Raw genomic sequence first — 115,343 nt, forward strand, 5'->3', positions numbered from 1 at the left:
CTCGACGTCAGCTTCAATAATGTCGAGGATCTCAGGCTCGGCAATGAACCCGCACTTCGCCACCTCCGCAAACCCAGCAAGGATTTCGTTCTTCGGCAGCGTATCGAGCACCGCAAGGTCACAAATCACCGCAGCAGGTGGGTAGAAGGCTCCGACAAGGTTCTTTCCCTCTGCAGTATTAATTCCAGTCTTGCCGCCAACAGCAGCATCGACCATCCCCAGAACAGTGGTTGGCAGCTGAACTAGGCGCACGCCACGAAGCCACGTCGCTGCGACGAAGCCCGCGAGGTCGGTCACTGCTCCGCCACCAAGGCCGATGATCGCATCGCTGCGTGTGAAGTCTGCCTGCCCGAGAATCTGCCAACAAAACGCAGCGACCTCCACACGCTTCGCAGACTCTGCGTCTGGAACCTCGGCAAGGATCACCTCGCCGTAGTGTTGCTGCAGCGACGTCCTCAAGTCGTCGGCGAGCCGGCCAACCGTCGAGGTGTGCACGATGAGCACTTTCGCTACGCGGGAACCGAGCGCCTCTGGTACCCGATCAAACAGGTTGCGCCCCACAGTGATCGTGTAGTTTGTCTCCCCAGTGACAGCGATCTCAGTTACCTGCGTCGACTTACTCAATCTTGGTCCTCTCCAACAATAGTGTCATCGGCCGAAGCCGGAAGGTTCTCGTCACGGTCCGGCTTGACGCCGTCGCGACCCGCTTTGACGCCATCGCCCGTGTTCGCGGCGGCGTGTACCGCAGCTGCCTGAGATGCAGCACGCTCACGCCGCGCATACGCCCGGGCCCACTCAACAACGCGGCGAGTGAGCTGTTCCTTCCCGGCTCTGTCGGTCCGGAACGTCACGTCTGCGACTTCAAGATACAGCGGCTTGCGTTCGGCAAGGATCCTCCCCCATGCAGATGGGTCATCGCGCAGCAGCGGCCGCCGCGAAATGTTCGCGGTGCGAAGCACAGCCTCCTGGGTCGTCATGAGCAGGATCGTCGGGTGGCGACGCAAGAGCTCGCGAGTCGACTCCGAGAGCACCGCTCCCCCGCCGAGCGCGAGAATTCTCGTCCCTGGTTCAGCAAGTTCAGCTGCAATGATCTCGGCCTCGATACGACGAAACTCAGGCTCGCCGTGACCGGCGAAGAACTCAGTGATCGCGCCGTGCTTACGCACGAAAACCACATCGCTATCAACGAAGGGGATGCCGAGTTCCTTTGCGACGCGACGTCCAAGACTTGTCTTGCCCGCGGCCATCGGCCCAACAAAGACTATCGTCCGCTCGGGTAGCCGGTTTCCGCCCCCGCGGCGGCGACGCCGACGCTTCGCCTGCCGTCTCGGCTGGGACGCGTCGGCGGGGCCGCGGTTCTCGGCGCCTTCGCGACCTTCTCGACCTTCGCTCGCGCCTGAGCCTGCGTACGCTGAACCTGCGGCTGCACCGGAGCCAATGGCGTCACCGGATCCGATAGCCTCACCGGATCCGGCTCCCGCAACTGACGCTGTGGCTGACTCTGTGGCTGCGTCTGATTCGACAGCTCCACCGCGCGGGCCGGCTGGCCGCTGGGGGCGACGACGTCGCTGCGGCCTCCCAGGCCGCGTCGGCCCCCCTGGCTGCGTCGGCTGCGGGGACGCCGACGGCTGCGGGACCGCCGGTGGCTGGTTGGGCGCCGCAACTGGCGTAGGCGCCGTCGGTGGCGCGGGCTTCGGTACGGCCGCGGGAGCCCCCGCTGGCCGACCTGCCCTGCGCGCGCCGCTCACGATTCTCGTGCGGTCGCGAGCTGCTCGGGGATCGCTGCCAGGTAGCTCTCAAGATTTCGGCGTGTCTCCGCGAGGCTGTCGCCACCGAACTTCTCGACGACTGCCTCAGCGAGCACGAGGGCAACCATCGCCTCGGCCACGACGCCGGCAGCCGGAACAGCTGACACGTCGGAGCGCTGGTGGTGCGCTTTCGCCTCCTCGCCCGTGGCAACGTCAATTGTTGGCAGCGCATGCGGGACTGTGGCGATCGGCTTCATGCCTGCCCGGACGCGTAGCACCTGGCCGGTCGTCATGCCGCCTTCGATGCCGCCGGCTCGGCCGGTATCGCGCACGATCTCCCCCTCACGAAGGTGGAGTTCATCGTGCGCCACGGAACCGCGTCTGCGGGTCGTCTCGAAGCCGTCACCGACCTCGACACCCTTGATCGCCTGGATTCCCATGAGCGCGCCGGCAAGGCGCGAGTCGAGGCGCCGGTCCCAGTGCACGTAAGACCCGAGCCCGGGCGGGAGCCCGTACGCGAGGACCTCGACGATTCCGCCGATCGTGTCGCCCGACTTCTTGGTGTCGTCAACCTCTTCGACCATGCGCGCGCTTGTCGCTGCGTCAAAGCAGCGCAGCGGGTCGGCGTCAAGCCCTGCGACGTCCTCGGGGCGGGGCAACGCCGCACCAGCTGGGACAACGACATCTCCGATCGACACGGTGTGGCTCACGAGGCGGATTCCGAGCTCAGCGAGGAAGGAGCGTGCGACAGCGCCGAGCGCGACTCGGGCCGCGGTCTCACGTGCGCTCGCGCGCTCGAGAACGGGGCGCGCCTCGTCGAAGCCGTACTTCTGCATACCGACGAGGTCGGCATGGCCCGGGCGCGGACGCGTCAGCGCGGCGCCGCGGCCGCGAGACTTTTCTGACAGTTCCGTCTTCTCCGGGCTCATCACCTCGGCCCACTTCGGCCATTCCGTATTGCCGATGCGAATGGCGACTGGCCCACCGATCGTGACGCCCTGGACGACACCGCCCGAGACGTTCAACTCGTCTTGCTCAAACTTCATCCGAGAGCCGCGACCATAGCCAAGCTTGCGGCGCGCGAGGTCCTCTCGGATCGCGTCGAGTGAGATCGGCACGCCAGCCGGCATGCCCTCGATGACAGCAATGAGTTCAGGGCCGTGGGATTCCCCGGCGGTAAGCCAACGAAGCATAAGTTCTATCTTTCCACACTCGCGGCGCGCATGGCCGCGAGCACTCTCTCCTCATCGGCGACCCTGGCGTCAGGGTCGCCGTTCACGAAAATTCGTACCTGCACAAGCGCCTGTTCGACAAGCATGTCGAGCCCCGCGTGCGCCTCAGTGCCTGCGGCGTTCCAGCGCTCGGCAAGGGGCGATGGCCACGGGTCGTATGCGACGTCAAACAGCGGCACCCGCATGAGTTCGTCTGCGATCTTGACAGCGCCGGTGGCGTGCCCGGGCAGCGTTGAGACGACAAGCGAAGGCGCAAAGCCGGGCGCGTCACCGAGCGCAAGTACCTCGATCACGCCGCCAAGGCGCGTCGCGAGATCCTGCGCCGCTCCGGGACGCCTTGCGGCAATCGCTATCCGCTCTGCGCCGAGTGACCGCGCCGCGAGGATCGCTGATACCGCAGTCGCCCCAGCACCAAGTACCACTGTCGCGCGCGCGTCGAGGCCGGCATTCTGGATCGCGCGGGCGAGTCCCGCGACATCAGTGTTGAAGCCCGCCCACGCAGCTTGGCCCTCCCCCGCTGGGACGCGCACAAGCGTATTCACGACGCCGCTTGCCTGGGCGACAGGATCGACGCGTGTAGCGAGCCTCGCTGCTTCCTCCTTCAGAGGCATCGTGAGCGACAGTCCGCGCCACTCTGGCCCGAGGTTCGCGAGGAAGGTTTCAAGGCCGGCGGCCTCGAGCTCCGTTCTCCCGTACTGCCACGGCAGACCGAGCACGCCGTAGGCGGCGCTGTGTATCGCCGGTGACTTCGAGTGCGCGATCGGCGAGCCGAGTACGCCGAGTTGCGCCTCGCCGCTCTGGCGCGGCTCTGCGTCAGAAGGCTGTGAGTTGGTCATCGCCTAGTCACAGTACTTTCCGCCCTCGGCCCGGTGGGTCGTGCACCACTCGCCGAGCTTCTCGACGTTTTGTTGGTGCTCCTCGGCGGTCTCCGCGAACTCGGTTTCCCCGCTCGATAGATCAACAGGCATGAAGTACAGCCAGGGGCCGTCTGCCGGGTTCGTCGCGGCTTCAATCGCGGTGTCTCCCGGGAGCGAAATCGGCCCAGCGGGCAAGCCGGGGTTCGCATACGTGTTGTACTTATTCGACTTGTCTGCGCGCTCCTCATCAGTGGTCCACACAGTGTGCGTGTTGCCAGTGCCGTAGGAGACTGTCGCATCGGACTGCAACAGCATGTCAATGTCGATCCGGTTGAGGAACACCCGTGCGACCTTCGGGAAGTCCTCAAGACGCGAGCCAGCTTCACGCTGCACCATCGCCGCGAGCGTGAGCACGCTCCAGGCGTCTTCAGCAGCTACCCCGTGCTGATCGAGCGCTTGCCACATGCGGTCGACCATCTTCTGGATGATCGTCTGAGCGGTGTCGCCGGGTTCAAACGTGTAGGTGGCCGGGAACAGGAAGCCCTCGATCGACGGGAATTCTGCGGGCACGCCGAACGCTGTGGGATCGGCCGCGGCGGCCTTGAATTCCTCGAACGGAATGTCGACAACGCCAGCAGTGAGCTCGAGTGCGTCGAGGGCTGCCATCCCCTCAGGGATTGTGACAGTGAGTTCCATTCGATTCGCCTCGTCCGTCAGCGCAGCGAGAGCAGAGGCCGCGCTCATCTGCTGCTTCAGGCGGTACGTTCCGACCTGGAAGCTCACCTCTTCGTCTTGGCTGAGCAGGAGGTCGTAAAACGCCTCCGAGGTCTTCACCACGTCGGCCTGGGCGAGTGCCTCGGCGACGTCGGCGCCGTACTGGCCCTCAGTGATGGTGAGGAGGACCTCACCGTGCCCCTCACCCTCGTAGTCGTTCGTCGACCACCCAAGCGCGAGAGAGATCTTGTCGCCGTATGAGCTCCACACCCAGGCTGCTCCGCCGCCGAGCAGAAGCAGCATCACGATCAGGATCGAGGAGATGACGATTCGGCCCCGCTTCCGGGCGCTCCTGTCCTCGTCGCTCAGCTCGCTCCTTCGCCGACGGTCCCGGCGCGTTTCATGCTCGCTCACGGCGTTTCCTCGTTTCTCGGTAGTTCTTCGGACGTGGCAACGACCTCTCCTGGTGCCACGTCTCGGCCGCGCTCGACATCGAGCGCGTGCTGCAAAATGACGACGGCAGCCGCCTGATCAATGATCGCGCGACTCCCCTTAGATTTTCGTCCGGCCTGGCGAAGCTGCCCTTGGGCGGACACTGTCGAGAGCCGCTCGTCGACGAGTCGAACGTCTGCGATGCCAGCGAGTCGCGCGGCGAGTGTCGTGGCAAAGCCTACGGCATCGTCCGTCGAGAGCGTCCGTTCCCCCCGAAGGTTCAGCGGCAGACCGACGATGACCTCGAACGCTTCCAACTCAGAGACGAGTTCGACGATTCGCACGACGTCAGCGCCGGGCGCCTCCTCGCGCCGAACGGTCTCGACAGGCGTGGCAAGCATGCCGTGCATGTCAGATCGGGCGATCCCGATGCGCGCTTTGCCGACGTCGATCCCGATCCGCACTCCAGTTCGCACCGGCTACACCTCGAGCGTGCGCCGCATCTCGGCGAGGGCCGCAGCGATCTGCGAAGGATCGGTGCCACCGCCCTGCGCGAGATCGGGCTTGCCGCCGCCGCCACCACCAAGTACCTGCGCACCCCGCTTCGCGAGGTCGCCAGCTTTCACGCCGGTGTCCCGCGCCGCTGCCGTCGTCGCCGCGATCACCACGGGCTTCCCGGCGCCGTCGCCCGCCACGGTGCCCGCAAGCACCACGACGCCAGGCTCCGAGCCGAACTTGTCGCGAAGCTGGATCACCAGTCCACGGAGATCATCCGGTGAGCCCACGGTCCCGAGGTCAGCAGAAACGAGGGTGACTGCGCCAACGCGCTCGGCACCTGCGAACAGCTCCGGCACGCGCTCTGCGAGCCTTGCGGCTTCGAGCGCCGCGATCTTCTTCTCGGCAGCACGGAGCTGCGCGCTGAGATCCTCAACGCGCGCGACGACCTCGCCGCGCGGCACGCGAAGCCCACCCGCGAGCTGCTGCACGATGAGTCGTTCGGCGGCGAAGCTCTGAAACGCCTCGAGTCCGACAAGTGACTCAACGCGGCGGTTCGTGGACCCTACGGAGCTTTCGGAGACGAGGTTGATCATGCCAACCTCTGCCGCGGTCGCGACGTGAGTGCCAGCGCAGAGTTCCCGCGACCACTCGCCGCCGATGTCGACGACGCGCACACGCTCGCCGTACTTCTCGCCGAACAATGCCATCGCCCCCATCGCCTTCGCGTCATCGAGGGCCATCTCGCGGGTCACGACGGCGTAATTCGACCGGATGGCGAGGTTCGAGATCTCCTCAATCTCACTCTTCGTTGCTGCGCTGAGCGCTTCCGAGTGCGTGAAGTCGAGCCGCATGTAGCCGGCCTTGTTGTACGAACCGGCCTGGTGCGCATTCGGGCCAAGCACGTCGCGGAGCGCTGCGTGGACAATGTGCGTCGCAGAGTGCGCCTGGGTGGCGCCCCGGCGGTAGTCTGCGTCGACACGGGTCTCTGCGCGGGCGTCAATTCCGATCGCGCCGAGCGTCACCTTTACTGTGTGAACGATCAGACCGGGAACTGGCTTCTGCACGTCGAGCACCTCGGCTTCGAAGCCGTCTCCAACGATCACGCCGTTGTCGGAGTCTTGGCCGCCTGACTCTGCGAACAAGGCAGTCTCTGCGAGTACAAGCTCGGCAATCTGCCCCTCTCGCGCCTCGGTTGCCGGCGCACCGTCGACGACGATACCGAGAACCTTGCTCTCGTGTACGAGCGAGTCGTAACCGACGAACGCTGTCTCGCCGAGCCCGCGAAGCTCCTTGTAGACGGCAAGGTCGGCGCGCTGCCCCTTCTTCGCCTTCGCGTCAGCCTTTGCGCGGTCACGCTGCTCCTGCATGAGTGTCGCAAACACGTCGCGATCGACGGAGACGCCGGCCTCCTCTGCGATCTCGAGCGTGAGCTCGACAGGGAAACCGTGGGTGTCGTGCAGCAGGAATGCAGTGTCGCCGTCGACGCTCGCAACCGCCGCGCCCGTCTTCGACTCGGCAACGGCCGCCTCGATTGCGCCGTCGAGGATCTGGATGCCGCTCGCGAGGGTACGCAGGAACGTCTTATCCTCTGCGTACGCGACACGCGAAATGAAATCGAAGCTCTCTGCAACCTCCGGGTATGCGTCTTTCATCGCGTCACGCGAAACTGGGAAGAGCTCGGCAAAGCTCGGGCCGTTCACCCCGAGCAGGCGCATAGACAGGGTGACGCGTCGAAGCAGGCGGCGCAGAATATAGCCACGGCCCTCATTCGACGGGGTCACGCCGTCGGCGATGAGCATGAGACCGCTACGGACGTGATCGGCGATGACGCGGAGGCGCACATCGTCGTCAATGGCTGCGCCGTACGTCTTGCCTGCGAGTGCCGCAGCGCGATCAAGCACCGGGCGCACCTGATCGATTTCGTACATGTTCTGCACGCCCTGCTTGATGAACGCAACGCGCTCGAGGCCCATGCCCGTATCAATGTTCTGCTTGGGCAAGTCGCCAACGATCGTGAAATCGAGCTTCGACTTCACGTCTGCGATCTGGTACTGCATGAACACGAGGTTCCAGATCTCGACGTAGCGGTCGTCGTCTGTCGCTGGACCTCCGTCGATGCCGTACTCGGGACCGAGATCGAAGAAGATCTCGGAGCACGGGCCGGCCGGGCCCGGCTGCCCTGTCGACCAGTAGTTCGTGTCCTTGCCGAGCCGCTGAATGCGATCGTCGGGTAGCGACGAGTGCTGCTGCCAGAGCGCGAACGCTTCGTCATCTTCCTCGTAGACAGTGACCCAGAGGTCGTCGGGCGAGAACCCGAGGCCACCGTCGGCCTCCGACGTCGTGAGCAGTTCCCACGCGAACTTGATCGCGCCTTCTTTGAAGTAGTCACCGAAAGAAAAGTTGCCGCACATCTGGAAGAACGTGCCGTGCCGAGGGGTCTTTCCGACCTCTTCGATATCGTTCGTGCGAATGCACTTCTGCACACTCGTCGCACGATCGTAGGGAGCTGGCACGAGACCAGAAAGGTACGGCACGAACGGCACCATGCCGGCCACAGTGAACATCAGGCTCGGGTCATCACTCACGAGCGACGCTGAGGGCACAACCGTGTGACCTCGCTGCTCGAAGAAGTTCAGCCAGCGGCGTTGAATCTCTGCGGTCTGCATGTTCGGTGCTTCGTTCCTTTGTGGTGCATCAGTGCCGACGCGGGCGGCGCCGGCCGCAGCCAAATGACTGCCAGTAATCAAATCTAGTGAACCGCAAGCGGCACTCCTCGCGCTGGCGGCGAATCGCCGTCAGCGCTAGGAGTCCTTGCGGTCGAGACCCTTCAGCGTCCGCTCAAGGTCCTCATCGAACTGCTCGCGTTCGGCAGCCTCGTAGCCACTCGAGAACGCGTTCGACAGTTCGGCAATCCCACGATTCACACGCTCGAAAAAGCGTCGCCCGCTGGGGCTCTGGTTGACGAAGTGTGCTGCGACAAAGCCCGTAGCGACTCCGAATACGAACAAGACTAGTTTCCGCACGTGTTCCACCCTCCTGCGGTCTCGCGGCGACACTCTGCGCGCCGCGGAACTATACGGGTCAAGCTTAACCGGTAACGCATGCCAGATACGGCTGAGGGCGCTGGATTCCGTGCGGATCCCAGCGCCCTCAAGCCTTCAGACTTAGCGTCCCGAGTAGAACTCGACCACGAGCTGCACTTCACAGGTCACGGGGACCTCAGCGCGCTTCGGGCGACGGATGAGGCGAGCCTCGAGCTTGTCGAGCGAAACCTCGAGGTAGCCCGGAACGGCGGGAAGAACCTCGGCGTGGCCGCCTGCGGCTGCAACCTGGAACGGCTCGAGAGCCTCCGAGCGCTCCTTGACGTGGATGAGCTGACCCGGCTTCACGCGGAACGACGGGCGGTCGACGAGCTTGCCGTCAACGAGGATGTGGCGGTGCACAACGAGCTGGCGAGCCTGCGCGGTGGTGCGGGCGAATCCTGCACGCAGCACGAGCGCGTCAAGACGCATCTCGAGGAGCTCGACGAGGTTCTCACCGGTCAGGCCATCCTGGCGACGAGCCTCGTTGAAGGTGATGACGAGCTGCTTCTCGCGGATGCCGTACTGAGCGCGCAGACGCTGCTTCTCGCGGAGGCGAACTGCGTAGTCGCTATCGCTCTTACGCTTGGTGCGGCCGTGCTGGCCGGGACCGTAGGGGCGCTTCTCGAGGTAGCGAGCCGCCTTCGGCGTGAGGGCAATGCCCAGCGAACGCGACAGACGCGTCTGTGAACGGGTACGTGACGTAGTCGACACGGGTATCCTTTCGGGTTTCTGTGGGGCATGCGCAACCGCGCAGCCCTATGTTCTCTCGGCCACGCTGCGCCCGCATTCACAAGCTTTCGCTCGCAATGCACGCGACACAGCAAACCGTTTTCGGTGAGGGAACGACCGTTGCAGAAACCCGGCTACAGGGCAACTGCCATATGCTTCCCGCTGCAGCCTGCCGCGGGAGCAATGTTGGCCAGGGATCAGCTTAGCAGATCAGGGCTCACAATCGCGATTCGGCGGAAGCACTGGGGCTACTCGCCGCGCGTGATTCGGCGAATCTTCTCAAGCCTGTCTGAGACTTCACGCTCATTCCCGTGCGTCGTCGGCGTGTAATACGTCGCGCCTGAGATCTCGTCAGGCAGGTACTGCTGTGTGACAACGCCGCGCGGGTCTGCATGTGGATAGCGGTATCCCTTGCCGTGACCGAGCTTCTTCGCCCCCGGATAGTGCGCGTCGCGGAGCGGCTTCGGCACTTGCCCAAACCGCCCAGCCTTCACATCTGAGATCGCGGCGTCGATCGCCGAGATCACGGCGTTCGATTTCGGCGCGGTGGCGATATATATGGTCGCTTCGGCGAGCGGGATGCGTGCCTCAGGGAGGCCGATGAGCTGCGTCGCTTGAGCTGCGGCCACAGCCACCGAAAGCGCCTGCGGGTCTGCGAGCCCCACATCTTCGGCAGCGTGCACCATGAGGCGTCGCGCGATGAAGCGCGGATCCTCCCCCGCTTCGATCATGCGTGCGAGGTAATGAATCGCCGCGTCAGGATCGGAGCCACGCATCGACTTGATAAACGCGCTGACGACGTCATAGTGCTGATCGCCATCTTTGTCGTAGCGCAGCAACGCGCGATCAACCGAGATTGAGACAACCTCGGCCGTAACCTTGGGAAGGGCATTCGGCTGGGTCGCTGCAGCATCGGCATCGGCATCGGCACCGGCCCCGGCCCCAGCACCGGCATCGACACTCCCCGTCCGCTCTCGCTCCGCGAGCGCGAGAGCGGAGCCAGCCGCGGCTTCGAGGCCGGTGAGAGCGCGACGCGCGTCGCCCGACGAGAGCTGCACAAGCGCGTCTCGCCCCTCTGCGGTGAGCTCGACGGTACCGGCAAGCCCGCGCCTATCTACAGTTGCCCTGTCAAGCAGCTCAGCGATGTCTGCGTCGCTCAGCGCTTCGAGGGTGAGCAGAAGAGAGCGTGAGAGCAGTGGGCTAATCACCGAGAACGACGGGTTCTCCGTGGTCGCGGCGATGAGCGTCACCCACCCGTTCTCGACGCCAGGCAACAGAGCATCCTGCTGCGCCTTCGTAAACCTGTGAATCTCGTCGAGAAAGAGCACTGTCGCGATGTCATACAGGTCGCGGTCGTTCAGGGCACGTTCCATCACCGTCCGAACGTCTTTGATACCAGCCGTCACGGCCGAGAGCTCGACGAACCTGCGCCCGCTCGTGTGGGCGATAGCCTGCGCCATCGTGGTCTTGCCGGTGCCCGGAGGACCCCAGAGAATCACCGACACGGCGGAGCCCTCACTGTCGCTCGCTATGACGCGCAGCGGCGATCCCTGACCCAACAGATGCCGCTGACCAACGACCTCGTCGAGCGACTGCGGGCGCATTCGCACCGCCAACGGAGCCGTCGAAGCGGCCGGGCCTTGAATCTGGGTCACGACACAATGCTACCGACCACCCCCGACAATCATGCTCAGCAGGGCGCTCTGTGGCATAGTGGAGGGGTCTATCTAGTAACGCGGTCGGTACAGCCGATCCCACACGACAGGTGAGCAACACGGTGAGTGAAGCGACGAACGAGAAGCCCTGGGGCAGGGTTGGCGACGATCGTACGGTCTACGTACGCGAGGGAGAGGGCGAGCGTGCAGTCGGCGCGTTCCCAGACGGCACCCCCGAGGAAGCCCTGGCGTACTTCGAGCGGAAGTTTGCGGACCTCGCCGGCGCCGTGACGCTGCTTGAGGCGCGTATTGCACGCGGCACCGCCGACGCATCGGTTGCGGGTACCGTGAAGAAGCTCGAGGAGCAGCTCGTCGAGCCCGCAGCAGTCGGCGACATCGCCTCACTGCGCACCCGCGTTGCGAAGCTCGCTGAGAAGGCCGCAGCGTTCGGCGAACAGCAGCAGCAGGAGCGCGAGGCAGCGCGCGAAGAGGCCGTCGCAAAGCGTGAGGCAATCGTCGCGGAGGCCGAGCAGCTCGCAGCGCAGCCCGAGGCATCGATCCGGTGGAAGGACACGAGCGCAGCTTTCGAGCGGCTGTTCACCGAGTGGCAGAACGCGCAGCGTTCGGGCCCCCACGTACCGAAGCCGCAGGCCGATGCGATGTGGAAGCGCTTCCGGGCCGCCCGCCAGAGCTTTGATACTGCTCGCCGCGCGCATTTCTCCCAGATGGATGCGAACAACAAGGATGTGAAGACGCGCAAGGAGAAGCTCATCGCTGCTGCCGAAGCGCTCGCAGACCGCGGCCTCGACGGAATCCCCGCGTACCGCAATCTGCTCGAAGACTGGAAGCAGGCCGGCCGCGCGAGCCGCAAGCTCGACGACCAGCTCTGGGCGCGCTTCAAGGCTGCAGGCGACGTGCTCTACCAAGCGAAGGCCGAGGAGGTCGCGCAGACCAACGAGGAGTACCAGGCAAACCTCGTCGCGAAGCAGGCAGTTCTCGACGACGCGAAGCCGATTCTTGAGCTCAGTGAGCACACTGCCGCGCGCAAGCAGCTCACGGCGATCCAGCTCCGCTGGGACGAGATCGGCCGCGTGCCTCGCGAAGCACTTCGTGACATCGAGGGCCAGCTGCGCCGCATTGAGGAGCACGTGAAGGGCCTCGAAGAGGAGCACTGGCGGAAGACCAACCCGGAAACAAAGGCCCGCAGCGAGGGGCTGCGCGGTCAGCTCGAGTCGTCGATCGCCGAGCTCGAGGCCGAGATCGCGGGCGCCAAGGATGCGAAGGCGAAGGCTTCGGCCGAAGAGAAGCTCGCGACCCAGAAGTCGTGGCTCGCCGCGCTCGGCGACTAGTATTCGCGGAAGACACAGTTATCCACAGATAGACGCCCTGCCCTGGTACCCCCGGGGCGGGGCGTTCATTCTTGGGGCATGACCTCACACAGCTCCTCCAGGCAAGTTCCGACCGCGCGGGCTGACCCGCAATCGAGCGGAGCACCGCCATCGACGAGTCGGCCCATCCCGTCGCCGCCGCGAGTTGATCACTGGGCGCCAGCTCTCCGCTCGGCTGCGCTGCTCACAGGGACGCTCGTACGGAGCGGGCCGGGGCTACGCCCTGTGTCGTGGCCTGACACCGAGAAAAGTCGCTGCGCAGCGCTCGGCGGGTTGCTCCTCGAACGCTACGCTGCCGCCGAACAGACGGCTGCGTGGATCTGGGGAGCATGCAGGTCCCCCGGCCCCAGAATGAGACTCATTACCCTGCGTGGCCGCGCGCCCGCCGAATTCGAACTCGTTGGTCTCCGGCGCCTCGCAAGCATCAGCCACTTCCGTCTCGTGGAGGGAGATATCGCGCGGATCGGAGAATACAGCGTGACAAGCCGCTCACGCACTGTCTACGACCTGTTGCGCTCCCCCGAGCCTTTCACCGCCGCACGGCTCGTTGCAGCCCGGCTCCTCATGCTCACAGAACCGGGAATTGCCGACAGGCTGGCGACCCGAGCGGATGCGGCGAGCCCTATCGACCGGGCTCGCGTCAGAGAACGCCTACGAGCGCTCGGACTCACACCGCAGGGCGCATAGCCGCGCGGCGCGTCGGGTTGTCGCCACCATGGCGGTCACGCGACACAGGCGTGCGTCAGTTCGTCAGCCGATAGACGTCGTACACGCCGTCAATGCGCCGCACAGCGTTCAGCACGTGATCGAGGTGGGTTGCGTTCGCCATCTCGAAGAGGAACCTGCTGATCGCAAGGCGAGAGCTCGACGTGTTCACGGATGCTGACAGGATGTTCACGTGGTGCTCAGAGAGCGTCCGTGTCACGTCTGAGAGCAAGCCAGAGCGGTCGAGGGCCTCAACCTGAATCTGCACCAGAAACACGCTCTTCGATGTCGGCGCCCACTCCACGTCGACAACGCGTTCAGACTGCGACTGCAGGCTCTTAAAGTTGTGGCAGTCAGTGCGGTGCACTGACACGCCCTGTCCCTTTGTCACGAACCCGCGAATCTCATCGCCAGGCACTGGCGTGCAGCACTTTGCGAGCTTCGCAAGCACGTCTGATGCACCCTTGACGACAACGCCGCTCGACGTGGCACGGGTCGGCTGCGCTCGCGGAGTGTCAACGAGCGGGACGCTCAGCGCGGCCGGCTCGGTCGATGCTTGATCGTCGAACAGCAGAGCAGCGACTTTCTCTACGACCGACTGCGCCGAGACGTTGCCCTCACCGATCGCAGCGTACAGAGTTGTCACGTCAGCGTAGTTGAGCTGCAGCGCAACCTGTTGGAGCGCCTCGGAGTTCATCACCTGATGCAGCGGAAGACTCTGCCTACGGAGCGCCTTCGTCAGCTCCTGCTTGCCGGTCTCTGCGGCTTCCTCACGGCGTTCCTTAGTGAACCACTGCCGAATCTTGTTCTGTGCCCGCTTGCTCTTCACGAAGCCAAGCCACGACTTGTTCGGGCCCGCATTCGGGTCCTTCGACGTGAAGACCTCGACCACGTCGCCGTTTTGCAGGGCGGTTTCGAGCGGCACGAGCCGCCCGTTCACCCGAGCTCCCATCGTGCGGTGACCAACCTCGGTGTGCACCGCGTAGGCGAAGTCGACAGTCGTGCCGCCCGCCGGAAGTCCGATGACTCGCCCCTTCGGGGTGAAGACGTAGACTTCCTTCGCACCAATCTCGAAACGCAGGGCGTCGAGGAACTCGCTTGGATCCTCCGTTTCGGCCTGCCAGTCAGAGATGTGTGCGAGCCAGGCCATATCGTTCGAGGCTGTCTGCTTGTCAGCCCCGGGCTGACGCTGCTTGTACTTCCAGTGAGCCGCGACGCCGTACTCTGCACGCTGATGCATCTCGACGGTGCGGATTTGAATCTCGACCGCACGACCATCGGGGCCAATGACTGTGGTGTGTAGCGACTGGTACAGATTGAACTTCGGTGTCGCGATGTAGTCCTTGAACCTGCCCGGAATCGGCGTCCACCGAGCGTGCACCGCTCCGAGCACTGCGTAACAGTCGCGAATTGAGTTCACAAGCACGCGAATGCCCACAAGGTCGTAGATGTCGTCGAAGTCACGGCCGCGCACGATCATCTTCTGATAGATCGAGTACAGCTCCTTCGGGCGCCCCGTGACCTCGCCCTTGATCCGCGCCTCGCGCAGGTCAGTCTCGATTGAACCGATCACCTTGCCAACAAGTTCGTCGCGCTGCGGGTTGCGCTGCTTCACGAGATTGTCGATCTCAGCGTAAAGCTTGGGCTTCAGCACGGCGAACGAGAGGTCTTCGAGCTCGGTCTTCATTGACTGGATGCCGAGCCTGTGCGCGAGCGGTGCGTAAATCTCGAGGGTCTCTTGCGCCTTCCGCTTCGCCGAATCGCCAGAGACGAAACCCCATGTGCGTGCGTTGTGGAGCCTGTCGGCGAGCTTGATGACAAGCACGCGGATGTCCTTCGACATTGCAACAACCATCTTGCGCACGGTTTCCGCCTGCGCGGAGTCTCCGTACTTCACCTTGTCGAGCTTCGTGACACCGTCAACGAGCATTGCGATCTCTTCGCCGAAGTCGCGCGTCAACTCTTCGAGCGAGTACTCGGTGTCCTCGACCGTGTCGTGCAGCAGCGCTGCAGCGATCGCGACGGGCGCGACGCCAAGATCAGCGAGGATCTTCGAGACAGCGATCGGGTGAGTGATGTATGGCTCACCGCTCTTACGCTTCTGACCACGGTGAGCGCGCTCTGCGACGTCGTAGGCGCGTGAGATGACTGAGAGGTCTGCGCGCGGGTAATTCGCACGCACGGTGCGCATCACCTCTTCGATCGCGCCGTGGGTGGCGCCGCGTGAGAAAATTCGCGGCACCAACCGGCGCAGCGAAGTCGTATTCGCCTGTGTCGCGTCTGAACTCACCACCGCAGCCTCCTCAACTGATTGAACGTTACACCAGGGTGTGCGCATTCCTTGAATCGTGTGTGCGACACCCCGTGGTTTCTACGCAGAAAGGGGCCCTCCCTGGTAAGAAGGACCCCTCTTCTGGATCGTGCTCGAAGCTCCGAGCAGCACCTAGCTTGCGGGCGCCGCCTCAACGAGATCGGACTCCACCTGCTTCGCGCGCTGACGCAGGATGCGCTCGTCGCGCTCCTTGATCTCTCTCTCGCCTACTCGAAGGTGGGCGTAGGCGGGCGATGCGACGAAGATCGTCGAGTACGCGCCTGCGAGGATGCCGATGAAGAGCGCGAGCGAGATGTCACGCAGCGTACCCGCCCCGAGTAGGCCAGCGCCAACGAACAGGATCGAGGCGACCGGCAGCAGCGCGACGACTGAGGTGTTGATCGACCGAACAAGGGTCTGGTTCACTGCGAGGTTCACTGCCTCGCTATATGTGCGGGAGTCGCTCAGCTCACCAGGGCTCGTGTTCTCGCGGATCTTGTCGAACACCACGACGGTGTCGTACAGGGAGTAGCCAAGGATCGTCAGGAAGCCAATCATCGCCGCTGGGGTGACCTCAAACCCGGCGAGACCGTAGACGCCCGCTGTAATGATGAGGTCATGGAACAGCGCAAGCATCGCTGCAAGCGACATCTTCCAGGTGCGGAAGTAGATCGCCATGACAAGAGCAGCAAGCAGGATGAACACGACGAGGGCGATAATCGCCTGCTTCGTGATGTCTTGCCCCCAGACGGGGCCGATGAACGAGTACGTGACCTCATCAGCGTCGACTCCGTAGCCCTTGGCGAGCGCTTCGGTGACTGCCTTGTTCTGGGCATCATCGAGCGCTTCGGTCTGCACGCGGACCTCATTCTGGCCGAGCACCGAGATACGAGGCGCAGAGCCCGGCAGCGTCTCGGCGACAGCCTTGGCGGCCACGTCAGGATCGCGATCCTGACTGTTCGCCACGTGCACCTGGAACTGGCTTCCACCAGTGAACTCGATTCCCAGCTGGAACCCGCCGCGCAGGAAGGGACCAACGACGGCGATGATCAACAGGACTGCCGAGATCGTGTACCACAGCTTGCGCCTGCCAACGAAGTCGATCGACTTCTCGCCGGTGTAGAGGGCATTGCCAAATTCAGCGAATGAGCGAGCCATTTCAGCTCTCCTTTCCTGCGCCGGCAGACTCGGCTGCCTTGCGCTCGGCGATCGTCTGGCGACGCTCGGCCTCACCACGGCTCTTTGCGACCTTCTTGCCGCTGCCCTTCGAAGCCACGACGGGCTCTCGGAACTTCGCGCGGCCCTGGTAGACGGCGCCAAGCTGGCGGGGATCGAGCCCCGAGAACTTGTAGCCGCCACTGTAGACACGGGTCCGGGCGAGCAACGTCATCATCGGGTGGGTGAAGAGTGCGACAACGAGCACGTCAACGATCGTTGTCAGGCCCAGGGTGAACGCGAAGCCCTTCACATTGCCGACGGCGAGGACGAACAGCACGACTGCAGCGAGCAAGTTCACGCCATCGGAGGCGAGGATTGTACGAAGCGCGCGCTTCCATCCACCCTCGACCGCGGCATTGATGCCGAAGCCGTCGCGCAGCTGGTCTCGGATGCGCTCGAAGTAGACGATAAATGAGTCGGCCGTGAAGCCGATGGCAACGATGATGCCCGCGACACCGGCGAGCGACAATCGGTAGCCCTGGCGCCACGAGAAGAACGTGAGCAGCAGGTACGTCAGGATCGCTGCGACCGCCAGCGAGGCGATAGTGAGCGTGCCGAGCAGTCGGTATTGGAAGAGCGAATACACGACGACGAGGCCGAGGCCGATCAGGCCCGCCAGGAGCCCGCCGAGCAGCTGGTTTGCACCAAGGGTTGAAGAAATATCTTCCTGGCTCTGCACGGTGAAGCTCATGGGCAAGGCGCCGAACTTCAGCTGATCGGCAAGCACCTGGGCACTTTCCTTGGTGAAGTTACCCGAGATCGCCGGGCGACCATCAAGAATCTGCGCGTTCATCGTCGGGGCCGAGATGACCTTGCCGTCAAGCACGAACGCGAACTGGTTGAGCGGGGGCTGCTTCCCGTAGAGGCGGGTCGAGACCTTGCCGAACTTCTGCGAGCCCTCCTTGTTCATCGTGATTGCGACTTCCCAGCGGCCAGTAGTGCCGGTGCCGCCCTGAATCGACTGCTGCTGCGAGACAGCATCAGTGATGACGTCACCCGAGAGCTCTACAGGACCGAGGACGTACTTCAGCATGCCTGTCTCATCGCACGTGATGAGCGGCTTGTCGTCAGCGGCGTTCGCAACCTCAAGCGCGTTGTCTGATGTGCAAGTGAACGACGCGAACTCCTCGAGAAGCGCAGGAGTAAGCCAGGCCTGATCCGCCGGATCCGACGGGAGCGGATCCGGGTACAGGTCGCCGGTGTCTGCGTCCGAGGCAGTGCCGTCAGCTGCCGGCTCGTCTGCCGAGTCGCCAGTGGCGGCATCTGCCGCAGTGTCACCGGCAGCCGCCTCATCGGCGGCATTGTCGCCAGCGGCGGCATCCCCATCCGCGCCCTCAACGCTTTCGCCGGTGTCCTCGGGCTGCGCCGCACCAGCGGCCGCTTCCAGGAAGACCCCACGGAAGTCGAGCGCAGCCGAAGCCTGGATGCGCTGGAGCGTTGCGTCATCGACCTTGCCGGGAATCGCAACCGAGATATGGTTGTTTCCCTGCGTGGTGATCTCGGCCTCAGAAACGCCAGAAGCGTTCACTCGCTGCCTGAGGATCTCCACAGCCTGGTCAAGCTGCTCTCCGGTGACGGCTTTGCCGTCGTTCTGGTTTGCGGCAAGCAGAATCTGCGTGCCGCCCTGCAGGTCGAGCGCTAGCTTCGGAGTCCAGGTCGCATCACTGCGGAACACACCGAGCGTGATGAGCCCAGTGAGTCCGACAATGATGGCGAGCAGGAAAATGAGCGAGCGACGTGCGCTCCGCACCGCGGGCGCGACGGATGATTTCGCCAAGACAGCTGTCTCGCTTTCAGATAACGGTGTGAAGCATCACACCGGAGGGTCCTTACTCCTTGTCGGAGTTCTTGTCGTCGCGCTTCTCAGCGGTGGTTGCACCGCCGAGATCTGTCGCTGCATCGATTGTTGAATCGACTGCCGAATCAGTTGCCGAATCAACTGTCGACTCTGCCTCAGTCGCTGCGTCATCAGCCGCAGCGAAGCGCTCGCCAAACTCTGGGTCGTCGTCGGGAGCGAGCGTCGCTGCTTCGTTCTCCTCAACGGGTGCATCTGCGGGGGTCACAATCTGGCCGACAGCGTTGCGGTGGACAACGAGCGTGCTCGTGCCGCTCTGCACGGTGACGCGGTTCTCTTCCTCATCGACAGAAACGATGGTGCCGTAGATCCCTGACTGAAGCATGACCTCTGCACCCGGCTGCATGTTGTTCTGCATCTCTGCCATCTGCGCCTGGCGCTTCTTGCTGTTGCGGAACATGAAGAAAATGAGCACGGCGACGAGGCCAAGCATGATGAGTGTCATCGGATCCATGAGGCGGAGACCCTTCCAAAGTTAGTGAGCGCGCCCTTGAACACGCACGGACTGCACAAGTCTAGCGGGGTTTCCTGCGAGCGCCAGCACCCTACGGGGATGGTGGGGCGATCCCCAGATGCGCCCACCCGAGCGAGGTCGCGATACGGCCACGCGGGGACCTTGCAATAAGGCCAGCCCGCATGAGGAACGGCTCGACAACGGATTCGATCGTCTCAGCCTCTTCCCCGACCGAGGCCGCCAGAGTCGAGAGCCCGACCGGTCCGCCAGCAAAGCGCTCGACGATGATTCGCAGCACCTCCCGGTCGAGCCTGTCGAGCCCGTGCTCGTCGACGTCATACAGCGAGAGCGCGGCCCGAACAGAACGCTCGTCGGGCTGGGTGCCGTGCACCAGCGTGTAGTCCCGCACTCGACGCAGAAGCCTGTTCGCGATGCGCGGCGTCCCGCGCGAGCGCCCGGCGATCTCGACGACTCCGGCATCGTGGAGCGGAAAGTCGAGTAGTCCCGCGGCGCGGCTCAGTACCCCCTCCAGCTCAGAGGTGGCGTAGTACTCGAGGTGCGCGGTAAACCCGAACCTGTCGCGCAGCGGATTCGGCAGCAGGCCAGCTCGCGTCGTCGCACCGACAAGGGTAAAGGGGGCAAGCTCGAGCGGAACCGACGTTGCCCCTGCGCCCTTACCAACCATGATGTCGACTTTGAAGTCTTCCATCGCAAGGTAGAGCATCTCCTCGGCGCTGCGTGCCATTCGGTGAATCTCATCGATGAACAACACCTCACCGGGCGTGAGTGCCGATAGCACCGCAGCGAGATCACCTGCGTGCTGGATCGCGGGGCCAGACGTCTGCTGGAGCGGCACCCCGAGCTCGGTCGCCACGATCATCGACAGAGTTGTCTTACCAAGGCCCGGCGGCCCGGCAAGCAAAATATGGTCGGGCGTGCGGCCGTCAATCTGGGCTGCCCCGAGGAGCAGGCCGAGCTGCTCACGAACCTTTTCTTGTCCGACAAACTCGGCGAGCGATCCTGGCCGGAGCGCGCCCTCGTAGCTCACCTCGGTTGGCAGCGCCTGGGGTGAGAGCTCCCCGGACATTGGCGCGCTCATCGGCGCCCCCGCTGCAGCAGAGTGAGCGCAGCTCGTAGCAGTTGCGCGTTCGTCATCTCGGCGCCGGCGTCACGGGCATCACTCACCGCCTGACGGGCCTCACCCTCGCTCCAGCCGAGTCCCTGCAGGCCCTCGGTGACGGCTTCGATCAGCGCTTCGTCCGGGGCGGCAACCACCGCCTCCTCGCCGGCGTCCTCGAACGCGAGCGCGCTCAGCTTGCCAGCGAGCGAAACAGTGATGAGCTTTGCGGTCTTCGGGCCGATCCCAGACACCTTGCGAAACGGCTTATCGTCTTCGGCGGTGACTGCGCGAACAATCTCGCCCGGCGACAGCTCAGAGAGCACGCCGAGGCCGGATCGGGGCCCGACTCCCGAGACGCCGATCAAGAACCCGAATGTCGCGAGCTCCGCCTCGGTCTCGAAGCCGTAGAGCGTGAGCGAATCCTCGCGCACAACAAGCGAGGTGTGCAAGAAGAGTTGCTCCCCCGGTGTGCGCTGCGCCATGCGACCGCTCGGCACCTCAACACGCATGCCGACACCGCCAACACCAAGCACTACCCAGCCGGCACCAGAGGCCAGCACTTCACCGCGTAACGAAGCAATCACACGCCAAGCCTATGGGGATGACGCACAAACCCCGCTGCGCCACACCGCAAATTCGAACATATGTGCGAATAGGGTGGGGCAGCGGGGTTCTGCACCGAGGGAGCTAAGCGGAAACCGCTTCGCGCTGCGCAGCTGAGTTGCGGACCGAACGGTTCACTGCAGACACGATTGCCTTCAACGTCGCACGGCTCGTGTCAGGGTCGATACCGACGCCCCACAGGCGCTGGCCGTCAACCTCGAGATCAACGTAGGCGGCTGCGACAGCGTCACCACCCTCGCTCATCGCATGCTCGACATAATCAAACAGCGTGACGGCATGACCAGAATCGTTCAGGGAATTAATGAACGCATCGACGGGCCCGTTGCCCTGGGAGGTTTCTTCGCGCTGCTCGTCACCGTCACGGTATTCGACGGTGAGGTTCGTGACACCGTCGCCAGCGCTGACGCTTGACGTGCGGAACAGCTCGTAACGCCCCCAGCGCTCGACGCCGTCGACCCCTGTCGAGGGCAGATACTCGTCTTGGAAAATTGTCCAGATGGCATCGCTTGAGACCTCGCCACCCTCGGAGTCGGTGACACCCTGCACCACGGCACTGAACTCAATCTGCAGCCTGCGCGGCAGGTCGAGCGAGTGGTCCGTCTTCAGCAGGTAGGCAACGCCTCCCTTGCCTGACTGGGAGTTCACGCGAATGACGGCTTCGTACGAGCGACCGAGATCCTTCGGGTCAACTGGCAGGTACGGGACTGCCCACTCGACCTCATCGATCGAGACGCCTGCGGCGTCGGCGTCAGCCTGCATACGCTCGAAGCCCTTTTTGATCGCGTCCTGATGTGAGCCGGAGAACGCGGTGTAGACGAGGTCACCCGCCCACGGGCTCCGCTCGGGGACGCGCAGCTGGTTGCAGTACTCGGCAGTGCGGCGAACCTCGTCAAGGCGGGAGAAGTCGATCTGCGGGTCGATACCCTGGGTGAACATGTTGATGCCGAGCGCGACGAGGTCGACGTTACCGGTTCGCTCACCGTTGCCAAACAGGCACCCCTCGATGCGATCGGCGCCAGCCATGTAGCCGAGCTCTGCCGCGGCAACCGCCGTGCCCCTGTCATTGTGGGGATGCAGCGACAGGATGACGTTCTCACGGTGGTTCAGGTTGCGCCCCATCCACTCGATCGAGTCGGCGTAGACGTTCGGCGTCGCCATCTCAACTGTCGAGGGCAGATTGATGATGACCTTGCGCTCTGGGGTCGGCTCAAACACCTCGAGCACGGCGTTGCAGACCTCCGCAGCGTATTCGAGCTCTGTGCCCGTGTACGACTCAGGAGAGTACTCATAGTAAATATCTGTGTCTTCGCAGATGTGCTCAGCCGCACGGCAGAGCTTGGCTCCCTCGACGGCGATCTGCTTGATGCCCTCGCGGTCTGAGCGGAACACCACATCGCGCTGCAAGATGGAGGTCGAGTTGTACAGGTGCACGATCGCCTGCTTCGCGCCGACAAGCGACTCGTAGGTGCGGGTGATGAGGTGCTCGCGCGCCTGAGTGAGCACCTGAATCGTAACGTCGTCAGGGATCGCGTTCTCTTCGATGAGCTGGCGAACAAAGTCAAAGTCGGTCTGGCTCGCCGATGGGAACCCGACCTCGATCTCCTTGTAGCCCATCTGCACGAGCAGGTCGAACATGACCCGCTTGCGCTCGGGGCTCATGGGATCGATAAGCGCCTGGTTGCCGTCGCGGAGGTCCACGGCGCACCAGCGTGGCGCCTCAGTGATCTGCTTCGTCGGCCAGGTGCGATCGGGCAGCTCAACGGGAATGATCTCGCTGTACGGACGGTAGCGGTGGATTGGCATACCGGAGGGCTGCTGCATGTTCTTCATGACGTTTCCTTCTTCGTTTCGTTCGCTCAGCCAAACACAAACACCGCGACGAGGAAGGCCTGAGACTGAATTAGTTCGAAGTCGAGGACTCGTCGCGGCAGCTAAGAAGAAGCGAGCCGAACAGCATGGGAACAGTTTAGCGTAACCTCGACGATATGCGAAAATTTCTGCGGACAAGCTCGCTCGTACTCGCCGCCACGGGTCTACTCGCCGTTCCGACGCTTGCGGCAAGCCCCGCCTTCGCGGACGTCGACGACTTCTCGTACGACTCGTGGCACGTCGACGCCGAAGTCGGAGTGGACGATGCGGGCCGCGCAGTTGCAACGGTGACCGAAACCATCAGTCCACGCTTCCCCGAGACCGACCAGAACCGGGGCATCGTCCGCGGGATCCCGATCAACTATGAACGCGCCTCGACGGATCCGCGCGATTTCACGGTCACCGACGCCGGGGGCACGCCCGTGCCGTTCGAGGTCGACGATGAGGATGGCTTCCGCATCGTACTTGTCGGCGACGACAATTACGTGCACGGCCCCCAAACGTACGTACTGAGCTACACGCTCTCCGACGTCGTGCTCCCCCGCGATGACGGCGCCGCGGACGAGTTCTACTGGGACCTCCTCGACTTCGAACACGTGCAGCCCGTCGCCAACTTCAGCGCCGAGGTGTCGTTTTCCGACGCCATAGCGCCGAGCCTCGACGGCAACGGCAGGTGCTACTTCGGGCCCCCCAAAAGCACGGCCGAGTGCGCCATGACCGGCTCCGGTACCGAGGCGGATCCGATCCGCGTTTCCGATCTCCCGCTCGGCCCGCGGGAAGGCGTCACCGTCGCAATCGGACTCACACCAGGCGCCGTCGCGCAGCCGCCACAGCGCCTGCCAAACTTCGCGCTCGACGGCATGCCGATCATTATCGGAGGGGCCGGTCTGGCGACAGCGGTCGCGGGCGGGATCAGCGTCGCGCGCTTCCGAGGCAAGCGCAGCACTGCTCGGGGAACCATCGTGCCCCAGTACGACGTTCCCACGAGTCTCCCGCCGCTGCTCGCTGCTCCGGTCTTTGGCGGAGGCGCCGCTGCGCCGGCGGCCGCGGAGATCATCCACCTGGCGGTGCTCGGGGCGACTAGGCTTGAAGAGGACGAGCGCGCCGGCAAGAGAAAGAGCAAGCGCGCCCAGATCGTCCGGGTGCTCGATCCACAACGGGCAGTTGACGAGCTCGACGCGCGCACGCTCGCTGCCCTCGTGCCCGGGGCCGAGCCGGGCGCCGCGAAGGCAATTCCTCAGAAGAGCACAAAGTTCGCCGAGAAGATGACGAAGCTGACTGCCTCAGGCGCTGCTGCGGCCGTTGCGCGAGGCTACCTCGAGAAGGCCCACGCGCCGGGCGGACGGGCGTTCGGGTACACGACGATCGCAATTGGAGCGGTGCTGTTGGCGCTGGGGATCGTCGGGCTCGCAACGCGCGGCTCCGCGCTGCCTGCACTCTTCCTCTTCGGCGGCCTGCTCCTCGCCGGAGTTGGCGTGTTCGCCGCCGTCAAGCACACCGTGCACACTCGCCTCGGGGCCGAAACTCGGGAGTACCTTGAGGGAGTTCGCCTCTTCATCAAGGTCGCTGAGGAAGACAGGATCACTACGCTGCAGTCGGCGAGCGGTGCCGAGCGCCGGGAGGTCGACGGCATGGCGGTGATCCACCTATACGAGCGGCTGCTCCCCTACGCGATGCTTTTCAATCTCGAGAAGGAGTGGACGAAGACCCTGCAGGTGCATTACGAGCAGCAGCAGAACTACGTGCCCTACTGGTACCCGGCGCTCGCCGTGCACGGTCTCGGCAGCTTCCAGAGCACGCTCGCGAGCTACACCGAATCGCTGTCAAGCTCGGTGAGCTACACCTCGTCGAGTTCAGGCGGCTCGACAGGCGGAGGCTTCGCTGGCGGAGGCGGCGGAGGCGGTTTCAGCGGAGGCCGCTAGTGGGCCCGCGGCTGGTACCGTGCGTCTCCCAAGCCGATGATGAAGTATCCGATGACGGGGAACATCCACAACAGGAAGACTGAGAATGCGCCACCCTTCCCGAAGTTGGCACCGAGGCGCAGGGCGACGAAAATCGCGAAGATAAAGCCGACGATCGGAATCAGATAGAGCAGCGACATCCACGCCGAGTAGCCCGCGATCTTCACGACGAGGATCACGTTCACGATGGGAATGAACGCGAGGATTCCGGGGTAGCCGGCCTTCGAGAACATCTTCCACGCAGCAATCGCGAATACCACGTAGAAGATGATGGCGATGACAGAGGTCGTGCCTGAGAAGATCGCGGCAATTGCCTCGTCCATTGGCGTATTCGATGGGAGCATGCGGACAAGTCTATGAGTCTGAGCGGCCCGCGTCGACGTTCATCGAGCTGAACGGATCAACGGCGCCTGAAACCACACGCTACGGCCGCCCAGCAGGCTAGCTGAATAGGAGCAACGACGGGTTCGCGACGTCGCCAGTGATGCCGGCAGCTCCACTTACCACACGCGGCAACGGGACGAGCGCTTGGATGTTAGCGCCGGAGCCACCAGCGCGCAGCCGGTGGGCTCTGGGGGCTCCCACCGGCTACAGCGTCGCGTGCGTGCGCACTGGCTCGCTAGAACCCAAGCCTGCCGAGCGCCTTCGGGTCGCGCTGCCACTCCTTCATCACCTTCACGCGGAGCGACAGATAGACCCTGCGTCCGAGCAACGCCTCGATCTCGCGCCGTGCGTCTTCGCCAATCTGACGCAGGCGAGAGCCACCTTTGCCGATAACGATGCCCTTCTGACTGTCGCGCTCGACGTAGAGCGATGCATAAAGCTCGAGCAGCCCAAGTTCGCCCTCGCTCTCTGGCTCACGCTCTTCGCGGTCGTCGACGGTCACAGCGAGTGAGTGTGGAAGCTCCTCACGGGCTTCGCGGAGCGCTGCCTCGCGAATAAGTTCGGCGATCCTGTCGTCTTCAGACTCGTCTGTTGACGACTCATCGTCGTAGAGCGGCGGCGACACAGGCATCAGCTGCAGCAGCTCATCGCTCAAGATGTCGAGCTGCTCTCTGGTGACAGCAGAAATCGGCACCACTGCGTCCCACTCGCGCAGCTCCCCCAGGCGCAGGAGTTGGTCAAAGATCTCCGACTTTGATGCCTCGTCAACCTTCGTGAGAATCGCAACCTTCTTCGCCCGCGGAAAATCGTTCAGCCTGTCATTGATGAACCTGTCGCCAGGACCGAGCTTCTCATTCGCTGGGACGCAAAACCCGATGACGTCGACGTCGCCGAGCATCGACTCGACGAGCGCATTCAGGCGCTCGCCCAGCAGCGTACGGGGACGGTGGATGCCGGGAGTGTCGACGATGATGAGCTGGCCGTCTGGCCTGTGCGCGATGCCGCGGATCGCCCGGCGCGTGGTTTGCGGTTTCGGGCTCGTGATCGCGATCTTCTCACCAACGAGCGCGTTCGTCAGCGTCGACTTACCGACGTTCGGACGGCCGACGAATGAGACAAATCCTGCCCGGAAATTCTCGCTCGCGGGCACCTCACCACCATTCGCAGTGTCTGCTGCCTCTGGACTGTTCGTGTCGGGTACGTTCATGCGGTGTCCTCAGGGGTCTGTGCCGCGGGCTCCGCGGGTTCGTGAATCGCGCGGGCGCGCGCGGTAATGAGTCGTTTGCGTCGGCGCTCGGTGTCGATGGCCTCGAGCTCGATGCCCTCGCCCCTCACGCGATCGCCAACCTCCGGCAGCCTGCCAAGCCACTTGGCGAAGAGTCCGCCGACCGTATCGACCTCCTCATCGTCGAGCTCGATCTCGAAGAGCTCTCCAAGGTCGTCGATGGGCAACATGGCGCTCACAAGAAACAGGCCAGGGGCCTCCTCGACAACCTCTGGGGTTTCGCGGTCGTGCTCGTCGCTAATGTCGCCGAGCACCTCCTCGATGAGGTCCTCGAGGGTGACAAGCCCGGAAATGCCTCCGTACTCGTCGACGACGAGTGCGAGATGGTTCGACTCTTGCTGCATCCGACGCAGCAGCTTATCGGCGCGTTGCACCTCGGGCACAAACATCGCGGGCTTCATGATTCGGGTAACGAGGACCTCTTCTGCTTCTTCAGGTCGCCGCAGTACGAAGCCGCTCGCATCCCGTAGGTACATCACCCCGAGTACCTCATCAACATCATCACCGACGACCGGAACACGTGAGTGTCGCGAGTTCAACAGCAGCTCGAGTCCGTCTCGGATGGACACCTCAGAGTCGACCGTGACCATGTCGGTGCGGGGCACCATGACCTCTCGCACGAGCGTGTCGCCGAACTCCACAATCGAGTGGATGTAGTCCCTGTCGCCTTCCTCGAGGAGGGCGAGTTCGGTCGCCTGGTCAACCATCGACAACAACTGCTGCTCGTCGCGCACGCGGCCACGACCGAGAGCTACGCGCTCAGCAATCCGCCGGACAGCGGTGCTCGCGCGCTCGAACAGCGGCGGGAGGTCGTCGTCGCTCACCGAGCTCACCGTTCTCGAGTGCTAAACGCGAGAACAAGATCGCGCTGCAGGCCGAACATCTCGGCCTCCTCATCGGGGGTGCCATGATCGAAGCCGAGCAGGTGAAGCATGCCGTGCGTGACGAGCACGGTGAGCTCCTGCTCGAGTGAATGACCGGCGTTCTCGGCTTGCACGAGGGCGACCTGCGGGCACACAACGATGTCGCCGAGCAGACCTGCGGGCGCCTGTGCGTCGGGTCGCCCGGGGCGCAGCTCGTCCATCGGGAAACTGAGCACGTCTGTCGGTCCAGGCTCGTCCATCCACTGGACGTGCAGCTGTTCGATCGCTGCCTCGTCGACGAACATGAGGCTGAGCTCGGTATCGGGGTGCACGTACATCGATTCGAGCACAAAGCTCACGAGCCGCTGCAGCCGGTCTTCGCCGACGGCGACCCCTGATTCATTGTTGATCTCGACGCTCATCGGTCGCGCTTCCCTTCTGTAATGTCTGTGGTGTCCGTGTCAGGGGCGGCTTCGCCAGTGCTCTCGTGGCCAGTGCTCTCGTGGCCAGTGCTCGAGTTGCCGTTCGAGCGCGAGCCCAACTTCCCCGGCCCGCCCGTTTGGCGCTCATCGTACGAGGCATACGCGTCGACGATCCTGCCGACGAGGCTGTGTCGAACTATGTCGTCCGCGGTGAGTTCGGCGAAATGAATATCTTCGACGCCGCGCAAGATGCGAGTCACGACGCGCAACCCGCTCTGCTTGATCGGCAGGTCGACCTGCGTCATATCCCCTGTGACGACAATCTTCGAGCCGTAGCCGAGCCGGGTCAGAAACATCTTCATCTGTTCCGGCGTCGTGTTCTGCGCCTCGTCGAGCACAACGAACGCCTCATTGAGCGTGCGACCGCGCATGTATGCGAGTGGCGCGACCTCGATTGTGCCGTTCGCGAGTAGCTTCGGTACGAGATCCTGATCCATCATCGAGCCGACCGCGTCAAACAACGGCCGCAGGTACGGGTCGATCTTGTCCTCAAGGCTCCCAGGAAGGTACCCGAGGCGCTCGCCAGCCTCAACGGCTGGCCGAGTGAGCACAATCTTCGAGACCTCGCGCCGCTGCAGCGCCTGTACAGCCTTCGCCATCGCCAGATACGTCTTGCCTGTGCCCGCTGGGCCGAGCCCGAACACAATTGTGTTCGCGTCGATCGCGTTCACGTATTCGCGCTGCCCCTGCGTCTGCGGACGAACCGAGTTACCGCGCACGGTCAGGATCGGCTCGCTCAGGGTGATCGCGGCGCGCGGTCCGTCTCCGTCGCGCACCATTTTTGCGATCGCGCGCACGTCGGTGCGCGACACAGTACCGCTTCGGCGCGCAAGTTCGAGAATCTCGCGCACGAGCTGCTCCGCAGCTCGGACGGCGCTCGTCTCGCCGCGGATTGACAGCACGTCGTTGCGTGCGTTGAACTGCACGTTTGGGTGCTGCGATTCGAGGTCGGCAAGGAGTTGGTCTCGGTGGCCGAGGAATGACGCGAGTTCGACACCTGTGAGTGTCACGGTGCGCTCAAGCTGCGGTTCCGTCCGCCGCTCGCCAGGCGCGTCGGCCTCGGCGTCGTTCCCCGTCATGTCGCGCTCGGCTCGCGGCGCGTTCGGTTCAGAACCCAAGGAGGGATCGCTCCTCAAGGTTCGCGATGATGTGCGCGTGCACGTGGAACACAGTCTGCCCTGCGCTCGCGCCGTTGTTGAAGATCAAGCGGTACTCGCCGTTTGCGTGTTCGTCGGCGAGCTTCTTTGCGACGGCGACGATCTCGGCGAGGAGCTCTGGATCGCCTGCGGCGAGCTCTGTCACATCTCGGTACTCGGTCGTCTTCGGGATGACAAGGATGTGCACCGGCGCCTGCGGGTTGATATCGGGGAACGCGATGACGCGATCGGTCTCAGCGAGCAGCGTCGCCGGAATCTCTCCCGAAATGATTTTGCCAAATACGGTCTCTTCAGCCATGCACTCAGTCTACCTTCGCCGTGCGGATCAGCGGGAGGGAGTGGGTGTGAGCAGCACTTTGCAGCTCGCTGGCGGTCGCTGCGGCGAGAGAACTGGCACTCACCAGCGTCCTAGCGACGCGTTGAGCACGGCGATAGCTGCGGGGCCGGCCGACGAAGTTCGGAGAACGTCGTCGCCGAGCAGCACAATCCGCCGCTCTCCTGGGCCCGGCGCGGTGAGCGCCTCAAGCTCTGCGTCACTCAGTCCGCCCTCAGGGCCGACCACAAGGTACACGTCGTGGTCGCCAGCTGGCCTCCATGCGCTCAACCGATCCTCGCCACGTGGGTGGAGCGCGAGAAGGGCACCGTTAACGCCGGCGAGCTCGGCCGTCGTCACAGGCGAGAGCACCTCCGGGATCCAGGCGCGCATCGACTGCTTCGACGCCTCTCGTGCGATGCGCGACCACTTCGCGACGCCCTTCTCTGCTTTGTCACCGCTCCAGCGCGATATCGAGCGCTCCGCCTGCCACGGCAGGATCGCGTCGACACCGAACTCGGTCGCCTGTTCGACGGCGCGTTCATCACGGTCTCCCTTTGCGAGCGCCTGGACGAGCACAATCCGACGGGTCGGTGCAGGCGTCACCTCGATGCGCTCGACCGTCAGAGTAAAGCTATCGCGGCCCAGCTCCTCAACGGTGCCGAACGCTCTGAGGCCAGAGCCGTTGCCGACAATCGTGTGTTCGCCAACGCGCAGCCGGCTCACCCGAACGGCGTGGCGGCCCTCGTCTCCCGAGATCGTGAGCTGACGCCCCGGCGCGGTCGCGACGAGAGACTCGTCAAAGTAGAGATTCGCCACGGCTATCCGAAGAATCGGTCGCGCAGCTTGCCAAAGAAGCTCTGCTTGAACTCCCCGAAGTGCGGTGGTTCTTCCTTGCGGAGCTTCGCGAGCTGTTCAACGAGCGACTTCTCTTTGTGCGAGAGCTTCGTCGGTGTGGCGACCTGCATCGCGATCTTCAGATCGCCGCGAGACGTCGAGCGCAGTCCCTGGATGCCGCGGCCGCGAACTGACAGGAGATCGCCCGACTGGGTGCCAGCCGGAATCTCGACCTTCACGCTCCCGTCAAGTGAATCGACCTCAACCTCGGTGCCGAGGATCGCATCAGTCATCGAGACCTGCATCGTGCTCAACAGATCGTTGCCGTCGCGGCTGAAGACGTCGTCGTGTTCGACGCGGAACTCGATGAACAGGTCCCCGTTCGGCCCGCCAAACGGCCCGACCTCGCCGCCACCACGCATCTGCATGCGCGTGCCCGTGTCGATGCCCGAGGGAATGTCGACCTGCATCGAGCGACGCTCGCGCAACCTGCCCTTTCCTGCACACTCAACACACGGGTTCTCGATGATCGTGCCATACCCCTGGCAGCTCCCGCAGGGATGCATCGTCACAACGTTGCCAAACAGCGACCGTACCTCGCGCTGCACCTGACCCTGCCCACGGCAGACGTCACACGTTACCGGGTGCGTGCCAGGCTGGCAGCCGTTGCCACCGCACGTATTGCAGAGCACGGCCGTGTTCACCGTGATGTCACGCTGCACGCCGAAGATCACCTCTGAGAGCTTCACGTCGACGCGAATCAGCGCATCCTCGCCCCGCTCCTCGCGGGCACGGGGCCCGCGAGAGCCGCCACCAAAACCGCCACCGAAGAAGGTCTCGAAGATGTCGCCGAACCCGCCGGCTCCACCTTGCTGACCACCCATGTCATAGCGCTGGCGCTGCTCGGGATCGCTCAGCACGTCATAGGCGTGCGTGACGCTCTTGAACTGCTCGGCGGCCTCGTCGCTCGGGTTCACATCGGGGTGCAGCTGGCGAGCCAGCTTGCGATACGCCTTCTTGATCTCTTCGAGGCTCGCTTCGCGAGAAACGCCGAGCGTCTCGTAGTGATCCGCCACTGTTGTACTCCTAGGTGTCGTGGATTGGGTAATGGTGCTGGGACCGGCTAGCGCGCACGCGCAAGACCCGAAGCCCTCAGCGGTCTTCGCTCAACAGCTTGTTGAGGTATCTGGCAACGGCACGGACCGCCTGGATATTCCCGGCGTAGTCCATGCGAAGCGGACCGAGCACGCCGAGTCTGGACGCGCCTAGTTGTTCATAGTTTGTCGCGATGATCGACGCATCGGAGAGCCCATACGCCTCATTCTCGCGCCCGATCGAAGCGGCGATATCGCGCTCGTCCTGCACAAGTTCGCCGAACAACCGAAGCAACGTCACCTGCTCCTCAATTGCTTCGAGCACCGTCGGCAGCGCCCCGGCAAACTCTCCCGGCCTTGTCAGGTTTGCTGCGCCCGCCACGGCGATCCTGTCGCTGCGGTTTGCTTGCAGCTGCTGCGAAACCGCCCCAAGCACAAGCTCGGCGAGTGGTGCGTCGGCAGGACCAACCAACGTGTGCACCGTCGCGGCAAGCTCGGCCACAGCGCGATCTGCTGCGTCGATGTCCTGGCCAACGATGTTCGCTGCGATACGCTCGCGAACGGCTGTGAGCCACGGTTCGTTCGCACGCTCCGCTGGAAGCATGGCCGTCTGCTGCTCGACGACTCCGTTTCCGAGGATGAGCACGCAGAGCACTCGATTCTCGCCGAGAGCGACAAGGTCAATGTGTCTGACGGCGACTGTGCGCAGCGACGGATACTGCACGACCGCAACCTGATTCGTGAGCTGCGACAGTAGGCGCACCGTGCGCGCCATGACGTCGTCAAGATCACTCGACTCGCCAAGAAACCGCTCGATCGCCGAACGCTGCGCGGCTGTCATTGGCCGGAGCTTCGCGAGTGTGTCGACGTACAGGCGGTAGCCCTTGTCGGTTGGCACCCGCCCCGAAGACGTGTGGGTCTGAGCGATAAGCTCGTCGTCTTCAAGCAGCGCCATGTCGTTGCGAATCGTCGCGGCAGATACGCCAAACGAATGGCGCTCCACGATCGATTTCGAGCCGACGGGCTCGTTGAGCGCGACGTAGTCACTCACGATGGCGTGCAGCACGGCGAGACTGCGCTCTGGAACCATCACGCACCGCCTTTCTGGCACTCGAACAACCTGAGTGCCAGTCTACTACCGCAGGAGGTGTCCGACGACTGTGTCAGCCAGCAGCCGGCCGCGGAGCGTCGGCACGATCCTGCGCTCGGTCCCGCCGACCCCAAGCGCCGCGCGGCCATCCACGAGGCCATCCGCGATCAGGGCGGGCACGGCGGCCCGACCCTGTTCGCTGAGAGCGTCGATCGCGAAGCCGTCAGCGATGCGGGTCTCGAGCAATACGCGCTCGCTATAGCGTGCTTCGTCAGTCAGGAGCTCACGGGCGTGAGCCGGAGACAGGCCCTGCCCCATCCGTTCGGCGTAGGCCCGCGGATGCTTCACGTTCCACCATCGCAGGCCCCCAATGTGGCTGTGAGCGCCGGGGCCCGCGCCCCACCAGTCTTCGCCGGTCCAATATGACAGGTTGTGTCGCGACCGCGTCTCGCGAGAACGCGACCAATTGCTGATCTCGTACCAGTCATAGCCCGCTCCCGAGAGCTTGGAGTCAAGGAGCTCGTACATCTCGGCGTGCAGATCGTCGTCTGGAGCCGCGACTTCGCCGCGCCGGATCTGCCCTGCAAGCTTCGTACCCGCCTCAACGATCAGCGCGTACGCCGAGAGGTGGTCAGGTTCGTTCGCGAGCGCGGCATCAAGCGAACGCTCCCAGTCGGCGAGCGACTCGCCAGGCGTGCCGTAAATGAGATCAAGGCTCACCTGCAGGCCGGCTGCGCGCGCGGCGTCAACGACAACAGGGACCCGCTCGGGGCTGTGCGTCCGATCGAGCGTGCGAAGCACATGGGGCATCGCCGACTGCATCCCGAAGCTCACCCGGGTGAACCCGGCCTCGGCGAGTGTGTCGAGGTACTGAGCGTCGACCGAATCAGGGTTCGCCTCCGTTGTCACCTCAGCGTCTGGGGCAATCCCCCACTCGTCTCGGATGCGACCGAGCACCATTGCCAAATCAGACGCAGGCAAAAGCGTCGGGGTGCCTCCCCCGAAAAAGACAGTCGATACCTCGCGATCGGGGAGCCCGGCCGCGCGCATCACCTTGGCGCCAAAGCTCAGCTCCGTCGCAGCTTCAGCAGCGTATCCGGCCTGACTCGCGCCACCGCCAAGCTCACTCGCAGTGTAGGTGTTGAAGTCGCAGTAGCCGCAGCGCACCCTGCAGTATGGCACGTGGACGTAGACGCCAAACGCGCGATCGGGCGCGCCCGCGAGCACGCTCGCCGGGAGTGCCCCGTCGGCCGGAGCCGGATCGCCTTCGGGGAGCACACTCGGCATTATCAGTCGTCCCGCGAGGTGTCGCCGTCAGTCTCCACACTGTCAGTCCCGGCCCCAGTGCTCGTTCCGGCGTCGACACTCGCATCGCCATCGGCACTGGCATCCGCACTGGCACCGGCGTCGGCGTCGGGATCGCTCGACGCGTCCGCGGGTACGCTTCCTCCGTTGCCCGTCGAAGCGACTCCGCCGCGAATAGCGGCGCCAGGAGCAAGAGCCCCAACGAGCGCCTGCGCAAGCTCGATCACGTCACGCAGTTCGCCGCGCTGCTTGATCCCTGCCATGAGCCCCGAGCTCGTCAGGAAAGTGAAGCCCCGAGCCACTGCCCAGACGGTGCCGTCAGCTCGCTGCTCGACAGTCAGCAACTGCTCGCCGAAACCTGAGACAGTCTCGCGGTCGCCCCAGGCGAATCCGAGCCGCTGGGGCTCGTCAACAGTCGAAATCACGAGGATTGGTCGCGGCTTTTTTGCGGCGTCGGAGGTGAGCGTCGCGGTGGTACCTGGCAGCACGTAGGCTTCACCTTCAGGGCTGAAGAGCTCCTCGGGCTCCTCGCCAAGTTCAGGCGTTCCACCATCGTCAAACTGCACGCCAACGTAGTCGGCCTGCTCGCCGAGCACGATGTCGCTGACAGTGAGGCCAGCGGCGCGGTGCGCGCCCCAGGTCATGAGCTGATTCGCTGCAGCGAGGAAACGCTCTTGGCCGCTCCCGAGCTGCAACGCCTCCTCGTATGGGGTGCTGCCAGCCGGCGGGAACCGCATGAGATCAGGTGCGCCAGACGCCCCGATCGCCGCATACGCAACTGGCATGCTCGTATAACTAGACCTGCGTGGACCTGTCACTTCTTCGACGATTCCTTACCCTCGACGTCGCCAGAGAGCGCGGCGATGAATGCCTCCTGTGGCACCTCGACGCGACCGACCATCTTCATCCGCTTCTTGCCCTCTTTCTGCTTCTCGAGCAGCTTGCGCTTACGACTGATGTCGCCGCCGTAACACTTCGCGAGGACGTCCTTGCGGATCGCGCGAATGTTCTCGCGGGCGATCACACGGGCGCCAATGGCAGCCTGGATGGGCACTTCGAACTGCTGACGCGGGATGAGTTTGCGCAGGCGCTCGGTCATCATCGTGCCGTAGGAGTACGCGTTGTCGCGATGAACGATCGCGGAGAATGCGTCGACAGCCTCGCCCTGCAGCAGGATGTCGACCTTCACGAGGTCCGCCTCTTGCTCGCCACTCGGCTCGTAGTCGAGGCTCGCGTACCCCTGGGTGCGACTCTTCAGGTGGTCAAAGAAGTCAAAGACGATCTCACCCATCGGGATGTTGTAGCGGAGCTCGACGCGCTCACCAAGGTACTCCATGCCAAGCAGGCTCCCGCGCCGCGACTGGCAGAGCTCCATGATCGCGCCAACGTAGTCCTTCGGCGCAAGCACTGCCGCGCGCACCATGGGCTCGCGAACGCTCGCGATCTTGCCGTCGGGGTACTCGGACGGGTTCGTCACGGTGACCTCAGTACCGTCCTCCTTCGTGACCTCGTAGATCACGCTCGGAGCCGTCGTAATGAGATCGAGATCGAACTCGCGGCGCAGCCGCTCGGTGATGATCTCGAGGTGGAGCAGTCCGAGGAAGCCGCAGCGGAAGCCGAAGCCGAGTGCAACCGAGGTTTCCGGCTCGTACTGGAGTGCCGCGTCTGAGAGTTTGAGCTTGTCGAGCGCCTCGCGGAGCACGGGGTAATCGGAGCCGTCGAGCGGATACAGGCCTGAGAAGACCATCGGCTTCGGGTCCGTGTATCCTGGCAGCGCCTCTGTGGCGCCCTTGAGCTTGCTCGTGACGGTGTCGCCAACCTTCGACTGGCGCACGTCCTTCACGCCGGTGATGAGGTAGCCGACTTCGCCGACGGCGAGCCCCTTGGTGGGAGTCGGGCCCGGCGAGGAAACGCCGATCTCGAGCGCCTCGTACTCGGCGCCGGTCGACATCATCTGGACCTTTTCACGGGGCGTGAGCTTGCCATCGACCATTCGAACGTAGGTCACAACACCCCGGTACGGGTCATAGACCGAGTCGAAGATCATCGCCCGAGCCGGCGCATCGGTCTCTCCGATCGGCGCTGGGATGCGCGCAACGACAACGTCAAGGAGCTCCTCGACGCCAGCGCCAGTCTTTCCGGACACCTTGAGTACCTCGTCGGGATCGCCGCCGATGAGGTCGGTGATCTCGCGGGCGACCCGCTCAGGGTCGGCCGCGGGTAGATCAATCTTGTTCAACACGGGAATGATCTCGAGGTCGTTCTCCATCGCGAGGTATAGGTTCGCGAGAGTCTGAGCCTCAATTCCCTGCGCGGCGTCAACGAGCAAGATCGCGCCTTCGCAGGCAGCAAGCGAACGAGAGACCTCATACGAGAAGTCGACGTGACCCGGAGTGTCGATCATGTTGAGGGCATACTCACCACCTTCCGACTGCCAGTGCATACGCACTGCCTGCGACTTGATGGTGATTCCGCGCTCTCGCTCGATATCCATATTGTCGAGGTACTGGGCGCGCATGTCGCGATCGGCCACCGTACCGGTGACCTGGAGCATGCGGTCGGCAAGCGTCGACTTGCCGTGGTCGATGTGCGCGATGATGCAGAAGTTACGGATCATCGTGGGGTCGGTCGACGCCGGCACCGGTGGTTTCAGACTGCGTGGAGACATTGCCAGCCATTATCTCACGCACCAGCCGCTCTCAGCACCAGCTCACCGCGGGTCTTCTTTGCGGGCAGAGCTCTCCAAGCCATGCCCCGTAGGATGACAGCGTGTCTGCTTCACAGTTCTTCCGACGCGTTCTCGCGCCAGGACGCCCCGAGCGGGCCGCCTTGCTCGCAATCGCGCTCGGCGCGGCGACCCTTATCGACCCGGCAAAGCTTACGAAGGGTAAGCGTGCCGCTTACCGGCTCGGCATCGCCGGGCTGACCGCTGCCGACATCGCGACCGATGTTCCGCCAGGCACAAGCGCAACCTCCCGTTCCGCCGCCGCTGTCGCAGCAGGTGGCGCCGTGCTCGGTCTCTCTGAGGTCGGGGAAGCGTTCGACGCGCGCGTCCAGCGAGCGCTCGTGCGACGGGGCGTCTCGCGCCCACGCCTCGTTCTCGCGGTCTCGGGGGTCGCAATATCGCTCGCAGCACAACTGCCCGGGGTTATCCGGGCGAGCAGGATCACACGCGGTCTCCACCCGCGCGGCCTATCTGGCCTCGACGTGGGCGCCGGCGGCCACCCCGAATTCGCCGAGCTCCCCGACGGCGCACGGGCAGTCATAGCGGGAATGCTTGATTACAGTGCCGAGCCCAGCGCCGGGGCGCTGCTCGCGCAGCTCGACTCAGCACGCGAACAGCTCTGGGAGGGGGTTTCAGGCTCCTACGACGTCATCTCGATCGACGTCGCAGAGGCAGAGTCCAAGCCCCGCGCAGTGCCGCACGTTCAACGATTCCCCGTGTCGGCGTCTTTCGCTGACCCCGCCACAGGCAAGACGCGTGTGCTCCGTCTCTATATCGAGTCGGGCATGCTCGCCCAGCTCACGATCGAACATGAAGAGGCCCACGCAGAGTGGCAGCCAAACGATTCGAGAGAGGTCGGCCTCTGGCCTGCCCGGTGGCCAAGCCTCGCTGAAACAACGTTCACGCTCGACAGCGACGCGCCGAAAGACCGTCGAGCGGCTCGGATCGCGAACATCCGTCCCCGCGCATAGCCGTCGCCTACCGTTACGCGGCAAAGACACGCGTGACACCTGTCACGAGCTTTTCGTGACAGTGGCCTCTCGCTGCGGCCGGTGTCTCCGCGAAACACTGGGGGCATGAGACAGGAACACTCCCCCGGCCAGGCCCCGCTGCTGCCCGCGCTATCGACGAAGTCGCCCGCGCTCGAACTCGTCGCCATCGAGCGTCGCTTCGGGGCAGGAGACAAGCTCGTCCGTGCAGTCAACGGCGTCGACCTCAGGATCGAACGCGGGGAGGTCGTCGCGCTGCTCGGTCCGAACGGCGCCGGAAAGACGACGCTCGTCGACATGGTGCTCGGGCTCAGCGATCCCGACAGTGGTTCGGTGCGCGTGCTCGGTGAGTCCCCCCGGTCAGCGGTCGCACGTGGCACACTGTCGGCGGTCCTCCAAACAGGTGGTCTGCTCGCGGACCTCACTGTCCGTGAGACCGTCGAAGTGATCGCAAGCTTTCACGGCGCCGGCAGTCGCGTCACCGAGGCGCTCGAGCGCGCCGACCTGACGCCACTCGCGGGGCGCAGGGTGAGCAAGTGCTCGGGTGGTGAGCAGCAGCGGGTCAAATTCGCCCTCGCGTTGCTCCCCGATCCTGATGTGCTGATTCTTGACGAGCCGACCGCGGGCATGGACGTGACCGCCCGCCGCAGGTTCTGGGATGCGATGCGCGCAGACGCGGGTGCCGGGCGCACGATCGTGTTCGCAACCCACTACCTCGAGGAAGCCGAGCATTTTGCCGGGCGCACTGTCGTCATGAATCACGGGCGCATCGTCGCCGATGGTGGCACCGCAACGCTGCGCGCCTCACTCGGCGGCCGCACGCTCATGGCGACGCTGCCGGCGGGCGCAGACGCGCTGCTCGCCGAACTGCGCAGCGACGACTCAGTCTCGGATGTCACCGTGAACGACGGCCGCGTCACGATCCGCGCCGCGAACTCCGACGCGGTCGCCGCCCAGCTCCTCGCCGCTGGCGCGAGCGATCTCGAGATCGCAGCCCCAACGCTCGAAACCGCGTTTACCGCGCTCACGGAGGACTAATCCCATGCTCTTTACCACCACGTTTTTCCGCGTCGAGGTCATGCGCCAGTTTCGCAACCCGTACACGCTCGTCTTCACACTCGGGATGCCGATCGCCATGTACCTGTTGTTCGGCGCTGCCGCAGAGTACGCGACCGCAAGCGCTGGCAACGGCAACGTCGCCTTCTACGTGATGGCCTCGATGGCCGCGTTCGGCGCGGCGACAGCGATGACCTCGCTGTGCTCACTCGCCGCCTCGGAAGTCGGGCAGGGTTGGGGCCGTCAGATCGCGCTCACGCCGCTCTCGATCCCCGGGTATGCGGCGGTGAAGCTCGCAGTCGCACTGGCGTTCTCCGCGGTCTCAGTGGCCGGGGTGTTCCTTGTCGGAGCGCTCACCGGGGCACGCGCGGACTCACCCCTAGCGTGGCCGCTCGTCGCCGCGATTATCCTTGTGGGCGGGCTCATCTTTGGCTTGTTCGGGCTTGGCACGGGCCTCGCGTTTAACTCCGACACCGCGGCGTCGCTCGCATCAATCGCGATCACGCTGTTCGGATTTGTCGGCAACGTGTTCATGCCGCTCTCGGGCGCGATGCTGACGGTCGCCCATTTCACTCCGATGTACGGCTATGCCGCCCTCGTGCGCTGGCCGATCACCGAAGGCGCACTCATCTCAGGCGGGACCGACTCGATCTGGATCGTGCTGGCAAACGTCGCGGCCTGGACGCTACTCTTCGCCGCCCTCGTACGCTATGGGGTGCTTCGGTCTCGGCGCCGGCGCTAGGCTTGCAGGCGATGCGCACACGGAGTCAGACAGACACGTCAAACGCCTGGGCCCGCTACGGGTGGCTCATGGGCGCAATCTGGCTCGTCTTCCTCTACTTCCCGATCACCGCTCTCGTACAGTCGGCCGCACCGACGTGGGCACTGGTGCTCGGCTGGTTGAGCACGTTCACCTTTGCGGCCTCGTACCTCACTGGCTTCATCGTCGGACTTCGTTCCCCGCACGGGCGAGAACGCCCCGTGACGCTCTGGCTCTACGCAGCCGCGATCGGCAGCGCGGCGCTCACAATACCCTCGATCGGCTGGGCAGTCACGAGCTTCACGCCGTTTCTCATGTCGTACGCGTCGTACCTGCTGACCGCGAAAGCTCACTGGATAGCAAACACGGCAGGGCCCGCGCTCATCGTCTTCGAGGTCGCCACAGCGCAGACTCGAGGGGCCAACGAGCCGTGGCCGCTGCTCTGGATCACCATGATGATCGCAGCTGTCAACACGATCAATTCGTGGTTGATCGCGCGCTCGAGCGCTGCCGATGCGCTCCGGGTCGAGCTTGCGACGAGCGAGGGGCGCGAGGCCGTCGCACGGGACGTCCACGACCTCCTCGGCCACTCACTCACCGTCGTGAAGCTGAAGGCAGAGCTCGCGTCTCGGCTGCTGGAGCGTGATCCGGCGGCCGCGCGCGCGGAGCTTGACGAGATCGTCAGGCTCGCCGCCGAGGCGATCGAGGGCGTGCGCGGCACTGTCACTGGAGTTCGACGGGAGGGGCTCGCGGAGCAGCTCACTGCGACAACGGACGCGTTCGCGACTGCGGGAATCACGCTCGACGTGCGCGGGAGCGCCAGCTCGCTCTCCCCGGCGCAAGCGATTCCTGCCGCGTGGATCCTGCGCGAGGCGACAACGAACATCCTCAGGCACGCGAATGCAAGCCACGCGGTTGTCGCGTTCAACCCCGGCACGATCAGCGTTTTCGATAACGGTCGAGGGTACGGCGCAGCCGCGGCACCCGACACTGGCACCGCGCATGGCAGCCACAGCGCCGGGAATGGCATCCGCGGAATGCGCGAGCGCGCCGCTGCTGCCGGTGCCGAGCTGGAGATTGTCGGCACGCCAGGCACAGGGACGAAGGTAAGTCTGACATGGTGAACGCGAGCGGCCCTGACACTCACGACACTGTCGCTGGCGGCGAGGGCCGGATTCGGCTACTCCTCGCCGACGACCAGGCTCTCGTACGAGGCGCGCTTGGCGCCCTGCTCGGGCTCGAGCCCGATCTCGAAGTCGTTGGGTACGCAGCCGACGGGGCTGCGGCCATCACGCGCGCGGGTGAGCTCGCGCCTGACGTGTGCCTCATGGACATCCAGATGCCGGGGATGGACGGCATTGCGGCGACGGCAGCCGTGCGCGCTGCGAGCCCCAAGACCCGCGTGCTCATCGTCACGACGTTTGCGCGGCCGGGTTATCTTCGCGCGGCGCTCGAGGCGGGTGCCAGCGGCTTTGTCGTTAAGGACGCGCCACCCGAGGAGCTCGCCGACGCCATCCGTCGTGTCCACCGCGGCCACCGCGTCGTGGACCCCGCACTCGCCGAGGCGTCGCTGTTTGATGGCGCGAACCCGCTCACCGAGCGGGAGCGCCAGGTGCTCCGGCGCGCCAGCGAGGGCCTCACGGCCCCGGCGATCGCCGCCGAGATCTTCCTGTCGGCTGGCACCGTGCGAAACCTCCTCTCCTCGGCGATCGGCAAAGTCGGCGCGGAGAATCGCACCTCGGCCGCCCGGCTGGCGTTCGAGAGGGGGTGGCTCTAGTGCCATCGGTCACACGGGCCGGAGCGGCACGGCCCGCCGTTTCCTGGGCGCGGCTGCTGTTCGGCGCCGTCCTGCTCGCCGTGCTCGGCTACACCTACGTGCTCGGGGTCCCGTCAGACGGGCCGAACCCGTTTAACTTCTTCGGCTACTTCACGAACCTCACGAACCTCATCACCGGGCTCACCTTCATCGTCACTGGCGCCCTCGGCAGGCGTGGCGCAGTCCTCCCGCCGACGCTTCACCTGCTCCGCGGGGCCGCCGTCGCGTACATGCTCGTCGTCGGGGTCATCTACAACACGCTCATCCCAGGAACCGGTACGGCTCCCCCGTGGGTGTCGCTCATCCTGCACGCCATCGCCCCGGCGGTGGTGCTCCTCGATTGGCTGTTCGTCGGGGATCGCCGCCGGCTTCCGTGGCGGTCGCTGTGGGTGATCTTCCCATATCCGGTAATCTGGCTCGCCGTCGTCCTCGTGCGCGGAGTCACGGACGGCTGGGTGCCCTACGGGTTCCTGCTGCCGAGCCACGGTGCGGCCTACGTGCTCGCGCACATCGCTGGCCTGCTTTTGGCGCTCACCCTCGCCGGCGCACTCGTCTGGCTCTGCGCCCGCACCCCCGGCGCGGCAGCGCTGACTCGGCGCTGACTCGACGCTGACGAGATCGCCTCACCCCCGCTTGCCCGCACGCCGCCCCGACACGGCATTCCCCGCGTGCTCTCAGTCGCAGAATCTGCTAAAGTAGGTTCTTGGCTTGCGTGTGGCTCACACCACACCCCCGTTAGGTGCCCTCTCTCACCGCGCGGATCAACCCGATTGACCTCTACTGAAGGAACCAACCCAACGTGGCAAATATTAAGTCGCAGATCAAGCGCATCAAGACCAACGCCAAGGCTACCGAGCGTAACCGCGCGTACAAGAGCGAGCTCCGCACCCTCATCCGCAAGACCCGCGAGGCAGTCGTTGCAGGCGATAAGGCAGCAGCAGAGTCGTCGCTGAAGGTCGCAACCCGCAAGCTCGACAAGGCAGTATCGAAGGGCGTGATTCACAAGAATCAGGCCGCGAACCGCAAGTCGAAGCTTGCCGCTCAGGTCGCAAAGATCTAAGCACCGAGACTTCGAAGCTCGGGTTCCACCTCGGTGGGGCCCGAGCTTTTTTGTGCCAACTTCACCCGGGACTGGTCGCTACCCCGTGGTGCTCGACGCTCGCAATGGGATCGACAGTATCAATGCGAACTCGGGCCTGAATCGGGATACCTTCTGCAGATCCCATGGATACTGTGCGGGTCATCGGGCAGCAGAAGGCTGGGCTGGGCCGGGCCGGGCTGGGCCGGGCCGGGCCGGGCCGGGCCGGGCCGGGCTGGGCCCCTACGAGTCGCGACCGCGGAGCGACACGAACGTCACGAACCGCTCAATCGCGTACTCGGGGTCGCGGCTGCCGCCCTTCAACTGCCATTCGGTCTCAGCCGCGAGGTCGATAGCGCGCGCAAGGTCTTCCTCACGCCAGCCCCGAATGTCTTTCAACGCACGATCGACCATCCACGGCGCCATGCCGAACTGTTTGGCAAGCTGCCCCGAGGATCCGCGCGCGCCAAACACCCGCGCCATACCGCGGAGCTTCATGTTGATCACGGCGAGGATCGGGATCGGAGAGGTGCCACCCAACATCGCCTGGCGAAGCAGCAGCAGAGCGTCTGCCCGTTTCCCGGCAACCGCGGCGTCAGCGACTTTAAAGCCACTCGCCTCGACGCGTCCCTCTGTCGCGCGGTTCACATGATCTTCGGTGATCTCCCGCCCAACGTCAGACACGAGCTGCGCGCAGGCGCCCGCGAGTTCGGTGACGCTGCCTGACGAGTAGGCGGCTGCGAGCATGCGAACAGCCCCTGGCGTCGCGCGGGCCTGTAGCCTGCGAAACTCGGCCTGAGCGAACGCCAGGCGATCCTGGTCTTTCTTCAACTCGGGGCACAGCACCTCAACCGCACCCTGCGTCTTACGCACTGCATCGAGCAGCGCTTTTCCGCGCTGGCCAGTGGTGTGCCGCAGCAGAAGAGTCGTGTCGTCTGCCGGGTCTGCGATGTACCGCTTCGCGTCCTCGATGAACGCGTCGGAGCACTTCTCAACACCTGTCACACGAATGAGTCGCGGCTCCGCGAAAAGCGACGGGCTCGCGATCGTGAAGAGCTCGCCAGCACCATAGCTTGCGGCGTCGACGTCGTGCACCTCGAGCTCAGCGTTCGCCTCGCGGAGCATCTCGCGAATGCGCTGCGAAGCGCGGTCGGCGAAGAACTCCTCGGGGCCGCTTACGAGCACCACTGGTGCCGGAGTCACGTCGGTCCATTCAACCTTGGAGATCTTTGCTGTTGCCACGCGTCCAGACTACCGCCAGCCTCCGACACTGGGTCGCCAACGAGCAGCACCTCGCGTCAAGTCACGCACGGATCTCACGAGTAGCACCGATACATCAGATTAATGTAAGGTAAACCTAACTAGATTGCATTCGCGAGGGACACATGACGCTGCTTGACACTCGGCCGGCCACGGCCCCGGCGATAGGCCTGGACGACTCCCCCCACGAAGCAAGACGCACCGACGACGCACACGGCGGCGAGCGGTTCGTCGCCGCGCCGTACCTCCTCACGACAAGTGTGCTGCGCCCCGCCGAGGCCGTGACATGGACCCCGCACAGCCACCCGGAGCACGAACTCCTCTGGACGGACCGCGGCGTTGTGACGATGTTCGCCGACGGCAAGCAGTGGACCGTCACTCCGGGGGTTGGTCTCTGGCTCCCAGCCGGGACGATGCACGAAGGCTCCTCACGGGAGGACACCGATGTGCGCACGACATACTTCGATCCAGGTCTCTGGGAGAAGTCCTGGGAACGCCCCGTCGCGGTACGCCTCCAACCGGCAGCGCGCGAGCTCCTGCTCTACCTCAAACACGCAACCATGTCGGTTGAGCAGCGTGTCCGCGCTCAGGCGGTGTGCGTCGACATGCTCGAGCTCACCGACGGCGTCAGACTCGACATCCCGCTCCCCGAGGACCCGCGGCTTGCGCTACTCGTCGAGATGATCCTCAGCGATCCTGCCGACGACAGGTCACTCGAGCAATGGGCGTCGATGCTGAACATGACCTCCCGCACCCTCACCAGAGCTTTCAGCGCCGAGGTCGCCATGAGCTTCGCGCAGTGGCGAAGGCTCGTTCGGATGCGCGCCGCGCTCGGCCAGCTCTCCGACGGGCTCACCGTGAAGTCGGTCGCCCGCAGGGTCGGCTACAGCACGACGAGCGCATTCGTGACAGCGTTCCGTAAGACCGTTGGCTGCACGCCCGGGGAACTGTCCGGGCGGCTGTAACCGGGACGACCGCGCCCCCTGGGCGCACGCAAGACGTGCTGTCCGGAACGAAACACGACCTGTCCCCACACCGCAGCATCACCGCAATAGCCTCGATGCGGGAGGCCACGACCACGGCTTCTCGCTGCCCCGCCGCGAACCTGGAGGCCCGTCGACAGCATGACAGTCACCGCCCCTGACGTGCGGGCCGCGCGATCCGCGAACGGCCTCGCACACACAAACCTCTCCCGCACGCTGATCCTGCTCGGTATCCTAGTCTCGCTCGTCGTGATCGCGCTCGCGAGCGTCGTCATCGGATCTCGCGAGATCCCTGTCACCGTTGTCTGGGACGCAATCTTCGCTCCCGCAGACGTCGAAGACCATTTCGTGGTGCGCGACCTCAGGATCCCGCGCACTGTCGTTGCAGTTGTCGTAGCCTCGGCGCTTGGCGTAGCAGGCGCACTCATTCAGGCGCTCACTCGCAACCCGCTCGCCGATCCGGGAATCCTCGGTGTGAACGCTGGAGCTTCCTTCGCTGTCGCAGTCGGCGTCGGCGCATTCGGTGTCGCGACTATCTCGCACTACATCTGGTTCGCATTCGCGGGAGCTCTGATAGTCACAATCGGGGTCTACGCTATTGGGTCGGCCGGGCGGGGCGGGGCCGACCCGCTGCGCCTCGTCCTCGCCGGCGTCGCCCTTGGGGCAGCCTTGAGTGGCCTCACGTCGGCACTGACACTGCTCGACCCGCAGGCCTTCGACAAGATGCGAGGCTGGGGTGCAGGGACCGTCGTCGGACGGGGCCTGGATGTCGTTCTTCCCGTGCTCCCGTTTCTGGTCGTTGGACTCGTGATCGCGCTCGCGATGGCGCGGCCGCTCAACGCCATCTCGCTCGGCGAGGATCTCGCCGCGACACTTGGAGCACACGTGCTGCGCACGAGGATCCTCGTGATTATCGCGGTCACCCTGCTCGCCGGCGGCGCGACGGCTATTGCCGGACCGATCGGGTTCATCGGCCTCATGGTGCCACACGTCGCCCGTTGGATAGTTGGGCCCGACCAGCGCTGGATCCTCGCATACACGGTGGCGCTCGCTCCGATCTTGCTCCTCGTCGCGGACATCGTTGGCAGGCTCATTATGCGCCCCGCAGAGGTGCCCGTTGGCATCGTCACCGCATTCGTTGGCGCGCCAGTTCTTATCGTTCTGATCCGCAGAAGGAAAGTGAGCAGCCTGTGATCGACAGCTCAGACTCGGCGCTCACTCCTGCCCCGCGCATCGATTTTGGGCGAAAGGTCAGGCGACTCCGGTTGCTGAACGCGTGGGTTCGCGTCGACGTCCGCGTAGCCGGCGTCTGCGTGCTGCTTGCAGCACTCGCAGTCGTGATCGGAGTCGCTTCCCTCACGAACGGCGAGTATCCGCTCACGGTCAGGCAGGTGTGGGAGGCGCTCACCTCCGGCGTGACCGATTTCACCCATACAGTTGTCGTGGAGTGGCGGATGCCGCGCGCACTCGCCGCGATCACCTTCGGCGCCGCGCTTGGCGCGAGCGGCGCCGTGTTCCAGTCGCTCACACGAAACCCGCTCGCGAGCCCTGACATCCTCGGGTTCTCGTCGGGCGCTTACACCGGGGCGATCGTCGTGATGATCGTATTCGGCGGTAACTACGTCGATGTCGCAATAGGCGCGTTCGTCGGCGGACTCGCATCCGCGGCAGTCGTGTACCTCCTCGCGTTCAAGGGTGGGGTGCAGGGATTCAGGCTCATCATCTCCGGTATCGCCGTGTCTGCAATGCTCAGCTCGTTGAACACCTGGCTGACCCTGACCGCTGATCTCGACACAGCCCTCGTCGCTGCAGTCTGGGGCGCAGGGTCGCTCAACGGCATGACCTGGTCACAGACAGGGCTCGGCAGCCTCCTCGTGGTGGTGCTGCTCATCGTGACTCTGGCGTTCGCTCGCCCGCTGCGTCAGCTTGAGCTCGGGGACGACGCGGCGCAGGCGCTTGGCGTGCGCGTTGAGCCGGCCCGCCTCGCGCTCATGCTCGCGTCGGTCGGGCTCATCGCCGTCGTTACCGCTGCGGCAGGACCGATATCCTTCATCGCACTCGCTGCCCCACAGATTGCCAGGCGCGTCACCGGCTCGGCGGGCGTCTCCGTCCTCTCCTCGGCAATGATGGGTGCCGTCCTGCTGTCAGCTTCAGACTTCGTCGCACTTCATGCGCTGCCAGCCATGCTTCCAGTCGGCACCGTCACCGTTGTGATCGGCGGCGGATACCTCATCTGGCTACTCATCTACGAAGCGCGGCGTCGAGGCTAGCCCGCGCCGCCTACCGCGACCCGCTCGACCCGCCCCAGGGTCCATATCGAATGTGAAAGCGTATCAATGCCTGAACTCACGCACTCCTCCCTTCGCGTCGACAACGCCACGATCGGCTACGACCACAAAACGATCTCGACTGACCTCTCAGTAGATATCCCGGACGGTTCCTTCACCGTCATCGTCGGCCCGAATGCATGCGGCAAGTCGACATTGCTGCGGGCGCTCTCTCGACTCCTGAAGCCCACAGCGGGCAGTGTGTTGCTCGACGGCAGGAGCATCTCGTGGTATCGAGCAAAGGAGGTCGCTCGGCGGCTCGGCCTGCTCCCCCAGACCTCGCTCGCGCCAGACGGGATCACCGTCGCCGACCTTGTCGCGCGCGGCCGGTACCCACACCAGGGCCTCATCAGGCAGTGGACTGAGAAGGACGAGCGCGCCGTACTCAGCGCGATGGCGGCGACAGGGGTGACGGAGCTGTCCCCCCGGCTTGTCGATGAGCTCTCAGGCGGACAACGCCAGCGCGTCTGGGTCGCGATGGTGCTGGCGCAACAGACCGAGCTCCTGCTGCTCGACGAGCCCACCACGTTCCTCGACATCGCCCACCAGATCGAGCTGCTCGAGCTGTTCACTGACCTCAACCTCGCTGGGAACACCCTCGTCGCGGTGCTCCACGATCTGAACCAGGCGGCACGCTACGGGACGCACCTTATCGCGATGAAGGATGGCCGGATCGTCGCGCAGGGCGCTCCGGAAGAGATCGTGACAGAAGCGCTGGTCTCTGAGGTCTTCGGACTCGCGTGCCGAGTGGTGCCTGATCCTGTGGCCGGCACCCCCACAGTCGTGCCGCTGGGCCGCGACCGGTCTCGCGGAGCTGCGACGAGTCCCGAACGCGATGCAGCGAGTCCCCCTCGCGAATCACTCCCTGAATACCGTTAAGTATGGGCCCCAAGGGCTCACATCATGAGCCTTCAGGGCTCCACTCAATTCAGGCCCGTCTCCCCGGGCTATCGCTTGTCAGCAAGGACACACATGCCATTCGTATCCACATCTACGTCTCCCACCGCTCGGAGAACAGCGACTCGTCGTCGTGCGTGCGCGCTTCTCGGGGCAACCGTCGCCGTTGGTCTACTCGCCGGTTGCGCAAGCGGCCCACCTGCCTCTGACGGGGCGGCGCCGGCTGCATCGTCGGCATCGTCGGAGACCATCGACTTCGAGTACGAGGGCTACTCTGCGGAGATTCCGGACGAGCCGAAGCGGGTCGTTGTGCTCGACAGCCGCAGCGGACTCGAAATGGCGCTGCTCGCTGACTACCCGCTCGTTGCGACGGCATACGGCACCGACAGTCCGCTCTCCCCACTCATCGATGATGACGTCGCCCATCTGAAGAACACCGCGTTTGACTTGAACCGCGAAGAGATTGCGTCGTACGACCCCGACCTCATCGTCGTAGGCGTCGGGTGGTGGAACTTCTACGAGGGCGAGGACTTCAAGCTCGACGAGATTGCGCCCGTACTCGCCGTCAACGACGGCCTTGACGTCGAGGGCGCCTCCGCTGAGAACCCGTTCGAGGCGATGACTGCTCAGCTCGAGCTCCTTGGCCGGGAAGACAAGGCTGAGGAAGCGATCGCGGGTTACGAGCAGGCACTCGCGACCGCCAAGGACCGAATCGGATCCTACGCAGACGGCAAGGTTGCATCGGTCATTCACTCGCCGGTCGACAATTTCACCGTCATCTCAGACGAGTCGATCTACATGACCGTACTCCCCGAGCTCGGATTCACGATCCTCGAGAGCGAAGAGATCAATGCCGCACCGCCGAACCCGAACGGTATCGGCCACATGCTCAGTTACGAGAACGCCGTCAGCGTGTTCTCGGATACCGACATGCTGCTCGTCTACAAGGACAACGTCGCCGCGGACCTCGACCCGCTATTGAAGCGCGTGCCTGCGGTGGAGAAGGGAAACTGGATCGACGGCAACCTCGCCGAACGCTTCGGTTTCGCGCTCACCTACACGAGCTTCGTCAACGGGATCGCTGACGCCGTCGAGGGGTTCGCCGACTTCTCCTAACGGGTCTTGCGCCATGCTCGCAAAGCTGCTCTCGTTCCGGGGGCGCGCCCCGGCCAGGTGAGGGGGTTCACCGGCCCGGGGCGCTCTGGCGGTTGGGGCCGCCAGGCACGGTCGCGCGAGCGACCTGGCCTGGCGGCCCCACCGGCCGCCCAATACGTCATCTCGCCCCGACGGTCGACGATTGCGAGGGAACCGTGTTCGTCTGTGCGAAGCACCTCAGCCCCAGTAGCCGCGAGCGTATCGACGAGTTCGGAGTTTGGGTGACCGTATCGGTTGCCGCTCCCGACTGAGATCAACGCCGCGCGGGCGCCGAGCAAGTCGTACATGCCGGGAGCCTGGTCCCGTGAGCCGTGATGGGCAACTTTCACGACGTCAGCCGTCAACCCTGGATGGCTGCGAAGAAGCGGCTCTTGCTCGTTTGCACCAGTATCTCCGAGCATGAGCACGGTGAGCGCACCGACATCGACGCGCAATACGAGGCTCGTCGCGTTCACATCGCGATACGACGCGCGAACGGGTGGGGCGAGTACCTCCCAGCGCATCCCCGCGGTTTCACTCCGGCTGATGCCTGTGTCGGCTCGGACGCCGGCTCCAGCCATTCCGGCTGTGGCTTCGACAGCGGGGATCCCGGCTTCCACTATCCTGTCGCCTATTCGGCTCCGTCCGAGATCGTCGCCGCTGTCGGGCGGGAGGAGCGCCGAGTCGACTCGCCCGCTGACTGCGTCGAGTGCCCCCACATGATCCCAGTGGTCGTGAGTCAACACGAGTAAGCTGATCCGCTCCACTCCGAACACATCGAGGCACGCTTCCAGCGCGTCTGGATCATCACCCGTATCGACAAGCATCACCTCAGACTTCACGCCTGGGTCGCGAAGCAGCACAGCATCCCCCTGGCCGACGTCGCAGGCGACAATCGCCCAATCAGCTGGCACACCGAGACGCAGCACGAGCGGGACAACTACAGTGACCCCTCCGGCGATGCCGACCGCCGCCCCGGCAGTGATCCAGGCAGCGAGAGCCGGGACAAGCGCGGTTCTCACAGGGCCGATCCACCCTCGTCTGTGACGAACGGCACGGGTTCGACTGCTGGGCCAAGGTTGCCGGTAGTGCACGGCGGCGACGCTTCCTGGCGCAGCGAGGCCGCGCTGGCTTCGCCGCACGAATATACGAGCAAGCCATGCCAGGCAGTACACAGCCGTAAGTGTGGCGGCACCGCCCCACCCTTCGGGCCAGAACAATCTCCCGCCAGGCAGCGCGGCTCCTACCTCTCCCGCCGCCTCGATCCAGCGCGCCGGCCACGTTGCGCCCCAGAGCGCTAGCACCCCACTGCCACCGGGCAACGCCAGCAGGATCAGCGCGGCGAGGCCAGCTGCGGTTCCCGCAGGAGCCGCGGGTGCGGCAAGCAGGTTCGCGAGCACCCCGCCGAGCGAGAAGCCTGGCTGCAAGAGCAGTAGCAGCGGGGCGCAACTCACCTGGGCGACGACGGCGACGGCCAGCGGGAGGGCGAGCACTTGGGGCATCCGCGCCCGCCTGCGCAGCCACGCATTCACGGGTGTTGCTGCGAGAAGTATTCCTGCAGTCGCCACAACGGAGAGCGCAAAGCCAGGCTGGATTGCCTGCCACGGATCAGCCAAAAGCAGCACAAGGATAGCGAGGCCAAGCGCAGGAAGTGAGCGCCCCTGCTTCCCTCCAAAGTTTCCGGCGAGGAGCACACCCGCCATAATCGCCGCGCGCTGCACACTCGCATCGGGCCCCACGATCACCACAAACGCAATGAGCGCGCCGCCGGCAATGAGCACACGCCCGCGTCGCCCAAGACCCATGGCCCGTGCCGCCGCAACGGCTGCGGCGATGACGAGCGCACAGTTAGACCCTGAGACCGCAGTCAGGTGTGTCAGGTTTGATTCGAGCATCAATCGATCTAGCGAGTCCGATACAAGGCTCGTATCTCCCACAGCGAGGCCCGGGACGAGCTCTGCCCCGCGTACCCCAGCCGCCGCCGCACGCAGGCCCAGTCTCAGCGCCGCGGCAGCCTCGCCGAGCGTTGCAGGTACGTTACCCGCGGCGTGGGGACCCACCGTACTCGAGACCGACAACTCGAACGCAGCGAGGCTCTCAGGTGGCCCACGTGTGAGGGTTCCGGCCGCACACACGGTGGCGCCCGGGTACCAGCCAGCAGGTGGGGCACCGTCGAGCCACAGTATCGCCGACGCAGACGCAGGCACAGGCACAGGCACAGGCACAGACACCGATGGGGGCACCGCTGCCGGCAGCGGCGCGTGAACACCGCCACCGCAGCCTGATTCGAGGTCGACATCATGCGATCCGGATCCGGGAGCAGGCACAAGGCGAACGAGTCGGCCACGAACCCAACTCCGCTCTGCATCGTCTCCTCGAGCGCTCGCGGCAGGGGCCGGATAGCCGCCGACAACAACAGTTGCAGCAACGCGCGCGCCGCCTCCGAACCGTGATAGCGCCTCCGATACCGAGTCTCGACCGTGTTCAACGACCGCGACGCGCCCAATCACAGCGAGCAGAGCCGCAACGCAGAGCAGCCCGGCTCCTCCAGTCCATCCCCACTTGCTTTGCCCGGTTGCTCCTCGAGCCCGGCGACGGGCAGCAAGAATCGCCGCGATACCAACCCCGCCAATGCCCAGCACGACCTCAAACCAAATTGCGGCGCCCGGGATGTGCACAACAACCGCAGCCGCCGCCCAGCACACGATAGCGGGGGCGAGAAGCCGCCACTGCCCGTGACTGGGCGATGCGCTTGCGACAACACTGCCTGCCGGAGTCACACGACGACCCTGTCCCGGAACTTGTCGAGGGTCTTGCTGCCGATGCCACTTACCTCGAGGAGCTGATCGACGTCGGCAAATCTCCCGTTCGCTTCACGCCAATCAATGATGCGCTGAGCGATTGCTGGCCCGATACCGGGCAGCTCGGTGAGCCCTTCGGCTCCGGCAGTGTTCACGTTCACACGTCCTTCGACCGCGCCCTCGCCTCCGGCAGCTCCCCCCGTTGGAGCGCCGGTCCCGGGCAACGCAAGACTGCCTCCGGCTCCCTCGGCAGCAGTCTCAGCGTCGAGAATCACGATCTGCTCGCCGTCGCTCACCTCCCGAGCGAGGTTGAGCGCAGCAAGTGCAGCGCTCTCCGTTGGACCGCCCGCGGCCGTAATCGCATCGAGCACCCGTGAGCCCGGATCAAGCTCAAGCACACCAGGGTTCACGACCTCGCCGACGACGTGTACGACAAGCTTTGCTTCCTGAGTCACAAGCTCGCCCGCGCCTCCGGCGTGAGCGTCTACTGCCCCCGTGCCCGCATGAGCGCCGGGCCCGACTCCATCACCGCCCGTCCCTGTAGCGCTACTCCCGTCACGCCCGTCGGCTTGTGCGAGCCCGACCTCCCCGGTTCCCCCGAGCCCCCGGATGAGCACCGTCGCAGTGATCGCGAGCGCAACCACGAAGACTGCCACGGACACGAGCGCTGGCACACTCAGAACGCGCCGGAATCGCGCCGACGCTGATTCAGCCTGCTCCCAACTGAGTGGTTCAGGGTCCGCTCCCACGGTGGGTTCCCCGCGCCAACGCCCCGCGGGCTGTGTCTCACCTGCACGCCCCGCGACCGACGCTTTGCGAGGATCCTTGGCTCCGGCGGGCGTGGACGGCGTCTCCGGTCGGATAGCAGGGTGGGTGGGGTGATTATGACGGGTTCGAGGCCGAGACACGATCGGCGGTGAGGGGGGTCGGGTTGCGGGATTCATGTGCCCACTCTTCACGCCGCTCGCGAGCGAGAGGAACGACGAGCATCATCTGTGGATGAATCGCGCCAATCGTGGCGGCAGCACATGCTGCGTGCAACGCTCCAACGCTGTCAGTACGGTCAAATCGCCCGAACTGCCACTCGCGACATTGGTCAGACTGCGGCCGGCTGCCAGTCGGGGTTCGCCGCGCGAATACCAGCAAAGGCGAGCTCGATTGGCAGTTGCTCTCCGAAATGGGTTGAGGCGACCCACACGTCGCCCTGGAAGCCAAACCAATTCGTCTGCTTCATCGTCCCGTCGTCGACCGTGTGTGTGAACAGCACGACGCCCTGCGACTCAGACTCAACATAGTCTGAGCGGCGCAGGTCTTCGACAAGCCCGGCTCGGATCGCCGTCGGCAGGTTCGCAACGAATATGTTCGTCGTGTGGTCTGAGAGTGGCACGCCCCAGTAACACGGCACCACCTCGGTCGCGGCTTCAAAGGCTGACGCTGCGGATTGCCCAAGCGATGCCGTCAGGTGGGCTTCGTCGTCTGGGCCGTCCCAGGGTTCGAAGTTCTCGCCGAGCTTCGCTTGGACTTGTGCAAGCGGAATAAGCGTGTCGCAGGGAGGAATCGTCACAGGCGGGCCCGGATCGCTTGGCGCAACCGCCCCAGTGTCGCCGGCTGCTTCACCGTCAGCGTCGCCGGGGGCTGGCGCGATCTCAGAGTCGGTGGGCCGGGGCTCGGAGTTGGTCGAGGCAGGCCCGCAGGCTGTGAGCGCCAGCACCGCGCACGCGGCGACGACCGTCGCGAACATGAACTTCGGCCCAGGTGTGCTTCGCCGCTCAGTCATCGTCCCGCCTCAGTCACTCGTTCAGGTTCCTGCCCCTCTCAACATAGCAGTGCCCCGTTCCTGCTACGAGGGTCGGGGCACTGTACGCTCACCGCCCGGCTAGCGAACGGCGACGGTCGCAGCTACGCTGCGGGCTTCGTCGCGATTGAGACAATCTTCGGTGCTCGCGCGATCACCTTGACGATTTCGCGGTCTCCGATCGCGCGCTTGGCATTCGCCGAGGCGCGAGCGGCCGTCTCGGCGTCTTCGTTCGAGATCGAGGTCGACACCGTGATCTTGTCGCGCACCTTCCCGTCGACCTGCACGATCATGAGCGCCTCGTCGACGACGGTGAGTGAGGAGTCACCCTTCGGCCACTCGGCGAGCGCGACGGTGGCGTCATGCCCGAGCATCGCCCACATATCCTCGGCCGCGTAGGGCGCGTACATCGACAGAATGACCGCAATCGCCTCCGCAGACTCGCGCACGGCAGGATCGGCGACGCCGGCCCCCGAGTCGATCGCCTTGCGGGTCACGTTCACCTGCTCCATCAGGCGCGCGACAATAACGTTGAACTTGTACGACTCAGCGAGCTGAGGCGCGTCGATCAGCAGTTGGTGCGTGCTCCGGCGCAGCGCTTTGTCGCCCGCCGAGAAGTCGCTACCGACAGGAGCTCCGCCGATCTCAACATCGTGGGCGATGCGCCAGGCGCGGGCGAGGAACTTCGCCGAGCCCTGCACTGAAACGTCTGCCCAGTCGATGTCGTCCTCCGGCGGGCCGGCGAACGCAAGAGTCACGCGAAGCGCGTCAGCCCCGTGCTCCTCGAGTTCAGACGCGAACTCAACCAGGTTACCCTTCGATTTTGACATCTTGGCGCCGTCGAGCAGCACCATGCCCTGGTTGAGCATGTCGAGGAACGGCTCTTCAAAGTCGATGTATCCGAGATCGAACATCACCTTCGTGATGAAGCGCGAGTAGAGCAGGTGCAGAATTGCGTGCTCAACACCGCCGACGTACTGGTCAACCGGTGCCCACTTTTTCGCCTCGGCCGGATCAAATGCTTGCGTTGGATCGTTCGCGGAGAGGAAGCGGAAGTAGTACCACGAACTATCGACGAACGTGTCCATCGTGTCTGGGTCGCGGGTGAGCTTCTCGCCAGTATCGGGATCAACGACGGTCGACCAGTCAGTCGCAGCGCCGAGCGGTGATGACCCCTTCGGCTTGAGATCGAGCCCCGCCGCCGCGGGAAGCTCAACGGGGAGCGAAGTCTCGGAGACCGGCCTCATAGTGCCGTCCTCTGCGTAGAGAATCGGGATAGGCGTTCCCCAGTAGCGCTGGCGAGATATGAGCCAGTCGCGCAGGCGATACGTTGTCGTGGCACGGCCCGTGCCGCGCTCCTCGAGAACCTCAATCGCCTTCGCGATTGCCGAGAGCTTGTCGAGGCCATCGAGCTCGCCCGAATTGACAAGCTTGCCCTCGCCTGCTGTTGCCACGCCCGAGACTGCAGGATCAGCAAGCACCTCGCCGTCCTCGTCGCGAACTTCGACGACAACGCGAACCGGCAGGTCAAACTTCAGTGCGAAGTCGAGGTCACGCTGGTCGTGCGCAGGTACAGCCATGATCGCTCCGTGACCGTAGTCTGCGAGAACGTAGTCTGATGCCCAAACGGGAATGCGCTCACCGTTCACGGGGTTTACAGCGAAATGGTCGAGGAAGATGCCCGTCTTTTCACGGTCGGTGCTCTGCCGCTCGATCTCGGTCTGTTTCTGTGTCGCCTCGAGATATGCCTGGAACTGCATCCGCACCTCGGAGGACGCGCCCGCCGCGAGTTCGGCTGCAAGATCTGAGTCGGGAGCAACGACCATGAAAGTTGCGCCGTGCAGCGTGTCCGGCCGGGTCGTGAAGACGGGAACTTTCTCAGAGCGGCCCTCGATCTCGAACTCGACCTCAGCCCCCTTCGATCGACCGATCCAGTTGCGCTGCATATTCAGCACCTTTGCTGGCCAACGCCCCTCGAGCGCGTCGAGGTCGTCGAGCAGCCGATCCGCATAGTCGGTGATGCGGAAGTACCACTGCGTGAGCTTCTTCTTCACAACCATGGCGCCTGAGCGCTCCGAGGTTCCGTCGGCAAGCACTTGCTCGTTCGCGAGCACGGTCTGGTCTACCGGGTCCCAGTTCACCCAGCTCGCCTTACGGTACGCAAGGCCCTTCTCGTACATCTTCAAGAAGATCCACTGGTTCCACTTGTAGTACTCGGGGTCGCTCGTGTGAAGCACGCGGCTCCAGTCAAACGACGGCGCGTACACTCGGAACGAGGCCTTCTGCTGCGCGATGTTTGCGTAGGTCCACTCGCGTGGGTCAACCCCGCGCTTGATCGCGGCGTTCTCTGCGGGAAGACCGAACGAGTCCCACCCGATCGGGTGCAACACATCGTACCCCTGACCGCGCCAGTACCGCGCCATGATGTCGCCGAAGCAGAACGCCTCCGCATGACCCATGTGCAGGTCCCCAGAGGGGTACGGGAACATGTCGAGTACGTACTTTCGCGGCCGGTCTGATTCAAGCCCGGCGGGCACCTCGAACGGCTTCAGATCCTCCCAGACCGGCAGCCACCGATCCTGAATCGCCTTGAAGTCATAGCCCTGCTCAGCATCCTGCTGGCCGGTTCCCTGCTCGCTCACACGCACCTCAACACTCGTCGATCACTTCGGGCCCCTTCGGGCCACACACATCTAGCCAGTTTATCCCGCTGAGCGTCAAAGAACTGCCAGCATCGCGGCTGCCTTCAGATCTCGCTCACGAACCTCCGCCGCAGCGTCAGAATCGATCGTGATTCCGCCGCCAGCTCCGACAAGGGCGACGCGCGCGACCGCCCCGCCTGCCGCACCGGTTTCTCCCCTTCCGGCGAGACCGGGCCCGCGCAACTCGACGCCTCGGATTGTCATCGCGAGCTCGGCGTTCCCGGAGTCGTCGATCCACCCGAAGCAGCCCGAGTAGAGCCCCCGCGGACCCGCCTCAAGCGAGGCCAAGATTTCGACCGCGCTCCGTTTCGGCGCACCAGTCATAGATCCGCCGGGAAAACAGCTCCCGATTGCATCGAATACGTCGGCTGAGCCCGCAAGTTCCCCGGCAACAGTGCTGACAAGTTGGTGCACCCGTGGGTGGCTCTCGACCTCGAGGAATCGCTCGACACGAACAGTCCCCGGAGCGCACACGCGTGTGAGATCGTTCCGCATGAGGTCGACGATCATCAGGTTCTCCGCGCGCTCCTTCGGGTCGGCTGCGAGCTCGGACGCAAGGGCGGAATCCTGTGTGGCGTTGACCCCGCGCGGGCGAGTGCCCTTGATCGGGTGTGTTCGCAGAGTGCGCCCCACCACCGAAAGAAACCGTTCAGGGCTCGCGCTCACGAGCGCTCGGTCGGGGGTGACGATGACGCCGCCGCGCGTCGCCCCGCCCCGAATTCGCGTGTACAGCTCGAGCGGCAGCGCATCGGTCTCAGTCTCAACTGTGTCAGTCAGGCACAGGACGTAGGCGTCCCCACGGCGGATTGCGGCTCTGCACGACTCAACACTGGCATTGTAGTCAGTTCCCCGCCAGGAGGGAGCATCAGGCACACGGTGACCGGAACTCACTGCCTGCGTTTCGGCACCACGTCCCCCGCTGTCATTCAGCGACGGCTCGAGTATCTCTCGGAGTCGTGCCACGGCGGCCTCGTCACCATGGAGGGCAGCGGTGCCGGCTGAGTGGTCGAGCACGAGCACAGCGTCGCAACGCAACGCGAAGCCCGGCGCGACAGGGTCGGGCGCCGGCTCGACTCCGAGCAGCCCGACGCCAAACTCGTACCCGAGGGCAACAATCCATCCGGTGTGCAGCCCCGCGCCGAGAGCGTCGCCCTGCCCGGCTCCGGCGGCACACAGCGGATCTGCGGAAGGTTTGCGAGCTCCGTCGCTAGGCGCCCTTGAGCTGGAGGCTCCACGTGCACGGGAAAACTCACGGAGCCCCGCAAGAAACTCCCCCTCGTGCCCGGCGGCTGCGTATCGCGTCTCCGCAGCAACTCCGAGATAGCTCACGCGCCGCTCCCCCAGAGGTGCGTCCTCGCCATCGAGCCAGAACCATGCCGATCCGCTGCTCGCGAGCGCCTGCGCCGCCGCCCCCGCGGTTACCGCCGCTCCCCAGTTTTCCACCCTCACATCGTAGTGCTACGCTCACGCAATGAGCACTTTCGCGCCGCCGCCTGAACTGCTCGTCGCGGACTCGTTTCGCGTGCGGGCGCGCTCCGGGGTCGCAGAAGTTCGCGGGTTCCAACGCCATCTCGAGCGGTTCGTCCGCAGCGTCGGCCGGGCGCGGGCACAGCATCGGCCAGCGGCAGCGGGGTCGCCGGACATCGACACCTTTCTCGCAGCCTCGTTGCGTGAGATTGCAGATTTCGGCGAGGGATTTCCCCGCCTTGAACTCTGGCGAGAGGCCAGCGGGGATCTCAGATACGACTATACGCTTCGACCGCTTCCACCACTCGGCGAGTCGCTCACCATGCGGAGTGTGTCGCTCCCCGCACCTCCTCAAGTTCGAGTGAAAGGCCCCCACATTGCCGCCTACGCTGCCCTCACTCGGCAGCTGGGTGCCGAGCCCCTCCTTATCCACCCTGACGGCCGCGTCCGCGAAGGAGCGACAACGAGCCTCGTGTTCTGGCCCAAAGAGCGTGAGAGTTCCGGTTGTGTCGTTGCCGATACCGCCCGGGTCGAGTCAGTGTCCGAGTCGATCCTTGCGGCAGCGGCCCTCCGGCGCTTCGCGGGGAGGGCGCAGCTCGGAGACGGGCAGGGGGCGTTTGCTCGGGCGACAGTCACCGTCGCCGAGCTGAGCCGTTGCGAGGTGTGGGCAGTGAACGCGCTGCACGGGATCAGACCCGTCTCCCGGATCAACGATGTCGAGCTTGCGCACCCTGACGCAGAGCGCCTGAGCTGGTTCCGAGAGGCGCTCGATGCCGCTTGGGAGCCTATCCTGCGGTAGTTCTAACCGCCGTGTAACAGGCTCTGTCGGCGAGCCCTACAGCGCGATCCGAGCCGAGATCGGGATGCCCGCCGGGACCTCCGTGTGGGTGATCAGAATCACCGCGCGGTCGTCGGCGATTGCACCGAGCAGATCTCGCAGTAGCCTGTCTGCAACGAGCTTGTCGACGCCAGCGGTCGGCTCGTCGAGGATGACGACTGGGAAGTCGGCCAGGATCACTCTCGCGAGCGAGATTCGTTGCATCTGGCCGCCGGAGACGAGCGCACCGCGTTCGCCGACTGAGGCGTCAAGCCCTCCACGTTCACGCACCCACTCGCCAAGGCCGACTCGCTCGAGGGCTGCGAGCAGCTCCTCGTCAGTCGCGTCCTCTTTCGCGAACTTCAAGTTCTGCCTAAGGTCGGTATTGAACAGGTGCGGCTGCTGCTCACACAACCCGACGAAGCTGCGCACCCCTGCGCCGCTGAACTCGCGCGCTTCCACGCCGCCGAGACGGTAGCTGCCGCCATACTCGAGGAACCTGCAGAGCCCGAGGGCGAGCGTCGACTTGCCGCTGCCACTGTCACCCGTAATCACGAGCAGTTCGGCTGGACGCAGAGTAAACGACAGCCCCGAGATGACGGGCTCACTACCTGGGTGGGCGATGGAGAGGTCGGCAACCTCGACGAGCGGTATCCCGGGTGCTGCACTCGGCACCACGTCATCAGTCGCATCGGCGTCGTCGGCGTCGACGGGAATTTCGGGCGGCAGCTCCCCTGCAGTGAGTTGCGCAACGCGCTCGGCACTCTTCTCGACAGTACGCCTCGCAGTCAGCGCGGCAAACACCTGCGCGAAGACGTCGAAAACTGCCGCTGGAACAACGACGATTGCGGCGAACACTGGAACCGAGAACGAGGCGCCGGCACCGGGAGCGACCGCGAGCAGAATCGCGACTGACGACAGCCCGGCGCCGAGGGCGACGATCGCGCCGGTGAGACCCGCAGCTCGAGTGCGCGTGAGTTGTACGCGCGCGAGACGCGCTTCTGCGGCCTGAATCCGCTCGCGCTGGGCGCCGAGCGCGCCGAACGCGGCGAGCACGCTTGCTGACCCAAACCTGTCGAGCAGGGCGTCAGTGAGTGCCGAGCGGGCGCCTGCGAGCTCCCTGTCGCTGCGACCAGCGATCCGCTTGGAAAGCGTCGCCCCGACGATCAGCGCGACAACGAGCACCCCGGCCAGGATCGCGGCGCCGAGTGGTGAGGCGATCGCGATGATCGCCACAGTGAGCGCAGTCACGGTGATGCTCACGATGAGCGGTTGCCTGACGCGCAGCGGGTGATCCTGCAGCTGGTCGACGTCGTCGACGAACGTCGCGAGGATCTCGCCTCGGCGAGAAGATTCGATCGCGCCCGGCACGCGCGGCACGAGAGCCGTGAACGTCGATGCGCGAAGCTTCGACAGCTGGTGCAACGCGGCGTCGTGGCTCGAGAGCCGCTCGACATACCTGAACGCGGCGCGGCCGATCGCAAGGGCACGAACACCGACAATGGCGAAGGTCAAATGCAAGATCGGGGGCTGCGCACCCGAGCGGGTGATGAGCCACAGGCTGAGCGCGAGAAGACCGACCGCTGCGCCATCCGAGAGGATTCCGAGAAGCTGGCCCGGAAGCGCGGCCCTGCGGGAAGGAGTTGCGCGCTGCAACACTGTGTCGACGCTCACAGCTGAGCCTCACTTTCTGCGGGGACCTGACCTGGCTGCGCTGACGCGTCACGGCGTTCGACTGTGACGACCCGGTCCGCGGCGTCCAAGAGAGCCTGCCGATGGCTGACAACGAGCACCGCGCGCCCTGCGGCGGCCTCTGCACGCGCGGCCGTGATGACACGCTCCTCGCTCTCCGCGTCAAGCGCGGAGCTCGGCTCATCAAGCAGCAGCACCCCGGCGTTCACATCGGCCGCCCGGTAGAGGGCCCGCGCGAGCGACACGCGCTGGGCCTGGCCACCCGACAGGCCGGAGCCGAGCGCACCCAGCTCGCGGTCAAGCGGCAGGTCGGCAAGACCGAGCTGATCGAGCGCCGAGCGCGCGAGTGACCGATCAGGATCGGTCGCGCCAAGCGTTACGTTGTCGAGAAGGGAGCCCTGAACAAGCCCCGGCTGCTGCCCGGCCCAGGAGATGGGGCCGCCGACCCGGATCTCCCCAGTCGCGGGCACAATGAATCCGAGGATCGCGGCGAGAAGCGAGGTCTTGCCCGCCCCTGATGGGCCGGCGAGAGCAACGAGTTCACCCGGCGCGACGTCGAAGCTGAGCGGGCCAGCAACAATCGTATCGCCGCGAGCAAGTTCGACTCCGACGATCGAGAGGCCGTGGCTTGTCTCCGAGCCTGCGCCAGCTGCCGAGACGACGCCGTCATGGCGGCTTGCGCGCGCGGCGGTGTCGTCGCCCTCAATGAGCGCGAAGACATCGGCCGAGGCCGCGAGACCCTCGGTCGAGTCGTGAAATGCTGCGCCCACCTGGCGAATTGGCACGAACACCTCGGGAAGAACGAGGAGCACGAAGAGGCCGAGCGCGAGCGGGAATTCACCTGCAACGAGCCGCGTGCCGACAGTCACCGCGACGAGGGCGATTGAGAATGTACCGGCGAGGTCAAGCACGAATCCAGACAGGAACGTCACCCGCAGCACCTTCATTGTGCGCGATCTGTATTCTTCGGTTTCAGAGCTAATGCGGGCAGCTTGACGCTTCTCCCGCCGAAAAATCTTGAGCGTCGGAAGGCCTTCGACGACATCGAGGAACGACGCTGAAAGTCGCTGCAACTGATCCCACTGCTTTCCCTGCACCGACTGTGTGGCAAGCCCAATGAGCACCATGAAGAGCGGAATGACAGGGAAGACGATCAGCACTGTGATCCCGCTCAGGAGATCCGAGAAGAGGACAGTGGCGACAAGAATCGGAGTGGCGACAACCGCGAGAATGAACTGCGGCACGTAGCCAGAGAAATAGCCGTCGAGTGCATCGAGGCCGCGCCCGAGTACTGTCGCAAGCTTCGCGTCGGCTACTGAGGCGGTCGCTTCGGGGCTGCGACGATCGAGCGCGTCGAGCGCAGCCGCGCGAAGCTGGGTCTTCACCTTCACGGCCCCTCGGGCGGCGACAACGTCCATCCCCCACGTGCTCAGGGCCCGCACTATCGCGGCAGCGAGTGCACCAGCAGCGAGCCAGGGCAGGCTGCTCTGGGCGTAGACGCCCTCGGCAACCCGCCCAGCTCCGGCTGCACCCCAAAGCCCCTCGAACACCGGGATAGCGACTGAGGCTATCGCCTGCGCCAGGAACCAGCTCCAGGCGATGATCGCGACGGTGCGCACTACTCCGAGTAGCGCACCGAGCGCGAACACCGTGCGGGCTGCACCCGCAAAACGCAACAGGCGTGGGTCGAGGGGCTTCATCAGGTACCGGGCCGCCTAAGCGGTGGCCTCGGCTGGCTGCTCAACCGGAATCATGTCGTGTGTGAGACGCTTCCGGAAGACCCAGTACGTCCACGCCTGGTAGGCGAGCACGAGCGGCAGCGTGAAGACCGCAACCCAGGTCATGAGCTCGAGCGTCTTCGGGGAGCTCGCGGCTCCCACAACGCTCATTGTGTGCTCGTCGCCGAGCGTGGAGATCATCAGGTTCGGGAAGAGCGCCGAGAAGATCGTGAGCAGCGCGAACGCGATTGTCACTGTGTTCCCGACGAATGCCCAACCCTCGCGACCGGCGAGGTTCGCGACCCAGCCGCCGATGAGCGCAACCGCAGCGATCGCTGCACAGGCGATGATGAGTCCAATGTTCGGGTTCGACAGGTTCATCACGATTGTCCAGACGAGGAAAGCCGCGGCGAGCACGATAGTCACGACTCCGACGTTCTTCGCGAGCTTCCGCGCGTTGTCGCGCATCTCGCCGACCGTCTTCAGCGCCACGAACACGAGGCCGTGGGTGAAGCACAGCAGCATGACGACGATGCCGCCCAGGAGGCCGTACGGGTTCAGCAGCGTGAGCAGCGTCCCCTCGTAGAGCCAGCCGCCGGTCTCGACAGAGCGGATCGGGACTCCCTGCACGAGGTTGGCGAACGCGACGCCCCAGAGCAGCGGCGGGAGAACTGAGCCCCAGAAGATGAACTGGTCAAACCAGCGTGTCCACTTCTGGCCCTTGCGCTGATGCCTGAACTCGAACGACACACCGCGAAGGATGAGTGCGATAAGGATGAGCAAGAGGGCGAGGTAGAACCCTGAGAACATCGTCGCATACCACTCGGGGAATGCAGCGAAGAGCGATGCGCCTGCCACGATGAGCCAGGTCTCGTTCAGATCCCAGACCGGACCGATCGTGTTAATGAGCACACGGCGGTCAGTGTTTGTCTTGCCCAGGAAAGGCAACGACATGCCTACACCGAAGTCGAAGCCGTCGAGCACGAAGTACCCGATCAGCATGACGCCGACGATGAGGAACCATACGGTAGTCAATTCCATGATTCGTCTCCTTTCCTAGTACACGGTCGCGAGTTGGTTCTGGTCGACAGAGCCGGAACCATCGGTTCCATCGCCGTCGTCAGTCCGAGCAATCTCGGGCGGCCCAGCCTTCACTGCCTTCACGATGAGTCCGAACTCGACAACCGCGAGCGCGCCATACACAACAGTGAATGCCGCGAGCGAGACAAGCACTGCCCAGCCGGGTACGCCCGGCGAGATGCCTTGTTCTGTGGTCATCACCCCGAACACAATCCAGGGCTGGCGGCCCATCTCGGTGAAGACCCAGCCAACGAGCGATGCGAGCATCGGAAGCGGCGCTGTCCAGATTGCGACAGTCCACGCCCACTTAGGAAGGTTGATATTGCCCTTTCGGGTAAGCCAGAGGCCGACAACGGAAACGAGCGCGGCAAGGGCGCCGAGGCCGATCATCCAGCGGAATGCCCAATACGTCACCCATACGATCGGCACGAAGGAGCCGTCAGTCGGGCAGGTCAGGAGCGAGTCTGCGCCGCCGCAGTACATCTGGGTGTACTCAGCCTGCAGGTCGTTAATGCCTTCGACGGTGCCGTCGAGCGAGTTTGTCGCGAGGAAGGATGCCAGGTACGGAATACGAACAGAGAAGATCTCGTGAGCTCCATCAGGGGTGCCCAAGCTGAAGAGCGAAAACGAGGCGTCCCTACCCGTAGCGGTGTTGTACATCGCTTCTGCCGCAGCCATCTTCATCGGCTGCGTCTCGGTCATGACAAGGCCGAGGGAGTGACCGCTCAGGCCAACGCCAATGAACGAAATGATGTTTGTCCACGCGCCGAAACGAAGGGTTGTGCGCATCTCGTCAACGAACTGGCCACGCTTCAGGTGCCAGGCTGCAACAGAGACGAGCACGACACCAGCGAACATGAGCGAGGCGAAGATTGTGTGCGGGAACTGGGTCAGCGCGACTGGGTTCAGCAGCACCTCCCCGATGCTCGCAAGCTCGGCACGGCCCCGCTCTTCGTTCAGCACGAAGCCCTCAGGGTTCTGCATGAACGCGTTCGCAGCAAGGATAAAGTACGCCGAGAGCACGGTGCCGATCCAGGTGAACCAGATCGTCATCAGGTGGATCTTCTTGGGAAGCTTGTCCCAGCCGAAGATCCAGAGGCCGATGAACGTCGCCTCGAAGAAGAAGGCGATGAGGCCCTCCATCGCAAGCGGGGCACCAAAGATGTCGCCAACAAACCGGGAGTAGTTCGACCAGTTCATGCCGAACTGGAACTCCTGCACGATGCCGGTAACGACGCCCATGGCGAAGTTGATCAGAAAGACCTTGCCGAACAGCTTGGTGAGGCGAAGGTACTTGTCCTTGCCAGTCCGCACCCATGCCGTCTGCAGGATGGCGACGAGAAGCGCCATCCCGATCGTCAGCGGTACGAAAATGAAGTGATACAGGGTGGTCAACCCGAATTGCCAGCGCGCGAGCACTACCGGGTCAAGAAACTCATTCATTTGTTCTCCTATAACCAGGAGATGAGCGCTTGCCACGCGGGGGCGCATTACTCCCGTAGGAATTCCCTACGGGCGGGGGTACCCGCGGGGGGCTGGCTAAACTGCCAACTGTAGCCAGTATATTCAAGCTGGGAGTTACCTGCGAATCAATTTTGACGTCAAGATTCTTTGGTTCCGGGCGGCGTACGAAGCCTCAGGTGATTCGTCATACACTGGCTGAGTGACTTCGCCTGACGACATGCCTGACAGCCGCCCACGGTTCGCGGCGCGGTTTGAGGATCGCATGCATCGCCGGCGGGCGAAGCAGGCGATCAAACGAGGCAAGACCCCGTCTGTTATCCCCTACATCGGGTACGGGACAACAGAGTGGGTGCGTGTGCTCGGTCGAGTGTTGTACCTCCGGCCAGACACGAGCGAACACTCACGCTTCAGGCCCGACGTGCAAGAGGTCTCGCGCGTGCGCGGCTGGCGCACGTTCACGAGCGTGTACGTTCCGTACCAGCGAATCACTGTGCTCGTGGACGGGCTACCTACAGCCGAGGTCGTCGCAGATCGTGGAGGCGTGATCGACTCAATCGTGCGCGTCGCGCTCGCCCCCGGCTGGCACACGGTCACGCTGCAGGTCAGCGAAGATGAGGCCGCCCATGCCCCGGTGAAGGTGATGGACACAGCCTCGCAACTTGGTGTGCTGTCTGACGTCGACGACACAGTGCTCATCACGGCGCTGCCGAAGCCGTTCGTAGCCGCATGGAACAGCTTCGTGCTCGACGAGACAGCGAGGCGGGCTACGCCAGGCATGCCTGTGCTGTACGACAGGCTTGCGAAGCGCCATAAGGGCTCTCCGTTCGTGTACCTGTCGACCGGAGCGTGGAACGCGGCTCCCGCCCTCAGCAGGTTTCTCGCCCGCAACCTCTATCCGATGGGCCCGCTCCTTCTCACGGATTGGGGCCCAACGCACGATCGCTGGTTCCGTTCTGGCCGCGAGCACAAGCAGCGCGAACTCAAACGTCTTGCGCGCGAGTTTCCAGGCGTGAAGTGGATCATGTTCGGCGACGATGGCCAGCACGACGAGGCGCTCTACGCGGAGTTTGCAAGGGACCATCCCGAGAACGTTGCGGCGGTCGCGATCAGGCAGCTCTCGGTTGGGCAGGCTGTGCTCGCCGGCGGTAGATCAAAGGCGAAACAGCAGAAGGATGCGAGCGGTGTGCCCTGGGTGTACGGCCCGGATGGCGCGTCCCTCAGCGAGGAACTCACAAAGCTCGGTCTCCTATGACTGACATTCCCGTTCCCTGGTGGCGGCGCGCTGAACAGCGCGTCACCGGCAGGTTCACAGTAGCGGCCAGACCCTCAGCGCTCCAGCTCGCAAAGGCAGGCGGCGCTGCGATCCTGAGTTGGTTCGCGTGCCTGATCTTCTTCCCCGACTCGCTTCCGATGTTTGGCGCCATCGCAGCGCTGATCGTCGTGCAGGAGAGCGTTGATCAGTCGCTCACCAAAGGCGTAGAGCGTGTCGTCGGCGTACTCTTCGGGGTCTCCGTCGCACTCGGCGCAGGGGCTCTCTTCGGCACCAACTCGTGGTTGTTCATTGCTGCGATCATCGTGTCGATGGGCGTGGGCTGGCTGTTTCGGATGAGCGCAACATCAACGAACCAGATCGCGATCTCTGCGATGCTCATGATCGCGCTCGGCGGGTCTGAGATCGGTTACGGCGTCGAACGTCTCGTCGAGACCGCGATCGGCGCAGCAATTGGCGTCGCGGTCAACGCGGTCATCGCGGCCCCAGTGCGAACCGGGCTCATGCATGATGAGATCACGTCGCTGACAGGGAATGCCGCCGCGGCACTCGATCGGCTCGCCGACGCTCTTGAGACCCCGCGCGACGAGGCCTGGCTTGAGAGCATGCTCGAGTCTGCGCGGGAGCTTCACGAGGAGCGCGCACGGGTCCACGCCGAGCTCAGGCGTGCACGCGAGAGCCTGCGGCTCAACCCGAGGAGCAGGCGTCACATGCGCCAGCTCTTGGAGGACGACGCGCTGTTCCAGCGGGTGCAGCCCATCGTGACGCAGGTGATCGGGATGTCGCGGGCGCTCTACGATCTCTACGACGCGGAGCTCGTCGAGGATCCATCAGTGATCGGGATGCGGCAGGAGATTCGTCGGGCTGCCCACGATCTCGCGCTGCTCGGCACGACTCCGCCGGAAACAGGAACGGCCCCGGAACCGCCGGCGCTGACTGCGCCGTACACGATTCCGAGGCCGCCTCCGAGGCACTGGGTGCTCATCGGTTCACTCATGGAGGATCTGCGCCGCGTCCGCGGCAGGATCACTGGTGAGCTCGATTAGTTCACGAGCGCGGCTTGCACATCGATGATGATGGTGACGTCGTCGCCGAGCAGGAAGCCGCCCTTCTCGAGGGGAGCGTTCCAGCTCAGGCCGAAGTCCTGGCGCTTCACGACCGACTTCGCCGTGAAGCCCGCCTTGTAGTTGCCGTAGGGATCCTCGCCGAATCCGCCAAACTCGAAGTCGAACGTGACTGGCTTCGTGACGCCGCGCATGGTGAGGTCGCCGTCGACCTTGAAGTCGCCGTCAACAACGCGAACTCCAGTCGACGCGAAAGTCAGCTGCGGGAACTCCTCGGCCTCAAAGAAGTCGCCGGTGCGGAGGTGACCATCGCGGTTCTTCTCGTTCGTGTTCACCGAGGCGACCTCAGCGGTGGCCGTCACGCTCGAATCGAGCGGGTTCTCCCCCGTAACGAATGTCGCGTCGAAGTCCTCGAACTTGCCCTTGACCTTGCTGATTGCGAGGTGGCGGATCGAGAAGCCGACCTCGGAGTGCGTGGCGTCGATCTTCCAGGTGCCTGCGCGGTAGCCGGGGATCTGATCTGCGGTGAGGGTCATTGGAAAATACCTTTCAAAACTTGTCCAGCGCCAAATGCCTGTCACTGAATTGGCTGTCCGGGATCTTGCGGACATAGAGAACAACTTACATGCACATGCATCTATTCCCGCATTCTTGAAAATCTTTTCCGCGGCGGCTCGTTCCCCGTGTCAGCGGCGGCAGCAGGAGTTGTCTGCTGTGGGCGAGGCTCCCTAACGCGGCCGGCGCTTAGCGCTTGCGCGCGCCCGCTCGGCGGTCTCATCGACACCAGCACGCGGCTCGAACGAGCCATAACGGCGTTCAGCAGCGACACGAATGAGAAAGTCGCTGATTGCAGGATTCTTCGGCAGCAGCGAGCCGTGCAGGTAGCTCCCGAGCACGTTGTTCGTCCGAGCACCCTCAGTGCCGTCAGTCGGGTTGTTCCCAGCCCCCTGGGTGACACGGCCGAGTGGCGCGGAGCCGTCGCCAAGCACGGTAAAACCGCTGTGGTTCTCGTAGCCAATAATCTCGCCAAACTCCTCGGAGTCGACGACAACATTTCCAATCATCCGCTCGGCACCCCCTGTCGTCTCGACGTCGAGCACTCCGATGCCCGAGAGCGTCTGACCCGAGTGCGTGAGGAAGTGGTGCCCGAACAGCTGGTAGAGACCGCAGATCACGAGCATGGGCGTCCCGTCGGACGCGAGCGCACGGAACTCTTCTGCTCGTCCCGCCAGGTCGACCGCGACCCTCCCCTGGCCTGAGTCTTGACCACCCCCGCCGATGACGATGTCGACGTGTTCGGGAAGCGGATCGCCGACGTTCACATCGACGACACGGGGCTCGTAGCCGTGAGCTCGTGCCCGGCGACTCAGTGACAGCAGGTTACCCCTGTCTCCGTAGATGTTCATGTCGCGGGGGTACAGCGACACAATGACGAGTTCACGCTTGTCAGCCATTAGATTTCCTCAACATCGGTGAGCTCGGCAAGGCGCTTTCGCAGCCCGAGCATCGCTGTGTACGTGCAGTAGATCCGGCGGGGCTGCCCCATGGTGCGCGACCTGAATGCGGTGAGCGCAGTTCCCAGATCCTCCTCGACTGCCCCGACGGGCACGTCGTCGTGCTCAAGCCGCAGCGCCATGTCCCAGGCGCGCGTGCCGGTAACCGCAGTGACGCCCCCATCGCGGAGCGTTTCGAAGTCGACGTCCCACAGCCACGACATGTCGCGGCCATCCGCGTACTGGTCGTTCACCGCGATCATCACCGCGACGCCCGTTGCATCAAACGAGGCAAGTCCGAGGCGGAACCCCGCTGGGTTCTTCACGAGGACAAGCTCGAGGGGCTGGCCATCGAGCTCGAGCTTCTCACCTCGGCCAAACGCGGGGCGCACAGTTGAGAGCGCCTCGAGCACCTCGGTCGTCCGGGCACTCGTATCTGCCCCCTCGGCAACTGCACGCGCAAGCACGGCACGGACTGTGACAAGAGCGGCGGCAGCGTTGTAAGTGTTGTAGAGCCCTTCGAGCTGCAACGGTGTCGAGTGCTGCTCTCCGTCGATCAAGAACGTCGCCTCGTTCTTACCGAGTTCTAGCAGTGTGACATCTGCTGCTTCGCGGGCATCAGCACCCCGATCGTCGACCCCCACGGCGGCAACGGCTGCCGCCTGGCCGGTCGAGGCGTGGAAATCGTCGTCGCCGGGGAACGTGCTCAGCAGTGCTGGCGCAAGTCCAAACTCGCGGACCTCGGGGCCACCTGCCGCGCTGCGTTCCCGTGTCCGTTCGCCTATCTCAGCGATGAGCCTATCTTCCCGGTTCACGACGAGCACGTCGGTCGTCGCGTCAGCGATACGCTGCAGGTACCGGGCGGTCGTATCTATCTCTCCGAACCTGTCGAGCTGATCGCGTAGCACGTTGAGCAGCAGGGTGAAACGCGGCTTGACTCGCTCGATGAAAAACATTGCATGAGCCTCGTCGAGTTCGAGCACCGCAACGTCGGCGTCGAGTGTGCCACTCGGGCCGCTCTCCTGCACCATTGCAGCCACGACGCCGCGAGAAAAGTTTGATCCAGTCTTGTTTGTGAAGACTTTCAGCCCCTGCGCCTCCAGCATCTCGACGATCATCTTCGTCGTCGTCGTCTTGCCGTTGGTGCCGCTCACCGCAATCACCCCAAGCGGCAGCTTGGCGAGACCCCGGGCCATGAACCCGGGGTCAAGCCGCTCGACAACGAGGCCAGGCAGCGCCGATCCCCCTCCGCGAAGACGGGCCCCCGCCCGTACCGCTTTACCGACGCCAGCCGAGAAAAAATCACGCATGCATCAAGATTAGTCGCCAAGCAGGTCGGGCCGTACACGCCGTGTACGTTCGACGCTCTGTTCGTGGCGCCAAGCATCGATCGCGGCGTGATTTCCAGACAGCAACACGTCGGGCACGCGGCGTCCGCGCCACTCAGCGGGCTTGGTGTAACTCGGGTACTCGAGCAGCCCAGCCTCGTGCGACTCCTCCACGAGGCTGTCAGGGTTGCCAACGACGCCGGGAAGGAGCCTACCAATCGCCTCGATCATCGCAATCGAGGCGACCTCTCCCCCGTTCAGCACGTAGTCGCCGATGCTGACGAGCCGCACTCGTCCGCGATCACCGTACTCGTCGAACACGCGCTGGTCGATCCCCTCGTAGCGGCCGCAGCCGAACACGAGGTGCTCCTCGGTTGCGAGCTCGCGCGCCATCGCCTGAGTAAAAACGTCTCCCGCAGGCGAGGGGAAGATGATGAGTGGCTCCGCGGTCGGTGCCGGTGCCGACCGCGCATCCGCCAGGATCCCGTCGATCGCGTGCCCCCAGGGCTCGGGTTTCATCACCATTCCGGCACCGCCGCCCGTCGGCGTGTCATCGACAGTGCGATGCTTGTCGTGCGCTGAATCGCGAAGATCGTGCACGTGCATGTCGATGAGGCCGCGGTCTCGGGCTTTCCCCATGAGCGAGAGCTCGAGCGCGTCGAAGTAGCCGGGGAAGATCGTGACGACGTCGATCCTCACGCGTCCCCCTGTGGATTCTGGGTACCGTCCTCGATCGCGCCGTCTCCGAACAGGCCCGCGGGCGGAGTCATCGTGACAATGCCTGCCTCGAGGTCAACCGACGGAACGATCGCCTCGACGAAGGGCACAAGCACGACGCCAGTCTGGGTCTTCACTGAGAGCAGATCCTGGGCCGGGAAGTGCTGCACCTCGGCTACTGTTCCCAGCTTCTCGGTGCCACCGCCCTCGATGGGCTGTACGACGTCGAGGCCGACGAGCTCGTGGGCATACCACGCGTTCTCTTCGGACCCCGCCGCGACTGCCTCTTCATCGATCCAGAGGATCGCACGGACGATGCTCTCGACCGCGGTGCGATCGGGCAGCTCGACGAAGAACCCGACGGGCATGCTGTTGAACCAGCGAAGCTCGCGAAGCTCAATCGTCTGCCCAAACCAGGGGGAATCCTCGGGGACCTGCAGGTGAAACTTCGAGCCTGGAACGAACCTCAGATCCGGGTTGTCCGTGAACATCTCAAGCTTCACACCGCCCTTGAGCCCGTGGGGCTTCGTCAGGCGTCCGACACGCAAACTCCCCGCCCCGCTAGCGGGACGGGGAGCTTGCGCACGCTTTGGAGCGTCTGCCATATCAGCCGGCCTCAGGTGCGTCGGTATCGACGATATCTACCCTGACGCGCTCACCAGAGGCGAGTGCGGAGATTACGGTGCGAAGCGCCTGAGCGGTGCGGCCACTGCGACCAATCACGCGTCCAAGGTCTTCGGGGTGCACACGAATCTCAAGGGTCTCGCCGCGGTTTCCCGCGCGCTGCGAGATGCGCACCTCGTCTGGGTGATCTACCACCCCACGAACGAGATGCTCAAGCGCATCAGCGAGCACCATCTCAGCCAAGAGCCTTAGGCCTCGGTCGACTCGGCAGCGGCCTCTTCAGCCGGCGCCTCGGTCTCTGCGGGAGCCTCAGCTGCCTCCTCGGCGGGAGCCTCAGCAGGCTTCTCAGCCTTCGGGCGAACCACTGACTTCTTCTTGGCGTCAGCCTCGAACACTTCCTTCGCCTCAGGTGCGAGCACCTTCGACTCGGTCGAGCCCTCGCCGGTGAACTTGCCCCAGTCGCCAGTGAGCTTCAGGAGCGCGGTGACCTGCTCGGTCGGCTGCGCGCCAACGCTGAGCCAGTACTGTGCGCGGTCTGAATCGACCTCGATGAACGAGGGGTTCTCAGTCGGGTGGTACTTGCCAATCTCCTCGATGACGCGGCCGTCACGCTTGGTGCGCGAGTCTGCAACGACGATGCGGTAGAACGGTGCGCGGATCTTGCCGAGGCGCTTGAGGCGAATCTTGACTGCCATGTGCTGGCTCCTTCAGGTTGGGTTACATGTGACGCCGCGCGGAAGCTCGGACCGAATCGGTCTCTGGCGCGGAAGCCTGGCACGCATTACGCGAACTAGGCAAGTTTGCCACACTAGGGGCCAAATTGCAATTTTTGATGGGATCAGGGGTTTTGCTGGGCCGCCTGCGGTGCGGCGGCCCAGCAGAGGCTAGTTGCCCGTGACTTTTCGCATCCAAGCCTCGACACCGGCGGCGTCGATTGGCAAGGCATCCGAGATCACTTCGTTGCCAGTCTCGGTCACGACGAGGTCGTCCTCCAGCCGCACGCCGATGCCGCGCAGCTCGGGCGGCACGGTCTCGTCCCAGGCGTGGAAATAGAGCCCCGGCTCGACGGTGAGCGCCATTCCTGTCTGCACAGTGCCGCCAAGATAGGTCTCGTACCGCGAGGAGTCGCAGTCGTGCACGTCGAGGCCCAGGTGGTGCCCAACACCGCACACAATGTAACGGCGATGATGCTGACCATCGGCTGAGAGGGCCTCGTCCACCGATACTGGCAGCATGCCCCAGTCGGCGAGCCCCTCGGCCAACACTTCCATGCACGCTGCGTGGAAGTCGGCCCAAAGCCTTCCTGGCTGTACCGCTGCGAGACCGGCCCTGTGCGAGCGCTCGACGAGATCGTGAACCTGGCGCTGTGCGTCCGAGAACGTGCCGCTCGCTGGCAGCGTCCGCGTGACATCTGCGGTGTAGCCCGAACGCATCTCGACACCCATATCGAGCAGCAGCAGTTCGGCTGGGTCGACCTCGCCGTCGGCTCGAACCCAGTGCAGGATCGGCGCGTGTGCACCCGAGCCGACGATCGTCGCATAGCCGGGGGCCTGACCGACAGTGCGGGCGTGACGGTCGAACGTTCCCTGCAGCCAGCGCTCACCCCCGGCCGCGATCGCGTTCGGGATTTCGCGTGTGACAGCCGCGAAGCCGTCGACAGTCGCGAGGTTCGCCGCGCGAAGCTGGCCAATCTCCCAGGCGTCCTTGATCTGGCGCAGCTCGGAGAGCACCGTGGCGAGCCGTGCGGAGCGCGTCCTGCCCGCGAGCGCGGCGCCGGCGCCGCGCGCGACGACAGCCGCACCAGCGATGAGCGCGTCGTCAGGCACACCGGCCTCGGCGAGCTCCCCAATCGGGCGGACCGCTAGGTCGAGCGCAGCCGAGACCTCGGCGACTCCCGCGAGCGGCCCAACCCAGAGCTCTCCGTGGTTCGCATCTGCGTGAAACGCCTTACTTCCGGGACGCGCCGGCGGTGTGATGTACAGCGTCGCGTCGTGCCCGCCAGCTATCGGACGCATGACGAGCACTGCGTCTTCGATGCCGTACCCCACGGCCCACAGGAAGTCGCTGTCGGCGCGGAACTCGAAGTAGGTATCGTTTGCGCGCAGCTGCGAGCGCCCGGCGGCGACGACGAGGGTCTCCCCCGCGAGCTCTGCAGAGAGCCTGGCACGGTGGTCGGCGGCGGCGGAAGCGGCGCCAGGTTCGACTGCGAGTTCGCGCGCTGCGTCGCCCCATCCCTCCGCCATCCAAGTCGTGAACCCGGTCGCCTCGCTGAGTAGCGGCATCCGAGGATCGCGGCGGGTCGCGCGGGAGTTCGGCATCCCCGACTCCCAGTCGACGACGTTGACAGTGAGCCCAAGTCCGCTCAATGAGGGACCGCCATGGTTGTGCGTCATGTGTGTTCCTTTCAGGACAAGCGTGGACGGGGCCGGCATGCCGCAACGCGACGTGCCGGCCCCGTTCGTGAAAATCAGTCGCGGCTGCGTGCAGCGCTACCAAGGCGCTCTTCAAGCGCGGTGAAGAGTCGCTCTGCGACGTTGCCGAGCCGAAGGCCGTCGTGCTCGAACTCGTTCGTCACCCATGCGTGCACCCCAGCGACGCGCAAGGCGGTGTCGAGAGAGAGCTGCGCGTCGACGTACATGTCGTCGTAGTACACAGCGGCCTCAACAGGCACCTCGTTGCGCGCGAGCCTGTCAGTGTCGTACATCTCGATCGGCTGCTCGTGGGCCGCGAGGTGTTCGACGGCCTCTTGGAAACCACGAAGCCCCGCGATCTCCTCGAACATCCAGGGGAACACAGTCTCTCCCGTGAAGTTCAAGGGCCGTGCCGACTCCGCGAACTCTGGCCGGGCGTCGCGTTCTCGCTGCGCCGCCCACGAGCTTGGGCCGGGCCCGTAGATCGCCTCTTGCAGGGCGATGAACAGCGGGTTCGTGAGAAACGCTGTCTCGGCCTCGACAGTCGCAAGGAACGTGTCTGACAGCCGGGTCTCGGCCTCGTCGGCGAAGGCCTCGTCAAAGATCCAGTGCACCCGATCGAATCCTGGCTTCATTCCGAAGTCAAGGCCGAGGGTCTGCAGTCGCCGAACGGTGAGCCTGTCGCCACTCGGCAATCGCACATCTTCCCGCTCGAGCAAGTCTGCGACGCGCGCGATCCTGTCAACGAGGTGCGGATGGCGCTCGCGGAAGAGGCGATTCTTCTCCGCGATGCGCGGGAACGTGCGGGAGTAGACGACCGCCGGGTCAGGATCAATGCTTGGCAGCCCGCCGGTGATCGCCGACGCGACAACCGACTCGGGGAAGTGCGAGAGGTACTGCAGCGTCAGGAACCCGCCGTAGCTCTGCCCGAGCGTCCACCATTGCCGGCCCGGGAAGTGTTCCTCTCGCAGCGCCTCGAAGTCGCGCACGATCGAGTCCTGGCGGTGCAGCGCGAGAAGGCGCGCACCAGCCGCAGCGTCGAGACCGTCGAAGTCGCGCGCGCTGAGCGGGGTCGACCTTCCAGTGCCGCGTTGATCGGGCAGGATGACTCGGAACCGCTTCACTGCGTCGCCAATCCAGCCATCTGCGTCGAGCGGCCGTGGCGACTTCCCGCCGGGCCCGCCCTGCAGGAAGACGAGGAGCGGCAAATCCGCATCGCGGCTCGAGGAGCTCACGACCTCGCGCGCGAACACACGGATCGTCTCGCCCCCGGGCTCGCTCCAGTCAAGCGGCACAGTGACCCACAGATCGCGGCCGCTGAGACCAGCTCCAATCGGGTACCAGTCTGTCATTTTCGGGCAGTCCTCACTCTCGAATCCAGTAGTGCGTACAGGGTGTCAACGATCAGGTTCGACAGCACGACGAAGAGCCCGCCGAGCAGGACGATCGCAATGACAACCGGGCGATCCTGCATCGCGACGCTCGTCACGGCGAGCGAGCCGACCCCGGGGAGTCCGAACACCTGCTCGATAACGATCACGCCTCCGAGGAGCATACCGATGTCGATTCCGAGCTGGGTGACAAGCGGTGGCATCGCCGAACGGAACGCGTGCACGTAGGTGACGCGGCGCTCCGTGAGGCCTTTGGCGCGGGCTGTGCGAATGTAGTCCTGACCGAGCACGTCAAGCATCTGACCGCGCGTAAGCCTCGCGTACACTGCCGCGATGACGAGCGCGAGGGTGAGCCACGGGAGCGCGAGGTGCCACGCCCACTGGGCCGGGTTCTCGGTGAGCGGCGTGTACCCAGACGGCGGGAACAGCGTGACGCCCATCTTTGTCGGGATGAAGTACAGCGTGTACAACGCAATCATGCCGAGCACAAACGTTGGGAAGCTGATTCCGACGATCGCGAATGCCTGACCGAAGCGGTCACGCAAGCTCCCCGGGTGCTTGGCAGAGCCAATACCGATCGGGATGCCGATCGCAAGCCACACGATGACCGCACCAAACACGAGCGACATTGTCACTGGGATGCGCCGCACGAGCAGGTCCCAGACAGGCAGGTTGGAGCGGTATGAGAAACCGAGGTCGCCCTGCAGGAGGTTACCGAGGAACATGAAGTACTGCTGAATCATCGGCTTATCGAGCCCAAGGTTCACACGAATCTGCTCCATGAGGGCCTCTGTCGCCTTGTCGCCAGCGATGATGCGGGCGGGGTCAGATGGCGACACGTAGAACAGCACGAACACGAAGACACTGAGCAGAAACAACACGAGCGCGCCGAAGCCTACCCGTGAAAGGACATAGCGGATCATGCTTTCTTCCCCTTCGTTGAGGTCGGATCAAGAGCGTCACGCAGCCCGTCACCGAGCAGGTTAAACGCGAGGGTGAGGGCGAGGAGGGCGAGGCCCGGCACAAGCACCATCCAGGGAGCGACCATGTACATCGACCCGTTTGCAGCGTCGGCGAGCATGTTGCCCCAGCTCGGTGTCGGTGGCACGATGCCGAGGCCAAGGAACGAGAGCGTCGCCTCGAACACCACTGCGGCGGGAATGCCGAGCGTGGTGTAGACGATGATCGGCACGACGAGGTTCGGCAGGACATCGCGGAACATCATCGAGATACGCGACTCCCCGAGCGAGCGAGCAGCCTCGATGAACTCGCGCTCACGAATCGCGAGCACCTGGCCGCGGATCACGCGGGCAAGGCCCGCCCAGCTGAAGAACACGATCACCACGATCGACAGTCCGAGGCTCGGGCCGAGCACCGCGACGAGCGCGATCGCAACGAGCAGGAACGGGACGCTCATCACGAGGTCGATGATCCGGCTCAGGAGGGTGTCAACCCAGCCGCCGAAGAAGCCAGCGGTCGCGCCAATCACCACGCCAATTGCAGAGGCCACGAGCGAGGCGACAACACCGACGAGCAGCGACACTCGCGCGCCGTAGGCGAGTCGCACAAACAGATCGCGGCCGAGCTGATCAGTCCCGAGGAGAAACTCACCGGACGGCCCGACAGGGATGCCAGCAGCCGAGAGCCCTGTCTCTCGGAACTGCTCATTGGGGCCGTGTCCGGTCCACTGAGCGATGAGTGGCGCGCAGATGGCGAAGGCAACGATACCGAGGATGACAAGCGCGGAGACGACGCTCGCCGGATCGCGCACCAGTCGCGCGATCGTGAGCTGAGCCGAGCTCTTCGCTTGGATGTCAGCAGCCTTCTGGGCCGCGTAGCCCGGCGTCGTGATGAGCTTCGTGTCTTTCGAGAATACGCCACTCACAGTGCGCCTCCTGCCGCTGAGATGAGCACTCGTTCGCGCTCGACACGCGGAATCTCAGGGGCCGCGGCCGACAACAGCTTCTTCGTGAAGGCCTGCTGCGGCTGCCCGTAGACGGTCTCCGCGGACCCGAGCTCGATGATTTTGCCACCGTCCATGACCGCGATCCGGTCGCAGACGTGGCGTACGACTGCGAGGTCGTGAGAAATGAACAGGTAGGTGAGTCCGAGCTCTCGCTGGAGCTCATCGAGCAGGTTCAGCACCTGAGCTTGGATCGACACGTCGAGCGCAGACACGGGCTCATCGAGGATCACGAGCTCAGGCTTCAGTGCGATCGCACGGGCGATGCCGATGCGCTGCCGCTGGCCACCGGAGAACTGCGAGGGGAAGCGGTTGTAGTGCTCGGGGTTCAGGCCGACGATCTCCATGAGTTCTTGAACGCGGCTGAGCCTGTCGGCGCCGCTTGCAACCTTATGGATTCGGAACGGGTCGCCGATGATCGAGCCGACACGCCGTTTCGGGTTCAGCGAGCCAAACGGGTCTTGGAACACGACCTGCACCTTGCGGCGCATCTGACGCCACTCGGCGTCCGTGAGGTTCGCGGTGTCGGCGCCGTCGAAACGGATCGCGCCTGCAGTCGGGGTGTTCAGTCCCGCGATCGTGCGCGCAAGCGTTGTCTTTCCGCAGCCGGATTCTCCGACGAGACCAAGCGTCTCACCGCGGCGGACCTGCAGCGAAATGTCTTCAAGCACCGTACGCGGCTCGCCTCGGCGCTGTGGGAACGCGACAGAAAGATGCTCAACCTCGACGATCGCATCGTCGCTTGAGGCGATGATCTCCGCCGGCGGCATCTCAGGCGCGGGAGGCTCGACAGGTGGTGTCGTGAGCCAGCACAGTGACTCGGTGCCGTCGTCATATTTCTGGAGCGGCGGGGCTTCACCGCAGATATCCATCGCGTTCGGGCACCTGTCACGAAACACGCACCCTGCGGGCGGACTCAAGAGGCTCGGTGGGCGGCCACCAATCGGGATGAGCGGGGTACCGGGGGCGCGATTGAAGGACGAGGATCGCAACAGTCCGGCAGTGTACGGGTGTGCTGGGTTGCCGAGCACGTTGTCGCTCGTGCCAACCTCGAGCTTCCGTCCGCCGTACATGACCATGACCCTGTCTGCGACGCGGGACAGGATCCCCAGGTCGTGGGAAATCATCAGTACCGTTGCCCCGAAGTCCTGGCGCATCTCGCCGAGGAGGTCGAGGATCTGGGCCTGGACTGTCGAATCAAGCGCAGTCGTCGGCTCGTCAGCGATGATCAGGGCCGGGCCGAGCGAGAGGCTCATCGCGATCATGACGCGCTGGCGCATGCCGCCCGAGAATTGATGCGGATACGAATCGAACCTTGCCTGAGCGTCAGGGATCCTGACTTTCTCGAGAAGCTCGATCGCGCGCGCCTTCGCGGCCTGTTTCGACACGTTCTCGTGAGCGCGGATCTGCTCGACGATCTGCCAGCCGATCGTGTACTGCGGGTGCAGGCTCGATAGCGGGTCCTGGAAGATCATGCTGATCTCGGCACCGCGCTTCTTTCGGAGCCCTTCGGGCGAGAGCGTGAGGAGGTCTTCGCCCTGAAACAGGACCTCTCCCGAGCGTTTCGCCTGCGGGATGAGGCCCATGATTGACTGCACGAGCACTGACTTGCCCGAGCCGGATTCGCCGACGATTCCGAAGAATTCGCCCTCGCCGACCGTAAATGAAACGTCCTGCACGGCATGCACCGCGCCGTCTTCTGTCGGAATGTCGATCACGAGATTCCGCACATCGAGTATTGCCACTCGTACTCCAAGGTTGTGGTGTGCAAAAGGGGTGCGGGGAGGGCGGCGGCGCGGCCACTGCCCTCCCCCGTCGGGCTACCTACTGCTTGAGCCAGACGTTTGCCCAGTCACCGTTCTGCGCGAGCGCGTAGATCTCGAAGTTCTGGACGCGATCGGAGTGGTAGTTTGCCTTCTTGCGGGCAACGATCGATACGATTGGCGACTCCTCCATCACGGTCTTGTCGACCTCGTGCCAGAGCTTGCCGGCTTCCTCCGGTGTCGCAGCAGCGAGCGCCTGAGCGGCAAGTTCGTTTGCCTTGTCGCTGTTGAAGTCGACATAGTTGTAGGCCTGCGGAGTGCCGTCAAACGAGAACTGCGGCTGGAATACCGAGCGCGCTGCGCCCCCGACCCAGTCGGGCGACCATCCGACGAGGGCGACATCCCACTTGCCACCCGACGCGTTCTCGCGGTTCGTCATGAAGTTCGCGTAGTAGTCAGTCGGAGGAACCGGGAAGAGCTCAACAGTGATTCCGGCGGCCTCAAGGCTTGCCTGCACGGTCTGCGCGATGTCTGGCTGGGTGCCAACGTTGCGGTAGGGGAACTTCAGGGTCAGGTTCTCGACCCCGGCTTCCTTGAGCAGCGCCTTTGCCTTCTCGGGGTCTGCCTTACCGCTCTTGTCACCGTAGAGGCTGAAATCCTCGTAGCCGTTGATGCCGGGCCCGAAGATCCCGTTTGTCACTGACGCGATGTCCTCACCGCCCATGACCTGCACGACAGCTGGCTTGTCGATCGCGTACTGAATCGCCTGGCGGACCTCGAGCTTCTGCAGCGCACCACCGTTGTTGTCTGACGTGGTGTTGAACCACATGAACTGGTCGACGCCGCCGTTCTCCATCGTCGTGAACTTCTCGTCGTTCGCTGCGGTGAGCTGCTGAATGTTCGCCGGGCTCGGGCTGAGATCGAAGAGCATATCTGCCGAGCCTGCCTGGAGCTGCTGCATTGCCGCGTCGCCCTCGACGCCCATTGTCATCTCGATCGAGTCAACGTATGCCTTGCGGAGCGGGTCGCTGTCGGCGCTCCACGACTCGTTGCGCACGAACTCCCACTTCACGTCGGGCGTGTACGACCCGACGGTGTAGGGACCCGATGCGATGAAGTTCTCGCGGTACTCGGGCGAGTCAGGGAGGTAGTCGAGCACCTCGATCGGTGCAGGGTTCGCGGTCGGCAGGCTCAGCATCGACGTGAAGTCAGAGGCTGGCTCAACGAGCGTGAAGACGACAGTCTTGTCGTCTGGGGTCGCAATGCCAGAAATGTCGTTGGACTCGATGTACTCCTTCATCGCGGCGGGCTCTGCCGCGACTCCAGCGAAGCCCTCGCAGTACTCAGCCATTCCGTCGATGAGGTTAATGAAGTACCCGCCGAGCGCCGCACCGATGTGAGGGTTACAAATGCGCTCGATGCCCCGGGCGACGTCGCCCGCGACGATCGGGCGCGCACCGTCGGGCGCGTCCCACGTCGCACCATCGCGGAGCGTGATCTTGTAAGTGAGCCCGTCCTCAGACGCGGTGGGAACCTCTGTCGCAAGGTCACCCGTGAGCTCGATGCGCTCATCGACGTCGTTCGATGAGACGTAGCTCAGCAGCGACCGCGAGATCGAGCGCACAACGCTGTTCACCGGCACGTATGCGGTGAGCTGGGGGTCGAGCCTGTCGACGTCACCGTTTGACAGCACCTTGAGTGTGCCGCCGGTCTGGGCTTCGCCGTCGCCTGCGCCGCCGTCGCCTGCGCCGCCGCTCGCGCACCCGCTGAGCACAAGCATCGCGGCCGCGCCGAGCGCGACACCTGAGAGTATCTTTTTCCGAGCCATAAGAGTCACCTTTGAATCGCTGAGAGGCTAACGTTGCGCCCGGCGGACGCAATGGATGCGAATCGCATCCCGAGTAACATTGTACATGTCATCGTGTGCATGTCACACTCGGGAAGAGTGCCGACTCGGAAATGACGTAATCACGACAGCACCCTCAGCGATTGCAGCCCGGTGGCGGAAACGCGTCAGTTGCGCGTTCGCGGTGCGGCAAGATGCCGCTGCGGGCGCAGCAAGGCAGCAGTCAGCGCTCAAGCACACAGCTGGCGCGCCTGGCTAGCGGTCGAGCCACCACCCGAGCACGAAAGGGTAAGTGAACATGAACACGACGCCCGCGCCGATCAACACAGCTGTCCAGACCCCCGAGCGCCTCCGGAGCCGCCGCCCCTGCGGAGCAACCTGCATTCGCGGCCTCGGCGCCCGAGGGTCTGAGTACGTCACGGCCTGGTGTCCGAGCTCGACCCCGATCAGCTCAGCAAAGTACAGAAGCGCCGTCGTCTCTCTTCTGTCCGAGCGGGCGCGGAGGCGCGTCGACGCAAGCTGCAGGGTGTCGTCAATCACCTCGATGTCCCAGCGCCGACCGTGGTCTATAAGGCACGCCATCACGTCGGGGGTGAGCAGCTCGAGCGCGTCGCGCTCGTAGCCCTCCGGCACGTAGGCTGTGAAGTACCTGTCAAAGTCGCCCTCGAGGGAGAGCCGCTGAGACCCAGGCAGGAGCGAGCGCAGACTCCCGTTGCCACGCGCGTCGATGACGAGGTGAGGGAGCGCGCGAGGCAACCGCATCGACAGGTAGCGAAAGCCATGACGCGGGCCTTTGGGGTCGCTCTTGTCGCCCTGAAACGAGGCCTTCCCAAGCTGTAGCTTCGGTTCGAGCCCGTTGCGCCCCGACCAGAGCACGAACTCTGTGCGGAACAGCGGTTTTGGCGGTGTCGCCCCGACAGGCGGCCGAACCCTGGCCGGATCCCTCCGGCCTGGTAGGCGCTCGGCGAAGAAGATACCGAGCGTCGGTGACGCGAACCCGAAACGCGAATAAGTCAGCCCGACACCCGCCGCAAAGTCCGAGAACGCGATTCCGCGCTTCGTGTCGAGCGGCATCGAGATCATGATCCAGCCGAACAGCCAGAGCAGGATCGCGATGAAGAAGCACACGACCGTCGACAGCGGGCGCACCCACTCGATCCAGCTCGGCAACTCGATCGGCGCGGGCCACTCAAGGTTCAGCGCGGACCAGAGCAGCGTGACCGGCACCGCGAGCACGACGAGGCCCGCGCCCTGCGCGGCCTGCCGGAAGACGCGCGGATCCTCCTCGCGCACGCGCGCCCAGGAGACACGGCCCGGCCACAACGACTCGAGCTTCGCGAGTCGCCCTCCTGGGGCGACCGCGCCAGGGCGCTCCGTCACCTAGCGGAGCCCACCGCCGAGCATCTGCTGCAGCTTCTCCATCTCTTCGGGGCTCGGCGCCTTCGCGGCGCCACCCTTTCCGAGACCGAAGCCGGAGCCGCCCTGCGGTGCGGGAGCCTCGGCCGGCGTGAGCGCACGCTTCGCTGGGTTGCCCGAACGCTTCGCACCCTTGCCCTTCTGCTGCTGCTTCTTCTTGCCGCCGTGCCCGCCCATGCCTGGGATCGGCCCCATGCCGGGGATCTGGGGCATGCCGCCGCGGGCGACGGTTTTCATCATCTTCGCGGCCTGCTCGAAGCGCTGCACAAGCGAGTTCACGTCGGTGACTGTCATGCCAGAACCCTTGGCGATACGGAGCCTGCGCGAGCCGTTCAAGATCTTCGGGTTCTGGCGCTCCTCCATCGTCATCGACTGGATGATCGCCTCGGTGCGCACGATCTCGCGCTCGTCGAAGTTGTCGAGCTGGTCCTTCATCTTACCCATGCCAGGAAGCATGCCCATCATCTTCTTGATGGAGCCCGCGCCACGCAGCTGCTGCATCTGGCCGAGGAAGTCATCGAGGGTGAACGCGTCCTTCGCGATCTTCTCGGCGACCTTCTTCGCCTCTTCCTCGTCGAACGCTGTCTGCGCCTGCTCGATGAGGGTGAGGATGTCGCCGAGGTCGAGAATACGGCTCGCCATGCGGTCTGGGTGGAACGGCTCGAAGTCGTCGAGGCCCTCGCCTGTCGACGCGAACAGGATCGGGCGGCCGGTCACGCCGCGGATCGAGAGCGCGGCGCCACCGCGCTGGTCGCCGTCGAGCTTCGTGAGCACGACGCCAGTGAAGTCGACGCCCTCCTGGAAGGCCTGCGCGGTCGCGACCGCGTCCTGGCCGATGAGCGAGTCGATGACGAAGAGTACCTCGTCAGGATCAATCGCCTTGCGGATGTCGCGCGCCTGCTTCATGAGCTCGGCATCGACGCCGAGCCGACCGGCGGTATCGACGATGACGAAGTCGTGCTGCGCACGCTTCGCCTCGGCGACGCCGTTCTTCGCGACCTTCACGGGGTCGCCGACGCCGTTGCCCGGCTCCGGTGCGAAGATCGCGACTCCGGCCTGCTCGGCGACGACGCCGAGCTGCGTGACCGCGTTCGGACGCTGCAGGTCACACGCGACAAGCAGCGGCGTGTGACCCTGAGTCTTCAACCACTTCGCGAGCTTGCCAGCGAGCGTCGTCTTTCCAGCACCCTGGAGGCCAGCGAGCATAATGACTGTGGGTGGGTTCTTCGCGAACTGCAGCCGTCGCTGGTCGCCTCCGAGCACCTCAACGAGCTCCTCGTTGACGATCTGCACGACCTGCTGCGCGGGGTTCAGCGCGCGGTTCACTTCGTCACCGAGGGCGCGTTCGCGCACCTTGCCAGTGAAGTCCTTCACCACATCGAGCGAGACGTCTGCTTCAAGGAGCGCGCGACGGATCTCGCGGACGGTGCCGTCAACGTCTGCCGCAGAGAGCTTGCCCTTCGACCGGAGGTTCTTGAAGGTGTCGGTAAGCCGCGAGGAGAGGGTGCCGAAAGTAGCCATAGTGCGATCAGTCTACCGCGCCGCGACAGTCACGGCGCCCTCCCCCGCGCCGGTTTACTTGTATTCGTAGAAGCCGCGCCCCGAGCCCTTGCCGAGGTAGCCCTTGTCGATGTAGTCCCGCTTGATGATCTCGGCGAATTCGCGCTTGATCGGGTCGTCGCTGTTGGCATTGAGGTAGTACGGCGTCATCATGCCGACAACGTCGAAGATCTGGAAGGGACCAGATGGCGCCCCAGTCGCGATCCGCCACGTGTTGTCGATATCTTCTGGGGTCGCGATGCCCTTCACGAAGAGCTGGGCCGCGGCGTCAAGCAGCGGCACGAGCAGCGAGTTCAGCACGTAGCCGGGCTGCTCCTTGTGGATGCGCACCGGGACCATGCCGATCTCGGCCGCGAACTTCGCGACCGCCTCGAACGCTTCGGGGTCTGTGCCCTCATGCCCCATGACCTCACCGACGTTGAACTTCCAGACCTCGTTTGCGAAGTGCAGAGCAAGAAACTTCTCAGGGCGCCCGGTAAATGGGGCGATGTCACTCGGCAAAAGCGTCGATGAGTTCGTTGCAAAGATCGTGTGCGCAGGGGCGACGGCGGCGACACTCTCCCAGGTCTGCTGCTTGATGTCGAGACGCTCGGGTACCGCCTCGATGACAATATCGGCGTCCTTCATCGCATCGGCGAGATCAGCCGTCGCGCGAATGCGGGAGACTGCAGCATCGAGCTTCTCGTCAGTCGCGTCGGCGATGTCCCGGCGGTAAGCGTCCTTCAGGTACTCCCACCGTGCCGGAAGCTTCGCGAGAATCTCATCGTTGATGTCGTACGCGACGACGTCCTTGCCCATATACGCAGACTGGAAAATGATCTGTGAACCGAGGACTCCCGTGCCGAGGACGGTGAGATGTTGCATGACAATAGCCTTTCTCGAGAGGCGCCCCGCACGTTCGGGGCGCATTCCGGTCCGGCGGCCGCATGAATTGGCCGGCCGTCAGGCCTTATTCATAAGCGTAACAAAGCCCACGCACCAGCTGGCGAGGTTTCGCTCGGAGCAGACCGCGCCGCGAACGGCAGCGTCGTTACGGCACGAGCTGCGCCGCGAACACGTGCGGCGTGAAGCCAGTCAGATCCCCGATGCCCTCGCCCTGACCGACGAGCTTGATCGGGAGCTTCGTGTGCTCCTGCACCGCAAGCACAAAGCCACCCTTCGCCGAACCGTCGAGCTTTGTCAGCACGAGGCCAGTGACTCCGGCATGCTCAATGAAGGCCTGTGCCTGTGCCAGCCCATTCTGACCAGTCGTCGCGTCGAGCACAAGCAACACCTCGGACACTGGAGCGAGCTTTTCGATGACCCGGCGAATCTTGCCGAGCTCATCCATGAGTCCGCCCTTGGTCTGCAGCCTGCCGGCGGTGTCGATGATCGCGATATCGAGATCATCGTCGATCGCGCGCTGCACAGTCTGGAACGCAACCGACGCCGGATCCTGACCCTGCTGCTGCGGCTTCACGATCGCAACGCCCGCGCGCTCCGCCCAGGTCGCGAGCTGCTCGACAGCCGCCGCGCGGAACGTATCAGCGGCACCGACGATGATCTTCTTGTCGAACCGGGTGAGGTAGTTCGAGAGTTTTCCGATCGTCGTCGTCTTGCCGACGCCATTCACGCCAACGACGAGGATCACCGCTGGGCGCTCAGTGAGCTTCAGCGTCGGGTCGAACGCGGCGAGCCGCTCCTCGAGCACCTCGCGCAGGATCCGCTTGAGCTCCTTGACCTCGTTCACACGGTGACGCTCGACCGAGTCGCGCACCTCGTCAAGGATCGAGTCCGCAATCTCCGGCCCAAAATCAGCCGTGAGAAGCGCAGTCTCGATGTCGTCCCAGGTGTCATCGGTGATCGTCTCCGACCCGCCACCGAACACATTCCGAAACGCGCGCGAGAACGACCATGCCTTTTCTGCCATACCTCAAGACTAGCGACAAGAAGTCGCTCAGTTCGCGGTCGCCCCATGTTGCGTATCGGCAACGATGGAAGCGCAACGCCGAGAAACTCGCTCTGGACCCTCCCCACCCTTGTATATTCAGGGAGACAGCAACGATGCTTGAATGAACGCGCAGGTGGCAACGCGCGGACCAATGGAGGTCAAGTGAACCACGGAATTATTCGCAAGGGCAGGCTCCTGCGTGCCCCAGCAATCGCTCTCCTCGCCCTCATCCTGGGCTGTGTTGGACTCTCGCTGCAGGCGCTACCCGCGCACGCAGCGACGTGTGTCCCCGACTCGACGACCGGCTGCGTGCAGGGAATCGTGAAGACAAGCGCCGGAGATCCGGCAAGCGGTGTCGGGCTCACACTCACTGGCATGGGAGCGAACGAGGAAACCCAGACCGACGAGAACGGCCGCTGGTCGTTCCCAATCACCGAGGAAGGCACCTACACTGTCGCGCTCGACACCGCGACACTGCCGGACGGCCAGTTCCCGCGAGCGGCAGACACCCGAAAGGTCGAAGTCGCACTCTTCGAATCAGCGAGCGCGCTCTTCCCCCTCACTGATGACCCAGATGCCGCGGCCACGCCTGCCGCGCCCGCCCCGCCGGAGGCTGGCGAGGAAACCGGATCAGGATCGGGAGAGGAAACGCCAGGCGACGAGGCGAACGCCCCAACCAAGCCAAGCGCCACAAACTCATTCTCGTGGCCGCGCTTCTGGCAACAGGCCGCCTCCGGCCTCCGAATGGGGCTACTGCTCGCGCTCGGAGCAGTCGGGCTCTCGCTCGTGTTCGGCACGACCGGGCTCTCAAACTTTGCGCACGCTGAGATGCTCTCGATGGGCGGCATCCTTGCCTTCCTCGCGATGCAGCTCACCGGCAACATCTGGCTCTCGGGCGCCCTCGTGGTGGTCGTGATGGCCGCGTTCGGCTGGGTGCAGGACGCGGTGCTCTGGAAACCCCTGCGAAAACGCAGACTGAGCCTCACTCAGATGATGATCGTCTCGATCGGCTTCTCGATCGTGCTGCAGAACATCTTCCAGTTCTTCTTCGGCGCGAACATCCTGCGGATCGACCCGTCAACGCCGAAAACCGTGACACTGGCCGGCATCACGCTCACCGTGCAGTCCTACGTCGCCATGGGAATCGCGCTCGTCGCGATCATCGCCGTCGCGCTCGTCATGAAGTACACGCGCTTCGGTCGCGCGACCCGCGCCGTGGCCGACAATCGGCCACTCGCTGAGGCCTCGGGCATCGATGTGGATCGCGTGATCCGCTCCGTCTGGACCGTCGGCGTCGCCCTCGCGGGCCTCTCGGGCGTGCTGCTCGGCCTCGTGCTCAACGGCATCGCGTGGAACACCGGATGGCACTACCTGCTGCTCCTGTTTGCCGCGGTTATCCTCGGCGGCATCGGCACGACCTTTGGTGCCATCGTCGGCGCACTCATTATCGGCCTCGTCATCGAGATGGCGAACATCTGGCTGCCCGGCGACCTCAAGCACGCCGCCGCGCTACTCATCCTCATCGTGGTGCTGCTTGTGAGACCGCAGGGCCTCTTCGGGCGCAAGGAACGGATCGGATAACCTCATGGAATTTTGGACCGGACTCCTGCAGGCAATGCTGCAGACTGCGCTCTCCCCCGTCACCGCGGCGTTCGTTATCGCCGCGACCGGGTTGAACATCCACTTCGGATTCACCGGGCTCATGAACATCGGGCAAGCGGGCTTCATGCTCGTCGGCGGATACGGCTTCGTGATCTCGGTCATGAACGGGGTGGGACTGTTCCCAGCGATCCTGATCTCGATGGCGGCCTCGGCGCTGTTCGCGTTGCTGCTCGGCATCCCGACTGTGAAACTCCGGGGGGACTACCTCGCGATCGTGACGATTGGCGCGGCGGAGATCCTCCGCATGACCGCGCGGCTTGCGAATATCAGTCACATTACGGGCGGCCCGAGCGGCATCCAGAGCACGCGGTTCCGCGAGCAGTTCAACGCGCTCTCCCCACTGCCCGAGGGGCGCACCTCGTTCCTCGGCCTGAACTACTTCAACACCGGCGTGGACGACTGGTGGTCCCGCATCGTCGCGTGGGCGCTCGTCGCCCTCTTCCTGCTCATCACATGGCTGCTCATCCGCAGCCCGTGGGGGCGAGTCCTCAAGGGAATTCGAGAGGATGAAGACGCGGTGCGAAGCCTCGGCAAGAGCCCCTTCTCATACAAGCTGCAGGCGCTCATGATCGGCGGCGTTATGGGCGGCTTCGGCGGCATCGTGATGTCGCTGCCCGCAACCATCAACCCTGACGGGATGTCGCGCGCGACCACGTTCAACCTGTGGATGATCCTGCTGCTCGGCGGCGCCGCGACGATCCTCGGACCGCTCCTCGGCGCGATCCTCTTCTTCGTCGTGCGCCTCGTCATCACGAGCGTCGCCTCGGAATTCGTGCCGGCGAGCGTGCTCAACGCGCAGCAGGCCGAGATCCTGGCATGGATCCTCATCGGGTTCATGCTCATGCTGCTCGTGATATTCAGACCGCAAGGCATACTCGGAAACAAGAAGGAGTTGGCCTTCAATGACTAGTTACCCATACGACCGCGCGGAACTCCGCGCGAGCCTGGCCCAGATCGAACAGCGGCCCGGGGCGCCGAAGCCGGACCCGATCCTCGTGGCCGACAACGTCGTCCGACGGTTCGGCGGAATGACAGCCGTTGACGTCGACCACGTCGAGGTGCAGCGTGGCGCGATCACCGCGCTCATCGGGCCCAACGGAGCGGGCAAGACCACCTTCTTCAACCTCCTCACAGGGTTCGACAAGCCGACACCGGCGACTGGCCGCGACAAGGCCAGCTGGTCTTTCAACGGCAAGTCGTTCACCACGACGAGCGCGACGAAGGTGGCGCGATCCGGGATGATCCGGACGTTCCAGCTCACCAAGGCGCTCACCAGGATGACTGTGCTCGAAAACATGCTTATCGGGGCGGCGAACCAGCCCGGCGAGAATCTGTTCGTCGGGCTCGTGAAGCCGCTCTGGGCGAAGCGCGAACGCGAGAACGTTGAGCGCGCGGAGGAGCTCCTCAAGCGGTTCAAGCTCGACGCGAAGCGCAACGATATGGCAGGCGGGCTGTCCGGCGGCCAGAAGAAGCTCCTGGAGATGGCGCGCGCGCTGATGTCGAATCCCTCGATGATCATGCTCGATGAGCCGATGGCTGGTGTGAATCCCGCGCTGACCCAGAGCCTGCTCGAGCACATTGAGCAGCTCCGTGACGATGGCACCACCGTACTGTTCGTCGAGCACGACATGCACATGGTCCGGCACATTTCCGACTGGGTTGTGGTGATGGCCCAGGGCAGGATCATTGCGGAGGGACTACCGGAAGACGTCATGACAAGCCCAGCCGTGATCGACGCGTACCTTGGCGCGCACCACGACCAGGATCTCGGCGACGTCATCAACACGCAAATGATGCGCGCCATCGAGGACGAGATCAAGGAGGAAGCGCGATGACTGACGCACTCGCTACACCCGAGCCACCCACGGCAAACGCACACACCGGCGGCGTGAGCGTTCCATCGGAAGAGCTCGTCCTCGAGGCGACCAACCTCGTCGCGGGCTACCTCCCGGGCATCAACATCCTCAACGGCTGCAATATCTCCGCTCACAAGGGCGAACTCGTCGGGATCATTGGGCCCAACGGATCGGGCAAGTCAACGCTGTTGAAGTCGCTGTTCGGGCTCGTTGACATCCGTGACGGGTCCGTGGCATTGAACGGTGAGGATGTCACCAAGTCCAAGACAACGGAACTCGTGCGCAAGGGGGTCGGCTTCGTCCCGCAAACCAACAACGTGTTCCAGACGCTGTCGATCGAGGAGAACCTACAGATGGGCCTCTTCCTGAACCCGAAGCGGTTCGCGAGTCGCGTGGCCGAGATCTGGGACCTGTTTCCGATGCTCGCCGACCGGCGAAAGCAGCTCGCCGGCTCACTATCTGGCGGCGAACGCCAGTCCGTCGCGATGGCACGGGCACTCATGACCGAGCCCAGCGTGCTGTTGCTGGATGAGCCCAGCGCGGGGCTCTCCCCCGTCCGACAGGATGAGACCTTCATTCGGACGCGGCAGATCAATCAGACCGGCGTGACGATTGTGATGGTCGAGCAGAATGCTCGCCGGTGCCTGCAGATTTGCGACCGCGCGTACGTGCTGGATCAGGGAACGAACGCGCACCAGGGCACGGGTCGCGAACTCGCGAATGATCCGAAGGTGATCGAGTTGTATCTCGGCACACTCGCCACCGACGTCGACGCCAAGCGCGCGGAGACGGGTGCGATTCCTGTCAGCGGTGTAGATGGGGATCGGTAGCCGACGCCCCTCATCCAGAAGTGGTCCGGAACGGCGCCGAGGTGTGGATGACCGCGCGTGCACGCGGTCATCCAACCCCAGGCAGACACCGCACGCACGAGGTTCTAGGCTCAGAACGGGCCGGGCTCCTCATCGCGCACTGTTCGAAACCGGACCCGGCTCGGCGGGCGCTCGATGTGTTCGGCCCCCGTCGGGCTGACCCATTTCAATACGCCACCCGGCTGCTGATCCACTTTCCAAGCTGAGTTGTGTTTCAGCGTGTGGTGCCCCCGACAGAGATGCGCGAGGTTGTCCGTGCGAGTCTCGCCGCCACTAGCCGCCGCCTTGGTGTGGTCGAGGTCACACCTACTCGCGCGAATCCTGCATCCAGGGGCGCGACAGTGTACGTCGCGGGCGGCGAGCAGGCGGCGTATCTCTGCGCTCGGGCGGTAGCGTTCGACGCCGAGCACTGCGCCATCAGGATCGACGGACACCGCGTCCCAAACGCGTTCTCCCCCGGCGAGTTCTCGGGCAGCGGTGGCCCCGATCGGGCCATATCCCACGAGCTCGGCAATCCCATCCGTGCGTCCGGCTTCTCCGTGTTCACCGAGGGTGTGTGCTGGGATGATCACCTGGATATGCGCGCTCACTCCGATCCCGAGTGCGGGGCGGAGTTCGCCCGCAGCGCCGCATGCCGGGCCTCCGGTTGGCTCGTCACCGTCCGCAGGGTCGGAGGTGGCGCCAGCATCGGTTATGCCGCGCAAGAGTAGGTCGGCCATCACGTCAGCTTCCACCTGTGGCCGCTTGCGCGGTCGGGGGTCTTGCGCCTTCTCGGGGACAGCTGGACCACTCTTCGCTTCCAACAGCACCACGGACTTCGCGATCTGACGGATCCGATCCCGAATGCCATACGCCACCGCTGCAGGAAGATACGCGCGGAGTTCGGCCATGCCGTCGGGGAGGTCCGAAACGCACACGGATCGCCGAGCGGCGGCCTCTTCGTTGCGCGAGTCTTCGTTGAGTTCGGAGAATTCGAGCGCCAGTCGGCGCGCGATCGGACGAAGTCTGTTGGACGGCTCGATCCGCGCGTGGTCGAGCACCGCCGTCTCGTATCGAGATCGCTTGCTCGCAAGCGCGCCGCTTGACTCGAGGCCGAACGGCGCCCCTTCTTCAACTACGACTCGCAGGTTGGTCGAGTTGATCTCCCCGGCGAGGAGTGCATCAGCGGTGGCACGATACAGTCCTCCCGCCTGGTGTGCGATGTTGAGCAGCCTTGCGGCCGCGTATTCGCTGAGTTTGTAGCGTGCGGAGACTTCAAGGCGCAGAGACCGGAAGGCGAACTCGAGATCGCGAGTAGGCGGGCCTGCGGGCGGTCCGCAGGTTCGCTCCATGAGGCGCCCGAGGGCGAGCAGCTGTAACCCTTCCGCGCGCCGAGCGGAATCCATAGCAGAGTCGATCGCTTGGAAGTCGCGGCGGTCTTGCGAGAGCGACGCGCGCCACTGCAGTTCGTAGCCGGGCGTGACAAATGCATCGTCGTCGCGGCTGGCGGACGGTTCAGGGGTACGGTCAGGCTCATCGGCGTCTGGTGAGAAGTCGTTCATGGGACCAATGGCACAGCATCGCTCTGGGGCGGGAGCGGGTTCTCCACAGCTCAGCGAGGATCGCCTCGCAGGCGTCGTTCCTGTCCCGCTGTGAGCGAAGCAACGTCTCGTACCCGTACAAACGAACGGAGGCCCCAACCCGAAACGGGTTGGGGCCTCCGGAGAGAGACTGCGGGAGAGTTATCCCTCGATCTCACCCACGGCGTTCGGCTTGTTCGCCTCGTCGTACCGGTAGATACCGATCAGTGCCGAGGACGGCTCGTTCTTGTCAGTGAGCGGCCCACCACCTGCGCGACCCTCATAGTGGATGTCCTTGTCATCCTCGAGCAGCGCAAGGCAGTCCTTGTAGGTGCTGCACTTCTCGCCACCGTCTGCACCCGAAACCGCCTGCAGGTTGTCACGGATCGCCGCTGGATCCGTGCTGCCAGCCTTCTGCGCGGCCAGTGCGACGAGCATGACCGCGTCGTACGACTCCGGAGCGAAGTTCGTGCTCTGGGTCGCGGTCTCATCGGCTGCGACAAGCGCGTCGAGGAAGTCGCCTTCTGAAGCGCGGCCCGGCGTCGTGCCCTGGGCACCCTTCAGGAGGCCAGCGTCGAACTCCTCATACGGAACCGTGTTACCGTCAACAAGGTACAGCTTGGACAGGTCGAACCCCTGAGCTGCAAGCTCGGGGATGATCTGCTTCGCCTCTTCGTAGCTCACGATCGCGATCGCGTCAGGCTTCTTTGACAGTGCTGCGGTCACCTCGGAGGTGAAGGTGGTCTGCCCCTCCGGGAACTCCTCGCCCGACCCCTTCGCGCCATACACGAGCTCTGCGCCGGCCTCTTCCAGGGTCTCCTGGAAGTTGTCACGGAGCCCGATGCCATAGTCGTTGTTCTGCGCGAGCATCGCCACAGTCGAATGGCCGTCCTGAAGCACGAGGTTTCCGAGTGCGCGCCCCTGGATAATGTCGGATGCAATCGTGCGGAAGTACAGCGGGTTGATCCCCGACATCCCGATACCAGTGTTCGAGGGAGACCCCATCAGGATGCCAGCCTCCGTGAGCCTCGGCATCGCGGCGTTGGAGTTGCCCGTGCCCATCGCACCAAGCACGAATGACGGGTTTGCCTTGATGATCTCGTCGACACTCTTGTTGATGATCGTCGGGTCGGACGCGTCGTGCTCGTTACCTTCGACGACGAGCTCGACGTCTGAGCCGAGAACGCCGCCCGCAGCGTTGATGTCTTCCATCGCGAGCTTCACTGCTGCGCGAGGGCCGAAGATGAGGTGCGCGAGCGTTCCCGTCTGAGGAAGCAGTGTGCCAATCTTCAGTGCACCCGAGTCCCCCGAGGGTGTCGATGTTGTGTCGTCAGCAGGCTTATCGCTGCTTGATGTGCAGCCTGACAGCGCGAGGGCCGCACCGGCAAACAGCGCAATCGCGGCTGCAGTTTTCTTGGAGTAAACCTTCATTGGCTACGCCTTTCCATACGGTTTGGTACGCCCCACCATTGGAGCGGTACGTTCGTAGCGTATCGCCGGGAGCAAGCGCTGTGTTGTTCTCCAGCCCTGCCGAGACAATTTTGTTAGATTCAATCAATCGCCGACGGGTTCGGGTCGCAAAAGTATCGGATTCCGACTCGCCTCGCGACGCTCAGCGTGATCAGGATTCAGCACCGAGCCGCTGTCCAACGACAGCGGAGATCCCGTCTCGGCGCATCGATACGCCATACAGAGCGTCGGCGATTTCCATTGTGCGCTTCTGGTGCGTGATGACGATGAGTTGCGACGTCTCACGCAGCCGTTCGAAGACCTGCAGCAGGCGGCCAAGGTTCGCGTCGTCGAGCGCTGCCTCAACCTCGTCCATGATGTAGAACGGGCTCGGCCGCGCCTGGAAGATCGCAACGAGAAGGGCAACGGCAGCAAGGGAGCGCTCGCCACCCGACAAGAGAGACAGCCGTTCGACTTTCTTGCCCGCGGGCCGCACCGCGATGTCGATGCCCGTCGTGAGCAGTTCGTCAGGGTTCGTGAGGGAGATCTCCCCGGAACCACCGGGAAACAGGATCGGAAACACCTCGGAAAACGCGGCGCGCGTGTCCTCGAAGGCAGCAGCGAAGATCCCCTGCATGTGCTCGTCGAGCTCCTCGATGATTTGGCGTAGATCCGCGCGCGTCTTTGTCAGATCGGAGAGCTGGTCGACGAGGAACTTATGCCGTTGCTCGAGCGCCGCGAACTCCTCGAGCGCGAGCGGATTGATTCGGCCGAGCTCGCTCAGGCGTCGCTCTGCCTTCGCGAGACGTCGCTCCTGCTCGGCGCGAACGAACGGGACCGTCCGTTCTGCGCGCGCTGTCGTGTGCGCCGCGTCGTGCGCAGGGACAACGTCGTTGCCGTGTTCCCCCGCTCCACCGGTGCTGTCGGAGGGGCTCCGTTCCTCGCGCACGCCAGCGTCCGCGCCCGCAAGCCCGAGTTCGGCCGCGAGCTGTTCCTCGAGCGAGAGTTCGCTTGTCGGTGGAGCGGCGTCGGCCGATACCTCGGAGCTCGGCGATGCACCGACCGTGGCGTTGCCTTCGCCAGCCACTGGGATCCCGACCTGCGGGCCGTACTCAGCAACGAGCACATCCTCAACGAGCCCGAGTTCGTTCCCTGCCCGCTCAAGCAAGGACGAAAGCTGCAGTTTGCGTTCGTAACTCTTCAGCTCGGCCCCGTGGACAAGCTCGGTAATCGACTGCAGTTTGCCGCGGGCTTCTGACTCCTCGGAACGCAGAAGGGTGAGCTCCTGGCTGTTCCGGGCCCGTTCCTGCTCTGCACCCTGCTGGGCGGTGCGAGCCTCGGAGAGGGATCGATCGCACGCGTCGAGGATCCCTGGAAGCGCCTCGGCGACAAGCTCGGCGCGTGCGACCTGCCGCGAACGCAAGACGGCTCGACGTGCGGCCTCCTCAGCCGCTCGGCGCTCCGCTTCGAACTGCGCCGCGAGGGTAACGCTTCGTTCCTCTGCAGCCCGGGCGCGCTCTTTGGCGGTCTCAAACGCGAGCCGCGCTTCAATCTCGACGGAGCGAGCCTTTTCGACGTCTGCGAGAAGATCGTCGCGCTGGCTTGCGTCGAGAATCGGGCGCGGCTTCGCGGCCGCATCCTCGAACGCCCGTGTCGCCTGGACCACGAGCTCGGCGGCCTCATCTTCCGAGCCAGTCACGCCCGCTAGTGCGGTCGCTGCTCGTTCAGCTTCGGAGCGTGTCGCTTCTGCCCGCACGACGAGCTGTTGGCGCCTGCGAGCGTGCTCGGCGAGCCTGGCGTCCGCTTCGCGAAGCTCGGCGTAGGCCGCCTTACTCTCAGCTTTGAGTCGCGCGACCCGCTCCCGCTGGTCGGCGAGCGCCGCAGCCGCAGCCTCAATTTCTGCAGAGATGACTTCGAGCCGGTCCTGGGCCTCGCTGAGGTCTGCAGTGAGCTCAATCCGCGACGGCGCGAGCCCTGACCCGCCAGCCAGTGTGTGCTCGGTGAGCACATCACCGTCGGACGTCACAATCGTGAAGCCACCGCCGGGCAATAGCGACCGAAGGGCGGCGGCGCCCGCAGCGGCCTCCGCTGCGTCTCCGGCGACGAAGCTTCGACTCAGCAGACCTCGTACACCGTCGGGTGCCTCGAGAAGTACCGTCGAGATCGCAGTAAGGCCGGGCACTGCGACGGCTGGTCTCTCGACAGCGGCGGCATTCGCGATGACGGCCCGAAGGCGACCGATGTCGCGCTGCCGCGCATCGGAGACGGCACCCTGTGCGACGTCGGCGGAGTCCACGAGGAGCGCGTCGGCGAACACTCCAAGCGCCGCGCCGACCGCTGCCTCGTAGCCGTCGCGCACCTTGACGTGGTCCGCGACACGGCCCAGCACCCCGGCGGGTTGCTCGGCGAGCAGTGTGCCAGACGCGTCGCGCTGATCCAATGAGCGCGCGAGTGCTGATACGCGGGCCTCGAGGCCCGACGCCTCCTGCTCGAGCGCGTGGAGGGCGGAGCGTTGTTCGTCGACAAGCTTCTCGGCGGCGGTCTCGCGTTCTTGCGCCGCGCGGTACGCGCCGTCGAGCCCGCCCTCTGGCAACTCTGCGTCGTTGGATTCGGACTCGAATGCCTCGAGTTCGGCTTGAGCATCGCTCGCTCGAGTCTCGGCCTGCGCCAACGCTTGGGTCCGTCGTTCGAGCTCAGCCGCGATGGTCTCCCGCTTCTGTTCGGCTGCCTCGAGTCGTCCGCGAAGCGCCGAAAGCTCAAGGTCGTGGCGGGAGACGAGCTCGGCCTGCGCCTGGATTTGCTCATCGATGGCGTCGAGCATCTGTTGCGCTTTCCGCGTGGCCTGCTCAGTGGCGCGCCATCGGTCCTCCTGCTCGGGAATGCGGGCAGCGAGCTCCCGCGCCTCTTCCCGAGCCTCGTCGACTGAAGTTCGACTCGTCAGCGATACCTGCTCGGGTGATTCCGACTGCGTCGCAAGAAAGGTGAGACGCTGCTGTGCCTGCGCGTACAGGCCCCGCAGCTTAGACTGGGCGCTCTCGAGAGCGAACGTGACGCGGCGCGCGGCGTCAAGCTCGTCGCCCTGCTGCTCCTGTTCAAGCCGCTCGATGCGCAACTGTTTCTGTTCCACCTGCTCCTGCAGCACGATGCGTTCCGAGTGGCGCTCCGATTCGTCCTTCGCGAGGCTCGCGAGCTCCGTGCGTAGCCGTGTCACATCGTCGGCGAGTAGCCGAGCTTTCGCATCCCGCACCTCGGCGGCGATCGTCTGCGCCTGCCGCGCAACCTCGGCCTGCCTCCCGAGAGGTTTGAGCTGCCGCCTGATCTCGCCAGCAAGATCGTTGAGGCGAGTGAGGTTCGTCTCCATCGCGTCGAGCTTGCGCAGGGTGCGTTCCTTGCGGCGTCGATGCTTCAAGATGCCTGCTGCTTCTTCGATGAAGCCGCGGCGATCCTCCGGGGTGGCCCGGAGGACGGTGTCGAGCTGGCCCTGCCCGACGATGACGTGCATTTCGCGCCCGAGGCCCGAATCGCTCAGCAGCTCCTGGACGTCAAGCAGACGGCACGACTCGCCATTGATCGCGTACTCGCTTGAGCCGTTTCGAAAGAGAATGCGACTGATCGTCACCTCCGTGTACTCGATTGGCAGCGCGCCGTCGCTGTTGTCGATGGTGAGCCTGACTTCCGCACGCCCGAGCGGACCCCTGGTCGATGTACCCGCGAAGATGACGTCTTCCATCTTGCCGCCACGGAGCGTCTTCGCGCCCTGCTCCCCCATCACCCAGGCAAGGGCGTCGACGACGTTCGATTTGCCGGAGCCGTTCGGCCCGACGATTGCAGTGACTCCCGGCTCGAACTGGAATGTTGTCGGCTGCGCAAACGATTTGAAGCCACGGAGGGTGAGGCTCTTCAGGTGCACGCCGTATCCTTCCGGTCGCTGTGAAACTCGCGCAGACTATTCCCAAACACTACCGGGTGGCTGGCCCTGGTTCCCATATCCCCCGCCGATGAATGGGGCTATCGCCGACACCGCTACTACGGCTGCGACTAGGAGCGTCGCCCCGAGCGTCACGAGAAAGACCCTGCCGCCGCGGGGTGTCACCGATGCGAGCGCGAGCCCGTAGCCGATACCGGCGATCAGGATCGCTGGAAGGAACATGAAGGCGGAGACGCCGATGTTGAACCACACCCCGGGAGCGCACACGTCTCCGGGCGGACAGGGCTCGGACCCGATCGCTTCGACGACCGACACGATAGCGACCAAGAGCACGGCGGCGACATAGGCCGCGCCGCCGAAGAGCAGCGATTGGGTGAAGGGCACAAACTGGGTGAGCCACGGCTGCATCGCGGCGGCGACCGCAGCGAAGAACACAGGCGGGAAGAGCAGCGCAGCCAGCGCGAAACTGGGCGATGAGATCACCCAAAAGCCCTGACCAGGGCCGAGCAGGATCAGATTGGCCCCGATCCAGATCCCCCACACGCACAAGGTATAGGCGGCAACCCGGGCGGCCCGCGAGATATACCCCGTGGCAAGCCACGGGTGGTCGCCAACCAGCGGTGCGGGCTTGTCGCCTACCGTGCCACTTCCCTCAGGCCGCGGGACGCTGGGGTCGTCGGGCAAGGACCCGCTCAGGTTGCTGTCCATAGCGACACCATATCGGCAGGTGGCTACTTTGCCCACCGCCGGTCAGACAGATGATGTGAGCCCGGTCACCGCGAAAACAGCTGTTGCGAGGAGAGCGAGCGCCAACGCTCCGACGAATGCCCACCGCCCACGCGTCGTGACCGACGTTCGCGCGAGAGCATACGCGATCGCCCCGAGCACGATGACTGGGACGAAAATGAGTGCGGCGAAGGCGGTCGTCTGCCAGAAGTCAGTGAGGCACGGCTCGCCCGCGAGGCAACCGACACCGGCGTCGGCCCAGGCGAGTTGCGAAAAGGCGCTTAGCAGGACCGCTGCGACGTAGGCAGCGAGTCCAAACACAAGCGCCTGCGTTGGCGCGGCGAGCCGTTCCAGCAAGCGCGCAAGCGCCACCGCGAGCACAGTACAGCCGACCGGCGGAAGCGCGATGAGTGCGACCGACCCGAGTGGGCGAGGCGCGAAGTATTCGAAGCGCCCATCAGCGAAGGCGAGGACAGACCCCAGCAGCGCGAGCAGCCAGACCGCGAGCGCTCCGAGGGCGACGCGCCAAGCTTTGCCCCACACAGAGGTCGACAGCAAGGGGTGAGTTACGTCGCGTCGGTTCACGCCGTGCCGCGCATCTCGATCAAGCGCGTTCTCGCCAGCGCGACCGGGATCGCCGCTCAGTCCCTCGGGGCGCGGGACCAGTGGCCCCATACCTTGGAAGCCGCCGAGGTATCCGCCATCGCTCATGTCGCCACTCTAGCCACTGCTAGAGAAGCGCGCTGCTACTGAGTTGCGCTTGCAGTGCCGCGAGAGCACACTTGCCGTGTCCGAGACATGCATGCCGCCCCATTGCTACTGCCGGGCATCGCCGTCTCCCTGAGGTTCAGTGCCTACGTCGCCCGTCTGGTCGTTCCCCGCCCCCACAGCACCGGCCGCGGCTACGGCTTCACGCTTCGCGGCACGCTTTTCAAGCTTTCGCTCCCTGCGGCGCTCCACGAGCGTATACAGCACGGGCACCAGAATGAGCGTGAGCAGCGTCGATGAAACGAGTCCGCCAATAACGACGATCGCGAGCGGCCGCGAGATAAAGACTCCCCCGCCTGTGAAGCCGAGCGCCATCGGCACAAGCGCGAAAATTGTCGCGGCCGCGGTCATCAGGATCGGGCGTAGCCTGAGCCGCGTCCCGTGTTCTACGGCCTCGTCGAGCGACGCACCGGCCTCTCGCAGCCTGTTAATGAGATCCATCAGCACGATCGCGTTTGTCACAACGATGCCGATGAGCATGAGGAGTCCGATGAGCGCGGGAAGCCCCAGCGGGACCCCGGTAATGAGGAGCCCGAGGATCGCTCCGGTCGCGGCGAACGGGATCGAGATCAGCAGCACGAGCGGGCCTCGGAAGCTGCGGAATGTCGCGACCATCACGAGCAGCACGAGCATGATCGCTGCGAGCATTGCAACACCGAGCTGACCGAAAGCCTCGTCCTGCTGCTGGCTCACGCCACCGAGTTCGAAGCTCACCCCGGCTGGCAGGTCGGTTGTCGCGATTGCCTTGTCAACGGCACGGTTTGCGGCGTCGAGTTGACCGGTCTTCGGCGTCACAGAGAGCACGACCTGACGCTCTCCATCAGCTCGCGTGATCACGGGCGCGGTCAACTCTTCTTCGACTACGGCGATCTCCGACAGTTTGATCGGGGCACCGGTCACCTCGGTCGCGGCTTTCGCCTCGGCTTCGGCGGCTTGCTGGTCGACGAGGGCCTGAGCCGCGTCAGCCTGGCTTTGCCTCAGTGCCGCAATCTGCTCGTCGATCCCGGCGATCCCGCTCTTGGCACCTTCGATCGCTCCCTGCAGGCCCGCGAGCTGTTCGGCGCGCTCCTGGGCGGCCTGCTGTTTGCCGACCTCCTTGGGGTCGAGCGGCGGGTACGGCGTGACTGGCGCTGCGGTGAGTGCGGCGAGCTGCGCGTTGAGCTCGCCGAGCTGCTGCACGAGTTCCGCGCGTTGATTGCCGGCCTCCCAGATCTGGTTGGTCAGTTCAGCGTTGGCTTCCAGGCGGGCGTCTTCGGCCTCTGCGTCGGCCTTCTTCTGGAGTGCGTCGCTCGCTGCCTTCTGCGCGATCGCCGTCTGCTGCGGAGTGACGGGGAGAAGCAAGTCGCCGAGCGTCGCCGCGGTGTGCTCCGAGCCCGGGGTGCGCAGCACGATATCTCGCTCGGCGCCGCCAAGCATCAAGCGCCCGATGGTTTCACCTGACATCGCGTCCTGGATCGCCTTCGCAACAGCCGCGCGGTCGAAACCTAGGCGGGTCGCCTGTACGTCGTCGAGCGTCACGCGCATCACCGGCTGCTCACCCTTGATGTCGCTGTACACGCTCTGCACGCCCGTGGCGTCCGCGAGTTCATTCTCGAGCATCTCGCTCGCCGCTCGTAGTGCAGCGGGATCGGAGCCACGGATCTGCAACGCGATCCCGCCACCCCCGGCATCACCGACGAAGGCGTCCTGGGTCTGGATCCGCAATTCGCCCGAGTCGTCGAGCGCGTCGAGCGCTCCCTGCACGGCATCAGTGACCTGGGCAACGTCTGCGCCGTCGCCAAGTTGCAGATCGTACGAGATCGTCGGTTCGCCCTCGGCCCCGACAGGGATCGACGTCATGACGTCACGGACGCCATCGACCTTCGCGAGCGCCTGCTCGACTGGCTCGGCCTCGGCGACGAGATCCGTCGCTCCTTCCTTGACGACCTGCGTGAGCTGCAGGCTCTCCTGCCCCGAAGACCCTAAGAAGTCCGTCTTGAGGAACGCGGTCATTCCCAGCGTGAGCACGAGGATCAGACCAGAGCTCACGAGCGTGATCACCGGATGCCGGCGCGTCGCGGAGAGCGCGGGCATGAACGCCTTCTGAAGTCGATCGGGAGTGGTGTGGATCTCGTCGAGCTCCGACGGCACGTGGTCGGGATCGGCGTGCTCGTCGGCCACGCCGTGACCACGCTTCGGCGGCTTCTGCATGAACCAGTACGCGAGCACGGGCACGATGGTGAGCGCGACGACGAGCGACGCGACGAGGGCGATCGATACGGTGATTGCGAACGGCCGGAACAGCTGGCCAGCCATGCCGGAGACGAAGGCGATCGGCAGGAATACTGCGACGGTTGTGAGCGTCGACGCGGTAATCGCGCCAGCGACCTGGCGCACCGAGGCAACGACGCCCTCGATCGTCAGCGGTCCGGTCCCCCGTCTGCGGCTGATGTTCTCAATCACGACGATTGAGTCGTCGACGACGCGTCCGATAGCGATCGTCAGGGCGCCGAGCGTAAGGATATTCAACGTGTTGTCGCTCCACTGCAGCCCGATAAGGGTGATCAGCAGCGAGAGCGGGATTGACACCGCGGCGATGATCGTGGAACGCCAGGAGGCCAAGAACGCGAGGATCACGAGCACGGCGAAGCCGAGACCGAGACCACCCTCGACCGCAAGGTCGTGGATTGATTGCTCGATGAACGGGGCTTGGTCGAAGATCGTCACGAACTCAGCTTTGAGCCCGGGTGCGTGTGCCTCGAGCTCAGCGGTGACGGCGTGCGAGATCTGCACGACGTTTGCTCCGCGCGCCGGCATGATCTGGAGGGTGAGCGCCGGCTTGCCGTTCACGCGTGAAATCGTGTCGGAAGGAATCGCCTCGGTTCGGACGTCGGCAAAGTCGGAGACGCGTACGACGCCGTCCTCGGCCGCAATCGGCAGCGCTGCGATTTCCTCGACAGTGCCGAGCGGGGTCCCAACCGCGATCGGGATCGATCCGGCTTCGCCATCGACCTGGCCCGCAGGCAGGGCCGCGCCGTTCGCCTGCAGCGCAGCTTGCACTGCAGCGGGCTCGACCTTCAGCTTCTTGACATCACCTGGCCTGAGATCGACGACGATCCGCTGTTCCTCGCGCCCGGAGAGCGTCGCCTTCTGCACACCGGGGAGCGCCTGCAGCGCGGGGACGACGCGCTGCTCGAGAGCATCACCAAACTCGGCCTCGTCACCGCTCGTGCCGGCGGTGAGCACCATCGCTGGCATGTCGTCGGCACCGCCCGAGAAGACCTCGGCCTCGGCGCCGCTCGGGAAGCTCGGCTTCAGCGCATCGAGCGTCGCGCGGATCGTGCGAACCGTCTCATCAGCGTCTTCGTCGAACGGCCACTCCACCATGATGTTCGCGTAGCCGCTTGAGGTATCTGAATTGACACGCGTGATGCCTGGTATCGACTTCAATGCCTGTTCGACTGGCTCGGTCACCGCTGTCACGAGCTCCTCGGGTGCGAGCCCGTCAGCCTGGACTGACACGTAGGCCATCGGCACTTTCATCGACGGCATGAGCTCTTGCTTGAGCGCCCCCATCGAGATGATGCCAAGCACGGCGACCGCGAGGGTCACGAGGCCAACTATCAGGCGGTTCTTCAGACTGAGACGGGTGAGCGGGGTCATAGCGCCTTTCAGGCAGGGTCGGACTCACGTACCATTCCAGTCTGTCCGCACCGCTATTCGCGCCGCGTCGTACCCTGGTACGACACCCATCCACCCACGGGATGATCTTTCCCCTACAGCCCCGCTCGGTCGGCCGGGAGTCCCTATCGTGTGCCTAAACGACAGGAATGATGCTTCCATCGGTGTCGCGGCGACCGAAGCCGAACGCGCGATCCACCGCGATGTGCACGAACCAAGCGAGACCCGCTAGACCGATCGCCCAAATGCCCCCGTCCATACCGCCGGTGAGCAAGAACACGGCGAACCCGGCAACGAGCACTCCGACGGCGATGAGGGCGTTGTGCATCAGATTGTAGAAAGCCACCCGCTCTGGTTTCAGCTTGCCTTGGCTCGCGAACGCGCCGACAAGGGCCACATCCGGGAGAATCGCGAAAATCACTGCCACGAGTGCCGCCGGCCACCCGAACCACACGCACCACAGCACAGTGATGATCAGCCACAGCAGGGCACTCATGCCCCAAACCACACGCGAATAACCCATGGGTCAATGCTATGCGGTGCACCTATCCCTTCGTGACCGAGACGACGACGGGCGTCGGGTTCGCGAACAGGTCGTACACGGGGCAGTTAATGTCGACGGCGTCGCGGAGCTGCTCGTAGCGCTCCTGCGACTCCGGCCCAGTGAGCTCGACGTTGAGGCGCACTCCGCTGAATCCGGGCCGCACGGTGTCGTCCTTGCCGAGCAGACGGGCTGCGTCGAGGTCCCCCTCAGCGGTGACTCGAATATCGTCGACCTGGATTCCGAGCGCCTGCGCGTACAGCCTGTACACAACAACCTGGCAGCCGACGAGGGCACCGAGTGCGTACTCGACGGGGCTTGCCGCAACGTCGTCGCCGGCAAGCGCGGCAGGTTCGTCAATGACGAACTCGTGCTTGCCCGCGCGAACGCGCGTTGCGACTCCGCCTTCGCCAATGCCCTCGACTCGGTAGGTGAGCTTCGACGAGTCGCGATTCCTATCGATCCGCTCGCCCCAGGCGGCGCCTGCCGCGCTGAGGCGTTCGGCGCGGTCACCCGCTGAGATTTCGGGGACAGTGATGGTTGGCTCGGAGGTGAGAGTCTGCGTAGTCATGGCGGTCACGCTACCGGCCGGAAGCGCGCGGCGCACCAGCCGCCGAAACAGTCCGAAACACCACGCAACATACAGAAACAGTGCGTCTCACAGCGTCACAATACGAGCCGTTGCGTTGACTCTGCCACTGTTATGCTTCGGGAGTATGAACACTATGATTTCGGGATCCGGATCAGACGTGCTCTTCTTGCACGGCGGCGGAGTCTCAGGCTGGATGTGGCGCCCTGTCCTCGCACAGCTCGCGGGCGATGTCCGCGCAATTGTGCCGGACCTTCCCGGGCACGGCACAAGCAGCTCGGTCGAGTACACCTCGCACGACGACGCCATCGAGAGGCTGGTCGCGCTCATTCGAGATCGTGCTCCGAACGGCGTGACAGTCGTTGGCTTCTCCCTGGGGGCCCAGCTCGCCATCCGACTCGCCGCGGAATACCCAGACCTCATTCGCGCTGCACTCATCATCAGCGGGGAGACTGTCCCGGCCCCTGCGCAGGGGGCGACCCTCACCCTCCTTCGAGCTTCCGCCCCGCTCGCCAGGCGCGAGTGGTTCGCTCGCCTCCAAGCGAAGCAGCTCGGTGTTCCAGACGCGCTGCTGCACGACTTTGTCAGGGACAGCCGCGCGATGACCACTGACACACTCATCGCGAGCGTCAAGGAGAACATCGGGTTCACGCTACCTGACGGCTGGCGCCGGTTCCCTGGACCGGCGACAATCGCCGTCGGCGCCGGTGAGCGGGGACTCATGCGAAAGTCAGCGGGCCTCACTCACGAAGCACTCCCCCACAGCGCGTTCGTAACTATCAAAGATGCCGCGCACGACGCGCCCCTCACCCAGCCCGACGTCGTCGCGCGCGAGGTTCGCGGGCTGCTCACTCAGCTTGACGCGAAGCGAACCGAATCAGACGCGTCGTGAGCGGGATGGATCGCGCCACGCACGTCTTCTTCGACTTCTTCGGCACGCTCGTGGCCTACGACCCGGCGGTGCACCCCGCGAGCCGGAATGCGCCGCACGAGTTTGCAGTCCGGACGGGCGCCGACCTCGACGCGAGCACCGCAAGCCGACTGTGGGACCGCGCGTGGCGCGAGCTCGACGACGCTGCCCGCGCGTCGGGCCGAGAGTGCTCGATGTATGAGATTGCATGCCGCTACGCCGAACTCACACTTCCGACAGTCGGGTTGCCGAGCGCAGGCGAACTCGGGCGTCTCGTCGACGAGTATCTCGCGGCCTGGTCTGCGGATATCCGGCTCGCGGACTCAGCCGCAGAGTGTCTCACGGACCTCGCGCGTGACCACACGCTTGCCGTGGTGAGTAATACGCACCACCCGACGCTTGTGCAGCAGCAGCTCGACAGGTTCGACATCGCCAGGTATTTCTCGGATGTCGTGACCTCGATCGAAGTCGGGTGGCGCAAGCCGCACTCCCTGATCTACAAGCGCGCGCTTGAGCGCTGCGGAGGCGTTGCCGAGCAGACAGTCTTCGTCGGAGATACCTGGGACGCGGATGTTCAGGGGCCCCTAACTGCAGGGATGCGTGCGCTCTACGTCGGTCGGCCGGGCCCCGGCCGCGACGCTGTGACGCTCGCAGAGATTCCAGAGCTCGTGCGCACCGCGACTGCGCGGCTCACGTAGGCTGGGGCGATGACTCACACACGGCACGCAGGCGGCACCCACACGATTCGACTCAGGGCGTTCCGAGAGTCGGATACCGAGGCTGCTGTCGAGCTGTGGGAAGCGTGCGGGCTCACTCGCCCGTGGAACGATCCGCGGGCGGATATTGCACGAAGCCTCTCAGCACAGCCCGAGCTTTTCCTTGTCGCGGAGTGCGAACCCGCGGCAACGGCAGGCCCTGGCGCAGGTTCAAGTGCAGGTGCAGGTATCTGCGACGGCACCACACTCGTCGGAACCGTGATGGCTGGGTTTGACGGCCATCGCGGCTGGATGTACTACCTCGCGACCGCGCAGGCGCTACGCGGATCCGGCATCGGCCGTGCGCTCGTCGCGGAGGTCGAGCGACGGCTTGAGGCGCTCGGCTGCCCGAAGGCGCAGCTGATGGTGCGCTCCGAGAACTCCGCGGCGGTCGGGTTTTACACTGCGCTCGGGTACGAGGCGAACGACGTGATCGTCCTCGGGAAACGACTGATCAACGACGCACCGTAGGCCGCGCGAGGGCTCCGGCCCGTTCCCCCCTGCAGCGACCGACCGCTACATCAGGCCCAGGCCTCAGGCGCGCACAACAGGCCCGGCACCCCGCACCCTCCGTCGGCAGGACCAGGCGCCCGCACTGTCTGGCTCCTCTGCCTCCAACGTGCGTGCACACCGCCTGTGATCCGCCTCATCAATGCCAGATTCACGCACCAGCGCGATTGGAAACGCCGATCCCATATGTATGGGTGAAGTCCAGAGCATCCAGCACGTCCAGCGCGTCCAGCCCAGATCTCTCGCTTCGACAGAATCCACAAGAACTATTGCGCAATACTCGTTGCGCGATATGCTCGATGAATGGCCACCGAACCAAACCTCCACCGCGCGTCGCACATGCGCGCACTCGCGCACCCGACAAGGCTCCGACTGCTCGCACTCCTCCGCGAGCACGGTCCCCAGACAGCTGCACACCTTGCCAACTTCGTCGACGAGGCTCCGGGTTCGCTCAGCTACCACCTGCGAACGCTCGCAACAGCAGGGTTCGTTGAGGAAGCCGCGGGGCCCGGCACCGATCGCCGCCAGCGCTGGTGGCGCGCCGTCCACGAGACGACCGTGTGGGACACAGCCGAGTTCGCGCGCGACCCCGAACGGCTCACAGCGCAGCGCGAAATGTTCAGGTCCCTCGGCCAGGCCTATGCCACGCGCCTCACTGACTACATTGATGCCGCTGCGGAACTCGCACCCGAATGGCTCGAAGCCGGGTTTACAACGGACCGAAGCCTCCGCCTCACTCCCGCCCAGCTGGCCGAGCTCGGTGCCGAAGTTGAGGCGTTGCAGGAGCGCTGGCTCGCCGCGAGCGAGCACAATGCCGAAAACGTAGATGCCGCCCCCGTGTTCTTCCTCGCGCAGGGATACAAGCAACCGTGACCAGCCGGCCGCATGGCGCCACCCTGCCGCTTCAGGCTTTGCTTGCCAGCCATGCGCTCTCGCGGACGGGTAACGTCGTCACCGTCTTCGCAGTTCCCTTCGCGATCTTGGGGGCTGGCGGGAGTGCGCTGCAGGTCGGGCTCGCGGCGGCGGCAACCACAGCGCCGGTCGTCATCGGCGGAACGTTCGGCGGAGCGATCATCGACAGGATCGGCCACGTGCGCTCCGCCGCACTCGCAGACATCATCAGCGGCGCGACACTTGCGCTCATCCCACTCCTCGCTGCGGCAGGCGTACTCCCGCTTCCGGCACTTGTTGCACTCGTCTTCCTTGGTGGACTCTTCGACTCCCCCGGCGAAACGGCGAGACGGGTGCTCCTGCCAACTGTGTCCGAACAAGCCAGCCTTCCAATCGAACGCTCCATCGGGTTTCTCGACGGCACAAGTCGCCTGTCATCATTGCTCGGGGCGCCACTCGCGGGGGTCCTCGTCGCGGCGATAGGCCCCTACCCTGCGCTGTACGTCACAGCGGCGGCGTTCGCCGCCTCAGCGATCCTGACTGCGGCCCTCGTTCGCGTCCCGGCTGCCAGCCCGCCGGAACCAAGCACGCACAGCTACTGGCACGACCTGCGCGACGGCCTCCGCTTTGTCACCCGCGACCCGCTGCTCGTGCGGATCGTCGCACTCGTGCTTCTCACGAACGCCCTCGACACCGCGCGATCGGGAACGCTGATGCCCCTGTACGCTGCGGAAGAGCTCGGAGGGGCCGCCCCGCTCGGGCTCGTCATTGGGGCGTTCGGCGCGGCCGCGCTCGCCGGCACTGTCACCTTCGGCTTTGTCGCTCACAGGCTGCCCCGCCGGGTTCCATTCGCAATCTGTTTCACAGTCGCCGGCGCCTTCGCGCTCGCCCCGGCACTGGGGTTTCAACTCCCGGCGATGGTCGCGACAGCCATCGTCTGCGGGCTCGCTGCCGGCGCGATCAACCCGATCCTTGGCGCCGCACAGTTTGAACGAATCCCAACCGAGCTGCGCGGCCGCGTGCTCGGACTCGTCACCGCCGGGGCGTGGGCTGGCATGCCAGTCGGCAGCCTGCTCGGCGGCCTCGGCGCCGAGCTCATCGGCGTGCGGGCGAGCCTCGGAGTGATCGGGGTGATCTATGTTGCCGCAACGCTCACTCCGTTCTTCGACAGGAGCTGGCGCCTGATGGAGCGAGGAGCGAACTAGGCGAACGAGGCAGGCTCGACTGGCTGTCGCAGCAGCGTCCGCATCCGCTCGGGTGCAACCTTGCGGGGGTCGCTGAAGTAGATCTCGTGATGGATGCCGCGCATCACAAACCCCCGCGCAGGGATAACGTCATCATGCATTTCAGCAAGCACAGGTGCTTCATCATCGTACGAGCCGACGTGGAGCGTCTGTACACAGGTGCCCTCACTGAGCGTCTCAAATCGCACGTCCGCCAGACGCTCAGGGGCGTCCTTTTCGTCAACGAGCGCAACAGCGTTCTGAAACGCAGCACGGTCGAGCCACTCTGGAACCATGAGCATCATGGTCCAGTCCCATTGCGACTTGTCGCGGCCGACAGTGAACGATTCCATGTCCGCGGCCCACCAGAGCCCCTCGAGCGGCGGCACAACATAGTCTCGAGCGAGCTCCCGCTTGCTCGAGAACTTCATCTTGTACGCGACGGGGTAGAGCGCTGCGAGCGCTGCCACATACTCGGGGCTCACGTTCGGGTCACCGTGCCCGTCGATCATCAGATACTGCATATCGGGCACATCGAGCGTGCGAAACTCGCCGCGCTTGGCTTGGTAGCTGTCGAGCGACTTCTTGAGGTCGACCTTCGCAGCGGGGGCCGCTTCTCGCGATGTCTTGCCACTGTCTGCCACGGAATCCTCCGACCGCATCTCCCAGGCCCGCACAACGGGCCGACGCTCGCGTCGCGTGCGCTGCCGCAAGCCTACTGCCGCGGGCCCGGCGGGCACGACTACCTGGTGTCGATACACTGCATGCGATGACAACTCCCCCAGACCAGCGCTCGCTCAGGTTGCAGCCAGCATCGCCGCTTGCGGCAACGCTGCCGACAACGCTCGCGCGTTTTCATGCAGAGCGGGCCGAGTCCGCCGACGAAGACGTGCACATGGTCGCGGCTGTTGTCGACCATGTCGTCGAGCACTGCACGGAGCCTGGCGACCTCGTCGTTGACCCGTTCGCAGGATTTGGCACAACACTCGCGCGTGCTGCGGCACTCGGCAGGCGCGCGTTCGGTATTGAACTCCTTCCTGAACGCGTTGAACATGTACGCCGCACGGTTCCCCCGGCCATCGTCGTCGAGGGAGACGCCCGTGAACTCCTCCGCCTCGCCCGCGCAACAGACCGCACCGTTGCAGACGGCGCGGCCCAACTGGTACTCACGTCGCCCCCGTACATGACCGCAAACGACCACGAGGCTGACCCGCTCACCGCATACGAGCGCGATGGCGGGGACTACGAGCGGTACTTGGCCGAACTCGGACTCGTCGCCGCACAGTGCGCGAGGCTCACGGCCCCGGGCGGGTACGTCGTGTGGAACGTCGCAGACATCAGTCACAATGGCCACACAACACGGCTCATCTCGGACTGCACTCGCGTGCTCGCGTCGCATCTTGAGTTCGTCGGGAGGACCGAGATCGTTTGGGACGTGCATCCACATGACATCGTGGCCGACGCGCTGCTTGTCTTCAGCCGCCCGGGGACCCCCGCCTCGGCCTGAGAGCTGCGCGAGCTCGCCGAAACCTGCTGCCGAGGGCTCGGCGCCTCGTCTGCCAACCAAGCGGTCAGGCAGTCAGGGAGTCAGTCGGCGGTCAGCTCGCCGCGCCCTCAGTCGGCCAGCGTGCAGTGCGTGCCGTCGACGATGAGCCGCGTAGTCGGGTTGAGCTCGTCGATTGGCGATGCGACAGCGCACACACCGACAGCCTCGATCTCGACGTTTCCGAATGGCACGGAGTCAAGCGCGATAGTCATGCCTGTGCTCATGTGCAGGGACTTGAAGCTTTTACCCTCGCCGACCCGCACTTGCACCTCAAGCTCCTCGCCAGCGATGTCGTCGGGCAGTTGACGGATCTCGATTGTTGCCGTGCCAACCGAGGCCGAGGCGCAACCGGCGAGCGCGAGGCACGCACTTCCCATGACTAACGTGAGAAGCGTGGCGGCGTGCAGTCGGGCATGCATGAACCAAGTATGGCAGCCGAGTTACCTCGGTTCGAAACCGTGCTCGCCAATTCCTGCGACATAAGCGGCCTGTGCCACATGCTCGAGCGCGTCTGCAGACATACTCACGAGTCGCACGCCGAGTGTCACCGGCGGGTCCCACTGATCGTCGACGATGCGAGACAGGTCTGCCTCCGAGAGCGTTTCAATGAACGAAACCTGGGCATCGATGACGGCGGTGAGGTGTTCCAGCAGTAGGCCTGGATCGTCCACGATAATCGCTCGCGCCTGCTTCGGTGTGTGCCCGTACCCAATGTCTTCCGGAGCAACGTCGAGCCCAAAGCGTACAGCGAACCCTGCCGCAGACCAGACGGGTTCGCCCCCAGAGAGCGCAGCCAGCTGAACGTCGATTTCGCGCGCGGCGTGCCATAGGAGCCAAGCGACCGAGTTGTCGTGGTGCGGGTGGGAATTGAGCAGTTGTGGGGTGAGTTGTTCGCGGAGCATCTCCGCTGAGTCCCCTGGCCGACGGGCAATGTCTGTGAGAATCGCGATTGAGTCCATGCGCCAACGATACGACCATGCGCCGACATTGCGCCACGAGGGATCCAAGGTTCAGAAAGGAGCCGTAGACGACTCGAGTTCTGGTTGCGGCCGCGATCTAGGAGTGTCCGAATACTCCACCGATCCCCGAGCACACAATCGCGATCACACGGCCAGCCCGCGCGAACTCACGTCACTCCGCGTCAGCCACAATTCGCGTCGCGGTTCCGCTCACCCGGATTCCTCCGTGACCGCTCGCGTCAACGTCGAGGAGGCATGGCTGGCCCATGTCTTCGCCCTGCAACACCCTGAACTTTCCGCCATCCGGGAGGAGGCCGTTTGTGCGCAGAAAACCGCCGAGCGCGGCGGCAGCTGCGCCCGTGGCAGGATCCTCGACGACTCCGCCGATTGGAAACGCGTTTCGCGAGTGGATAAGGTCTGCGCGCTCGCGGGTGAGCAGGCTCACGGTGCCCCAGCCTTCCCGCTGCATGAGCGTGGTGAGGGCAGCGAAGTCATACTCGAGCTCGGCGAGCCGCTCGCGTGTCACCGCCCACAGGATCGGGTGCCAGAGCCCGCCGAACGCAAGGCCAATTGGGAGATCAGGATCGAGGTCTTCAGCTTCCCAGTCGAGCGCCGCGAGAAGTTCGGCGAGCGGCCCCGCCGGAAGCTCCGCCGTCTTTGGGGAGACTGTGGTGAGGGTTGCGCGGTATCGTTCCCCGACAGAGGCAACGCTCACGCGGATTTCGCCGACGTTTGAGTGGAGCACCAGCTCACCGGCGCCGAGTTCGGCGTCAGCAAGCGCAACAGCCGCCGCCACAGTCGCGTGTCCGCAGAAGTCGACTTCCGCTTGGGGACTAAAGTAGCGAACCCGGTAGTCGCGGCTGCCGATCGCCTCAAGGAACGCAGTCTCTGAGTATCCGATCTCGGCGGCGATCCGGAGCATCTCGGCGGCGCTCATGGCGGCTGCGTCGAGCACGACGCCTGCCGGGTTGCCCCCGCCTGATTCTGTCGGGAACGCTGCATAGCGGAGCGCCGAGCTTGTATCAGGGCTGAGCGCCAGTCCGGCGTGGCCTGAGCGCGACTCTGTCATGCCGGAATCATAGCCCACGCACTGGCGACAGCGACACCGTTCCGGGCAACGCAGGACACCGGCGAAACACAGATGGGGCCCGGCCGAAGCCGAACCCCATCTGCTGGAAATTTGAGCGTCTCTGCCGTGGGCGTGTGCCCGGGAGACGAGTTAGAACTGGTTCATCGTGTTGTCTTTACCACCTGCCTTCAACGCTGCGTCGCCTGCGAAGTACTCCTTGTGGTTGTCACCGATGTCGCTGCCAGCCATGTTCTGGTGCTTCACAGTTGCGATGCCCTGACGGATCTCTTCGCGCTGTACATCGCGAACGTAGGTGAGCATGCCCTCGTCGCCGAAGTAGCCCTTGGCGAGGCTGTCTGTCGACAGAGCCGCCGTGTGGTACGTCGGGAGCGTGATGAGGTGGTGGAAGATACCGGCGCGGGCCGAGCCGTCCTTCTGGAAGGTCCGGATCTTCTCGTCAGCGAGCGTTGCAAGCTCGGTGCCGTCGTACTCGACTGCCATGAGCTTGTCGCGATCGTAAGCTGAAACGTCCTTGCCCTCTGCTGCGAGCTGATCAAAAGCCTGCTGACGGAAGTTGAGCGTCCAGTTGAACGAGGGGCTGTTGTTGTAAACAAGCTTCGCGTTCGGGATGACCTCGCGGATGCGATCGACCATGCCCGCGATCTGCTCAACGTGCGGCTTCTCGGTCTCGATCCAGAGCAGATCGGCGCCGTTCTGCAACGAGGTGATGCAGTCAAGCACGCAACGGTCCTCGCCGGTTCCCGCACGGAACTGGTAGAGGTTCGAAGCGAGACGCTTCGGGCGCAGCAGCTTACCGTCGCGCTTGATAACGACGTCACCGTTGCCGAGCTGATCTTCCGAGATCTCCTCGACATCGAGGAACGAGTTGTACTGGTCGCCAAGGTCGCCTGGCGTATTAGTCACGGCGAGCTTCTGCGTGAGGCCGGCACCGAGCGAGTCTGTACGGGCGACGATCACGCCGTTGTCAATGCCGAGCTCGAGGAACGCGTACCGGACAGCGTTGATCTTCGCCAGGAAGTCCTCGTGCGGCACGGTGACCTTGCCGTCCTGGTGGCCACACTGCTTCTCATCGGAAACCTGGTTCTCGATCTGAATCGCGCAGGCACCTGCCTCGATCATCTTCTTCGCAAGCAGGTAGGTCGCCTCAGGGTTACCAAAGCCAGCGTCGATGTCGGCGATGATCGGCACGACGTGGGTCTCGAAGTTATCGATCTGCGACTGCACAAACTCGACTGCAGTCTCGTCGCCCGCGGCGCGAGCATCGTCGAGCTGCGTGAAGAGCAGGTCGAGTTCGCGGGCGTCAGCCTGACGGAGGAAGGTGTAGAGCTCTTCGATGAGCGCGGGAACCGATGTCTTCTCGTGCATCGACTGATCAGGCAGCGGTCCGAACTCAGAACGGAGGGCAGCGACCATCCAGCCCGAGAGGTACAGGTAACGCTTGTTGGTGGTCTTCAGGTGCTTCTTGATGGAGATCAACTTCTGCTGCCCGATGAAGCCGTGCCACACGCCGAGCGACTGGGTGTACACCGAAGAATCCGCATCGTACTCGCCCATGTCCTTGCGCATGATGTCGGCTGTGTACTGCGCAATCTCGAGACCGGTCTTGAACCGGTTCTGGGCACGCATTCGAGCAACGTACTCGGGATTGATCTGCTCCCAGCCAGCGCCGTGCTCAGCCTTGAGTGCCTCTACTGCCTCGAGGTCGTCTGTGAATGCAGTCATCGTGACTCCTTTGTAGTGATTGCCAGTTTGTAGTGTTTGCCAGATCTGCGGTGATTGCCAGATCACTTTCGCGGTGATCTTTCCGGGCTAGTTCTTACTCTGCCGCCCCGCAAGACCCTGAGATGCACAATTCACGGGTGAAATTTGCCGGTAATTCTGCTTGCCAGAAGAATCCAGGCTTGGCGGGGTACTGTTCCTCGGGTTTCGAGACGTCGAAGCTCCGTCTGCGGCCGCCACCCGGCACCTCAAACTTCATACAATGGCCACATGGCGAGCGAGACACGGGCAACTCAGACGAGACGACGCGGACCACTCGCGCTGTTCGCAGCCTGGTGCGTTCACGACATCGAAGAGGCGCTGACATTCCCCTCGACTTTCGACGCTCTGGCAGGGCGCACCGGAGTCGAGCGGCTGCGCATCTCCAAGGGCCAGTCGTGGGGCGCGGTTGGGCTCATGGGCGTACTCGTCGCGTTCGCGTGCTGGCGTGGCGCGCTCAGCGACGGCCGGTCCCAGCTCTACCGGGCAACCGTGGCGGGGCTCGAATCGCACGTGAGTACACACCTCGCCGCCTCGCTTGTCCAGCGTCGCTACACAGCTGGAGTCGCAACCGCGGTGCCTGTCATGTTGCCCGGAGCTCTCGCGGCGCGCAGTGAACTCAGGCGCGCCGGTAGGCCGCTACGCGCCGGCGACTACGCCCGTGGGGCGGCGCTACTCCTACCCGCGGCCCTAGCCAGCCAGGTTGTGGCACGTATGTTTCCTAGCCGGCAAAACCGACGGTAACCCTGCCGGCGACAGAAGCCATCGTGCACCACGGCCGCACGGCCCCACGGGCGCAAGCCGGGCGAGGCAAGCTGCTCACGTTCGTGTCCGCGGGAGGCTCACTCTCTGCATCGGCGGTGCACTGTAGCGCGACTCGCCAAGGGTGCTCCTTCTCCTTGCTCGGCGTGTGAGCCGAGATCACACTCGACCCACACACCCCGAACGCTACTCTTGCCCGCGCACCCAACTCCGTCGGGCGCGGACTACAGCGATGACCCCGAGACCGAGAAGCAGCACGGCAGCAAGCGCAACCGGCGCGAGTGGCGCCCCACCCGTCGTCTCGATCACTGGCGGAGTCGGCTTGTTCGGGTCAACAGTTGGCGGCACAACGGCAGTCTTCCAGGCCGCCACCAGCGTCAGATCGGTGGTGACCGGGGAGCTGAAGTCGTAGACAGCTCCATTCAGCGTCCACCCGGTGAAGGTGTAGCCGTCACGTACTGGGTCTGCGGGCTTCGCCACCGCCTTCCCGTCGGCCACTGTGACCGTCGTTGAGGCTTGCCCGTTGTCGGGGTCGAATGTCACCGTGTGATTCTTCGCTCCAACAGGCTCCCACGACGCAAGCAGCGTTGTGTCTGCTGTCACGGGCGTCGCGAAGTCGTACGGTTCGCCGTTCAGCGTCCAGCCGGCGAATGTGTGTCCCTCGCGCACAGGGTCGCTCGGTTGCGCGACGAGTTCGCCGTCGACAACAGTCACGGTGGAGACTTCGTCACCGTTATCGGGATCGAAAGTCACGACGTGCGTCACGGCGGGCACTTCCTCCCAAGCTGCAACGAGCGTGATGTCAGCTGTCACCGCCTTACTGAACTCGTATGGTTCACCGTCGAGCGTCCACCCAGTGAAGGCAAACCCATCCTTGACGGGGTCAGCTGGCTTCGCGACCGAGCCGCCGTCGACGACACTCTCCGTAGATGTCGCCTCGCCATTGTCTGGATCAAATGTCACTGTGTGAGTGACAACCGGGATCTCTTCCCACTGCGCAACGAGAGTAATGTCTGAGGTGACAGGGCTATCGAAGTCGTAGTCGACGTCTTGCAGGGTCCAGCCGATAAAGGTGAAGCCCTCACGAGTCGGATCGGCAGGCTGCGCCACAGGGTCGCCGTCAGCGACCTGAATTTCGGTCGGGTCCGAGCCGTTCTGCGGATCAAACGTCACCGTGTGGGTAACGACGGCCACCTCCTCCCAACCCGCCACCAACGTGATGTCAGCGGTGACTGGGCTGTCGAAGTCGTATGCTGCCCCTGCAAGCGTCCACCCAGTGAACGTGAAGCCTTCCCGAGTCGGGTCGGCGGGCTTGGTCACGGCTTCACCGTCTGTGACGGCTTCGGTGAATGACGCCTCTCCGTTTTGCGGGTCGAATGTGACTGTGTGCTCGACGACAGGCACCTCTTCCCACACCGCGATGAGTGTCAGATCGGAGGTCACCGCCGCCGCGAAGTCGTACTCGTCTCCATCGAGAGTCCAGCCAGCGAAGGTGAAGCCCTCACGTACAGGCTCGGCTGGCTCGGCGACTGTATCTCCGTGTGCGACGGTTTCAGAGAATGAGGCCTCGCCGTTGCCAGGCTCGAAGGTCACCGTGTATTCAACGTCAGCGAACTGCGCGTAGACGGTTTGGCCGGCTACAGCGACTGGCGCGGTCACCTGAGTTCCCCCTGTCGGGCTCTCGAACCAGCCGATAAAGGATTTGCCTGCCGGCGGGGTCGGGTTAGTTGCTGGCAGCGGCACTGAGGCGCCCGGTGACGCGACCTCAAACCAGCCATTGGAGGCGGTTGCGTCGCTAATGAAGCTCCCCTGCTCGCCTGGCAAGGCGGGCGTCAGTCCCGTCCACGAGCCCCCGTTCTCGGCTGCGTCGAATCGTACGTAGTCCATCGTGTACGCGCCCGCATCCTGTGGGCCGGTTGGACGGTAGGCGACGCCGCGCTCATCTGCGTCAAGCCCAGTGTCGCCAGTCACGATGCGAGACGCAGTGGGCGTTGCGTCGGTCACAGGCGGCACGATCGCAAGGGTTGGGATCGCTCGGCTTTCTGCCCCAGAACGCGCGTCGCCCGCGATCACTGTGGTGCCGTTGGCAGCCGGCTCAGGAGTGACTGTCCCAAAGATCCCCTTCGCGTACGCCTCCTCTTCGCCTGCAGGGACGCTGCAGGCGACACCGCCGGAGCAGGTCAGGGATGTTCCGAGCATGCCTGCCACCGAATTCGACCGAGTGAAGACGTTGTCTGCGAGCGCCCCGGCGGGCCGCTGAAATCCACCAGAGTTGAACGTCGTGTGGACACCGAAGTCGACGCCGCCGCGCCCCTGATCCTTCGTGTTGCCAAAGAACGTGTTGTTCGAAATATCGACCTCGACGCGCAGCGAGACCTGGATGGCACCGCCAGTGTCAGCAGTCTCGCCGCCAGACACGTTGTTCGCAAACGTGGAGTTCTTGACTGTCAGTTTCGTGAGAAACGGTGGAGTTGAGGAAGCGTTCTGCCCCTCGACAAAAATGGCCGCCCCATCGTCCTGCGCAGTGTTGCCGATAAACGAGCTGTTTGTCACCGTCAGCGACCCGTTGTGCGTCTGGTTGGGGTTCATGACGGAGACAGCGCCACCGTCGGCGTTCGCCGGGGTCGAGGACGAGGCCGTGCTGTTGCCCTCGAAGAGGTCATTGTGCAGTGTCAACTGCACGTACGAATTGTGCAGCGAAATGGCCCCGCCGCGGGGCTGCGCTCCCCCTT

At 64.5% G+C, this 115,343-nt stretch carries 100 protein-coding genes (2 of these 100 running past the window's edge); 29 read left to right on the plus strand and 71 right to left on the minus strand.

What is annotated here, in order from left to right:
- The 11 genes from aroB to KI794_RS08525 form a co-directional block, all read right to left on the minus strand.
- Positions 1 to 624: the 5' portion of a 3-dehydroquinate synthase gene (gene aroB / locus KI794_RS08475; protein WP_119283893.1), read on the minus strand. The gene continues 465 nt to the left of window position 1, outside the view; only the first 624 of its 1,089 coding nucleotides appear in the window; it begins with the start codon at positions 622 to 624; its stop codon lies off the left edge, out of view.
- The gene (locus KI794_RS08480) at positions 621 to 1,247 is read right to left on the minus strand and encodes a shikimate kinase (protein WP_255809752.1); all 627 of its coding nucleotides are present in this window, start codon (positions 1,245 to 1,247) and stop codon (positions 621 to 623) included. Before KI794_RS08480 ends, aroB begins: the two co-directional genes overlap by 4 nt.
- Positions 1,248 to 1,261: 14 nt before the next feature.
- The gene (locus tag KI794_RS08485; RefSeq protein ID WP_255809804.1) at positions 1,262 to 1,447 is read right to left on the minus strand and encodes a hypothetical protein; all 186 of its coding nucleotides are present in this window, start codon (positions 1,445 to 1,447) and stop codon (positions 1,262 to 1,264) included.
- A 297-nt stretch (positions 1,448 to 1,744) separates the two neighbouring features.
- Complete coding sequence (gene aroC / locus KI794_RS08490) at positions 1,745 to 2,941, minus strand: chorismate synthase (protein ID WP_119283895.1); 1,197 nt, start codon at positions 2,939 to 2,941, stop codon at positions 1,745 to 1,747.
- 5 nt (positions 2,942 to 2,946) lie between these two features.
- Entirely contained in the window at positions 2,947 to 3,816 is an 870-nt protein-coding gene (locus KI794_RS08495; protein WP_255807758.1) for a shikimate dehydrogenase family protein, read from the minus strand.
- Positions 3,817 to 3,819: 3 nt separating this feature from the next.
- Positions 3,820 to 4,965, minus strand: a complete 1,146-nt coding sequence (gene mltG / locus KI794_RS08500) for an endolytic transglycosylase MltG (protein ID WP_255807759.1) — start codon at positions 4,963 to 4,965, stop codon at positions 3,820 to 3,822.
- The gene (gene ruvX / locus KI794_RS08505) at positions 4,962 to 5,459 is read right to left on the minus strand and encodes a Holliday junction resolvase RuvX (RefSeq protein ID WP_255807760.1); all 498 of its coding nucleotides are present in this window, start codon (positions 5,457 to 5,459) and stop codon (positions 4,962 to 4,964) included. Before ruvX ends, mltG begins: the two co-directional genes overlap by 4 nt.
- Before the next feature lie 3 nt (positions 5,460 to 5,462).
- Positions 5,463 to 8,147, minus strand: coding sequence for an alanine--tRNA ligase (gene alaS / locus KI794_RS08510; RefSeq protein ID WP_255807761.1), 2,685 nt, complete (start codon positions 8,145 to 8,147; stop codon positions 5,463 to 5,465).
- Between the two features lie 135 nt (positions 8,148 to 8,282).
- Positions 8,283 to 8,504, minus strand: coding sequence for a hypothetical protein (locus tag KI794_RS08515; protein WP_119284297.1), 222 nt, complete (start codon positions 8,502 to 8,504; stop codon positions 8,283 to 8,285).
- A 141-nt stretch (positions 8,505 to 8,645) separates the two neighbouring features.
- Complete coding sequence (rpsD, locus tag KI794_RS08520) at positions 8,646 to 9,275, minus strand: 30S ribosomal protein S4 (protein WP_119283899.1); 630 nt, start codon at positions 9,273 to 9,275, stop codon at positions 8,646 to 8,648.
- A gap of 266 nt (positions 9,276 to 9,541) precedes the next feature.
- Positions 9,542 to 10,897 carry a replication-associated recombination protein A gene (locus KI794_RS08525; protein WP_119283900.1) on the minus strand — a complete coding sequence of 452 codons (1,356 nt, stop codon included), beginning with the start codon at positions 10,895 to 10,897 and terminating at the stop codon, positions 9,542 to 9,544.
- A gap of 173 nt (positions 10,898 to 11,070) precedes the next feature.
- Here KI794_RS08525 and KI794_RS08530 point away from each other — a divergent pair, with 173 nt between their 5' ends.
- Together KI794_RS08530 and KI794_RS08535 are read left to right on the plus strand one after the other, a co-directional pair.
- Entirely contained in the window at positions 11,071 to 12,297 is a 1,227-nt protein-coding gene (locus KI794_RS08530) for a DUF349 domain-containing protein (protein WP_255807762.1), read from the plus strand.
- Between the two features lie 78 nt (positions 12,298 to 12,375).
- A complete protein-coding gene (locus KI794_RS08535; RefSeq protein ID WP_255807763.1) occupies positions 12,376 to 13,023 on the plus strand; it encodes a hypothetical protein in 648 nt (215 codons plus the stop codon).
- 55 nt (positions 13,024 to 13,078) lie between these two features.
- Here the strand turns inward: KI794_RS08535 and KI794_RS08540 are convergent, their stop codons facing one another.
- The 7 genes from KI794_RS08540 to leuA all read right to left on the minus strand — a co-directional run bounded on the left by KI794_RS08540 (position 13,079) and on the right by leuA (position 22,453).
- Positions 13,079 to 15,283, minus strand: a complete 2,205-nt coding sequence (locus KI794_RS08540) for a RelA/SpoT family protein (protein ID WP_255809753.1) — start codon at positions 15,281 to 15,283, stop codon at positions 13,079 to 13,081.
- Positions 15,284 to 15,484: 201 nt separating this feature from the next.
- The gene (gene secF / locus KI794_RS08545; RefSeq protein ID WP_255807764.1) at positions 15,485 to 16,510 is read right to left on the minus strand and encodes a protein translocase subunit SecF; all 1,026 of its coding nucleotides are present in this window, start codon (positions 16,508 to 16,510) and stop codon (positions 15,485 to 15,487) included.
- A gap of 1 nt (position 16,511) precedes the next feature.
- Positions 16,512 to 18,347, minus strand: coding sequence for a protein translocase subunit SecD (gene secD, locus KI794_RS08550; RefSeq protein ID WP_255807765.1), 1,836 nt, complete (start codon positions 18,345 to 18,347; stop codon positions 16,512 to 16,514).
- Positions 18,348 to 18,399: 52 nt separating this feature from the next.
- Positions 18,400 to 18,879 (minus strand): preprotein translocase subunit YajC, encoded by a 480-nt coding sequence (yajC, locus tag KI794_RS08555; RefSeq protein WP_255807766.1) that lies wholly within the window; start codon positions 18,877 to 18,879, stop codon positions 18,400 to 18,402.
- 91 nt (positions 18,880 to 18,970) lie between these two features.
- Positions 18,971 to 19,966 carry a Holliday junction branch migration DNA helicase RuvB gene (ruvB, locus tag KI794_RS08560; RefSeq protein ID WP_119283906.1) on the minus strand — a complete coding sequence of 332 codons (996 nt, stop codon included), beginning with the start codon at positions 19,964 to 19,966 and terminating at the stop codon, positions 18,971 to 18,973.
- Between the two features lie 8 nt (positions 19,967 to 19,974).
- Complete coding sequence (ruvA, locus tag KI794_RS08565) at positions 19,975 to 20,583, minus strand: Holliday junction branch migration protein RuvA (RefSeq protein WP_119283907.1); 609 nt, start codon at positions 20,581 to 20,583, stop codon at positions 19,975 to 19,977.
- Between the two features lie 103 nt (positions 20,584 to 20,686).
- Entirely contained in the window at positions 20,687 to 22,453 is a 1,767-nt protein-coding gene (leuA, locus tag KI794_RS08570; protein ID WP_255807767.1) for a 2-isopropylmalate synthase, read from the minus strand.
- A 155-nt stretch (positions 22,454 to 22,608) separates the two neighbouring features.
- Here leuA and KI794_RS08575 point away from each other — a divergent pair, with 155 nt between their 5' ends.
- Positions 22,609 to 24,414, plus strand: a complete 1,806-nt coding sequence (locus KI794_RS08575) for a DUF2207 family protein (RefSeq protein WP_255807768.1) — start codon at positions 22,609 to 22,611, stop codon at positions 24,412 to 24,414.
- On the opposite strand, the gene KI794_RS08580 is transcribed toward KI794_RS08575, so the two are convergent.
- The 12 genes from KI794_RS08580 to lepA form a co-directional block, all read right to left on the minus strand.
- Complete coding sequence (locus tag KI794_RS08580) at positions 24,411 to 24,797, minus strand: DUF5684 domain-containing protein (RefSeq protein ID WP_255807769.1); 387 nt, start codon at positions 24,795 to 24,797, stop codon at positions 24,411 to 24,413. The two genes, KI794_RS08575 and KI794_RS08580, sit on opposite strands and share 4 nt — an antisense overlap.
- Positions 24,798 to 25,072: 275 nt before the next feature.
- Positions 25,073 to 26,044: a GTPase Era gene (era, locus tag KI794_RS08585; RefSeq protein WP_119283911.1), complete on the minus strand. Its 972-nt coding sequence runs from the start codon at positions 26,042 to 26,044 to the stop codon at positions 25,073 to 25,075.
- The gene (locus tag KI794_RS08590; protein WP_255807773.1) at positions 26,041 to 26,946 is read right to left on the minus strand and encodes a hemolysin family protein; all 906 of its coding nucleotides are present in this window, start codon (positions 26,944 to 26,946) and stop codon (positions 26,041 to 26,043) included. Before KI794_RS08590 ends, era begins: the two co-directional genes overlap by 4 nt.
- Positions 26,947 to 26,951: 5 nt before the next feature.
- Positions 26,952 to 27,407, minus strand: coding sequence for an rRNA maturation RNase YbeY (gene ybeY, locus KI794_RS08595; RefSeq protein ID WP_119283912.1), 456 nt, complete (start codon positions 27,405 to 27,407; stop codon positions 26,952 to 26,954).
- Positions 27,404 to 28,546 carry a PhoH family protein gene (locus KI794_RS08600; RefSeq protein WP_255807776.1) on the minus strand — a complete coding sequence of 381 codons (1,143 nt, stop codon included), beginning with the start codon at positions 28,544 to 28,546 and terminating at the stop codon, positions 27,404 to 27,406. The genes ybeY and KI794_RS08600 overlap by 4 nt, the downstream gene beginning before the upstream one ends.
- A gap of 28 nt (positions 28,547 to 28,574) precedes the next feature.
- A complete protein-coding gene (locus tag KI794_RS08605; RefSeq protein ID WP_119283914.1) occupies positions 28,575 to 28,922 on the minus strand; it encodes a histidine triad nucleotide-binding protein in 348 nt (115 codons plus the stop codon).
- A 99-nt stretch (positions 28,923 to 29,021) separates the two neighbouring features.
- Positions 29,022 to 29,756 carry a 16S rRNA (uracil(1498)-N(3))-methyltransferase gene (locus tag KI794_RS08610; protein ID WP_255807779.1) on the minus strand — a complete coding sequence of 245 codons (735 nt, stop codon included), beginning with the start codon at positions 29,754 to 29,756 and terminating at the stop codon, positions 29,022 to 29,024.
- A 2-nt stretch (positions 29,757 to 29,758) separates the two neighbouring features.
- Complete coding sequence (gene dnaJ / locus KI794_RS08615) at positions 29,759 to 30,850, minus strand: molecular chaperone DnaJ (RefSeq protein WP_119283916.1); 1,092 nt, start codon at positions 30,848 to 30,850, stop codon at positions 29,759 to 29,761.
- 76 nt (positions 30,851 to 30,926) lie between these two features.
- Positions 30,927 to 31,958, minus strand: coding sequence for a heat-inducible transcriptional repressor HrcA (gene hrcA / locus KI794_RS08620; RefSeq protein ID WP_119283917.1), 1,032 nt, complete (start codon positions 31,956 to 31,958; stop codon positions 30,927 to 30,929).
- Between the two features lie 45 nt (positions 31,959 to 32,003).
- The gene (hemW, locus tag KI794_RS08625; protein WP_119283918.1) at positions 32,004 to 33,245 is read right to left on the minus strand and encodes a radical SAM family heme chaperone HemW; all 1,242 of its coding nucleotides are present in this window, start codon (positions 33,243 to 33,245) and stop codon (positions 32,004 to 32,006) included.
- Positions 33,246 to 33,247: 2 nt separating this feature from the next.
- On the minus strand, positions 33,248 to 34,048 hold the full coding sequence (locus KI794_RS08630) for a DUF1990 family protein (protein WP_255807782.1): 801 nt from the start codon (positions 34,046 to 34,048) through the stop codon (positions 33,248 to 33,250).
- Positions 34,049 to 34,077: 29 nt separating this feature from the next.
- Positions 34,078 to 35,931, minus strand: a complete 1,854-nt coding sequence (gene lepA / locus KI794_RS08635) for a translation elongation factor 4 (protein WP_119283920.1) — start codon at positions 35,929 to 35,931, stop codon at positions 34,078 to 34,080.
- 101 nt (positions 35,932 to 36,032) lie between these two features.
- Between lepA and KI794_RS08640 the strand changes: the two genes are divergently transcribed.
- The 7 genes from KI794_RS08640 (at position 36,033) to rpsT (ending at position 41,669) form a co-directional block, all read left to right on the plus strand.
- On the plus strand, positions 36,033 to 36,959 hold the full coding sequence (locus KI794_RS08640) for a hypothetical protein (RefSeq protein WP_255807783.1): 927 nt from the start codon (positions 36,033 to 36,035) through the stop codon (positions 36,957 to 36,959).
- Between the two features lie 105 nt (positions 36,960 to 37,064).
- A complete protein-coding gene (locus KI794_RS08645; RefSeq protein ID WP_255807784.1) occupies positions 37,065 to 38,015 on the plus strand; it encodes an ABC transporter ATP-binding protein in 951 nt (316 codons plus the stop codon).
- 4 nt (positions 38,016 to 38,019) lie between these two features.
- Positions 38,020 to 38,775 (plus strand): ABC transporter permease, encoded by a 756-nt coding sequence (locus tag KI794_RS08650; protein WP_119283923.1) that lies wholly within the window; start codon positions 38,020 to 38,022, stop codon positions 38,773 to 38,775.
- Between the two features lie 11 nt (positions 38,776 to 38,786).
- A complete protein-coding gene (locus tag KI794_RS08655) occupies positions 38,787 to 39,917 on the plus strand; it encodes a sensor histidine kinase (RefSeq protein WP_255807785.1) in 1,131 nt (376 codons plus the stop codon).
- A complete protein-coding gene (locus tag KI794_RS08660; protein WP_119283925.1) occupies positions 39,911 to 40,570 on the plus strand; it encodes a response regulator transcription factor in 660 nt (219 codons plus the stop codon). Before KI794_RS08655 ends, KI794_RS08660 begins: the two co-directional genes overlap by 7 nt.
- A complete protein-coding gene (locus tag KI794_RS08665; protein WP_255807786.1) occupies positions 40,570 to 41,211 on the plus strand; it encodes a Pr6Pr family membrane protein in 642 nt (213 codons plus the stop codon). The genes KI794_RS08660 and KI794_RS08665 overlap by 1 nt, the downstream gene beginning before the upstream one ends.
- A 197-nt stretch (positions 41,212 to 41,408) precedes the next feature.
- Positions 41,409 to 41,669 (plus strand): 30S ribosomal protein S20, encoded by a 261-nt coding sequence (gene rpsT, locus KI794_RS08670; RefSeq protein WP_119283927.1) that lies wholly within the window; start codon positions 41,409 to 41,411, stop codon positions 41,667 to 41,669.
- 261 nt (positions 41,670 to 41,930) lie between these two features.
- Here rpsT and holA read toward each other — a convergent pair whose 3' ends face one another.
- Entirely contained in the window at positions 41,931 to 42,929 is a 999-nt protein-coding gene (gene holA, locus KI794_RS08675; protein WP_255807787.1) for a DNA polymerase III subunit delta, read from the minus strand.
- A gap of 143 nt (positions 42,930 to 43,072) precedes the next feature.
- On the opposite strand from holA, the gene KI794_RS08680 reads away from it, so the two are divergent.
- The 5 genes from KI794_RS08680 to KI794_RS08700 all read left to right on the plus strand — a co-directional run bounded on the left by KI794_RS08680 (position 43,073) and on the right by KI794_RS08700 (position 48,270).
- On the plus strand, positions 43,073 to 43,912 hold the full coding sequence (locus KI794_RS08680) for a helix-turn-helix transcriptional regulator (protein WP_119283929.1): 840 nt from the start codon (positions 43,073 to 43,075) through the stop codon (positions 43,910 to 43,912).
- A gap of 159 nt (positions 43,913 to 44,071) precedes the next feature.
- Positions 44,072 to 45,124, plus strand: coding sequence for an iron chelate uptake ABC transporter family permease subunit (locus KI794_RS08685; RefSeq protein ID WP_255807788.1), 1,053 nt, complete (start codon positions 44,072 to 44,074; stop codon positions 45,122 to 45,124).
- Positions 45,121 to 46,200, plus strand: coding sequence for a FecCD family ABC transporter permease (locus KI794_RS08690; protein ID WP_255807789.1), 1,080 nt, complete (start codon positions 45,121 to 45,123; stop codon positions 46,198 to 46,200). Before KI794_RS08685 ends, KI794_RS08690 begins: the two co-directional genes overlap by 4 nt.
- A 66-nt stretch (positions 46,201 to 46,266) precedes the next feature.
- Positions 46,267 to 47,136: an ABC transporter ATP-binding protein gene (locus KI794_RS08695; RefSeq protein WP_255807790.1), complete on the plus strand. Its 870-nt coding sequence runs from the start codon at positions 46,267 to 46,269 to the stop codon at positions 47,134 to 47,136.
- A 93-nt stretch (positions 47,137 to 47,229) separates the two neighbouring features.
- A complete protein-coding gene (locus KI794_RS08700; protein WP_255807791.1) occupies positions 47,230 to 48,270 on the plus strand; it encodes an ABC transporter substrate-binding protein in 1,041 nt (346 codons plus the stop codon).
- Here KI794_RS08700 and KI794_RS08705 read toward each other — a convergent pair.
- From KI794_RS08705 to KI794_RS08725, 5 genes are all read right to left on the minus strand, one after another.
- Positions 48,267 to 51,068: a ComEC/Rec2 family competence protein gene (locus tag KI794_RS08705; RefSeq protein ID WP_255807792.1), complete on the minus strand. Its 2,802-nt coding sequence runs from the start codon at positions 51,066 to 51,068 to the stop codon at positions 48,267 to 48,269. The two genes, KI794_RS08700 and KI794_RS08705, sit on opposite strands and share 4 nt — an antisense overlap.
- The gene (locus tag KI794_RS08710; RefSeq protein WP_255807793.1) at positions 51,065 to 51,838 is read right to left on the minus strand and encodes a helix-hairpin-helix domain-containing protein; all 774 of its coding nucleotides are present in this window, start codon (positions 51,836 to 51,838) and stop codon (positions 51,065 to 51,067) included. The genes KI794_RS08705 and KI794_RS08710 overlap by 4 nt, the downstream gene beginning before the upstream one ends.
- Before the next feature lie 347 nt (positions 51,839 to 52,185).
- Entirely contained in the window at positions 52,186 to 52,866 is a 681-nt protein-coding gene (locus tag KI794_RS08715) for a hypothetical protein (RefSeq protein ID WP_255807794.1), read from the minus strand.
- 122 nt (positions 52,867 to 52,988) lie between these two features.
- Complete coding sequence (gene leuS / locus KI794_RS08720; protein WP_255807795.1) at positions 52,989 to 55,526, minus strand: leucine--tRNA ligase; 2,538 nt, start codon at positions 55,524 to 55,526, stop codon at positions 52,989 to 52,991.
- 75 nt (positions 55,527 to 55,601) lie between these two features.
- A complete protein-coding gene (locus KI794_RS08725) occupies positions 55,602 to 57,029 on the minus strand; it encodes an anthranilate synthase component I family protein (protein WP_255807796.1) in 1,428 nt (475 codons plus the stop codon).
- Between the two features lie 28 nt (positions 57,030 to 57,057).
- On the opposite strand from KI794_RS08725, the gene KI794_RS08730 reads away from it, so the two are divergent.
- Positions 57,058 to 57,852, plus strand: coding sequence for an aminotransferase class IV (locus KI794_RS08730; RefSeq protein WP_255807797.1), 795 nt, complete (start codon positions 57,058 to 57,060; stop codon positions 57,850 to 57,852).
- Between the two features lie 36 nt (positions 57,853 to 57,888).
- On the opposite strand, the gene cydC is transcribed toward KI794_RS08730, so the two are convergent.
- Genes cydC through KI794_RS08750 form a run of 4 tightly spaced genes read right to left on the minus strand, consistent with a single transcriptional unit; the run spans position 57,889 to position 63,803 of the window.
- Positions 57,889 to 59,544 (minus strand): thiol reductant ABC exporter subunit CydC, encoded by a 1,656-nt coding sequence (gene cydC, locus KI794_RS08735; protein ID WP_255807798.1) that lies wholly within the window; start codon positions 59,542 to 59,544, stop codon positions 57,889 to 57,891.
- Complete coding sequence (gene cydD / locus KI794_RS08740; protein WP_255807799.1) at positions 59,541 to 61,262, minus strand: thiol reductant ABC exporter subunit CydD; 1,722 nt, start codon at positions 61,260 to 61,262, stop codon at positions 59,541 to 59,543. The genes cydC and cydD overlap by 4 nt, the downstream gene beginning before the upstream one ends.
- Positions 61,263 to 61,277: 15 nt before the next feature.
- Entirely contained in the window at positions 61,278 to 62,321 is a 1,044-nt protein-coding gene (cydB, locus tag KI794_RS08745; RefSeq protein WP_255807800.1) for a cytochrome d ubiquinol oxidase subunit II, read from the minus strand.
- Between the two features lie 15 nt (positions 62,322 to 62,336).
- The gene (locus KI794_RS08750; RefSeq protein WP_255807801.1) at positions 62,337 to 63,803 is read right to left on the minus strand and encodes a cytochrome ubiquinol oxidase subunit I; all 1,467 of its coding nucleotides are present in this window, start codon (positions 63,801 to 63,803) and stop codon (positions 62,337 to 62,339) included.
- 220 nt (positions 63,804 to 64,023) lie between these two features.
- On the opposite strand from KI794_RS08750, the gene KI794_RS08755 reads away from it, so the two are divergent.
- Together KI794_RS08755 and KI794_RS08760 are read left to right on the plus strand one after the other, a co-directional pair.
- Positions 64,024 to 65,076 (plus strand): App1 family protein, encoded by a 1,053-nt coding sequence (locus KI794_RS08755; RefSeq protein ID WP_255807802.1) that lies wholly within the window; start codon positions 64,024 to 64,026, stop codon positions 65,074 to 65,076.
- The gene (locus tag KI794_RS08760; RefSeq protein WP_119283943.1) at positions 65,073 to 66,140 is read left to right on the plus strand and encodes an FUSC family protein; all 1,068 of its coding nucleotides are present in this window, start codon (positions 65,073 to 65,075) and stop codon (positions 66,138 to 66,140) included. The genes KI794_RS08755 and KI794_RS08760 overlap by 4 nt, the downstream gene beginning before the upstream one ends.
- Here the strand turns inward: KI794_RS08760 and KI794_RS08765 are convergent.
- The 17 genes from KI794_RS08765 to ftsY form a co-directional block, all read right to left on the minus strand.
- The gene (locus KI794_RS08765) at positions 66,137 to 66,694 is read right to left on the minus strand and encodes a YceI family protein (protein WP_255807803.1); all 558 of its coding nucleotides are present in this window, start codon (positions 66,692 to 66,694) and stop codon (positions 66,137 to 66,139) included. The genes KI794_RS08760 and KI794_RS08765 overlap by 4 nt on opposite strands.
- A gap of 192 nt (positions 66,695 to 66,886) precedes the next feature.
- Entirely contained in the window at positions 66,887 to 67,612 is a 726-nt protein-coding gene (locus KI794_RS08770; protein WP_119283945.1) for a type 1 glutamine amidotransferase, read from the minus strand.
- Complete coding sequence (locus KI794_RS08775; RefSeq protein WP_255807804.1) at positions 67,612 to 68,961, minus strand: Mur ligase family protein; 1,350 nt, start codon at positions 68,959 to 68,961, stop codon at positions 67,612 to 67,614. The genes KI794_RS08770 and KI794_RS08775 overlap by 1 nt, the downstream gene beginning before the upstream one ends.
- A gap of 9 nt (positions 68,962 to 68,970) precedes the next feature.
- Positions 68,971 to 69,678, minus strand: coding sequence for a tRNA (guanosine(37)-N1)-methyltransferase TrmD (trmD, locus tag KI794_RS08780; RefSeq protein ID WP_119283947.1), 708 nt, complete (start codon positions 69,676 to 69,678; stop codon positions 68,971 to 68,973).
- Complete coding sequence (rimM, locus tag KI794_RS08785; RefSeq protein WP_370647799.1) at positions 69,675 to 70,301, minus strand: ribosome maturation factor RimM; 627 nt, start codon at positions 70,299 to 70,301, stop codon at positions 69,675 to 69,677. The genes trmD and rimM overlap by 4 nt, the downstream gene beginning before the upstream one ends.
- 1 nt (position 70,302) lies before the next feature.
- A complete protein-coding gene (locus KI794_RS08790; protein ID WP_119284302.1) occupies positions 70,303 to 70,551 on the minus strand; it encodes an RNA-binding protein in 249 nt (82 codons plus the stop codon).
- A gap of 17 nt (positions 70,552 to 70,568) precedes the next feature.
- Positions 70,569 to 71,015 (minus strand): 30S ribosomal protein S16, encoded by a 447-nt coding sequence (gene rpsP, locus KI794_RS08795; protein WP_119283949.1) that lies wholly within the window; start codon positions 71,013 to 71,015, stop codon positions 70,569 to 70,571.
- Between the two features lie 189 nt (positions 71,016 to 71,204).
- Positions 71,205 to 72,713 carry an aminopeptidase P family protein gene (locus tag KI794_RS08800; RefSeq protein ID WP_255807806.1) on the minus strand — a complete coding sequence of 503 codons (1,509 nt, stop codon included), beginning with the start codon at positions 72,711 to 72,713 and terminating at the stop codon, positions 71,205 to 71,207.
- 74 nt (positions 72,714 to 72,787) lie between these two features.
- A complete protein-coding gene (locus tag KI794_RS08805) occupies positions 72,788 to 74,083 on the minus strand; it encodes an alpha/beta fold hydrolase (RefSeq protein ID WP_255807807.1) in 1,296 nt (431 codons plus the stop codon).
- Positions 74,080 to 75,045: an ABC transporter permease gene (locus KI794_RS08810; RefSeq protein WP_255807808.1), complete on the minus strand. Its 966-nt coding sequence runs from the start codon at positions 75,043 to 75,045 to the stop codon at positions 74,080 to 74,082. The genes KI794_RS08805 and KI794_RS08810 overlap by 4 nt, the downstream gene beginning before the upstream one ends.
- Positions 75,042 to 76,007, minus strand: coding sequence for an ABC transporter permease (locus tag KI794_RS08815; RefSeq protein ID WP_255807809.1), 966 nt, complete (start codon positions 76,005 to 76,007; stop codon positions 75,042 to 75,044). Before KI794_RS08815 ends, KI794_RS08810 begins: the two co-directional genes overlap by 4 nt.
- Entirely contained in the window at positions 76,004 to 77,830 is a 1,827-nt protein-coding gene (locus tag KI794_RS08820; RefSeq protein ID WP_255807810.1) for an ABC transporter ATP-binding protein, read from the minus strand. The genes KI794_RS08815 and KI794_RS08820 overlap by 4 nt, the downstream gene beginning before the upstream one ends.
- Before the next feature lie 79 nt (positions 77,831 to 77,909).
- Positions 77,910 to 79,676 (minus strand): ABC transporter substrate-binding protein, encoded by a 1,767-nt coding sequence (locus tag KI794_RS08825; RefSeq protein ID WP_119283953.1) that lies wholly within the window; start codon positions 79,674 to 79,676, stop codon positions 77,910 to 77,912.
- A gap of 273 nt (positions 79,677 to 79,949) precedes the next feature.
- On the minus strand, positions 79,950 to 81,074 hold the full coding sequence (locus tag KI794_RS08830; protein WP_119283954.1) for a hypothetical protein: 1,125 nt from the start codon (positions 81,072 to 81,074) through the stop codon (positions 79,950 to 79,952).
- Complete coding sequence (gene ffh, locus KI794_RS08835) at positions 81,075 to 82,631, minus strand: signal recognition particle protein (protein WP_119283955.1); 1,557 nt, start codon at positions 82,629 to 82,631, stop codon at positions 81,075 to 81,077. It lies immediately after the preceding gene.
- Between the two features lie 54 nt (positions 82,632 to 82,685).
- The gene (locus KI794_RS08840; protein ID WP_255807811.1) at positions 82,686 to 83,534 is read right to left on the minus strand and encodes a 3-hydroxyacyl-CoA dehydrogenase; all 849 of its coding nucleotides are present in this window, start codon (positions 83,532 to 83,534) and stop codon (positions 82,686 to 82,688) included.
- Positions 83,535 to 83,700: 166 nt separating this feature from the next.
- Positions 83,701 to 84,579, minus strand: coding sequence for a signal recognition particle-docking protein FtsY (ftsY, locus tag KI794_RS08845; RefSeq protein WP_255807812.1), 879 nt, complete (start codon positions 84,577 to 84,579; stop codon positions 83,701 to 83,703).
- A gap of 183 nt (positions 84,580 to 84,762) precedes the next feature.
- Here ftsY and KI794_RS08850 point away from each other — a divergent pair, with 183 nt between their 5' ends.
- The 4 genes from KI794_RS08850 to KI794_RS08865 are packed head-to-tail and all read left to right on the plus strand — an operon-like array spanning position 84,763 to position 88,948.
- The gene (locus KI794_RS08850; protein WP_255807813.1) at positions 84,763 to 86,181 is read left to right on the plus strand and encodes a branched-chain amino acid ABC transporter permease; all 1,419 of its coding nucleotides are present in this window, start codon (positions 84,763 to 84,765) and stop codon (positions 86,179 to 86,181) included.
- A 4-nt stretch (positions 86,182 to 86,185) separates the two neighbouring features.
- Positions 86,186 to 87,172: a branched-chain amino acid ABC transporter permease gene (locus tag KI794_RS08855; protein ID WP_255807814.1), complete on the plus strand. Its 987-nt coding sequence runs from the start codon at positions 86,186 to 86,188 to the stop codon at positions 87,170 to 87,172.
- Positions 87,165 to 88,097, plus strand: a complete 933-nt coding sequence (locus KI794_RS08860; RefSeq protein ID WP_121072321.1) for an ABC transporter ATP-binding protein — start codon at positions 87,165 to 87,167, stop codon at positions 88,095 to 88,097. Before KI794_RS08855 ends, KI794_RS08860 begins: the two co-directional genes overlap by 8 nt.
- A complete protein-coding gene (locus KI794_RS08865; protein ID WP_255807815.1) occupies positions 88,094 to 88,948 on the plus strand; it encodes an ABC transporter ATP-binding protein in 855 nt (284 codons plus the stop codon). Before KI794_RS08860 ends, KI794_RS08865 begins: the two co-directional genes overlap by 4 nt.
- Positions 88,949 to 89,058: 110 nt before the next feature.
- On the opposite strand, the gene KI794_RS08870 is transcribed toward KI794_RS08865, so the two are convergent.
- From KI794_RS08870 to KI794_RS08905, 8 genes are all read right to left on the minus strand, one after another.
- Positions 89,059 to 90,528 carry an HNH endonuclease signature motif containing protein gene (locus KI794_RS08870; RefSeq protein WP_162921253.1) on the minus strand — a complete coding sequence of 490 codons (1,470 nt, stop codon included), beginning with the start codon at positions 90,526 to 90,528 and terminating at the stop codon, positions 89,059 to 89,061.
- A 180-nt stretch (positions 90,529 to 90,708) separates the two neighbouring features.
- Positions 90,709 to 91,977 carry an ABC transporter substrate-binding protein gene (locus KI794_RS08875; protein WP_255807816.1) on the minus strand — a complete coding sequence of 423 codons (1,269 nt, stop codon included), beginning with the start codon at positions 91,975 to 91,977 and terminating at the stop codon, positions 90,709 to 90,711.
- Between the two features lie 190 nt (positions 91,978 to 92,167).
- On the minus strand, positions 92,168 to 95,905 hold the full coding sequence (locus KI794_RS08880) for an AAA family ATPase (RefSeq protein WP_255807817.1): 3,738 nt from the start codon (positions 95,903 to 95,905) through the stop codon (positions 92,168 to 92,170).
- A 36-nt stretch (positions 95,906 to 95,941) separates the two neighbouring features.
- Positions 95,942 to 96,631: a hypothetical protein gene (locus KI794_RS08885; RefSeq protein ID WP_255807818.1), complete on the minus strand. Its 690-nt coding sequence runs from the start codon at positions 96,629 to 96,631 to the stop codon at positions 95,942 to 95,944.
- Positions 96,632 to 96,673: 42 nt separating this feature from the next.
- The gene (locus KI794_RS08890; protein ID WP_255807819.1) at positions 96,674 to 97,360 is read right to left on the minus strand and encodes a hypothetical protein; all 687 of its coding nucleotides are present in this window, start codon (positions 97,358 to 97,360) and stop codon (positions 96,674 to 96,676) included.
- Between the two features lie 105 nt (positions 97,361 to 97,465).
- Positions 97,466 to 101,059, minus strand: a complete 3,594-nt coding sequence (locus KI794_RS08895; RefSeq protein WP_255807820.1) for an efflux RND transporter permease subunit — start codon at positions 101,057 to 101,059, stop codon at positions 97,466 to 97,468.
- Positions 101,060 to 101,213: 154 nt separating this feature from the next.
- A complete protein-coding gene (locus KI794_RS08900; RefSeq protein WP_255807821.1) occupies positions 101,214 to 101,573 on the minus strand; it encodes a DUF4260 family protein in 360 nt (119 codons plus the stop codon).
- Between the two features lie 49 nt (positions 101,574 to 101,622).
- Positions 101,623 to 102,189 (minus strand): OsmC family protein, encoded by a 567-nt coding sequence (locus tag KI794_RS08905; protein WP_119283969.1) that lies wholly within the window; start codon positions 102,187 to 102,189, stop codon positions 101,623 to 101,625.
- A 145-nt stretch (positions 102,190 to 102,334) separates the two neighbouring features.
- On the opposite strand from KI794_RS08905, the gene KI794_RS08910 reads away from it, so the two are divergent.
- The 5 genes from KI794_RS08910 to KI794_RS08930 all read left to right on the plus strand — a co-directional run bounded on the left by KI794_RS08910 (position 102,335) and on the right by KI794_RS08930 (position 106,478).
- Entirely contained in the window at positions 102,335 to 103,099 is a 765-nt protein-coding gene (locus tag KI794_RS08910) for an alpha/beta fold hydrolase (protein ID WP_162921254.1), read from the plus strand.
- Positions 103,100 to 103,104: 5 nt separating this feature from the next.
- Complete coding sequence (locus KI794_RS08915) at positions 103,105 to 103,815, plus strand: HAD family hydrolase (protein WP_255809754.1); 711 nt, start codon at positions 103,105 to 103,107, stop codon at positions 103,813 to 103,815.
- A 9-nt stretch (positions 103,816 to 103,824) separates the two neighbouring features.
- Complete coding sequence (locus tag KI794_RS08920; RefSeq protein WP_119283972.1) at positions 103,825 to 104,343, plus strand: GNAT family acetyltransferase; 519 nt, start codon at positions 103,825 to 103,827, stop codon at positions 104,341 to 104,343.
- A 342-nt stretch (positions 104,344 to 104,685) separates the two neighbouring features.
- On the plus strand, positions 104,686 to 105,255 hold the full coding sequence (locus KI794_RS08925; RefSeq protein WP_255807823.1) for a winged helix-turn-helix domain-containing protein: 570 nt from the start codon (positions 104,686 to 104,688) through the stop codon (positions 105,253 to 105,255).
- Positions 105,252 to 106,478: an MFS transporter gene (locus KI794_RS08930; protein ID WP_255807824.1), complete on the plus strand. Its 1,227-nt coding sequence runs from the start codon at positions 105,252 to 105,254 to the stop codon at positions 106,476 to 106,478. Before KI794_RS08925 ends, KI794_RS08930 begins: the two co-directional genes overlap by 4 nt.
- On the opposite strand, the gene KI794_RS08935 is transcribed toward KI794_RS08930, so the two are convergent.
- Entirely contained in the window at positions 106,475 to 107,140 is a 666-nt protein-coding gene (locus KI794_RS08935) for a GyrI-like domain-containing protein (protein ID WP_255807825.1), read from the minus strand. The genes KI794_RS08930 and KI794_RS08935 overlap by 4 nt on opposite strands.
- Before the next feature lie 125 nt (positions 107,141 to 107,265).
- Between KI794_RS08935 and KI794_RS08940 the strand changes: the two genes are divergently transcribed.
- Positions 107,266 to 108,003, plus strand: coding sequence for a DNA methyltransferase (locus KI794_RS08940; protein WP_119283976.1), 738 nt, complete (start codon positions 107,266 to 107,268; stop codon positions 108,001 to 108,003).
- Positions 108,004 to 108,110: 107 nt separating this feature from the next.
- Here the strand turns inward: KI794_RS08940 and KI794_RS08945 are convergent, their stop codons facing one another.
- The 4 genes from KI794_RS08945 to KI794_RS08960 form a co-directional block, all read right to left on the minus strand.
- A complete protein-coding gene (locus KI794_RS08945; protein WP_255807826.1) occupies positions 108,111 to 108,461 on the minus strand; it encodes a hypothetical protein in 351 nt (116 codons plus the stop codon).
- A gap of 21 nt (positions 108,462 to 108,482) precedes the next feature.
- A complete protein-coding gene (locus KI794_RS08950) occupies positions 108,483 to 109,001 on the minus strand; it encodes a mycothiol transferase (RefSeq protein ID WP_255807827.1) in 519 nt (172 codons plus the stop codon).
- A 172-nt stretch (positions 109,002 to 109,173) separates the two neighbouring features.
- Positions 109,174 to 110,070, minus strand: a complete 897-nt coding sequence (locus KI794_RS08955) for a PhzF family phenazine biosynthesis protein (protein ID WP_255807828.1) — start codon at positions 110,068 to 110,070, stop codon at positions 109,174 to 109,176.
- Positions 110,071 to 110,220: 150 nt separating this feature from the next.
- Complete coding sequence (locus KI794_RS08960) at positions 110,221 to 111,813, minus strand: isocitrate lyase (protein WP_255807830.1); 1,593 nt, start codon at positions 111,811 to 111,813, stop codon at positions 110,221 to 110,223.
- Positions 111,814 to 112,080: 267 nt separating this feature from the next.
- Here KI794_RS08960 and KI794_RS08965 point away from each other — a divergent pair, with 267 nt between their 5' ends.
- Positions 112,081 to 112,593 (plus strand): HXXEE domain-containing protein, encoded by a 513-nt coding sequence (locus KI794_RS08965; RefSeq protein ID WP_255807832.1) that lies wholly within the window; start codon positions 112,081 to 112,083, stop codon positions 112,591 to 112,593.
- Between the two features lie 204 nt (positions 112,594 to 112,797).
- Here KI794_RS08965 and KI794_RS08970 read toward each other — a convergent pair whose 3' ends face one another.
- Positions 112,798 to 115,343: the 3' portion of an InlB B-repeat-containing protein gene (locus tag KI794_RS08970; protein ID WP_255807834.1), read on the minus strand. The gene runs 658 nt beyond the window's last position; 2,546 of the gene's 3,204 nt are visible here — the last part of the coding sequence; its start codon lies off the right edge, out of view; its stop codon occupies positions 112,798 to 112,800.

It is taken from the genome of Leucobacter aridicollis (genome assembly GCF_024399335.1).
In the GTDB taxonomy this organism is placed as follows: domain Bacteria; phylum Actinomycetota; class Actinomycetes; order Actinomycetales; family Microbacteriaceae; genus Leucobacter; species Leucobacter aridicollis_A.

Excerpts from the sequence above, each read along its gene's own strand:
- KI794_RS08700 (WP_255807791.1), top strand. The coding sequence starts at position 47,230 with ATGCCATTCGTATCCACATCTACGTCTCCCACCGCTCGGAGAACAGCG.
- KI794_RS08905 (WP_119283969.1), bottom strand. The coding sequence starts at position 102,189 with ATGACTACGCAGACTCTCACCTCCGAGCCAACCATCACTGTCCCCGAA.
- ruvB (WP_119283906.1), bottom strand. The coding sequence starts at position 19,966 with ATGTCCGGGGAGCTCTCACCCCAGGCGCTGCCAACCGAGGTGAGCTAC.
- ybeY (WP_119283912.1), bottom strand. The coding sequence starts at position 27,407 with ATGAGCGTCGAGATCAACAATGAATCAGGGGTCGCCGTCGGCGAAGAC.
- KI794_RS08495 (WP_255807758.1), bottom strand. The coding sequence starts at position 3,816 with ATGACCAACTCACAGCCTTCTGACGCAGAGCCGCGCCAGAGCGGCGAG.
- KI794_RS08870 (WP_162921253.1), bottom strand. The coding sequence starts at position 90,528 with ATGAACGACTTCTCACCAGACGCCGATGAGCCTGACCGTACCCCTGAA.
- KI794_RS08765 (WP_255807803.1), bottom strand. The coding sequence starts at position 66,694 with ATGACCCTCACCGCAGATCAGATCCCCGGCTACCGCGCAGGCACCTGG.
- KI794_RS08950 (WP_255807827.1), bottom strand. The coding sequence starts at position 109,001 with ATGGACTCAATCGCGATTCTCACAGACATTGCCCGTCGGCCAGGGGAC.
- KI794_RS08960 (WP_255807830.1), bottom strand. The coding sequence starts at position 111,813 with ATGACTGCATTCACAGACGACCTCGAGGCAGTAGAGGCACTCAAGGCT.
- KI794_RS08965 (WP_255807832.1), top strand. The coding sequence starts at position 112,081 with ATGGCGAGCGAGACACGGGCAACTCAGACGAGACGACGCGGACCACTC.
- KI794_RS08895 (WP_255807820.1), bottom strand. The coding sequence starts at position 101,059 with ATGACCCCGCTCACCCGTCTCAGTCTGAAGAACCGCCTGATAGTTGGC.
- KI794_RS08730 (WP_255807797.1), top strand. The coding sequence starts at position 57,058 with ATGAGCACTTTCGCGCCGCCGCCTGAACTGCTCGTCGCGGACTCGTTT.
- rpsP (WP_119283949.1), bottom strand. The coding sequence starts at position 71,015 with ATGGCAGTCAAGATTCGCCTCAAGCGCCTCGGCAAGATCCGCGCACCG.
- KI794_RS08575 (WP_255807768.1), top strand. The coding sequence starts at position 22,609 with ATGCGAAAATTTCTGCGGACAAGCTCGCTCGTACTCGCCGCCACGGGT.
- rimM (WP_370647799.1), bottom strand. The coding sequence starts at position 70,301 with ATGGCAGACGCTCCAAAGCGTGCGCAAGCTCCCCGTCCCGCTAGCGGG.
- KI794_RS08875 (WP_255807816.1), bottom strand. The coding sequence starts at position 91,977 with ATGAAGGTTTACTCCAAGAAAACTGCAGCCGCGATTGCGCTGTTTGCC.
- KI794_RS08695 (WP_255807790.1), top strand. The coding sequence starts at position 46,267 with ATGCCTGAACTCACGCACTCCTCCCTTCGCGTCGACAACGCCACGATC.
- KI794_RS08945 (WP_255807826.1), bottom strand. The coding sequence starts at position 108,461 with ATGCATGCCCGACTGCACGCCGCCACGCTTCTCACGTTAGTCATGGGA.
- KI794_RS08605 (WP_119283914.1), bottom strand. The coding sequence starts at position 28,922 with ATGGCTGAAGAGACCGTATTTGGCAAAATCATTTCGGGAGAGATTCCG.
- KI794_RS08865 (WP_255807815.1), top strand. The coding sequence starts at position 88,094 with ATGACTGACGCACTCGCTACACCCGAGCCACCCACGGCAAACGCACAC.
- KI794_RS08925 (WP_255807823.1), top strand. The coding sequence starts at position 104,686 with ATGGCCACCGAACCAAACCTCCACCGCGCGTCGCACATGCGCGCACTC.
- leuA (WP_255807767.1), bottom strand. The coding sequence starts at position 22,453 with ATGAAGAACATGCAGCAGCCCTCCGGTATGCCAATCCACCGCTACCGT.
- KI794_RS08580 (WP_255807769.1), bottom strand. The coding sequence starts at position 24,797 with ATGCTCCCATCGAATACGCCAATGGACGAGGCAATTGCCGCGATCTTC.
- KI794_RS08600 (WP_255807776.1), bottom strand. The coding sequence starts at position 28,546 with ATGACGGGGAACGACGCCGAGGCCGACGCGCCTGGCGAGCGGCGGACG.
- KI794_RS08770 (WP_119283945.1), bottom strand. The coding sequence starts at position 67,612 with ATGGCTGACAAGCGTGAACTCGTCATTGTGTCGCTGTACCCCCGCGAC.
- KI794_RS08940 (WP_119283976.1), top strand. The coding sequence starts at position 107,266 with ATGACAACTCCCCCAGACCAGCGCTCGCTCAGGTTGCAGCCAGCATCG.
- KI794_RS08860 (WP_121072321.1), top strand. The coding sequence starts at position 87,165 with ATGACTAGTTACCCATACGACCGCGCGGAACTCCGCGCGAGCCTGGCC.
- ftsY (WP_255807812.1), bottom strand. The coding sequence starts at position 84,579 with ATGGCAGAAAAGGCATGGTCGTTCTCGCGCGCGTTTCGGAATGTGTTC.
- KI794_RS08480 (WP_255809752.1), bottom strand. The coding sequence starts at position 1,247 with ATGGCCGCGGGCAAGACAAGTCTTGGACGTCGCGTCGCAAAGGAACTC.
- KI794_RS08910 (WP_162921254.1), top strand. The coding sequence starts at position 102,335 with ATGAACACTATGATTTCGGGATCCGGATCAGACGTGCTCTTCTTGCAC.
- KI794_RS08955 (WP_255807828.1), bottom strand. The coding sequence starts at position 110,070 with ATGACAGAGTCGCGCTCAGGCCACGCCGGACTGGCGCTCAGCCCTGAT.
- KI794_RS08805 (WP_255807807.1), bottom strand. The coding sequence starts at position 74,083 with ATGACAGACTGGTACCCGATTGGAGCTGGTCTCAGCGGCCGCGATCTG.
- KI794_RS08760 (WP_119283943.1), top strand. The coding sequence starts at position 65,073 with ATGACTGACATTCCCGTTCCCTGGTGGCGGCGCGCTGAACAGCGCGTC.
- KI794_RS08525 (WP_119283900.1), bottom strand. The coding sequence starts at position 10,897 with ATGCGCCCGCAGTCGCTCGACGAGGTCGTTGGTCAGCGGCATCTGTTG.
- KI794_RS08840 (WP_255807811.1), bottom strand. The coding sequence starts at position 83,534 with ATGCAACATCTCACCGTCCTCGGCACGGGAGTCCTCGGTTCACAGATC.
- KI794_RS08810 (WP_255807808.1), bottom strand. The coding sequence starts at position 75,045 with ATGATCCGCTATGTCCTTTCACGGGTAGGCTTCGGCGCGCTCGTGTTG.
- lepA (WP_119283920.1), bottom strand. The coding sequence starts at position 35,931 with ATGTCTCCACGCAGTCTGAAACCACCGGTGCCGGCGTCGACCGACCCC.
- secF (WP_255807764.1), bottom strand. The coding sequence starts at position 16,510 with ATGGCTCGCTCATTCGCTGAATTTGGCAATGCCCTCTACACCGGCGAG.
- KI794_RS08775 (WP_255807804.1), bottom strand. The coding sequence starts at position 68,961 with ATGCGTGATTTTTTCTCGGCTGGCGTCGGTAAAGCGGTACGGGCGGGG.
- KI794_RS08680 (WP_119283929.1), top strand. The coding sequence starts at position 43,073 with ATGACGCTGCTTGACACTCGGCCGGCCACGGCCCCGGCGATAGGCCTG.
- KI794_RS08750 (WP_255807801.1), bottom strand. The coding sequence starts at position 63,803 with ATGAATGAGTTTCTTGACCCGGTAGTGCTCGCGCGCTGGCAATTCGGG.
- KI794_RS08715 (WP_255807794.1), bottom strand. The coding sequence starts at position 52,866 with ATGACTGAGCGGCGAAGCACACCTGGGCCGAAGTTCATGTTCGCGACG.
- era (WP_119283911.1), bottom strand. The coding sequence starts at position 26,044 with ATGAACGTACCCGACACGAACAGTCCAGAGGCAGCAGACACTGCGAAT.
- yajC (WP_255807766.1), bottom strand. The coding sequence starts at position 18,879 with ATGGATCCGATGACACTCATCATGCTTGGCCTCGTCGCCGTGCTCATT.
- KI794_RS08920 (WP_119283972.1), top strand. The coding sequence starts at position 103,825 with ATGACTCACACACGGCACGCAGGCGGCACCCACACGATTCGACTCAGG.
- KI794_RS08655 (WP_255807785.1), top strand. The coding sequence starts at position 38,787 with ATGCGCACACGGAGTCAGACAGACACGTCAAACGCCTGGGCCCGCTAC.
- KI794_RS08885 (WP_255807818.1), bottom strand. The coding sequence starts at position 96,631 with ATGGACAGCAACCTGAGCGGGTCCTTGCCCGACGACCCCAGCGTCCCG.
- KI794_RS08800 (WP_255807806.1), bottom strand. The coding sequence starts at position 72,713 with ATGACGCACAACCATGGCGGTCCCTCATTGAGCGGACTTGGGCTCACT.
- hemW (WP_119283918.1), bottom strand. The coding sequence starts at position 33,245 with ATGCCGAGTGTGCTCCCCGAAGGCGATCCGGCTCCGGCCGACGGGGCA.
- KI794_RS08890 (WP_255807819.1), bottom strand. The coding sequence starts at position 97,360 with ATGAGCGATGGCGGATACCTCGGCGGCTTCCAAGGTATGGGGCCACTG.
- KI794_RS08535 (WP_255807763.1), top strand. The coding sequence starts at position 12,376 with ATGACCTCACACAGCTCCTCCAGGCAAGTTCCGACCGCGCGGGCTGAC.
- hrcA (WP_119283917.1), bottom strand. The coding sequence starts at position 31,958 with ATGGTTCCAGAGCGCAGTCTCGCCGTGCTGCACGCCATCGTGAGTGAC.
- cydB (WP_255807800.1), bottom strand. The coding sequence starts at position 62,321 with ATGGAATTGACTACCGTATGGTTCCTCATCGTCGGCGTCATGCTGATC.
- KI794_RS08685 (WP_255807788.1), top strand. The coding sequence starts at position 44,072 with ATGACAGTCACCGCCCCTGACGTGCGGGCCGCGCGATCCGCGAACGGC.
- KI794_RS08915 (WP_255809754.1), top strand. The coding sequence starts at position 103,105 with ATGGATCGCGCCACGCACGTCTTCTTCGACTTCTTCGGCACGCTCGTG.
- KI794_RS08825 (WP_119283953.1), bottom strand. The coding sequence starts at position 79,676 with ATGGCTCGGAAAAAGATACTCTCAGGTGTCGCGCTCGGCGCGGCCGCG.
- KI794_RS08630 (WP_255807782.1), bottom strand. The coding sequence starts at position 34,048 with ATGCCAGTTGCGTATGCGGCGATCGGGGCGTCTGGCGCACCTGATCTC.
- ffh (WP_119283955.1), bottom strand. The coding sequence starts at position 82,631 with ATGGCTACTTTCGGCACCCTCTCCTCGCGGCTTACCGACACCTTCAAG.
- KI794_RS08900 (WP_255807821.1), bottom strand. The coding sequence starts at position 101,573 with ATGAGTGCCCTGCTGTGGCTGATCATCACTGTGCTGTGGTGCGTGTGG.
- KI794_RS08650 (WP_119283923.1), top strand. The coding sequence starts at position 38,020 with ATGCTCTTTACCACCACGTTTTTCCGCGTCGAGGTCATGCGCCAGTTT.
- KI794_RS08855 (WP_255807814.1), top strand. The coding sequence starts at position 86,186 with ATGGAATTTTGGACCGGACTCCTGCAGGCAATGCTGCAGACTGCGCTC.
- KI794_RS08645 (WP_255807784.1), top strand. The coding sequence starts at position 37,065 with ATGAGACAGGAACACTCCCCCGGCCAGGCCCCGCTGCTGCCCGCGCTA.
- KI794_RS08660 (WP_119283925.1), top strand. The coding sequence starts at position 39,911 with ATGGTGAACGCGAGCGGCCCTGACACTCACGACACTGTCGCTGGCGGC.
- cydD (WP_255807799.1), bottom strand. The coding sequence starts at position 61,262 with ATGAAGCCCCTCGACCCACGCCTGTTGCGTTTTGCGGGTGCAGCCCGC.
- alaS (WP_255807761.1), bottom strand. The coding sequence starts at position 8,147 with ATGCAGACCGCAGAGATTCAACGCCGCTGGCTGAACTTCTTCGAGCAG.
- aroC (WP_119283895.1), bottom strand. The coding sequence starts at position 2,941 with ATGCTTCGTTGGCTTACCGCCGGGGAATCCCACGGCCCTGAACTCATT.